Origin of the sequence: Actinoplanes sichuanensis (assembly GCF_033097365.1) — a bacterium.
Classification (GTDB): domain Bacteria; phylum Actinomycetota; class Actinomycetes; order Mycobacteriales; family Micromonosporaceae; genus Actinoplanes; species Actinoplanes sichuanensis.
Genome location: NZ_AP028461.1, coordinates 8,145,749 through 8,259,972, shown reverse-complemented (window position 1 = coordinate 8,259,972; position 114,224 = coordinate 8,145,749). Strand labels below are relative to the sequence as shown.

102 protein-coding genes, 3 rRNA genes, 1 pseudogene and 1 riboswitch (2 of these 107 running past the window's edge) are annotated in these 114,224 nt (G+C 70.1%); of the genes and pseudogenes, 65 read left to right on the top strand and 41 right to left on the bottom strand.

All coding sequences use genetic code 11. The annotated features are described in order from the left end of the window. The 3 genes from Q0Z83_RS37840 to rrf form a co-directional block, all read left to right on the top strand. A 16S ribosomal RNA gene (locus Q0Z83_RS37840) occupies positions 1-378 on the top strand; it begins 1,140 nt to the left of the window's first position. A gap of 376 nt (positions 379-754) precedes the next feature. After that, a 23S ribosomal RNA gene (locus Q0Z83_RS37835) occupies positions 755-3,862 on the top strand. A gap of 97 nt (positions 3,863-3,959) precedes the next feature. Beyond that, a 5S ribosomal RNA gene (gene rrf / locus Q0Z83_RS37830) occupies positions 3,960-4,076 on the top strand. The 16S, 23S and 5S rRNA genes sit together here, the layout of an rRNA operon. Positions 4,077-4,208: 132 nt before the next feature. Here the strand turns inward: rrf and Q0Z83_RS37825 are convergent. Further along, complete coding sequence (locus Q0Z83_RS37825) at positions 4,209-4,742, bottom strand: hypothetical protein (protein WP_317788125.1); 534 nt, start codon at positions 4,740-4,742, stop codon at positions 4,209-4,211. A 402-nt stretch (positions 4,743-5,144) separates the two neighbouring features. Between Q0Z83_RS37825 and Q0Z83_RS37820 the strand changes: the two genes are divergently transcribed. Genes Q0Z83_RS37820 through Q0Z83_RS37810 form a run of 3 tightly spaced genes read left to right on the top strand, consistent with a single transcriptional unit; the run spans position 5,145 to position 9,504 of the window. Then, complete coding sequence (locus Q0Z83_RS37820; RefSeq protein ID WP_317788124.1) at positions 5,145-7,784, top strand: valine--tRNA ligase; 2,640 nt, start codon at positions 5,145-5,147, stop codon at positions 7,782-7,784. Beyond that, positions 7,781-9,109, top strand: a complete 1,329-nt coding sequence (locus Q0Z83_RS37815; RefSeq protein ID WP_317788123.1) for a bifunctional folylpolyglutamate synthase/dihydrofolate synthase — start codon at positions 7,781-7,783, stop codon at positions 9,107-9,109. Before Q0Z83_RS37820 ends, Q0Z83_RS37815 begins: the two co-directional genes overlap by 4 nt. Then, on the top strand, positions 9,106-9,504 hold the full coding sequence (locus Q0Z83_RS37810; protein ID WP_317788122.1) for a DUF4233 domain-containing protein: 399 nt from the start codon (positions 9,106-9,108) through the stop codon (positions 9,502-9,504). Before Q0Z83_RS37815 ends, Q0Z83_RS37810 begins: the two co-directional genes overlap by 4 nt. Before the next feature lie 30 nt (positions 9,505-9,534). Here the strand turns inward: Q0Z83_RS37810 and Q0Z83_RS37805 are convergent, their stop codons facing one another. Beyond that, positions 9,535-12,900, bottom strand: a complete 3,366-nt coding sequence (locus Q0Z83_RS37805; protein WP_317788121.1) for a VOC family protein — start codon at positions 12,898-12,900, stop codon at positions 9,535-9,537. A 144-nt stretch (positions 12,901-13,044) separates the two neighbouring features. On the opposite strand from Q0Z83_RS37805, the gene ndk reads away from it, so the two are divergent. After that, positions 13,045-13,461 carry a nucleoside-diphosphate kinase gene (gene ndk, locus Q0Z83_RS37800; protein WP_317788120.1) on the top strand — a complete coding sequence of 139 codons (417 nt, stop codon included), beginning with the start codon at positions 13,045-13,047 and terminating at the stop codon, positions 13,459-13,461. Here the strand turns inward: ndk and Q0Z83_RS37795 are convergent. Genes Q0Z83_RS37795 through Q0Z83_RS37780 form a run of 4 tightly spaced genes read right to left on the bottom strand, consistent with a single transcriptional unit; the run spans position 13,458 to position 17,012 of the window. Then, complete coding sequence (locus tag Q0Z83_RS37795) at positions 13,458-14,243, bottom strand: ABC transporter permease (RefSeq protein ID WP_317788119.1); 786 nt, start codon at positions 14,241-14,243, stop codon at positions 13,458-13,460. The two genes, ndk and Q0Z83_RS37795, sit on opposite strands and share 4 nt — an antisense overlap. Then, a complete protein-coding gene (locus Q0Z83_RS37790) occupies positions 14,240-15,010 on the bottom strand; it encodes an ABC transporter permease (RefSeq protein WP_317788118.1) in 771 nt (256 codons plus the stop codon). The genes Q0Z83_RS37795 and Q0Z83_RS37790 overlap by 4 nt, the downstream gene beginning before the upstream one ends. After that, complete coding sequence (locus tag Q0Z83_RS37785; RefSeq protein ID WP_317788117.1) at positions 15,007-15,984, bottom strand: ABC transporter ATP-binding protein; 978 nt, start codon at positions 15,982-15,984, stop codon at positions 15,007-15,009. The genes Q0Z83_RS37790 and Q0Z83_RS37785 overlap by 4 nt, the downstream gene beginning before the upstream one ends. A gap of 29 nt (positions 15,985-16,013) precedes the next feature. After that, positions 16,014-17,012 carry an ArsR family transcriptional regulator gene (locus Q0Z83_RS37780; protein ID WP_317788115.1) on the bottom strand — a complete coding sequence of 333 codons (999 nt, stop codon included), beginning with the start codon at positions 17,010-17,012 and terminating at the stop codon, positions 16,014-16,016. A 59-nt stretch (positions 17,013-17,071) separates the two neighbouring features. Between Q0Z83_RS37780 and Q0Z83_RS37775 the strand changes: the two genes are divergently transcribed. The 3 genes from Q0Z83_RS37775 to Q0Z83_RS37765 all read left to right on the top strand — a co-directional run bounded on the left by Q0Z83_RS37775 (position 17,072) and on the right by Q0Z83_RS37765 (position 22,782). Next, the gene (locus Q0Z83_RS37775; protein ID WP_317788113.1) at positions 17,072-18,598 is read left to right on the top strand and encodes an alkaline phosphatase D family protein; all 1,527 of its coding nucleotides are present in this window, start codon (positions 17,072-17,074) and stop codon (positions 18,596-18,598) included. A gap of 257 nt (positions 18,599-18,855) precedes the next feature. Beyond that, positions 18,856-21,972, top strand: a complete 3,117-nt coding sequence (gene ileS, locus Q0Z83_RS37770; protein WP_317788112.1) for an isoleucine--tRNA ligase — start codon at positions 18,856-18,858, stop codon at positions 21,970-21,972. 135 nt (positions 21,973-22,107) lie between these two features. After that, positions 22,108-22,782, top strand: a complete 675-nt coding sequence (locus Q0Z83_RS37765; protein WP_317788110.1) for a lysophospholipid acyltransferase family protein — start codon at positions 22,108-22,110, stop codon at positions 22,780-22,782. A gap of 338 nt (positions 22,783-23,120) precedes the next feature. Here Q0Z83_RS37765 and Q0Z83_RS37760 read toward each other — a convergent pair whose 3' ends face one another. Beyond that, positions 23,121-24,506, bottom strand: a complete 1,386-nt coding sequence (locus Q0Z83_RS37760) for a hypothetical protein (protein WP_317788109.1) — start codon at positions 24,504-24,506, stop codon at positions 23,121-23,123. Between the two features lie 332 nt (positions 24,507-24,838). On the opposite strand from Q0Z83_RS37760, the gene Q0Z83_RS37755 reads away from it, so the two are divergent. From Q0Z83_RS37755 to Q0Z83_RS37705, 11 genes are all read left to right on the top strand, one after another. Beyond that, positions 24,839-25,579 carry an alpha/beta fold hydrolase gene (locus Q0Z83_RS37755; protein ID WP_317788108.1) on the top strand — a complete coding sequence of 247 codons (741 nt, stop codon included), beginning with the start codon at positions 24,839-24,841 and terminating at the stop codon, positions 25,577-25,579. A gap of 29 nt (positions 25,580-25,608) precedes the next feature. Further along, positions 25,609-28,110, top strand: coding sequence for a SpoIIE family protein phosphatase (locus tag Q0Z83_RS37750; RefSeq protein ID WP_317788107.1), 2,502 nt, complete (start codon positions 25,609-25,611; stop codon positions 28,108-28,110). Continuing rightward, positions 28,107-28,451: an STAS domain-containing protein gene (locus Q0Z83_RS37745; RefSeq protein WP_317788106.1), complete on the top strand. Its 345-nt coding sequence runs from the start codon at positions 28,107-28,109 to the stop codon at positions 28,449-28,451. The genes Q0Z83_RS37750 and Q0Z83_RS37745 overlap by 4 nt, the downstream gene beginning before the upstream one ends. 20 nt (positions 28,452-28,471) lie before the next feature. Continuing rightward, positions 28,472-30,415, top strand: coding sequence for a TIGR03960 family B12-binding radical SAM protein (locus Q0Z83_RS37740; protein WP_317788105.1), 1,944 nt, complete (start codon positions 28,472-28,474; stop codon positions 30,413-30,415). 61 nt (positions 30,416-30,476) lie between these two features. After that, positions 30,477-31,202: a TIGR03936 family radical SAM-associated protein gene (locus tag Q0Z83_RS37735; protein WP_317797226.1), complete on the top strand. Its 726-nt coding sequence runs from the start codon at positions 30,477-30,479 to the stop codon at positions 31,200-31,202. A 229-nt stretch (positions 31,203-31,431) separates the two neighbouring features. Then, positions 31,432-34,740, top strand: a complete 3,309-nt coding sequence (locus Q0Z83_RS37730) for an Rne/Rng family ribonuclease (protein WP_317788104.1) — start codon at positions 31,432-31,434, stop codon at positions 34,738-34,740. Between the two features lie 109 nt (positions 34,741-34,849). Next, positions 34,850-35,341 carry a hypothetical protein gene (locus tag Q0Z83_RS37725; RefSeq protein ID WP_317788103.1) on the top strand — a complete coding sequence of 164 codons (492 nt, stop codon included), beginning with the start codon at positions 34,850-34,852 and terminating at the stop codon, positions 35,339-35,341. 178 nt (positions 35,342-35,519) lie between these two features. Then, the gene (gene rplU, locus Q0Z83_RS37720) at positions 35,520-35,834 is read left to right on the top strand and encodes a 50S ribosomal protein L21 (protein WP_093621557.1); all 315 of its coding nucleotides are present in this window, start codon (positions 35,520-35,522) and stop codon (positions 35,832-35,834) included. Positions 35,835-35,841: 7 nt separating this feature from the next. After that, positions 35,842-36,099: a 50S ribosomal protein L27 gene (gene rpmA / locus Q0Z83_RS37715; RefSeq protein ID WP_093621556.1), complete on the top strand. Its 258-nt coding sequence runs from the start codon at positions 35,842-35,844 to the stop codon at positions 36,097-36,099. 102 nt (positions 36,100-36,201) lie between these two features. After that, on the top strand, positions 36,202-37,710 hold the full coding sequence (obgE, locus tag Q0Z83_RS37710) for a GTPase ObgE (protein WP_317788101.1): 1,509 nt from the start codon (positions 36,202-36,204) through the stop codon (positions 37,708-37,710). Positions 37,711-37,767: 57 nt separating this feature from the next. Then, positions 37,768-38,202, top strand: a complete 435-nt coding sequence (locus Q0Z83_RS37705) for a GNAT family N-acetyltransferase (RefSeq protein ID WP_317788100.1) — start codon at positions 37,768-37,770, stop codon at positions 38,200-38,202. Here the strand turns inward: Q0Z83_RS37705 and trpS are convergent. Next, on the bottom strand, positions 38,191-39,156 hold the full coding sequence (trpS, locus tag Q0Z83_RS37700; RefSeq protein WP_317788099.1) for a tryptophan--tRNA ligase: 966 nt from the start codon (positions 39,154-39,156) through the stop codon (positions 38,191-38,193). The genes Q0Z83_RS37705 and trpS overlap by 12 nt on opposite strands. Before the next feature lie 214 nt (positions 39,157-39,370). Between trpS and pepN the strand changes: the two genes are divergently transcribed. The 7 genes from pepN (at position 39,371) to Q0Z83_RS37665 (ending at position 46,451) form a co-directional block, all read left to right on the top strand. Further along, positions 39,371-41,866: an aminopeptidase N gene (gene pepN / locus Q0Z83_RS37695; protein WP_317788098.1), complete on the top strand. Its 2,496-nt coding sequence runs from the start codon at positions 39,371-39,373 to the stop codon at positions 41,864-41,866. Between the two features lie 68 nt (positions 41,867-41,934). After that, positions 41,935-43,437: a hybrid sensor histidine kinase/response regulator gene (locus tag Q0Z83_RS37690; protein WP_317788097.1), complete on the top strand. Its 1,503-nt coding sequence runs from the start codon at positions 41,935-41,937 to the stop codon at positions 43,435-43,437. A 50-nt stretch (positions 43,438-43,487) separates the two neighbouring features. Next, positions 43,488-44,093, top strand: a complete 606-nt coding sequence (gene nadD / locus Q0Z83_RS37685; protein WP_317788096.1) for a nicotinate-nucleotide adenylyltransferase — start codon at positions 43,488-43,490, stop codon at positions 44,091-44,093. Between the two features lie 40 nt (positions 44,094-44,133). Further along, a complete protein-coding gene (gene rsfS, locus Q0Z83_RS37680; protein WP_317788095.1) occupies positions 44,134-44,529 on the top strand; it encodes a ribosome silencing factor in 396 nt (131 codons plus the stop codon). Next, the gene (locus tag Q0Z83_RS37675) at positions 44,526-45,158 is read left to right on the top strand and encodes a histidine phosphatase family protein (protein WP_317788094.1); all 633 of its coding nucleotides are present in this window, start codon (positions 44,526-44,528) and stop codon (positions 45,156-45,158) included. The genes rsfS and Q0Z83_RS37675 overlap by 4 nt, the downstream gene beginning before the upstream one ends. A gap of 34 nt (positions 45,159-45,192) precedes the next feature. After that, the gene (locus Q0Z83_RS37670; RefSeq protein ID WP_317788092.1) at positions 45,193-45,576 is read left to right on the top strand and encodes a hypothetical protein; all 384 of its coding nucleotides are present in this window, start codon (positions 45,193-45,195) and stop codon (positions 45,574-45,576) included. A gap of 29 nt (positions 45,577-45,605) precedes the next feature. Next, a complete protein-coding gene (locus Q0Z83_RS37665) occupies positions 45,606-46,451 on the top strand; it encodes a DegV family protein (RefSeq protein ID WP_317788091.1) in 846 nt (281 codons plus the stop codon). Positions 46,452-46,507: 56 nt separating this feature from the next. On the opposite strand, the gene Q0Z83_RS37660 is transcribed toward Q0Z83_RS37665, so the two are convergent. Further along, the gene (locus Q0Z83_RS37660) at positions 46,508-47,554 is read right to left on the bottom strand and encodes a hypothetical protein (protein WP_317788090.1); all 1,047 of its coding nucleotides are present in this window, start codon (positions 47,552-47,554) and stop codon (positions 46,508-46,510) included. A 12-nt stretch (positions 47,555-47,566) separates the two neighbouring features. Continuing rightward, a complete protein-coding gene (locus Q0Z83_RS37655; protein ID WP_317788089.1) occupies positions 47,567-48,328 on the bottom strand; it encodes a putative protein N(5)-glutamine methyltransferase in 762 nt (253 codons plus the stop codon). A gap of 247 nt (positions 48,329-48,575) precedes the next feature. Here Q0Z83_RS37655 and Q0Z83_RS37650 point away from each other — a divergent pair, with 247 nt between their 5' ends. From Q0Z83_RS37650 to Q0Z83_RS37630, 5 genes and pseudogenes are all read left to right on the top strand, one after another. Further along, on the top strand, positions 48,576-49,301 hold the full coding sequence (locus Q0Z83_RS37650; protein ID WP_378078664.1) for a helix-hairpin-helix domain-containing protein: 726 nt from the start codon (positions 48,576-48,578) through the stop codon (positions 49,299-49,301). Then, complete coding sequence (locus Q0Z83_RS37645; RefSeq protein ID WP_317788086.1) at positions 49,301-51,649, top strand: DNA internalization-related competence protein ComEC/Rec2; 2,349 nt, start codon at positions 49,301-49,303, stop codon at positions 51,647-51,649. Before Q0Z83_RS37650 ends, Q0Z83_RS37645 begins: the two co-directional genes overlap by 1 nt. Positions 51,650-51,990: 341 nt before the next feature. Then, positions 51,991-52,974 carry a DNA polymerase III subunit delta gene (gene holA, locus Q0Z83_RS37640; protein WP_317788085.1) on the top strand — a complete coding sequence of 328 codons (984 nt, stop codon included), beginning with the start codon at positions 51,991-51,993 and terminating at the stop codon, positions 52,972-52,974. Further along, positions 52,971-53,186: pseudogene (locus Q0Z83_RS37635) on the top strand (hypothetical protein); the annotation flags it as partial. The gene holA and the pseudogene Q0Z83_RS37635, both read left to right, overlap by 4 nt. 1,032 nt (positions 53,187-54,218) lie before the next feature. Then, positions 54,219-54,491: a hypothetical protein gene (locus Q0Z83_RS37630; RefSeq protein WP_317797410.1), complete on the top strand. Its 273-nt coding sequence runs from the start codon at positions 54,219-54,221 to the stop codon at positions 54,489-54,491. A 657-nt stretch (positions 54,492-55,148) separates the two neighbouring features. Here Q0Z83_RS37630 and rpsT read toward each other — a convergent pair. Continuing rightward, the gene (gene rpsT / locus Q0Z83_RS37625) at positions 55,149-55,415 is read right to left on the bottom strand and encodes a 30S ribosomal protein S20 (protein WP_093621541.1); all 267 of its coding nucleotides are present in this window, start codon (positions 55,413-55,415) and stop codon (positions 55,149-55,151) included. Positions 55,416-55,589: 174 nt separating this feature from the next. Next, positions 55,590-56,594 carry a phosphotransferase gene (locus tag Q0Z83_RS37620; protein ID WP_317788084.1) on the bottom strand — a complete coding sequence of 335 codons (1,005 nt, stop codon included), beginning with the start codon at positions 56,592-56,594 and terminating at the stop codon, positions 55,590-55,592. Between the two features lie 53 nt (positions 56,595-56,647). On the opposite strand from Q0Z83_RS37620, the gene Q0Z83_RS37615 reads away from it, so the two are divergent. The 3 genes from Q0Z83_RS37615 (at position 56,648) to Q0Z83_RS37605 (ending at position 60,027) form a co-directional block, all read left to right on the top strand. After that, positions 56,648-57,181 (top strand): DUF4240 domain-containing protein, encoded by a 534-nt coding sequence (locus Q0Z83_RS37615; protein ID WP_317788083.1) that lies wholly within the window; start codon positions 56,648-56,650, stop codon positions 57,179-57,181. Between the two features lie 602 nt (positions 57,182-57,783). After that, positions 57,784-59,664, top strand: coding sequence for a translation elongation factor 4 (gene lepA / locus Q0Z83_RS37610; RefSeq protein WP_317788082.1), 1,881 nt, complete (start codon positions 57,784-57,786; stop codon positions 59,662-59,664). A gap of 81 nt (positions 59,665-59,745) precedes the next feature. Beyond that, positions 59,746-60,027, top strand: coding sequence for a GlsB/YeaQ/YmgE family stress response membrane protein (locus Q0Z83_RS37605; protein WP_317788081.1), 282 nt, complete (start codon positions 59,746-59,748; stop codon positions 60,025-60,027). Positions 60,028-60,171: 144 nt separating this feature from the next. On the opposite strand, the gene Q0Z83_RS37600 is transcribed toward Q0Z83_RS37605, so the two are convergent. From Q0Z83_RS37600 to Q0Z83_RS37590, 3 genes are all read right to left on the bottom strand, one after another. Further along, entirely contained in the window at positions 60,172-61,893 is a 1,722-nt protein-coding gene (locus Q0Z83_RS37600) for a PAS domain-containing protein (protein ID WP_317788080.1), read from the bottom strand. Between the two features lie 113 nt (positions 61,894-62,006). After that, positions 62,007-62,867, bottom strand: a complete 861-nt coding sequence (locus Q0Z83_RS37595; protein WP_317788079.1) for a hypothetical protein — start codon at positions 62,865-62,867, stop codon at positions 62,007-62,009. A 90-nt stretch (positions 62,868-62,957) separates the two neighbouring features. Next, complete coding sequence (locus Q0Z83_RS37590) at positions 62,958-63,722, bottom strand: enoyl-CoA hydratase-related protein (RefSeq protein ID WP_317788078.1); 765 nt, start codon at positions 63,720-63,722, stop codon at positions 62,958-62,960. 31 nt (positions 63,723-63,753) lie between these two features. On the opposite strand from Q0Z83_RS37590, the gene hemW reads away from it, so the two are divergent. The 3 genes from hemW to dnaJ all read left to right on the top strand — a co-directional run bounded on the left by hemW (position 63,754) and on the right by dnaJ (position 67,273). Next, positions 63,754-64,953, top strand: a complete 1,200-nt coding sequence (hemW, locus tag Q0Z83_RS37585; protein WP_317788077.1) for a radical SAM family heme chaperone HemW — start codon at positions 63,754-63,756, stop codon at positions 64,951-64,953. A 126-nt stretch (positions 64,954-65,079) separates the two neighbouring features. Further along, positions 65,080-66,102 carry a heat-inducible transcriptional repressor HrcA gene (gene hrcA / locus Q0Z83_RS37580; RefSeq protein WP_317788076.1) on the top strand — a complete coding sequence of 341 codons (1,023 nt, stop codon included), beginning with the start codon at positions 65,080-65,082 and terminating at the stop codon, positions 66,100-66,102. Between the two features lie 34 nt (positions 66,103-66,136). After that, complete coding sequence (dnaJ, locus tag Q0Z83_RS37575; protein ID WP_317788074.1) at positions 66,137-67,273, top strand: molecular chaperone DnaJ; 1,137 nt, start codon at positions 66,137-66,139, stop codon at positions 67,271-67,273. Between the two features lie 64 nt (positions 67,274-67,337). Here dnaJ and Q0Z83_RS37570 read toward each other — a convergent pair whose 3' ends face one another. After that, on the bottom strand, positions 67,338-68,087 hold the full coding sequence (locus Q0Z83_RS37570; protein ID WP_317788073.1) for an SDR family NAD(P)-dependent oxidoreductase: 750 nt from the start codon (positions 68,085-68,087) through the stop codon (positions 67,338-67,340). 23 nt (positions 68,088-68,110) lie between these two features. Continuing rightward, positions 68,111-68,977, bottom strand: coding sequence for a TIGR03620 family F420-dependent LLM class oxidoreductase (locus tag Q0Z83_RS37565; protein ID WP_317788072.1), 867 nt, complete (start codon positions 68,975-68,977; stop codon positions 68,111-68,113). 114 nt (positions 68,978-69,091) lie between these two features. Between Q0Z83_RS37565 and Q0Z83_RS37560 the strand changes: the two genes are divergently transcribed. Continuing rightward, complete coding sequence (locus tag Q0Z83_RS37560) at positions 69,092-69,688, top strand: TetR/AcrR family transcriptional regulator (RefSeq protein ID WP_317788071.1); 597 nt, start codon at positions 69,092-69,094, stop codon at positions 69,686-69,688. Between the two features lie 26 nt (positions 69,689-69,714). Further along, positions 69,715-70,449: a 16S rRNA (uracil(1498)-N(3))-methyltransferase gene (locus Q0Z83_RS37555; RefSeq protein ID WP_317788070.1), complete on the top strand. Its 735-nt coding sequence runs from the start codon at positions 69,715-69,717 to the stop codon at positions 70,447-70,449. A 25-nt stretch (positions 70,450-70,474) separates the two neighbouring features. Here Q0Z83_RS37555 and Q0Z83_RS37550 read toward each other — a convergent pair whose 3' ends face one another. Continuing rightward, complete coding sequence (locus Q0Z83_RS37550) at positions 70,475-71,260, bottom strand: class I SAM-dependent methyltransferase (protein WP_317788069.1); 786 nt, start codon at positions 71,258-71,260, stop codon at positions 70,475-70,477. A gap of 52 nt (positions 71,261-71,312) precedes the next feature. Further along, on the bottom strand, positions 71,313-73,718 hold the full coding sequence (locus tag Q0Z83_RS37545; RefSeq protein ID WP_317788068.1) for a glycoside hydrolase family 3 protein: 2,406 nt from the start codon (positions 73,716-73,718) through the stop codon (positions 71,313-71,315). Positions 73,719-73,792: 74 nt separating this feature from the next. Here Q0Z83_RS37545 and Q0Z83_RS37540 point away from each other — a divergent pair, with 74 nt between their 5' ends. The 8 genes from Q0Z83_RS37540 to Q0Z83_RS37505 all read left to right on the top strand — a co-directional run bounded on the left by Q0Z83_RS37540 (position 73,793) and on the right by Q0Z83_RS37505 (position 81,432). Then, positions 73,793-74,140, top strand: coding sequence for an HIT domain-containing protein (locus Q0Z83_RS37540; protein WP_317788066.1), 348 nt, complete (start codon positions 73,793-73,795; stop codon positions 74,138-74,140). Further along, positions 74,137-75,519: a serine hydrolase domain-containing protein gene (locus Q0Z83_RS37535; protein ID WP_317788065.1), complete on the top strand. Its 1,383-nt coding sequence runs from the start codon at positions 74,137-74,139 to the stop codon at positions 75,517-75,519. Before Q0Z83_RS37540 ends, Q0Z83_RS37535 begins: the two co-directional genes overlap by 4 nt. Before the next feature lie 129 nt (positions 75,520-75,648). Beyond that, positions 75,649-76,728 carry a PhoH family protein gene (locus Q0Z83_RS37530; protein ID WP_317788063.1) on the top strand — a complete coding sequence of 360 codons (1,080 nt, stop codon included), beginning with the start codon at positions 75,649-75,651 and terminating at the stop codon, positions 76,726-76,728. A gap of 24 nt (positions 76,729-76,752) precedes the next feature. Next, positions 76,753-77,223 carry an rRNA maturation RNase YbeY gene (gene ybeY, locus Q0Z83_RS37525; protein ID WP_317788061.1) on the top strand — a complete coding sequence of 157 codons (471 nt, stop codon included), beginning with the start codon at positions 76,753-76,755 and terminating at the stop codon, positions 77,221-77,223. A 2-nt stretch (positions 77,224-77,225) separates the two neighbouring features. Continuing rightward, positions 77,226-78,575, top strand: a complete 1,350-nt coding sequence (locus Q0Z83_RS37520; protein ID WP_317788059.1) for a hemolysin family protein — start codon at positions 77,226-77,228, stop codon at positions 78,573-78,575. Next, positions 78,568-78,924 carry a cytidine/deoxycytidylate deaminase family protein gene (locus Q0Z83_RS37515; RefSeq protein ID WP_317788058.1) on the top strand — a complete coding sequence of 119 codons (357 nt, stop codon included), beginning with the start codon at positions 78,568-78,570 and terminating at the stop codon, positions 78,922-78,924. Before Q0Z83_RS37520 ends, Q0Z83_RS37515 begins: the two co-directional genes overlap by 8 nt. 428 nt (positions 78,925-79,352) lie before the next feature. Continuing rightward, positions 79,353-80,303, top strand: coding sequence for a GTPase Era (gene era, locus Q0Z83_RS37510; protein WP_317788057.1), 951 nt, complete (start codon positions 79,353-79,355; stop codon positions 80,301-80,303). Between the two features lie 82 nt (positions 80,304-80,385). Continuing rightward, on the top strand, positions 80,386-81,432 hold the full coding sequence (locus Q0Z83_RS37505) for an acyltransferase family protein (RefSeq protein WP_317788056.1): 1,047 nt from the start codon (positions 80,386-80,388) through the stop codon (positions 81,430-81,432). Here Q0Z83_RS37505 and Q0Z83_RS37500 read toward each other — a convergent pair. Continuing rightward, positions 81,419-82,186: a DUF4097 family beta strand repeat-containing protein gene (locus tag Q0Z83_RS37500; protein WP_317788055.1), complete on the bottom strand. Its 768-nt coding sequence runs from the start codon at positions 82,184-82,186 to the stop codon at positions 81,419-81,421. The genes Q0Z83_RS37505 and Q0Z83_RS37500 overlap by 14 nt on opposite strands. A 193-nt stretch (positions 82,187-82,379) precedes the next feature. Here Q0Z83_RS37500 and recO point away from each other — a divergent pair, with 193 nt between their 5' ends. Genes recO through Q0Z83_RS37485 form a run of 3 tightly spaced genes read left to right on the top strand, consistent with a single transcriptional unit; the run spans position 82,380 to position 84,459 of the window. Beyond that, entirely contained in the window at positions 82,380-83,156 is a 777-nt protein-coding gene (recO, locus tag Q0Z83_RS37495; protein ID WP_317788054.1) for a DNA repair protein RecO, read from the top strand. Next, entirely contained in the window at positions 83,093-83,935 is an 843-nt protein-coding gene (locus Q0Z83_RS37490) for an isoprenyl transferase (RefSeq protein WP_378078626.1), read from the top strand. Before recO ends, Q0Z83_RS37490 begins: the two co-directional genes overlap by 64 nt. Next, the gene (locus Q0Z83_RS37485; RefSeq protein WP_317788052.1) at positions 83,932-84,459 is read left to right on the top strand and encodes a histidine phosphatase family protein; all 528 of its coding nucleotides are present in this window, start codon (positions 83,932-83,934) and stop codon (positions 84,457-84,459) included. Before Q0Z83_RS37490 ends, Q0Z83_RS37485 begins: the two co-directional genes overlap by 4 nt. Here the strand turns inward: Q0Z83_RS37485 and Q0Z83_RS37480 are convergent. After that, a complete protein-coding gene (locus Q0Z83_RS37480; protein WP_317788051.1) occupies positions 84,449-85,123 on the bottom strand; it encodes an HAD family hydrolase in 675 nt (224 codons plus the stop codon). The genes Q0Z83_RS37485 and Q0Z83_RS37480 overlap by 11 nt on opposite strands. Beyond that, positions 85,120-85,413, bottom strand: a complete 294-nt coding sequence (locus Q0Z83_RS37475) for an MTH1187 family thiamine-binding protein (protein WP_317788049.1) — start codon at positions 85,411-85,413, stop codon at positions 85,120-85,122. Before Q0Z83_RS37475 ends, Q0Z83_RS37480 begins: the two co-directional genes overlap by 4 nt. A gap of 141 nt (positions 85,414-85,554) precedes the next feature. Between Q0Z83_RS37475 and Q0Z83_RS37470 the strand changes: the two genes are divergently transcribed. From Q0Z83_RS37470 to Q0Z83_RS37460, 3 genes are all read left to right on the top strand, one after another. After that, positions 85,555-85,761: a DUF2191 domain-containing protein gene (locus tag Q0Z83_RS37470; protein ID WP_317788047.1), complete on the top strand. Its 207-nt coding sequence runs from the start codon at positions 85,555-85,557 to the stop codon at positions 85,759-85,761. Next, entirely contained in the window at positions 85,758-86,183 is a 426-nt protein-coding gene (locus Q0Z83_RS37465; RefSeq protein WP_317788045.1) for a PIN domain nuclease, read from the top strand. The genes Q0Z83_RS37470 and Q0Z83_RS37465 overlap by 4 nt, the downstream gene beginning before the upstream one ends. Positions 86,184-86,281: 98 nt before the next feature. Continuing rightward, on the top strand, positions 86,282-87,373 hold the full coding sequence (locus Q0Z83_RS37460; RefSeq protein ID WP_317788044.1) for an aldo/keto reductase: 1,092 nt from the start codon (positions 86,282-86,284) through the stop codon (positions 87,371-87,373). On the opposite strand, the gene Q0Z83_RS37455 is transcribed toward Q0Z83_RS37460, so the two are convergent. The 6 genes from Q0Z83_RS37455 to Q0Z83_RS37430 all read right to left on the bottom strand — a co-directional run bounded on the left by Q0Z83_RS37455 (position 87,361) and on the right by Q0Z83_RS37430 (position 94,038). Beyond that, complete coding sequence (locus Q0Z83_RS37455; RefSeq protein ID WP_317788043.1) at positions 87,361-88,281, bottom strand: 5,10-methylenetetrahydrofolate reductase; 921 nt, start codon at positions 88,279-88,281, stop codon at positions 87,361-87,363. The genes Q0Z83_RS37460 and Q0Z83_RS37455 overlap by 13 nt on opposite strands. A gap of 331 nt (positions 88,282-88,612) precedes the next feature. After that, positions 88,613-88,981: a hypothetical protein gene (locus Q0Z83_RS37450; protein WP_317788042.1), complete on the bottom strand. Its 369-nt coding sequence runs from the start codon at positions 88,979-88,981 to the stop codon at positions 88,613-88,615. Between the two features lie 455 nt (positions 88,982-89,436). Further along, positions 89,437-91,152 carry a PHP domain-containing protein gene (locus tag Q0Z83_RS37445; RefSeq protein WP_317788041.1) on the bottom strand — a complete coding sequence of 572 codons (1,716 nt, stop codon included), beginning with the start codon at positions 91,150-91,152 and terminating at the stop codon, positions 89,437-89,439. Positions 91,153-91,219: 67 nt separating this feature from the next. Further along, positions 91,220-92,020, bottom strand: coding sequence for an energy-coupling factor transporter transmembrane component T family protein (locus tag Q0Z83_RS37440; protein ID WP_317788039.1), 801 nt, complete (start codon positions 92,018-92,020; stop codon positions 91,220-91,222). After that, complete coding sequence (locus tag Q0Z83_RS37435; protein WP_317788037.1) at positions 92,017-93,447, bottom strand: ABC transporter ATP-binding protein; 1,431 nt, start codon at positions 93,445-93,447, stop codon at positions 92,017-92,019. The genes Q0Z83_RS37440 and Q0Z83_RS37435 overlap by 4 nt, the downstream gene beginning before the upstream one ends. A 3-nt stretch (positions 93,448-93,450) precedes the next feature. Then, positions 93,451-94,038 carry an ECF transporter S component gene (locus Q0Z83_RS37430; protein WP_317788036.1) on the bottom strand — a complete coding sequence of 196 codons (588 nt, stop codon included), beginning with the start codon at positions 94,036-94,038 and terminating at the stop codon, positions 93,451-93,453. Positions 94,039-94,112: 74 nt separating this feature from the next. Further along, positions 94,113-94,216: riboswitch (TPP riboswitch) on the bottom strand. 58 nt (positions 94,217-94,274) lie between these two features. Here Q0Z83_RS37430 and Q0Z83_RS37425 point away from each other — a divergent pair. Both Q0Z83_RS37425 and Q0Z83_RS37420 read left to right on the top strand, forming a co-directional pair. Then, a complete protein-coding gene (locus Q0Z83_RS37425; RefSeq protein ID WP_317797225.1) occupies positions 94,275-95,090 on the top strand; it encodes an alpha/beta fold hydrolase in 816 nt (271 codons plus the stop codon). A 31-nt stretch (positions 95,091-95,121) separates the two neighbouring features. Continuing rightward, on the top strand, positions 95,122-95,625 hold the full coding sequence (locus tag Q0Z83_RS37420; protein WP_317788035.1) for a DUF6328 family protein: 504 nt from the start codon (positions 95,122-95,124) through the stop codon (positions 95,623-95,625). 69 nt (positions 95,626-95,694) lie between these two features. Here the strand turns inward: Q0Z83_RS37420 and Q0Z83_RS37415 are convergent, their stop codons facing one another. From Q0Z83_RS37415 to Q0Z83_RS37385, 7 genes are all read right to left on the bottom strand, one after another. Further along, on the bottom strand, positions 95,695-96,297 hold the full coding sequence (locus tag Q0Z83_RS37415) for a hypothetical protein (RefSeq protein ID WP_317788034.1): 603 nt from the start codon (positions 96,295-96,297) through the stop codon (positions 95,695-95,697). A gap of 80 nt (positions 96,298-96,377) precedes the next feature. Further along, positions 96,378-96,779 carry a Fur family transcriptional regulator gene (locus Q0Z83_RS37410; RefSeq protein WP_317788033.1) on the bottom strand — a complete coding sequence of 134 codons (402 nt, stop codon included), beginning with the start codon at positions 96,777-96,779 and terminating at the stop codon, positions 96,378-96,380. Then, on the bottom strand, positions 96,776-97,078 hold the full coding sequence (locus tag Q0Z83_RS37405) for an ArsR/SmtB family transcription factor (protein ID WP_093621506.1): 303 nt from the start codon (positions 97,076-97,078) through the stop codon (positions 96,776-96,778). Before Q0Z83_RS37405 ends, Q0Z83_RS37410 begins: the two co-directional genes overlap by 4 nt. 30 nt (positions 97,079-97,108) lie before the next feature. Beyond that, entirely contained in the window at positions 97,109-97,975 is an 867-nt protein-coding gene (locus tag Q0Z83_RS37400; RefSeq protein ID WP_317788031.1) for a metal ABC transporter permease, read from the bottom strand. Then, complete coding sequence (locus tag Q0Z83_RS37395; protein ID WP_317788030.1) at positions 97,975-98,757, bottom strand: metal ABC transporter ATP-binding protein; 783 nt, start codon at positions 98,755-98,757, stop codon at positions 97,975-97,977. Before Q0Z83_RS37395 ends, Q0Z83_RS37400 begins: the two co-directional genes overlap by 1 nt. Further along, entirely contained in the window at positions 98,754-99,668 is a 915-nt protein-coding gene (locus Q0Z83_RS37390) for a metal ABC transporter substrate-binding protein (protein ID WP_317788029.1), read from the bottom strand. Before Q0Z83_RS37390 ends, Q0Z83_RS37395 begins: the two co-directional genes overlap by 4 nt. A gap of 49 nt (positions 99,669-99,717) precedes the next feature. Further along, a complete protein-coding gene (locus tag Q0Z83_RS37385; protein WP_317788027.1) occupies positions 99,718-99,966 on the bottom strand; it encodes a DUF6703 family protein in 249 nt (82 codons plus the stop codon). A gap of 34 nt (positions 99,967-100,000) precedes the next feature. Between Q0Z83_RS37385 and Q0Z83_RS37380 the strand changes: the two genes are divergently transcribed. The 5 genes from Q0Z83_RS37380 to Q0Z83_RS37360 all read left to right on the top strand — a co-directional run bounded on the left by Q0Z83_RS37380 (position 100,001) and on the right by Q0Z83_RS37360 (position 104,930). Beyond that, on the top strand, positions 100,001-100,342 hold the full coding sequence (locus Q0Z83_RS37380) for an antibiotic biosynthesis monooxygenase family protein (protein ID WP_317788025.1): 342 nt from the start codon (positions 100,001-100,003) through the stop codon (positions 100,340-100,342). A 16-nt stretch (positions 100,343-100,358) separates the two neighbouring features. Next, positions 100,359-100,850, top strand: a complete 492-nt coding sequence (locus Q0Z83_RS37375; RefSeq protein ID WP_317788024.1) for a hypothetical protein — start codon at positions 100,359-100,361, stop codon at positions 100,848-100,850. A gap of 68 nt (positions 100,851-100,918) precedes the next feature. Further along, positions 100,919-102,298: a glycine--tRNA ligase gene (locus Q0Z83_RS37370; RefSeq protein ID WP_317788023.1), complete on the top strand. Its 1,380-nt coding sequence runs from the start codon at positions 100,919-100,921 to the stop codon at positions 102,296-102,298. Between the two features lie 106 nt (positions 102,299-102,404). Continuing rightward, positions 102,405-103,067 carry a hypothetical protein gene (locus Q0Z83_RS37365; protein ID WP_317788022.1) on the top strand — a complete coding sequence of 221 codons (663 nt, stop codon included), beginning with the start codon at positions 102,405-102,407 and terminating at the stop codon, positions 103,065-103,067. Positions 103,068-103,172: 105 nt separating this feature from the next. Beyond that, positions 103,173-104,930, top strand: coding sequence for a trypsin-like serine protease (locus Q0Z83_RS37360; protein WP_317788021.1), 1,758 nt, complete (start codon positions 103,173-103,175; stop codon positions 104,928-104,930). A gap of 12 nt (positions 104,931-104,942) precedes the next feature. Here the strand turns inward: Q0Z83_RS37360 and Q0Z83_RS37355 are convergent, their stop codons facing one another. Beyond that, positions 104,943-105,425 (bottom strand): XdhC family protein, encoded by a 483-nt coding sequence (locus tag Q0Z83_RS37355; protein WP_317788020.1) that lies wholly within the window; start codon positions 105,423-105,425, stop codon positions 104,943-104,945. A gap of 77 nt (positions 105,426-105,502) precedes the next feature. On the opposite strand from Q0Z83_RS37355, the gene Q0Z83_RS37350 reads away from it, so the two are divergent. The 3 genes from Q0Z83_RS37350 to Q0Z83_RS37340 all read left to right on the top strand — a co-directional run bounded on the left by Q0Z83_RS37350 (position 105,503) and on the right by Q0Z83_RS37340 (position 108,010). Further along, on the top strand, positions 105,503-105,895 hold the full coding sequence (locus Q0Z83_RS37350; protein ID WP_317788019.1) for a hypothetical protein: 393 nt from the start codon (positions 105,503-105,505) through the stop codon (positions 105,893-105,895). Positions 105,896-105,961: 66 nt separating this feature from the next. Then, positions 105,962-107,080, top strand: a complete 1,119-nt coding sequence (dusB, locus tag Q0Z83_RS37345; RefSeq protein WP_317797224.1) for a tRNA dihydrouridine synthase DusB — start codon at positions 105,962-105,964, stop codon at positions 107,078-107,080. A gap of 105 nt (positions 107,081-107,185) precedes the next feature. After that, positions 107,186-108,010, top strand: a complete 825-nt coding sequence (locus Q0Z83_RS37340; protein ID WP_317788018.1) for a tetratricopeptide repeat protein — start codon at positions 107,186-107,188, stop codon at positions 108,008-108,010. Positions 108,011-108,026: 16 nt separating this feature from the next. Here Q0Z83_RS37340 and Q0Z83_RS37335 read toward each other — a convergent pair whose 3' ends face one another. The 5 genes from Q0Z83_RS37335 to Q0Z83_RS37315 form a co-directional block, all read right to left on the bottom strand. Beyond that, entirely contained in the window at positions 108,027-109,523 is a 1,497-nt protein-coding gene (locus Q0Z83_RS37335; RefSeq protein ID WP_317788017.1) for a family 43 glycosylhydrolase, read from the bottom strand. A gap of 1 nt (position 109,524) precedes the next feature. Further along, entirely contained in the window at positions 109,525-110,508 is a 984-nt protein-coding gene (locus Q0Z83_RS37330; protein WP_317788016.1) for an arabinan endo-1,5-alpha-L-arabinosidase, read from the bottom strand. A gap of 125 nt (positions 110,509-110,633) precedes the next feature. Beyond that, positions 110,634-111,746, bottom strand: a complete 1,113-nt coding sequence (locus Q0Z83_RS37325; RefSeq protein ID WP_317788015.1) for an MFS transporter — start codon at positions 111,744-111,746, stop codon at positions 110,634-110,636. A gap of 54 nt (positions 111,747-111,800) precedes the next feature. Beyond that, the gene (locus Q0Z83_RS37320) at positions 111,801-112,877 is read right to left on the bottom strand and encodes a DUF2786 domain-containing protein (RefSeq protein ID WP_317788014.1); all 1,077 of its coding nucleotides are present in this window, start codon (positions 112,875-112,877) and stop codon (positions 111,801-111,803) included. A gap of 77 nt (positions 112,878-112,954) precedes the next feature. Next, a protein-coding gene (locus Q0Z83_RS37315; RefSeq protein WP_317788012.1) for a family 43 glycosylhydrolase crosses the window boundary here: on the bottom strand, positions 112,955-114,224 show its 3' portion. 350 nt of this gene lie beyond the right edge of the window; only the last 1,270 of its 1,620 coding nucleotides appear in the window; the start codon falls outside the window, past its right edge — the gene reads right to left on this strand; it ends in the stop codon at positions 112,955-112,957.

Sequence of the window (114,224 nt, the reverse complement as noted above, 5' to 3'; positions counted from 1 at the left end):
CAACTCGGAGGAAGGTGGGGATGACGTCAAGTCATCATGCCCCTTATGTCCAGGGCTTCACGCATGCTACAATGGCCGGTACAAAGGGCTGCGAGACCGTGAGGTTGAGCGAATCCCAAAAAGCCGGTCTCAGTTCGGATCGGGGTCTGCAACTCGACCCCGTGAAGTCGGAGTCGCTAGTAATCGCAGATCAGCAACGCTGCGGTGAATACGTTCCCGGGCCTTGTACACACCGCCCGTCACGTCACGAAAGTCGGCAACACCCGAAGCCGGTGGCCTAACCCGTAAGGGAGGGAGCCGTCGAAGGTGGGGCTGGCGATTGGGACGAAGTCGTAACAAGGTAGCCGTACCGGAAGGTGCGGCTGGATCACCTCCTTTCTAAGGAGCAACTCTTACCGAAAGGTAAGCAGTAGCCCGCGGTCGACGAATGCTCGACCGGGGTGCTCATAGGCGGAGACACTGGCTAGTTCGGACCGGCAACGGCCGGCTTCTTAGTACAGCCTTCGGGCGTGGAACAGAGCTGGTGCGGCTGGCGAGAGCGTCAAAGAAAAGCACCCTGTTGGGTATCTGAAAGAACAACCCGCGTAGGTCGGCTGAGTGCCGGTGCCCGTGAGGGTGGTTGTTTTTCAATGCCAGGCACAGCCTGGCAGCCCATACCGGCCGCTGTGAGTGGTGCTGGTGAGCTGCTGGATCGGGTTGTGGGTTGGTCGTTGGTTGAGAATTGCACAGTGGACGCGAGCATCTTGTTTTCTGTGGTTAAGTTGTCAAGGGCGAACGGTGGATGCCTTGGCACCAGGAGCCGATGAAGGACGTGGGAGGCCGCGATAGGCCTGGGGGAGCTGCCAACCTAGCTGTGATCCCAGGGTGTCCGAATGGGGAAACCTGGCACGAGTCATGTCGTGTCATCCATGCCTGAATTCATAGGGCATGTGAGGGGAACGCGGGGAAGTGAAACATCTCAGTACCCGTAGGAAGAGAAAACAACCGTGATTCCGTGAGTAGTGGCGAGCGAAAGCGGATGTAGCCTAAACCAGATATGTGTGATAGCTGTCAGGCGTTGCATATCCGGGGTTGTGGGACCTACTTGATTGTTCTGACAGGCAGTCGAAGAGTTACAAAGTCATAGGTTAGTTGAACGGTGTGGGAAAGCCGGCCGTAGAGGGTGAGAGCCCCGTAAGCGAAAATCTATGACCTCTTTGTGGTGTTCCCGAGTAGCAGCGGACTCCTAGAATCTGCTGTGAATCTGCCAGGACCACCTGGTAAGGCTGAATACTTCCTGGTGACCGATAGCGGACTAGTACCGTGAGGGAATGGTGAAAAGTACCCCGGGAGGGGAGTGAAATAGTACCTGAAACCGTTCGCCTACAATCCGTCAGAGCCTTTAGGGGTGATGGCGTGCCTTTTGAAGAATGAGCCTGCGAGTTAGTGGCATGTGGCGAGGTTAACCCGTGTGGGGAAGCCGTAGCGAAAGCGAGTCTGAATAGGGCGTTTTCAGTCGCATGCTCTAGACCCGAAGCGGGGTGATCTAGCCATGGGCAGGTTGAAGCGTGGGTAAGACTGCGTGGAGGACCGAACCCACCAACGTTGAAAAGTTGGGGGATGACCTGTGGTTAGGGGTGAAAGGCCAATCAAACTCCGTGATAGCTGGTTCTCCCCGAAATGCATTTAGGTGCAGCGTCGCGTGTTTCTTGCCGGAGGTAGAGCACTGGATGGTCTAGGGGGCCCACAAGCTTACTGAAATCAGCCAAACTCCGAATGCCGGTAAGTGAGAGCGCGGCAGTGAGACTGCGGGGGATAAGCTTCGTAGTCGAGAGGGAAACAGCCCAGATCGCCAGCTAAGGCCCCTAAGCGTGTGCTAAGTGGAAAAGGATGTGGGATCGCATGGACAACCAGGAGGTTGGCTTAGAAGCAGCCACCCTTTAAAGAGTGCGTAATAGCTCACTGGTCAAGTGGTTCCGCGCCGACAATGTAGCGGGGCTCAAGCACACCGCCGAAGCTGTGGCATTCACACATTAACTCCGCGACGCCCTTGAGGTTGTCGTGCAGGTGTGTGGATGGGTAGGGGAGCGTCGTATGGCGGGTGAAGCGGCGGAGTGATCCAGCCGTGGACGCCATACGAGTGAGAATGCAGGCATGAGTAGCGAATGAAGGGTGAGAACCCCTTCCGCCGGATGACCAAGGGTTCCAGGGCCAGGCTAATCCGCCCTGGGTGAGTCGGGGCCTAAGGCGAGGCCGAGAGGCGTAGTCGATGGATAACGGGTTGATATTCCCGTACCCGCAAAGAAGCGCCCAAGACGAACCCATCTGTACTAACTACGCAAAGCCGGCGAGGACTTCGGTCTGAGTCGGTGGAGTCTAGGACCTTGGGTGGTAGTAGTTTAGCGATGGGGTGACGCAGGAAGGTAGATGATCCCGGCCGGTGGTTGTGCCGGGGTAAGCGTGTAGGCCGTACCGTAGGCAAATCCGCGGTGCATGTAGGCTGAGACGTGATGCCGAGCCGTTCTGGTGAAGTCATTGATCCTATGCTGCCGAGAAAAGCCTCTAGCGATGTTTCGAGCGGCCCGTACCCGAAACCGACACAGGTGGTCAGGTAGAGAATACCGAGGCGACGGGTGAACTGTGGTTAAGGAACTCGGCAAATTGCCCCCGTAACTTAGGGAGAAGGGGGGCCGGACGCGTGAAGCCCCTTGCGGGTGGAGCGTGGTATGGCCGCAGAGAGCAGGGGGAAGCGACTGTTTACTAAAAACACAGGTCCATGCCAAGTCGTAAGACGATGTATATGGACTGACGCCTGCCCGGTGCTGGAACGTTAAGGGGACCTGTTAGCTCTTCGGGGCGAAGCGGAGAACTTAAGCGCCAGTAAACGGCGGTGGTAACTATAACCATCCTAAGGTAGCGAAATTCCTTGTCGGGTAAGTTCCGACCTGCACGAATGGCGTAACGACTTCCCCACTGTCTCAACCACAGGCCCGGCGAAATTGCAGTACGAGTAAAGATGCTCGTTACGCGCGGCAGGACGGAAAGACCCCGGGACCTTTACTATAGCTTGACATTGGTATCCGAATTTAATTGTGTAGGATAGGTGGGAGCCGGTGAAGCTCGGACGCCAGTTCGGGTGGAGGCATTGTTGAAATACCACTCTGTTGGGTTTGGGTATCTAACTTGCGGCCCTGATCGGGTCGAGGGACAGTGTCTGGTGGGTAGTTTAACTGGGGCGGTTGCCTCCTAAAGGGTAACGGAGGCGCCCAAAGGTTCCCTCAGCCTGGTTGGCAATCAGGTGTTGAGTGTAAGTGCACAAGGGAGCTTGACTGTGAGACTGACGGGTCGAGCAGGGACGAAAGTCGGGACTAGTGATCCGGCACTTGCGTGTGGAAGCGGTGTCGCTCAACGGATAAAAGGTACCCCGGGGATAACAGGCTGATCTTCCCCAAGAGTCCATATCGACGGGATGGTTTGGCACCTCGATGTCGGCTCGTCGCATCCTGGGGCTGTAGCAGGTCCCAAGGGTTGGGCTGTTCGCCCATTAAAGCGGTACGCGAGCTGGGTTTAGAACGTCGTGAGACAGTTCGGTCCCTATCCGCCGTGCGCGTTGGATACTTGAGAAGGGCTGTCCCTAGTACGAGAGGACCGGGACGGACGAACCTCTGGTGTGCCAGTTGTTCCGCCAGGAGCATGGCTGGTTGGCTACGTTCGGAAGGGATAACCGCTGAAAGCATCTAAGCGGGAAGCTCGCTTCGAGATGAGGTATCCCACCACCTTGAGTGGGTAAGGCTCCCAATAGACTATTGGGTTGATAGGCCGGAGATGTAAGCACGGTAACGTGTTGAGTTGACCGGTACTAATAGGCCGAGGGCTTAACCACCCTATACATTGCGCTTGCGTCCACTGTGTGATTCACAGCAAACGAACGACCACCCTGCACATGCAGGTTGCTGGTTGTACGTGAAGCTGATGGCTGTTTCGGTGGTCATAGCGGAGGGGAAACGCCCGGTTACATTCCGAACCCGGTAGCTAAGCCCTCCAGCGCCGATGGTACTGCACTCGGGAGGGTGTGGGAGAGTAGGACGCCGCCGGACTCATCGTATGGAAAGGCCCACCCGGAAACGGGTGGGCCTTTCTGTGTTTCCGCGACTGTGTGGAGAAGAGCGGTCGCGGCGCAGCCGGGGGCTGGGTGGTCTGCGGTTGTGGGAGTCGTGGCACGTATCGAATCAGCGGGTTTGAATTGCGCTTCTCAATTCGCGCATCAGGGGGGCCGCTTCGGATTCGCTGCGGCTCGGGAACAGGGCCAGGGCGATGCTTCCGTGGTCGGCCCAGCCGCAGACCGTCATGTCGCCGTCCGTCGACTTCGAGACTCCGCATTTCATGACGCCGCCTAAATCGCCGGCGTCGACCTCTTTCAGGTCGGAGATCGCGCCCTTGTCGTCGCTCACCAGATCGAATGACGTGTCCAGGTCGCTTTCCGGGGACCACAGCAGAGTGGTGCCGCCGAAGAACAGCACCGAGCGTTCGTCGGAGCTGTTGTAGACGGCGCCGACCGCCTTGGTGAGGGCGATCTCGGCGGACAGGGCGCTCTGCAGATAGTCCGCGGTGGAGGTGGCCTGCTCGCTGTCGTCGAGCGTGAGGGCACCGATCTTCGAAGGCGTGGACAGAGTGGTCTGGCGCTGCGAATTGACCTGCCAGCCGAACCATGCGAGCGCCGATGCGCCGGCCAGCGACACCAGCAGCAGACTGGCCAGCACCACGGTGCGAGCGGTGTGCGGCTTCGCCGGACTGTCCGCCTCCTCCTCGTCCTGGCCGGTGAGGCTGAACGCAGTGTCACCGTCGTCGGTTGCGCTGAGTTCGAGCGGAACGTCACCGTCGGTTGCTGACGGTGAGAGAGGAGCCGGGTCACCGTCGGTTGCTGACGGTGCGTGGGGAGCCGGGTCGGGGAAGTCCTCTTCGGGTGATGCGGAAGAGGGTGTCTGCTGGCCGCGATCCGACATCAGGCGAGCCTATCTCGCCGTCGCGAGCCCGGTGGCGCGGTGCGGGCGGCGATTCGTGGCAGGCCGGGCGAAACGACCGGTGGAGCGGGCGGACAGGGGGTGGGCATCGTTCGGAGGAGGTGCGAATTCGTCGCGGTCGGCGGGGCTCCGTAGACTTGTCGGGTGACCGATGCGACCGAAACCCGTACCCCCGACAGCCGGCCCACCGGTGGACTCTCCGCTCAGTACCAGCCGGGCGAGGTAGAGCAGCGGCGGTACGAGCGTTGGGTATCGGAGGGCTACTTCACCGCAGACCCGAAGAGTGACAAGCCGCCCTTCACGATCGTGATCCCGCCACCGAACGTGACCGGGTCCCTGCACGTGGGCCACGCCCTCGACCACACCATCCAGGACACCCTGGTCCGTCTCAAGCGGATGCAGGGCTTCGAGGTGCTGTGGCTGCCCGGCATGGACCACGCCGGCATCGCCACCCAGAACGTGGTGGAGCGGCAGCTCGCCGCCCAGCAGCTGTCCCGGCACGACCTGGGCCGCGAGGCGTTCGTCGAGCGGGTCTGGGAGTGGAAGGCCGAGTCCGGTGGCGCGATCCTGGGCCAGATGAAGCGGCTCGGCGATTCCGTCGACTGGTCCCGTGAGCGGTTCACCATGGACGAGGGCCTGTCCCGGGCCGTGCAGACGATCTTCAAGCGGATGTACGACGACGGGCTGATCTACCGGGCCAACCGGATCATCAACTGGTGCCCGCGCTGTCTGACCGCGCTCAGCGACATCGAGGTGGAGCACAGCGACGATGAGGGCGAGCTGGTCTCGATCCGCTACGGCGAGGGGGAGAACTCGATCGTCGTCGCCACCACGCGGGCCGAGACGATGCTCGGTGACACCGCGGTGGCCGTGCACCCCGACGACGAGCGGTACAAGCACCTGGTCGGCACCGAGGTGGAGCTGCCGCTGACCGGCCGGCGGATCCCGATCGTGGCCGACGAGCACGTCGACCCGTCCTTCGGGACCGGCGCCGTCAAGGTGACACCCGCCCACGACCCCAACGACTTCGAGATCGGCCAGCGGCACAACCTGCCCAGCCCGGCGATCATGGACGAGCGGGCGATCATCACCGTACCCGGGCCGTTCGAAGGTCTCGATCGTTATGAGGCGCGTCCGGCGATCGTCGCCGCGCTGCGGGAGCAGGGTCGGATCGTCGCCGAGAAGCGGCCCTACCTGCACTCGGTGGGGCACTGCTCGCGGTGCAAGACCACGGTCGAGCCGCGGCTGTCGCTGCAGTGGTTCGTCAGCACCGGCCCCCTCGCGAAGGCGGCCGGTGACGCGGTGCGCGACGGCCGGGTCAAGATCGAGCCGGCCGAGCTGTCCAAGCGCTACTTCGCGTGGGTCGACAACATGCATGACTGGTGCATCTCGCGCCAGCTGTGGTGGGGTCACCGGATCCCGGTGTGGTATGGGCCGGAGGGCCAGATCGTCTGCGTCGGGCCGGACGAGCAGCCGCCGTCGGGTGAGGGCTGGACGCAGGACGAGGACGTCCTCGACACCTGGTTCTCGTCGGGCCTGTGGCCGTTCTCCACGCTGGGCTGGCCGGAGCAGACCGCCGACCTGGAGAAGTTCTACCCGACCAGTGTGCTGGTCACCGGCTACGACATCCTGTTCTTCTGGGTCGCCCGGATGATGATGTTCGGGCTGTACGCGATGGACGGCAAGCAGCCGTTCGACGTGGTCAACCTGCACGGCATGGTCCGCGACCAGTTCGGCAAGAAGATGTCGAAGTCGTTCGGCAACGTCGTCGACCCCCTCGACTGGATCGAGCGGTACGGCGCCGACGCCACCCGCTTCACGCTGGCCCGCGGCGCCAACCCCGGCTCTGACGTGCCGATCAGCGAGGAGTGGTGCCAGGGCTCCCGCAACTTCTGCAACAAGCTGTGGAACGCTACCCGGTTCGCCCTGATGAACGGCGCCACCGTCGACGGGCCGCTGCCGGCGCCGTCGGAGCTCTCCGCGATCGACAGGTGGGTTCTCTCCCGCCTGCAGCACGTGACCGCCGAGGTCGACGGCTACTTCGCCGCCTACGAGTACGCGAAGGTCTGTGACGCGCTGTACCACTTCGCGTGGGACGACGTGTGCGACTGGTACCTGGAGCTGAGTAAGCCGGTGCTGGCCTCCGAGACCCCGGAGGCGGCGCGGAGCCGGCGGGTCCTCGGGCACGTGCTCGACCAGCTGCTGCGCCTGCTGCACCCGGTCGTCCCGTTCGTCACCGAGGAGCTCTGGATCGCGCTCACCGGCGGCGAGACGGTGATGACCGCGGCGTGGCCCACCGTCGACCAGGAGCTGATCGACGACGCCGCCGAGGAGGAGCTGGCCGCCCTGCAGAAGGTGGTCACCGAGGTCCGGCGGTTCCGGTCCGACCAGGGTCTCAAGCCGAGCCAGCGGGTCACCGCCGCGCTGACCGGCCTGGGCAACGTCGGCATCGACACGCACGAGCCGCTGATCCGTTCGCTGGCCCGGCTCGACGCCCCGGGCGCCGACTTCGCCACCACCGCGACCCTTGCGGTGACCGGCGGCATCACCGTCGACCTGGACACGCGTGGCGCCATCGACGTGGCCGCCGAGCGGGCCCGTCTGGAGAAGGACCGGGCCGCCGCCGAGAAGGAGGCCACCCAGTGCCGGGCCAAGCTCGGCAACGAGGCGTTCGTCGGCAAGGCACCGGAAGCCGTGGTCGCGAAGATCAAGGACCGGCTGGCCGCCGCCGAAGCCGATCTGGTCCGGATCGCGGCCGCCCTCGAGGCGTTGCCGAGCGCATGAGTACCGAATACGACGAGGTCGAGGCCGCGCTGAACAAGCGCGGCTTCACCCGCATGGTCTTCGACATGCAGAAGATCCGGGATCTGGTGGACGTGCTGGGCAGCCCGCAGCGGGCCTACCCGGCGATCCACCTGACCGGCACCAACGGCAAGACCAGCACGGCCCGGATGATCGACGCGCTGCTGCAGGCACACGGGCTGCACACCGGCCGCTACACCAGCCCGCACCTGGAGTCGGTTCGCGAGCGGATCAGCCTGGACGGTGAGCCGGTGTCCGAGGAGCGGTTCGTCGCCACGTACCACGATGTGGCGCCGGTGGCCGAGCTGATCGATGCGCGCAACACGGAGCCGCTGACCTACTTCGACATGACGACCGCCATGGCGTACGCGGCGTTCGCCGACGCCCCGGTCGACATCGCGGTCGTCGAGGTCGGACTCGGCGGTGAAGAGGACGCCACGAACGTCATCGAAGCCGGAGTCTGCGTGCTCACCCCGATCGGACTCGACCACACCGAGTGGCTGGGCGACACGATCGAGGACATCGCCTGGCACAAGGTCGGCATCATCCACCACGGTGCCACCGTGGTCACCGCGCTGCAGACCGAGGAGGCCATGCGGCCCATCCTGGAACGCTGCGCGGACATGGGGGCCACCCTCGCCCGGGAGGGCAGCGAGTTCGGCGTCATCGAGCGCCACCAGGCGGTCGGCGGTCAGCTGCTCAGCCTCCAGGGGCTCGGCGGGGTGTACCACGAGATCTTCCTGCCGCTCTTCGGAGCGCACCAGGCGCAGAACGCCGCGATGGCGCTCGCCGCGGTCGAGGCGTTCCTCGGTGCCGGGCCGGGCAAGCAGCTCGAAGCCGACCTGGTCCGGGAGGGGTTCGCCCGGGTCGACTCGCCCGGCCGGCTGGAACGCGTCCGCAGCGCGCCGACCATCCTGCTCGACGGCGCGCACAACCCCCACGGCATGGCCGCCACGGTCGCCGCGCTGGAGGAGGAGTTCACCTTCCGGCACCTGGTCGCGGTGCTGTCGGTGCTCGGTGACAAGGACGTGACCGGGCTCCTCGAACTGCTCGAACCCGTCGTCGCCCGGCTCGTGGTCACCCAGAACAGTTCACCGCGCGCCCTGCCCGCGGTGGAACTCGGCCGGCTCGCGATCGAGGTGTTCGGTGAGGACCGGGTCACCGTCGCGTCGGACATGCCCGACGCCATCGAGGAAGCCGTCGTCCAGGCCGAGGAGGACGCGTCAGGCGAGCTCAGCGGCGTCGGTGTGCTCATCACCGGCTCGGTGGTGACCGTCGCCGACGCACGGAAGCTGCTGAAGCGATGACCGGTCCGGAAGACGACGCGACGCCGTCCGAAGGCGTTCCGGTTGCCGCGCCTCGGCCTTCCGGCCTCAAGAATCCGCAGGCGGCGGTACGGGGACTCGGCGCCGGAACATTGGCGCTGGAAGTGATCGTGCTGCTCCTCACGATCGCGCCGCTGGCCGTGATCGCGGGAGACCGCAAAGGGCCGGCGATCATCGCGGTGCTCGTGGCCACGGTGCTGGCGATCGTGCTGGCCGGGTCGATGAAACGGGACTGGGCGTGGACCGGCGGGGCCGTCCTTCAGGGGCTGCTGCTGGCCGGTGGATTCCTGCACTGGACACTCGCGGCGGTCGGGGTGATCTTCGGGCTCACCTGGGCGTACGCCATGCATGTCCGACGAACGATCCTCGGGAAGTGAAAAGGCGGCCGGTTTCCCGGCCGCCTTTTTTCATCGAATCGCCCGCCATTGTGTTATCGCGATGTTGTGGTTGTCCGGGTCGCGGAACGTCGCCGACCACAGTTCCAGCTTGTCGCCGCGATTCACCGGACGCGGGGAGTGGATGAACTTGACACCCTTCTCCCGCAACTCGGAGTGGACCGCCTCGATGTCGCCGACCTCCAGATTGAGGTAGATCAGGCGGCCTGCCTCGGACGTCAGGTTGTGCACGGTCCGCAGTACCAGCCGGGTGTCTCCGGAGGCCAACACCGCACTGCCGTCGCCGTTGTCGATCTCGTGGAAGCCGAGGACGTCCCGGTAGAACTCGGTCGACCGATCCAGGTCGGTGACCAGCACCGTGATGCCGACCCCGTGGATCGAACCGGCAGGCCGCGCGCTCGGGTAACCGGTGATCACGTCACCGGCGTGCTCGTCGGGGCGGCCGTTGAAGTCGCCCCACGGCCCGGACCGCTTCTCGGTGGCCGGTTCCTGCTCCGGTGCCGGTCCGTCGTCCTTCGGTGCCGAGGCGTCGTCCTTTGGTGCCGGGAAGGCGTCTGGGGAGACCGCTGCCCGGCCCACCGCCACCCCGAGGATGCCGTCACGTAGCGCTGACGGGCGTGGCGTCTCCTCGACCGGAGGCGCCACGATGCCGTCCGCGCGGGCGGCGGCCGTCTGTGGGGCGGTCTCCGGAGCCGGTTCCGGGTTCGTGTCGATCGGCAGGTTGTGACCGCGCAACGGGAAGTTGTCGAGCGGGATGTCGATCTGGTCGATACGGGGTCGCGGGTCCGTGGCGCGCGGGGTGGCCGGTGCCGGGGCGCTCGGGAACGGGCGATCCGGCTCGGGTGCGGTCGGCGGCGGCGCGACCGGGGACGGAGTCGAGTTCGCCGAGGCCGGGGTGGGCTCGGGGCGTGGCTGTGCCGGGTAGGGCTGGGTGCGGGCCTGCTCGGCGTCCTCCGTCACGAACTCCTCGGTGTCCTCGCCGGGCTGGGCGAAGAAACGGGTCCGGCTGCCCAGCGGGCGGGTCTCGACGTCCGGCGGGACATTCGAGGCCGGTGCCCGGCGCGGCTCGTCATCGGCGGTCCGGGCCGGTGCGGGCTGCGCCCACGCCGATCCGGTCGGCGTCGGCTCGGGCCTTGCGGTCGGTTGCGGGGTCGGCGGAGCCGGGCGGCTCGGGGCGGCCCAGCGTTCGTCCGCGGAGGCCGGTGAGCGGGGTGCCGGGGCCGGTGAGGGCGGTGGTGCGGGCTGAGCGGTCGGGGTTGACGGGCGGGCCCAGGCATTTTGTTCCCGGGTGGCGGTCGGGCGGGTCGCCCAGGCAGGCGGTGGTGGCGGGGCTTCGGCATGGGTGGGACGCGCCACCGGCGGGGGCGGCGGTGTGGGCGCGTCGGACCGGCGTGCCACGGGAGACGGCGGCGGGGTCAGCCCAGGACCGTAACCGCTGCCCCGTGTCGACCGGCCGGCCGGCGACACCGGATCGATCGGGTCGGTGGTGCGGCCCGCGGAAGAGAGCGGCCCACTGGTACGCCCGGCGGGTGAGATCGGGTCGGTGGGGCGCCCGGCGGGTGAGATCGGGTCGGTGGGGCGGCCGGCGGGGGAGACCGGGGTAGCCGGGCTGGTGGGGCGCGCCTCGGGGTGGCCGGTTGCGCGGCTCGTGGAGGTGACCGGGTCGGCTGGTGCCTCGGCGCGGGCTGCGGTGTCCGGCTGGGCGGGGGCTGCGGTGTCCGGCTGGGCGGGGGCCTCGGCCTGGAGGTCGGGAGCGGGCTCCGAGGTGTCCGCCGCGGGACCGGAGCGGGCCGTGCGGTCGGTGGGCTCCCGGAGGCGGCCGTGAGTGCCCTGCGTGGGGATTCCCGTGGTCGCGGTGGGTGGGCCGTCCAGGTCGATGTCGATGTCGTCGGTGGCCGGGGTCGGGTGGGACTCGGTGGACGTTCGCTGGGCCGGGGGCACCGTGCCGGCCGTCTGGGTGGCGGTGGTCGTGGTTGCGGTCGGGGCGGCTTCGGCCGTACCGAATGGGGAGTCTTTTTCGACTGTCGCGGTGGTTGAGGCGCTTCGCGGGCGTGGGCTGGGGCGGGTGCCCGGCGCGCGGCCGGAGGCCGGGCCGGGCCGGGGGCCGGAAGCCGGTGGGTCGCCCTGGGGCGCGGAGACGAAGGCGGACGCGGGTGACGCCGCGGTCGGGGTCTGCGGGGTAGCCGTATCGAACGAGCCCGCGTCGGAGGAGACCGTGCGTGCGGAGCCGCCCTCAGCGGAGACCGTGCGTGCGGAGCCACCCTCGGGCGAGGCCGGGCGAGCGGAATCCGTGCCGGAGGGCGCCGAGTGGAATGCGGCCGAGGCGGCGCTCGTGGACGCGGGTGCCGGCCCGGACCGACCCAGGCCGGGGTCGGGATCGAGGTCGGGCGCCGGATCCAGATCGGGCTCCGGATCGAGGTCGGGAGTGGGATCCGGATCGGGCGCCGGATCGCGGTCGGGCGCCAGGTCGCGGTCAGGCTCCGGATCGAGGTCGGGCGTGGGATCGCGGTCGGCGGCGGCCGGGCCGGCGTCGGGGGAACGCCAGGGCGGCTCCGGATCGGACCAGTCGGCCTCGTCCTCCGGGTCGGTCGCCGCCCGGAGCGGCTCCTCGGTGGTCTCGGTGGCGTACGCGGCCGTCTCCGGCTGCAGCGGGCGGGCCCGCCGGGGCAGCGGCGACGGCTCCTCGTCGGTGTCGACGACCTGGCCCTCGACGATGGTCCCGGCGGCGGTCTCGCGGACCACCACGGGCGTGCCGGTGCGCCGGGCGTAGGTCGTGGTGCCCCGCGGGCCGGACGACGGCCCGGGCCCGTCCGAGTCGACGTCCCAGTCCTCGTCACGGCCCTGCCACGGCTCGTCGACGGTGCCGAATACCTCGTCGTCGAGGTCGTCGGCGTCGTTACGGCCGGCCGGCTGCGGTGGTGGCGGCGGATCGTCGCCCTCGACCCGGTTGGGGGCGTCACGCCAGCTCACCCGCACCCGACGGGTGTCGTCGACGTCGACGGTGATGGGCACGGTGTCGCCGGGCAGCGGCCATTTCTCGACCGGGATGCGCGGCTCGCGGACCGTGCTCTCGAACGCGCCGAGCCCGGGGGCGACCACGACCAGCTGGATCGTGGCGCGGCCGTAGGCGCCGGCGACCGGGGGTGCCGTGATCGAGCGGACCTCGGCGGAGCCGGCCACGGTGGCGCGCCCGCCCCGACGCGGTGCCGGCATGAAGGCCACCGCTACGGCTATGGCCAGGACCGCCACCCCGAAGAACGCGACCGGTGAACTGGACATGCCGAGACCGAGCGCGATCACGAAGGCCGCAATCGTGCCGATGATCCACGCCACCAGCTTGCGCGCCGGGGCGATGGGTCGGCCGGTCTGGTTTGCCACTGTGGACCTCCCGGTAGTTCCCGTCAGGTTATGACCCGGCGGTGCGTCCGCGAAAGTGCGGCAGTCCGGACATCGCCGCTCGCCTGGTTCCCGGTACCGATAGGCTGAACCCCCGCGTGTCTGCCCTTGTAACGGAGGAACTGCGTGTCCAGCACCACCGAGCGTTCGCTCGTCCTGATCAAGCCGGACGCGGTGCGCCGCGGCCTGCTCGGCGAGATTCTGTCCCGTTTCGAGCGTAAGGGCCTGATCGTCGAGGCGCTGGAGTTGCGCACGATGGACGAGTCGCTGGCCGACGCCCACTATGCCGAGCATGTGGACAAGGCGTTCTACCCGCCGCTCAAGGAGTTCATGACCAGTGGCCCGCTGGCCGCCCTGGTCCTCACCGGTGACTCGGTGATCGAGGTGGTCCGCGCGATGATCGGCGCGACCGACGGCCGCAAGGCGGCCGCCGGCACGATCCGTGGTGACCTGTCTCTCTCCAACCGGGAGAACCTGGTGCACGCCTCCGATTCGCCGGAGAGTGCCGAGCGCGAGCTGGCCCTCTGGTTCCCCAAGCTCTAAAGCGTGTCCAGGCTGGCCCGGCGCCGGGACTCGGCCTCGAAGAACTTGAGCAGCACCGCGGCCACGACCGCGTAGACCGCTCCGACCAGCAGTTCCTGCCCGATCACGGGCGCGGCCGCGTCGAGGCCGCGCCCGGCGGCGAGCATGCGGGCCGCTTCCGCCGCGTGCGTGATCGGCAGGCCCTGCCCGACGGTGACCATCCACGGTGGGAGGTTGCCGGGCGGCACGTTCACCCCGGTGAGCAGCAGGAGGACGGCCACCGCGACGTTCGAGATGACGAAGACGTCGCGGAACCGCAGGCCCAGCGTGCCGAGCGTCAGCCCGAAGAAGCCACAGGCCAGCGAGCCGGCCGCCATCGCCAGCGCGAGACCGGGCAGTGCGGTGGGCGGGATCCGCAGGCCGAGCATCAGTGACGCCACGGTCAGCGTGAAGACCGAGATCAAGAGCCCGTTTCCGGCGTACGGCAGAACGCGTCCCCAGAAGATCGCGGTGCGGCTGCGTGGCGACAGCAGAACGTGGCCCAGCGTGCCGAAGCGGCGTTCGTTGGCGACCGCCATGGTCCCGCCGAACACACAGGCCAGCGAGGCGGTCAGCACCGCGTTGCCGACCAGGAAGAACTGGTCGTCGCCGACCCGCAGCTGCCGGCCCAGGTAGGCGAAGAAGAGCAGCTGGAACAGCGGCCCGACGAAGAGGGTGCCGACGAACAGCGCCGGGCGGGTCCAGTTGAACAGGGCTCGGTAGGCGATCATGCCGCCGACCGTCACCAGACGCAGCCCGCTCATGCCAGGGCCAACGTGGCGGTGGCGCGGGCGCGTCGCTCGACGACCGAGAGGGCGGCCGCGCCGAGAGCCAGGCAGATCCCGCTGATCACCAGGCACATCGCGACCGACGGCCAGACCGGTCCGCCGGTGGTGGCCTCGTGCAGGGCGCGGGCACCCCACGTGGTGGGCAGCACCGCGGCGATCGGGCCGGTCCAGACGGGAAGCACGGTCAGCGGCACGAGCATGCCGGAGACCAGCCACACCGGGTATTCGAGGACGTTGGCGAGCGCGTTGGCGTTGCGCATCAGCACGAACGTGGAGGCCAGCAGCAGCCCGAACATGCCGAGCGCGACGATGCAGACGACCGCGGCGATCGGGAACGCGACCGGGTGCGCGAAGTCGAGCCGGATGCCGAACAGCAGCCGCCCCCAGATCAGGGTGGCCAGCAGCGAGTAGGTGCCGGTGATCCCGGTGGCGATGGTCAGCGGGAGGATCACCACGACCGGCCGCCGCGGCGCCATCATGATCATTTCGAGGGTGCCCTGCCAGCGCTGGTTCTGGATGGCGCCGCCGGAGCCGAAGAGCACCGACGACCACACGCCCATCAGCCCGGCGCCGACCGCGGCCTGCAGCAGCCGGTCCTGCTCGCCGCCGGACCGGAACAGGTAGACCGCGAGTACCGCCTGCACCACCGGTACGACCAGCGAGATCGCGATCTCGAACGGCGACCGGCTGAGGTGCTTGGCGTGCATCAGGGTGCCCATCAGGAGCATCCGCAGGGTCCTCATGACGCGTTCACGATCGTCACGTACGCGTCCTCCAGGGTCGGTTCCCGGCTGTCCACCCGGCCCAGCCGGATCCCGGCCAGCTCGCGCAGCACGTCGCCCTGCACGTCCACGTGTGCGTCCGACTGCACGGTCAGGACCTGGAGCGAACCGCGGGTCTCGACCGCGGTCTCCCGTACGCCCGGTAGGTCCCGCAGCGCGGCCAGCGCGGTGTCCGGCACGCCGTACGCCTCCACCTCGACGACCCGGCGCCCGTCGGCCCGGCTGCGCAGCTCGGTCGGTGTCCCGAGAGCCTGGATCCGGCCGTCGGCGATCACCGCGATCCGGTCGCAGAGCTCGTCCGCCTCGGCCATGTAGTGGGTGGTCAACAACACCGTGGTGCCGGTGGCGGCCAGGTTGGCCACGGTCTGGCGCAGCTCGCGGGCGGCGACCGGGTCGACGCCGATCGACGGCTCGTCGAGGAACAGCACCTCGGGCGAGTGCAGCAGTCCACGGGCGATGTGCAGCCGCTGCCGCATGCCACGCGAGTAGCCCTCCACCCGCTCCTGCTCTCGGCCGGCCAGTCGGACCAGGTCGAGCAGTTCGGCGATGCGCCGCTTCTGGTCGCGGGCGGGCACCCCGTACAACTCGGCGAAGTAACGGAGATTGTCCAGCGCGGAGAGACGGTCGTAGAGGCCGCGGTCACCGCCGAACACGTACCCGATCCGCCGTCGTACCTCCCGGGTCTGTCTTTCCACGTCGAAACCGCAGATCCGGGCCGTTCCGCCGGTCGGGATGAGCAGGGTGTTGAGCATCTTGATGGTGGTGGTCTTGCCGGCGCCGTTCGGTCCGAGCAGGCCGAACAGCTCGCCGCGGCGAACCGTGAAGTCCACGCCGCGGACCGCGTCGACCGTAGTCAGGCGTGGCCGCAGCCAGCCGGTCCGGGACCGGTAGGAGCGGCGCAGACCCTCCGCCTCGATGGCGTAGTCGCTTTCCATGCCCGGAAAACTAGAGAACTCGGCCGATGTCAGGAAACGAATTCGGTGCGGGCCGAATCCTCGCCCAGCAGGTTCACCAGAGCGAGACCGGCCGGTTCCAGGCCGTAGAGGACCCGTCGCCCGGCCCGCCGCCGATGCACCACCCCGGCCGCCTGCAGATGGGCCAGGTGCTCGGAGACGGTGCTCATCGCCAGGCCCAGCACGGCCGCCAGCCCGGTCGTGGTGGCCGGGGTGACCAGGGCGCGCAGCACGGTGGCCCGGCCCCGGCCGATCAGCAGGGCCAGCCGGTCGTCGGGCGCCGGGGCCGGGCTGTCGGCCAGCAACGCCGCGCCCCGGGACTGGTAGGTGACCATCTGTGTGTCGGGATCGTCGGTCGAGCACAGCATCCCGCCGCGCGAGAAGATCAGTGGCACCAGCAGGACCCGGCTGCCGGTCACCGTGAACCCGGCGTCCAGCCGTTTGATCAGGGTGAGCACCGGCCGCTCCCAGATGATCCGCTCGTGCAGCCGGGAGAGCAGTGCGTCCGGCCCGTCGGCGGCCAGCGCCCGGGCCCGGAGCAGCACCTCCTCGTCCAGCGCGGCCCGCATGGCCGGCCAGCGCGGCGCCACCGCCGCGTCCCACCAGGTGGCCAGGCCGTCGGCCAGCCGGTCGAGGGCGGTCTCCGGGTCGTCCCGGAACGGTCGCAGGTGCTCGGGCAGCCGGCCGTCCCGCTGGTGGGTGGCGAGCTGCGCGTCGATCACCTCGACCGGGGTACGGCGCAGCAGCTCCAGTTGCTCCTCGATGGTCGGCGCCGAGGTCAGCGGTATCGGCGCGACGAAGTCGGGCATCCGCCGGGGTAGGTGCAGATAGAGCTGGGCGGGTGCGGGCAGCGGGATGTCGCGGGCCCGCCGCACCCAGTCGGCGAACGGCCACGGCAGCCCGGCCGGATCGCGGGCCACCAGCCAGAGACTGCACACCGTCTCCAGCAGCGGGCTGATCGCGATCCGGGTACGCGACAGCGTCGGGTCGTCCAACTCGATCCGGATCACACCAGGGAGTTTAGGGAACGGCCACCAGAGCGCCATTTTCGATCGATAAGTATCACAGTATGACCTCGATCTCCCGGCGTGATCTGCTGCGGGCCGGCATGGCCGGCGGCGTCGCGGGCCTGGCCCTGGAAGCCCCCGCGTTCTCCGCCGGCGGCACCCGGCCGCGGCTCACCCACGGCGTGCAGAGCGGCGACGCCACCGCGGACTCGGCCGTCGTCTGGAGCCGGGCCGACCGCCCCGGCCGGCTCTGGGTGCAGACCAGCCGGCGGCCCGACTTCCGCGGCTCGCGGGTGCTGCGCGGCCCGGTCGTCACTCCGGCCACCGACTTCACCGGCAAGGTCCGGTTGCGCAACCTGCCCGCCGGCGAACGGATCTTCTACCGGGTCCGGGTGGAGAGCCTGGACCGGCCCGGACTGTTCGGCGCCCCGATCAGCGGCGAGCTGACCACCGCGCCGGACCGTCGCCGCGACATCCGGTTCCTGTGGACCGGTGACGTCGCCGGGCAGGGCTGGGGCATCGACCCCGCCTTCGGCGGGATGCGGATCTTCGAGTCGATGCGGCTGCGGCAGCCCGACTTCCTGCTGCACAGCGGGGACACGGTGTACGCCGACGGCCCGCTCACCGAGACCGTGGCCCTCCCGGACGGCCGGGTGTGGCGCAACGTGCTCACCGACGCGAAGCTGAAGGTCGCCGAGACCCTCGACGAGTTCCGCGGCCAGTACGCCTACAACCTGTTGGACGAGCACTACCGCCGGTTCGCCGCGGAGGTACCGCAGATCAACCAGTGGGACGACCACGAGGTCACCAACAACTGGTACCCGGGCGAGATCCTGACCGACGTCCGCTACACCAAGAAGCGGGTGGACGTCCTCGCGGCCCGGGCCCGGCAGGCCTACCTCGAATGGCTTCCGCTCGGCGCCGTCGCCGCGCCCATCCACCGGCGGATCCCGTACGGCCCGCTGCTCGACGTGTTCGTGCTGGACATGCGTACCGTCAAGGACCCCAACGACGGCAACACGTACGCCGACCCGTCCCGTGGCCTGCTCGGCCGGGAGCAGCGTGAATGGCTGATCGAGGGCCTGCGCCGCAGCCGGGCCGTCTGGAAGGTGATCGCCGCCGACCTGCCGCTCGGCCTGGTCGTGCCGGACGGCGCGACCGCACAGGAGGGCGTGGCCCAGGGCGACCCGGGCGCGCCGAAGGGCCGTGAGCTGGAGTTCGCCGAGGTGCTGCGGGCCGCGCACCGGCACCGGGTGAGCAACATCGTCTTCCTCACCGCCGACGTGCACTACACCGCCGCGCACCACTACGACCCGGCGCGGGCGGCGGTGCCGGACTTCACCCCGTTCTGGGAGTTCGTCTCCGGGCCCGCGCACGCCGGCGCCTTCGGGCCGAACGTCCTGGACGCCACGTTCGGGCCGGAGGCCGTCTTCATCAACGCCCCGCCGGTCGCGAACACCTCGCCGGCCCTGGGCTTCCAGCATTTCGGTGAGGTGGAGATCGACGGCGGGTCCGGTGACCTGACCGTTCACCTGCGCGATCGGGACGGTACGGCGCTCTGGTCGAGGACGCTGCACCCCGAGCGGTAATGCGGATGAGGGAATCCGAGGGTGGCCGGTATCGTTGTCCGCACGCAGGCTTTGAACCGGCCATCACCGGGGAGCCTCCGGAAGAACGGGTCGCCGCACCGAGGCAGCCCCAGTAGAACCGGGCGGACACCGGACCGCGCAGGCAATCCGGCGAATGAGCGGGCGGGGTCAACCCGTCAAGCGAGGTGGTACCGCGGGCTCACTACGAGCTCGTCCTCGCAGTCACGTCATGTGAACTGCTTGAGGGGAACACCAGAATGGCCTACCCGAAACACACCGACGCCACGGGCGTTCCGGCGAGCCCGGATCTGCCCGCGGTCGAGCGTGCCGTCCTCGACCACTGGGCCGAGGACAAGACGTTCGAGGCGTCCGTCAACCGCAATCCGGCCGGCGAGAACGGCTCCAACGAGTACGTCTTCTACGACGGCCCGCCGTTCGCCAACGGCCTGCCGCACTACGGGCACCTCTTCACCGGGTACGTGAAGGACCTGGTCCCGCGCTACCAGACGATGCGAGGTAGGCACGTCGAGCGCCGGTTCGGCTGGGACACCCACGGCATGCCCGCCGAGGTGGAGACCGAGAAGCAGCTCGGCATCACCAGCAAGGCGCAGATCGTCGACCTGGGCATCGAGAAGTTCAACGAGGCCTGCCGGGCGTCGGTGCTGGCCTACACCAAGGACTGGGAGAAGTACGTCACCCGGCAGGCCCGGTGGGTGGACTTCGAGAACGACTACAAGACCCTCGACCCGGCGTACATGGAATCGGTCATGTGGGCCTTCCGGACCCTGCACGACAAGGGCCTGGTGTACGAGGGTTTCCGGGTTCTGGCGTACTGCTGGCGCTGTGAGACCCCGCTGTCGAACACCGAGACCCGGATGGACGACGTCTACCGGGACCGGACCGACCCGGCCCTGACGGTTCGCTTCCGTCTGGACACCGGCGAGGACATCGCGGTCTGGACCACGACGCCCTGGACGCTGCCGTCGAACCTGGCGCTCGCGGTCGGCCCGGACATCGACTACGCGGTTCTGGCCGATGAGAGCGGGCAGAAACTCATCGTCGGTGCGGGCCGGGTCGGCGCCTATGCGAAGGAACTGGAGGGCTACCAGCAGGTCGGCGTGGTCAAGGGCGCGGACCTGGTCGGCCGCCGGTACACGCCGCTGTTCGACTTCCTCGTGGAGCCTGCCGGGGAGAACGCCTTCCAGGTTCTCGGCGCCGACTTCGTCACGACCGAGGACGGTACGGGTGTCGTCCACATGGCCCCGGCCTTCGGTGAGGACGACCAGAACGCCTGCAACGCGGCCGGGATCCCGACCGTGGTGACCGTCGACGAGCACACCCGTTTCACCTCGCTGGTCCCGGACTTCCAGGGCCTGCAGGTCTTCGACGCGAACAAGCCGGTGATCGCCGTGCTGAAGGAACGTGGCGTGGTGCTGCGCCACGACGCGTACGTCCACTCGTACCCGCACTGCTGGCGCTGCGACACCCCGCTCGTCTACAAGGCGGTGTCGTCCTGGTTCGTCGCGGTGACGAAGTTCCGGGACCGGATGGTCGAGCTCAACCAGCAGATCAACTGGACCCCGAACCACATCAAGGACGGCTCGTTCGGCAAGTGGCTGGCCAACGCCCGTGACTGGTCGATCTCCCGGAACCGGTTCTGGGGCTCGCCGATCCCGGTGTGGAAGTCGGACGACCCGCAGTACCCGCGCGTCGACGTCTACGGTTCCTACGAGGAGTTGGAGCGCGACTTCGGGGTCAAGGTCACCGACCTGCACCGGCCGTACGTGGACGAGCTGACCCGGCCCAACCCGGACGACCCGACCGGGCAGTCGACGATGCGCCGTGTCCCCGAGGTACTGGACTGCTGGTTCGAGTCCGGGTCGATGCCGTTCGCCCAGGTGCACTACCCGTTCGAGAACAAGGACTGGTTCGAGCACCACTACCCGGGCGACTTCATCGTCGAGTACATCGGGCAGACCCGCGGCTGGTTCTACACCATGCACGTGCTGGCCACGGCGCTGTTCGACCGGCCCGCGTTCCGTAACTGCCTGAGCCACGGCATCCTGCTGGGCGAGGACGGGCGCAAGATGTCCAAGTCGCTGCGGAACTACCCGGACGTGTACCGGGTGTTCGACACGTACGGCTCGGACGCCATGCGCTGGATGCTGATGTCGTCGCCGGTGCTCCGGGGTGGGGACATGCCGGTCACCGAGCCGGCCATCCGTGACTCGGTGCGCCAGGTCCTGCTGCCGCTCTGGAACGTCTGGTACTTCTTCAGCCTGTACGCGAACGCCTCAGGCCACGAAGCCCGCCTGCGCACCGACTCCCAGCACCTGCTCGACCGGTACATCCTCGCCAAGACCGGCGAGCTGGTCAGCGACGTGCAACGGCAGATGGACGACTACGACATCTCGGGTGCGGCGGCGAGCGTCCGCAGCTACCTCGACGCACTGACCAACTGGTACGTGCGCCGCTCGCGGGACCGGTTCTGGGAGGGCGACGAGGACGCGTTCGACACCCTCGCCACCGTGCTGGAGACGGTCACCCGGGTGGTGGCGCCGCTCGCGCCGCTGACCACCGAGGAGATCTGGCGTGGCCTGACCGGCGGCCGTTCGGTGCACCTGACCGACTGGCCCTCGGCGGACGCGTTCCCGGCCGACCACGAGCTGGTCGCCTCGATGGACGCGATCCGGGACGTCGCCTCGGCCGCCCTGTCGCTGCGCAAGGCGAAGGGTCTGCGGGTCCGGCTGCCGCTGGCGTCGCTCACCGTGGCGACGGCTGACGGAAGTCGGCTGACCGGACTCGGTGACCTGGTCAAGGACGAGGTGAACGTCAAGGACGTGGTCTTCACCGACGACGTCGCAGCGTACTGCCAGCAGGTCCTGACCGTCGTGCCGCGGGCCCTCGGCCCCCGGGTCGGCAAGCAGGTCCAGCAGGTGATCAAGGCGGTCAAGTCCGGTGAGTGGGAGCTCGTCGACGGTGCCCCGGTCGCGGCCGGCGTCACTCTGGCCGAAGGGGAGTACGAGCTGAAGCTGGTCGCCGCCGACGTGGAGAACTCCGCGCCGCTGCCGGCCGGTGGTGGTGTCGTGGTCCTCGACACCGTCGTCACCGCCGAACTGGCCACCGAGGGCCTGGCCCGCGACGTGATCCGCGTCGTGCAGCAGGCCCGCCGGGACGCCGACCTGGACGTCAGTGACCGCATCACGCTCGTGCTGTCGGCGTCGCCGGCGGTCCGGGCCGCGGTCGAGACGTTCCGGGACTTCGTCGCCGGTGAGACGCTCGCCACTGCGCTCGAGTTCGCCGAGCTGACCGACGGCTTCGCCGGTGAGGTGGGCGACGGCGAGCAGGTCGTGGTGACGGTCACCGCCGTCTGATTCAGCCGATTGGCCCGGATGTTCGCCTTCAAGTGGGCGGGCGTCCGGGCTCGGCCAAGATCACTAGGTACTTCCCGGCGACTGTCAGCTAACCTCACAGCACCACACACCCCCCATGCGTCCCGGAGGACGGAAGTGCCCCTGCTCTACTCGATCGCCAAAGCCACGGTCGGCACGGCCCTGAACCTCGGCTGGCGCCCGCACGTCGAGGGCATCGAGCACATCCCGCACACCGGCGGCGCGATCTTCGCGGGCAATCACCTCTCCGTCGCCGACGAACTCCTCCTGGGCACCGTGGTCCCTCGTCACCTGGCCTTCTGGGCCAAGTCCGACTACTTCACCGGCACCGGCGTCAAGGGGTTCCTGAACCGCAAGCTGATGGAGGGCCTGGGCGCCATCCGGGTCGAGCGCGAGGGCGGCCGGGCCGCACTGACCGCTTTCGACGCGGCCATCCCGGCGCTGCAGGGCGGTGACCTGATCGCCGTCTACCCGGAGGGCACCCGCTCGCCGGACGGCCGCCTCTACCGCGGCCGCACCGGCGTCGCCCGCCTGGCCGTCGCCGCCGGCGTCCCGATCATCCCGGTCGGCGTGGCCGGCACCGACAAGGTCCAGCCGATCGGCCGCCTGGTGCCCAAGCTGGAACGCGGTGTGATCTCGGTCAAGTTCGGCAAGCCCATCGAGACGATCGGCCGCTCCGACGACCGTTCGGCCCTGCGCGAGCTCACCGACTACGTGATGACCGAGATCCAGAAACTGACCGGCCAGGAATACATCCCGCGCTACGCCCCGAAACGCGACGAGTCAGAATAATCTCGTACGGCTACCCGCCCCGCCTCGTGCCGACCCGCGAGGCGGGCGACACGCACGGCCCCAGCGCGCCTTTCGGGCTGAGGCGTCCGGCCGGCCCGCGACGCCCGACGACGGGCGCGGTCGAAGAGGCGGTGCGGTCGTCTGCGGTCGGTCCGTAACGCCCGACGACGGCGCAGGCGAAGAGGCGGTGCGGTCGGTCCGCGGCGCTCGATGACGGCCGACGGACGCATCAGCCCGGCGGTCGCGCTGTCGGCCGGGACGGTCCGCCCGCGTCGCGGATCGGCACGAGGCGGTGCGCCTGGCCGTACCGCATCGGGGTTGTCCTTGACGGTGACCGGTCAGGCCGGGCTCAGCACCGCCTTTCGGAGGCGGGCCACCAGGTCGGCGCTGTCGGTCAGGGACCGGCGGGTCAGCAGGACCGTGGCCAGGCTGCCGTGATCGGCCCAGGTGCAGGCCACCACCGAGGTGTCGTCGAGGCGGCCGGTTCCGCAGCGCTGGTGTGCGCCGAACTCGCCGAGGTCGAAGGATTCGATGTTCTTCAGGCTCAGGGAGTCGGCCAGACGGCTGAGCTGGGCTTCCACGTCGGTGTCCGGGGTCAGGCGGAGGCCCGTCACGCCGAAGACGGTGACCCGTTTGCCGCGCGGGTCGGTGTAGATGCCGGCGAACGTGCTGCCGTCGGCACCCTGCAACTCGTCGGCCAGGCGTTGCGCGGCGCGGCGGCCGGCCGCGTTGTCGCGCAGGCTGAGGTCGGAGAACGAATCCGGCAGAGCGGCGGTCACCGGGTACTGGCGCAGGCCGGGCACATACCAGTAGGCGCCGGCCAGGGCCAGGACCACCACCAGGAACAGGCCGAGCCGGCGGAACCGTCGGCGGCGGCGAGGCCTCGGCGGGGTCCACGGTGTGGCGACCGGGGCCGGGGTGCGCGGCTGAACCGGGATCCGCGGCGGGCCGGACGGCTTCGGCCGACGGCTGAGCAGCCGCAACCGGCCGGGACCGCCGGCGGCCTGCCGGCCTTTCGCGGCGGCCTGCCGGCTCAGGGACCGGAGGCGGTCGGGGGCGTCGGCGGCGACCTGCTGGCCCTTCGCTGTCGCCTGCTGTCCCAGGGAACGCAGCCGGTCCGGGGTGGCGGCCGCGGCCTGCTGACTCCTCGCGGCGGCGCGGCGGCCCCAGGCGCGGATCTTCGGCGGGATCAACGGAGGCAGTCCGGTGCCGCCGGCCGGTGGGGGATAGGTGCCGGGCGCCGGAAGGGATGACGGCGTGATGCCTGGCGTTTTCGCCCGGTCTTCCCGCGCCACCGGGGTCTCCAGCCGGGTCGGGTTCACCGTCGGCGCCGGATTTTCGCGCGGTGCCGGCGTCTCACGCGGCGCCGGATTCTCGCGCGGTGCCGGTGTCTCCCGTGGCGCCGGTTGTTCGATCCGGGTCGGGGGCAGCGGTGCCGCCGGGGTGGTGTACGCGTCCGGCCAGACCGGAGTGTCCTGATCGGCCCATGGGTCGACGGCCGGGATCGTGGTGCGGTCGTCGTCCGGGTCGACCGGCTCGTCGCCGTTGATCCGGTCCACCATGCGGGACCACAGGGATCGGCGTGGAGCCGTCTCGGGAACCGGCGCCGCGCCGCTCCACCAGCCGGGCACATCAGCGGTGGCCTGTTCGCCGGATCCGGCGAACCGGGTGGGGTCGGGCATTCCGGCGGCCGGGGTGGTGTCACCCGGCTGCTGGTCGGCCATGGATTCGATCTCCTCCCGCGCGCCTGAAGGCAGCACTCCCATCCCAGGTTAGGCGCGGTGTGCCAGTGGGACGCGAGGTCGGGATCCGGACTCCGGACATGAATGGCGGACAACGAGGGCGATGTGCGAAACGCTCCGGAGTCGTATGGTTACCCGGACTTGGCTTCGACCCGGCGCAACGGGCCGGATAGTGCCCGGGGTCACTCGGGCACGCGACACCTCATTCGCTGCGGGAGGGAGGGGCGCGCCGGTCTCCAGCGGTGCGCCGGAATCGCATGGGTACGACGGAGAGAAACGCGGTAACGATCACGGGCGCCGAGTCCGGCCGGCCGATGCTGTTCGCTCACGGGTACGGCTGCGACCAGAACATGTGGCGGTTCGTCACCCCGGCGTTCGAGGACACCCACCGGATCGTCCTGTTCGATCACGTCGGCAACGGGCGGTCGGACCTGTCGGCCTACCGGGACGAACGACACGGCTCCCTGGCCGGGTACGCCGAGGACGTCCTGGACATCGTCCGGGAGCACGACCTGCACGACGTCATCCTCGTCGGCCACTCGGTGAGCTCGATGATCGGCGTGCTGGCCGCGAACCGGGAGCCGGAGCGGTTCGCCGGGATCGTGATGGTCGGCCCGTCCCCGCGGTACATCGACGACGAGACGGCCGGCTATGTCGGCGGCTTCACCCGGGCCGACATCGACGGGCTGCTGGAGTCGCTGGACAGCAACTACCTGGGCTGGTCGAGTGCGATGGCCCCGGTCATCATGGGCAACCCGGAGCGTCCCGAGTTGGGCGAGGAGCTGACCAACAGCTTCTGCGCGACCGACCCGGAGATCGCCAAGAAGTTCGCCCGCGTCACGTTCCTCTCCGACAACCGGGCCGACCTGCCGAACCTGCGGGTCCCGTCGCTGATCCTGCAGTGCTCCGACGACGTCATCGCGCCCACCGTGGTCGGCGAGTACGTCCACCAGAACACACCGGACAGCAAGTTCGTGGCGCTCAACGCGACAGGTCACTGTCCGAATCTGAGCGCGCCGGAGGAAACGGTTGACGCCATCAAGTCCTGGTTGTAGACAGCGGGCATGATCGGCGGAGCATTGGCGTGAGCGAATCTGGCGGGCCGGACGTGACACAGGAGTTGCGACTGCCCTGGGACGACGATCCCGAGGACCTGTACGAACATGCGCCGTGTGGTTACCTGACGACGCTTCCGGACGGCACCATCGTCCGGGTCAACGAGACGTTCCTGACGTGGACCGGGTATGCCCGGGCCGACCTGGTCGGTCACAAACGGTTCCGTGACCTGCTGACTCCGGGTGACCAGATCTACCACGAGACCCATTACGCGCCGTTGCTGGCGATGCAGGGCGAGGTGCACGAGATCGCCCTGGAGGTGGTCGGTGTCGACAAGCGCCGGCTGCCCACCCTGGTCAACTCGGTGCTGGAGCGGGGCCCGACCGGGTCACCCCGGATCATCCGCACGATGGTCTTCAACGCCACCGAGCGGCGCAGCTACGAGCGGGAGCTGCTGGCCGCCCGCCGGGCCGCCGAGGCGTCCGAGCAGCGGGTCCAGGTTCTCCAGCAGATAGTGGCCGACCTGGCGGCGGCCCCTACCGAGGCCGAGGTCGCGGAGGCGGTGGTCCGTGCTCCGGAGCCCGCCTTCCAAGCCACCAGCACCAGCATCTACCTGCTCGACGCGGAACGGGACCAGCTGGTCGCGGTGGCCTCGACCGACCCGACCACCGGCAACTGGGACGACATGCCCCGCTCGTCGACCCGGGCGGTGGCCGAGGTGGCCCGGCGCGGTGACCTGCACGTGATCGGCACCCTGGCCGAGGCCGAGGCACACTTCCCGGACCTGGCCGAGTCGATGCGCAAGTCCGGCCGGGGCACCGTGGTGCTGCTGCCGCTGACCACCGGGCCGGCCGAGGAGCACGGCGGCCCGGCGGTGCTCGGGGTGCTGGCGTTCAGTTTCCGTGACGAGCGTGTGCTCACCGACGGTGAGCTGCGGGTCATCCGGTTGCTCGGCCAGCAGGCCGGTCAGGCGTTGGACCGGGCCCGCCTCTACGACGACGCCCGCCACCGCGAGGAGCGGGCCTCGTTCCTGGCCCGGACCACCCGCGCGCTCGACGAGGAGCACCGCCTGCTCCAGCGGGCCCGCCGGCTGGTCGAGCGGGTGGTGCCGGAGATCGCCGACTGGGCGCTGGTACGGCTCCAGGTGGGCCCGGCCGGCCTGGTCGAGCACCACGGCGGCCCGGCGCCCGACCCGGCCCGGATCGAGGCCCGGACGGCCGAGGCGATCGAGACCGCGGCGCCCGTCTTCGCCACCGACGGTGACGGCCTGGGCTGTACGGTGCTGCCGCTGATCGTCCGCGGCCGGGTGCTCGGCACACTGGCGCTGCGGATGGCGCCCGACCGTCGCGGTGCCGAGGCCGAGCGGTTGTTCCTGATCGACCTGGCCGACCGGGCCGCTCTCGCCTGTGAGAACGCGCGCCTCTACGAGCAGGAGCGGGCCATCGCCCGGACCCTACAACGGAGCCTGCTCGCCGCCGACGTGCCGGGCACCGACCCGAGGTTCGTGGTGGAGACCCACTACCAGGCCGCGGCGCAGGACATGGAGGTCGGCGGCGACTGGTACGACGCCTTCCTGATCACCGCGAACAAGCTGGCAGTGGTGGTCGGCGACGTGGTCGGCCGGGGCATCGAGGCGGCCACCACGATGGGTCAGCTGCGCAGCGCGATCCGGGCGCTGGCCTCGGCCGAGAACGGGCCCGCCCGGCTGCTGGAGGGCCTGGACCGGTTCTGTGACCGGGTCGACTCGGCCCGGATGGCCACCCTGGTCTACGCCGAGGTGGATCTGCTCAGCAGCGAGATCGCGTTCGCCTGCGCCGGGCATCTGCCGCCGCTGTTGCACGAGCCGGCCGGCTCGCCGGAGTACCTGTTGCAGGCCCGGTCGGCACCGCTCGGCTCGCGGGCCGGTGACGTCCGCCGGGTCGAGCACCGGATGCGTCTGGCCGCCGGGAGCCGCCTGCTGCTCTACACCGACGGCCTGATCGAGCGCCGCGGCCGGGGCATCGACCGTGGCTTCGAGATCCTGGCCCGGGAGTACGCCCGGGTGCGCGACGCCCCGCTCAAGGGCCTGACCGCCGGGCTGGCCGACACGCTCGTCGGCCGGGACCACTCCGACGACGTCTGCCTGCTCTGCCTGACGCTCGGCACCGAGGAGCGGCTGGAACGCTCGATCGGCGCCGACCCGTTGCAGATAGCGCTGCTCCGCGCCGACATGCGCGGCTGGTTGGCCGGGCACGGTGTCGACCCGGACTGCCTGAACGCGGTGCTGCTGGCCTGCTCCGAGGCGGTGGCCAACTCGATCGAGCACGGCTACCAGGACGACCCGTTCGGTGTGGTCGACGTGGCCGCCACGATCAGCCCCGGCACGGTGGAGGTCCGGGTCGGCGATCGGGGCCGCTGGCGTGGCCCGGGCAACGACGAGGCCCGTGGGCGCGGGCTGCAACTGATCTACGAGTCGATGGACGAGGTGGCCTTCGACCGGGCCGGGGAGGGTACGACGGTGATCATGCGCCGGCATCGGGGTGAGGCATGACCGACCAGTGGGTGAGTTTCTCCCGTCGTGGGGTGGCCGATCTAGTCCACCTGAAGGGTGAGATCGACCTGGCCAACGCCAACGACATCGGCCGGGTCATCGTGGCCCGGACCACCTCGGCCAGCGCCGTGCTGATCGACCTGACCGCCGTCTCGTTCCTGGACAGCGCCGGAGTACGGCTGCTCGACTTCATCGTCGGGGACCTGGACGACCGGGGCAAACCGATCCGTCTGGTCGTCGGCGAGCGTGGGGCCGCACGGATGACGTTGCAGCTCTGCGCGTTCCGGGCCGACCTGCTCGCCACCGACCTGGACCGGGCCGCGACGGAACTGGGCGGGTAGTCCGCGTACCCTGGACACCCATGAGCGTGAGTTCCGTCTTCCCGCAGCTGGAGCAGCTGCTGCCCCGGGTCAGCAAACCGATCCAGTATGTGGGCGGCGAGCTCGGTGCCGTCGTCAAGGACTGGGAGGCGACCACCGTCCGGTGGGCTCTGATGTATCCGGACGCCTACGAGGTCGGCCTGCCCAACCAGGGCGTGCAGATCCTCTACGAGGTGCTCAACGAGCAGGAGGACGTGCTCGCCGAGCGCACCTATTCGGTGTGGCCGGACCTCGAGGCGCTCATGAAGGAGAACGGCGTCCCCCAGTTCACCGTCGACGCGCACCGGCCGGTGAAGGCGTTCGACGTGTTCGGATTGTCGTTCGCCACCGAGCTGGGCTACACCAACATGCTCAGCGCGCTCGACCTGGCCGGCATCCCGCTGGACAGCGCCGACCGTGACGAGTCCCACCCGATCGTCCTGGCCGGTGGGCACGCCAGCTTCAACCCGGAGCCGATCGCCGACTTCATCGACGCCGCCGTGCTCGGTGACGGCGAGGAGGCGGTCCTGGAGATCACCGGGATCATCCGGGAGTGGAAGGCGGAGGGCCGCCCCGGCGGGCGTGACGAGCTGTTGCTGCGCCTGGCCCGGACCGAGAGCATCTACGTGCCCCGGTTCTACGACGTCGACTACCTGCCCGACGGCCGCATCCAGCGTGTCGTGCCGAACCGGCCGGACGTGCCGTTCCGGGTGGCCAAGCGGACCACGATGGATCTGGACGCGTGGCCGTACCCGAAGAAGCCGCTCGTCCCGCTGGCCGAGACGGTGCACGAGCGCTATGCGGTGGAGATCTTCCGCGGCTGCACCCGGGGCTGCCGGTTCTGCCAGGCCGGCATGATCACCCGCCCGGTGCGGGAGCGGTCGATCACCACGGTCGGCCAGATGGTCAAGGAGGGCCTGGAGTTCTCCGGCTACAGCGAGGTCGGCCTGCTCTCGCTGTCCAGCGCCGACCACTCGGAGATCGGTGACATGTGCTCCGGCCTGGCCGAGCAGTATGCGGACACCAACGTCTCGCTGTCGCTGCCGTCCACCCGGGTCGACGCGTTCAACATCGATCTGGCCCAGGAGCTGTCCCGCAACGGGCGGCGCACCGGTCTCACCTTCGCGCCGGAGGGCGGCTCGGAGCGGATCCGCAAGGTCATCAACAAGATGGTGACCAAGGAGGATCTGATCCGGACGGTCGTCACCGCGTACTCGAACGGCTGGCGGCAGGTCAAGCTGTACTTCATGTGCGGCCTGCCCAGCGAGACCGATGAGGACGTGCTGGAGATCGCCGAGATGGCGCACGAGGTGATCCGGGCCGGTCGGGAGGCCGCCGGCACCAAGGACATCCGCTGCACGGTGTCGATCGGCGGGTTCGTGCCCAAGCCGCACACCCCGTTCCAGTGGGCGCCGATGGACCGGCCGGAGACCATCGACGGCCGGCTCAAGATGCTCAAGAACGCGATCAACAGCGACCGTTCGCTCGGCCGGGCGATCGGTTTCCGCTACCACGACGGCGAGCCCTCACTGATCGAGGGCCTGCTGTCCCGCGGTGACCGCCGGGTCGGCCAGGTCATCCGCCGGGTCTGGGAGAAGGGCGGCCGCTTCGACGGCTGGTCCGAGCACTTCTCGTACGCGCGGTGGGTCGAGGCCGCCGACGAGGTGCTGCCCGGCTTCGGGGTGGACCTGGACTGGTTCACCACCCGCGAGCGCGAGGAGTTGGAGGTCCTGCCCTGGGACCACCTGGACTCCGGCCTCGACAAGGACTGGCTCTGGCAGGACTGGCAGGACTCGAAGAGCGAGTACGAGCAGGACGACTGCCGCTGGACCCCGTGCTTCGACTGCGGCGTCTGCCCGTCGATGGACACCGAGATCCAGATCGGCCCGACCGGCAAGAAGCTGCTGCCCCTGACACCCGTGAACAATCTGCGGGTTCCCGCTTAGGAGATAGACGATTCCCCCGAAGAACCAGCCCGTCGGCGGCCAGGCCCCGGTCGTCCAGCGGATCCGCCTCCGGTACGCGAAGCGTGGCCCACTGCGTTTCACCTCGCACCGTGACTTCGCTCGCGCCTTCGAGCGGGCGCTGCGCCGTGCGAACGTGCCGATCGCCTTCTCGCAGGGCTTCACCCCACACCCCAAGATCTCGTACGCCAGCGCCGCCCCGACCGGCGTCGGCAGCGAGGCGGAGTACCTGGAGATCGGCCTGCAGGCACCGGTCGACCCGGCGGAGCTGCGCGTCGCCCTGGACGCCGCGCTATCCCCGGGCCTGGACGTGCTGGAGGCGGTGATCGCCGGCCCGGGCAGCCTGGCCGACCGGATCGACGCCTCCCACTGGCGGCTGGAGCTGCCGGGCGTCGGGACCGCCGAGGCGGAGAAGGCCGTGGAGGCGTTCCTGGGCTCCTCGGAAGTCCTGGTCGAGCGCATGACCAAACAGGGCCGCCGCAGTTTCGACGCGCGGGCGGCCGTCTCGCGGTGTGAGGTCGCCGGTGAGCCGGACCTACCTTCCGAGGCCGTTGCGGTACCGTGTGCGATAATCGACCTTGTCGTACGGCAGGTGACTCCCGCCGTGCGGCCCGATGACGTCCTCTCCGGCCTGCGCGTGGTGGCCGGCCTGGAGCCGCCGGTGCCCCCACGGGTGACCCGGCTGGCCCAGGGCACACTCACCGCGCAGGGGGAGATCGCTGATCCGTTGGACGCGGATCGCGTGGACGTCGGCATCGGAGAACGCTAGCCGGGAGGTCGGTCGGCGTTCGCCGAGCTTGTTTCAACGTGGCGAGAGGCGGCAACACCCGGCGCCGGACAACGGACCGGTGGTCTTCGGCTGATGCCAGGTTGAGACAAGTTCACTGGCAGACTTCGGCAAGCCCGACTTGTGAAGGCCGGGCCCGAAAAACTTTGCAGCGACCCTGCGTGGCAGCGCTCACCCGCGCCCGGGGTCGCCGAGAACTGGAGAGCGCCCCATGCTCGATAACGAGCCCCCAGTCAACCTGGGTGATCAGGGCGGCGAACCGGGTGGAGCGACAGCTCCCACCGGTGATACCGCCGCAAGCACGACCCCGGCCCGCCGGACGCGCGCCCCGCGCCGCAAAGCAACCGCGCCGCCCCCGGAGATCCCGGGGACCGACGGCGCCGCCGAGCCCGGTGCCGCGAGCGAGGCGAAAGCCGCCGGCGACGAGCCGGTCGCGCCGGTGAAGAAGGCCACCAGGGCCCGCCGTAAGAAGGTCGAGCCGGTCCCCGAGACGCCGACCGCTGAGACGCCGGTCACCGAGACGCCGGTCACCGAGACGCCGGTCACCGAGACGCCGGCGGATGAGAGCGCCGCCGCTGAGTCACCGGCTGGTCCCGCCGTCGAGTCAACGGCCGGTCCCGTCGCCGAGATCGCCGAGGCGCCCGTCGCGCCGGTGAAGAAGGCCACCAGGGCCCGCCGTAAGAAGGTCGAGCCGGTCGCCGAACAGCCCGCGCTCATCGAGGACCCGACCCCCGCCGACGTCCCGGCCGAGGTGGCGGTCATCGCGTCCGCCGACGAGGAGCTCACCGAGGACGAGGCCGCCCTCATCGAGGACGCCGCCGTGGAGGCCGCCTCCGCGGCCCGCGCCGCCGGTGTCCCGATGGTCGGCATCCTCCCGCTCGACGACGACTTCGTGGAGGAGCAGCCGGCCGAGCCCACCCGTGGCCGCCGCGCCGCCCTGCCGCCCGCGGTGCTGTTCATGCCGCCGGAGGCCACCCAGGCCGAGCCGGTCGCTCCGGCGACCCGTCGTCGCCGCCCGGCCGCCGCCGTGCCGGAGGTCACCGTCGAGCCGGTGGCCGCCGAGGTGACCGCCGAGCCCGAGACCATCGCGGAGGAGCCCGCCGAGGGCGCCCGCCGCAGCCGTCGCCGTCGCCGGGGCGCGGCCGAGGAGCCCGCCGAGGTCGCGGTCGCCGAGGCCGAGCCCGCCGTGGACGAGGCCGACGAGAGCGCCGACGACATCGAGGACGGCGACGAGGGCGACGACGACGAGGACGGCGGCCTGGGCCGTCGCCGCCGTCGGCGGGGCCGTCGTGGCCGGGGCCGGGGCAAGGGCCCGTCCGACGACGCCGAGGACGGTGACGCCGACGCCGAGTCGGACGCGGAGGAGGGCGCCGAGGCGTCCGCCGACGAGGGTGAGGACGAGGAGGAGCCGGAGGACGGCGAGAGCGAGGGCGACGGGGTCACCCGCCGTCGGCGTCGCCGCCGCCGTAAGGGCTCCGGTGACGCCGAGACCGGTGGCATCGAGGACGGCGTGCACACCGTCGTCCGGGTTCGTGAGCCCCGCCGTACCTCCGACGAGGTGCAGGGCGTCTCCGGCTCGACCCGGCTGGAGGCCAAGCGCCAGCGCCGCCGGGACGGCCGTGAGCAGCGTCGCACCCGCCCGCCGATCCTGAGTGAGTCGGAGTTCCTGGCCCGTCGCGAGGCGGTCGACCGGGTCATGGTGGTCCGGCAGAAGCAGGACCGTACCCAGATCGCGGTCCTGGAAGACGGGATCCTGGTCGAGCACTACGTGGCCCGGGCGACGTCCGGCACCATGGTCGGCAACGTGTACCTGGGCAAGGTGCAGAACGTGCTGCCGAGCATGGAGGCCGCGTTCGTCGACGTCGGCCGTGGCCGTAACGCCGTGCTCTACGCCGGTGAGGTCAACTGGGACGCCACCGGTCTGGAGGGGCGCGCCCGCTCGATCGAGCAGGCGCTGCGCTCCGGCGACTCGGTGCTGGTGCAGGTCACCAAGGACCCGATCGGTCACAAGGGCGCCCGGCTGACCAGCCACATCGCGCTCTCCGGCCGGCACCTGGTCTACGTGCCGAACGGCAACGCCTCGGGCATCAGCCGCAAGCTGCCGGACAACGAGCGCAAGCGGCTGCGCGACATTCTGAAGAAGCTGGTGCCGGACGGCGCCGGGGTGATCGTCCGGACCGCGGCCGAGGGCGCGAGCGAGGACGAGCTGGCCCGGGACGTCAAGCGGCTGCAGGCGCAGTGGGAGGACATCCAGGCCCGGGCCACCGAGGGCAACGCCCCGCGGGCGCTCTCCGAGGAGCCCGACCTGGTGATCCGGGTGGTCCGGGACCTCTTCAACGAGGACTTCCGCGAGCTGGTGGTGCAGGGCGAGCAGGCGTACGCCGAGGTCGAGAACTACCTCGACTCGGTCTCCCCGGACCTGGTGGAGCGACTGCGGCGGCACACCGGCATGGCCGACGTCTTCGCCGAGTGGCGCATCGACGAGCAGATCATGAAGGGCCTGGACCGCAAGGTGTTCCTGCCGTCCGGTGGTCACCTGGTGATCGACCGGACCGAGGCGATGACCGTCGTCGACGTCAACACCGGTAAGTACACCGGCGCCGGCGGCAACCTGGAGGAGACGGTCACCCGCAACAACCTGGAGGCGGCCGAGGAGATCGTGCGCCAGCTGCGGCTGCGTGACCTCGGCGGCATCGTGGTGATCGACTTCATCGACATGGTGCTGGAGAGCAACCGGGAGCTGGTGCTGCGCCGGCTCACCGAGTGCCTGGGCCGGGACCGGACCAAGCACCAGGTCACCGAGATCACCTCGCTGGGCCTGGTGCAGATGACCCGGAAGCGGATCGGCGCGGGGCTGCTCGAGGCGTTCAGCGAGACGTGTGACCACTGCAAGGGTCGCGGTGTGGTGATCCACCCGGAGCCGGTGCCGGAGAAGCGGTCGAACGGCGGTGGTTCCACCGGTGGCGGCGCGAGCACCCAGGTGAAGACGGTCGCCGCGGCGCCGGCCCGCACCGAGGCGCCGGTGCAGCAGCAGCCCGCGACCCGCCAGCGGCGGCGTCGGGGCGGCGACAGCACTCCGGTGGAGCAGCCGGTCGAGGCCGTGGAGACGGTCCCCGAGGTGACCGAGGTCGTGGCGCCGGTCGTGGAGCCGGCCGTGGCGCCGGTTGTCGAACCGGTCATCGAGCCGGAGCCGGGCCCGGCCGCGGAGGTGGCCGAGGTGCCGCCCGCCCCGGTCGCCGGGTCGGGCATCGTCCGGCGGGCGCCGAAGCCGGCGCTGACCACCTCGGACGATGGCGACGACTACGACATCAGCGGGTACGACCTGTCCCGCTACGACGTTCCCGCCGAGCAGAACGGCACGCACGGGGAGTCCGCGGAGGAGCCGCTGCGGCTCGTCGGTGCGGACGACCCGGATGCGGCGGAAGACGACGAGGACGAGGACGACGACGTGGTGGGCGCCGGTACAGGCACTCGCCGCCGGTCGCGTCGCGGTGGCGCGAGGCGGCGTACGCGTCCCTGACCTGTGTGAACCCGGCCCGGCAGTTACTTGTAAAGAAAGTTAACTGCCGGGCCGGGTTTTCCGTTACCCTCGGCGGATCGATCCCTGTCCCCCGAGGAGACCGAGTTCCATGCGCATCCCTGCCCTCGTCCCGACCCTCGCCGCCGTGGCGATCTCCGCGGTCCTGCTGACCGGCTGCTCCGGAAGCGACGAGCCGCCCGCCCCCGCCACGCCTGACGGCAGCGCGCCCGCGGCTCAGCAGACCGAGAAGCCGACCGATGCCGCGCTCTCCGAGGACACCGAGGCGATCTGCGCTCAGGCGAGCCGGACCAGCAACGAGTTCGGCAAGACCTTCGCCGAGGACTACCAGTTGCTCGTCCGGGCCGCCGCCGAGGGTGCGGAAGCGAAGGCCAAGGCGCAGGAGAAGGTCACACGTGACCTGCAGAACTTCTCCTTCGCCCTGCTGGACATGTCCAAGCTGGCCGCCGACCCGGCGGTGAAGAAGGCGCTGAGCTCGATGGGGGCTCAGGTCACGGCGCTCAAGGGCGACGTCACCAAGGTCGACGAGAAGAAGCTGGCCGAGCTGCACGCCGTGCTGGACAAGGCCTGCGGTCGAGGGTGACAGCCCGGTTTGGGTCTCGGCCCTGCGATGAAGTAGTCTTTCCGACGGCGCCTTTTCGGCGCTAGCTCCGTGCGCGCTCCATGATCGCATCAACTGGGTCACTTGAGCGCTTGCCGGAATCTCAGCACCATCCGCCAGCAGTCATGTGGCTGCGTAAGTCTCAGGGAGTCCGCGTCCCATGTACGCGATCGTCAAGACCGGCGGCAAGCAGTACAAGGTTGCCGAGGGCGACGTGATCGAGGTCGAGAAGCTCGCGGGTCAGCCCGGCGACGCCCTGACCCTCGCCGCGGTCCTCCTCGTCGACGGTGACAACCTGGTGACCGAAGCGGCCAAGCTTGCCAACGTTACGGTGTCCGGCGAGATCGCCGAGCACACCAAGGGTCCGAAGATCCGGATCCACAAGTTCAAGAACAAGACCGGCTACCACAAGCGCCAGGGGCACCGCCAGCCGCTGACCCGCGTCAAGGTGACCGGCATCAAGACCGGGAAGTAGGCGCGCCATGGCTCATAAAAAGGGTGCATCCAGCTCGCGTAACGGCCGTGAGTCCGCCGCCCAGCGACTTGGTGTCAAGCGGTTCGGTGGCCAGCTGGTCAACGCTGGCGAGATCCTGATCCGCCAGCGGGGCACGAAGTTCCACCCCGGCGACCTGGTGGGCCGTGGCGGCGACGACACGCTGTTCGCGCTCGCCGCCGGCAACGTCCAGTTCGGCACCGCGCGCGGTCGCAAGACCGTCAGCATCGTGCCGGTCGCGGAGTAGTTTTTCTCTACAGCGGGCCGTGGACCCTCGGGTCCGCGGCCCGCTGTTGTTTTCTGCGGTGCTTCCAAGCGCCGTGCATCGATCTGGAAAACGGAGTCGCAAGTGACCACGTTCGTCGACCGGGTAGTGCTGCACCTGCAGGCGGGTGACGGCGGCCACGGCTGTGCCTCCGTGCACCGGGAGAAGTTCAAGCCGCTCGGCGGACCGGACGGCGGCAACGGCGGGCACGGCGGCAGTATCACCCTGGTGGTGGACCCGCAGCAGCACACCCTGCTGGACTTCCACTTCCATCCGCACATCAAGGCCAACAACGGTGGTGGCGGCGCCGGCTCGAACCGGGACGGCGCGACCGGCCGTGACCTGATCCTCAAGGTGCCGGACGGCACGGTCGTGCAGACCGAGGACGGCGAGGTGCTGGCCGACATGGTCGGCGCCGGCACCGAGTTCACCGTGGCCCGGGGCGGTCGCGGTGGCCGGGGTAACGCGTCGCTGGCCAACGCCCGGCGCAAGGTGCCCGGCTTCGCCGAGCTGGGTGAGCCCGGTGACCAGCTGGACGTGGTGCTGGAGCTGAAGAGTGTCGCCGACGTCGGTCTGGTCGGCTTCCCGTCGGCGGGCAAGTCGTCGCTGATCGCGGTGATGTCCGCGGCCAAGCCGAAGATCGCCGACTACCCGTTCACCACCCTGGTGCCGAACCTGGGTGTGGTGCAGGCCGGCGAGCACACCTACACCATCGCCGACGTGCCGGGCCTGATCCCCGGCGCGGCCACCGGCAAGGGCCTGGGCATGCAGTTCCTGCGGCACATCGAGCGGACCTCGGTGCTGGTGCACGTGCTGGATGCGGCGGCGCCGGAGATCGAGCGTGACCCACTGGCCGACCTGGACGCGATCGAGGCCGAGCTGTCCGCGTACGGCGGGCTGGAGGACCGGCCCCGGATCGTGGTGCTGAACAAGATCGACATCCCGGACGGTCGCGACCTGGCCGAGATGGTCCGCCCCGACCTGGAGGCCCGTGGCTACCAGGTGTTCGAGGTCAGCGCGATGACCCGGGAGGGCCTGCGCGAGTTCGGCTTCGCCCTGGCCAAGCTGGTCGCCGAGTACCGCGCCGCCAAGCCGGTCGAGGAGGCCACCCGGATCGTGATCCGCCCGCGCGCGGTCGACGACACCGGCTTCACGATCGAGCAGGACGAGGACGGCGTCTTCGTGATCCGCGGCACCCAGGTGGAGCGCTGGATCAAGCAGACCAACTTCGACAACGACGAGGCGGTCGGTTACCTCGGTGACCGTCTGGAGCGGCTCGGCGTCGAGGCGGAGCTCTCCAAGAGGGGCGCGCAGGCGGGCGACCCGGTGCGGATCGGCACCCGGGAGTTCGACTGGCACCCGAACGCCGGCGAGTACGTCTCCGGCCCGCGCGGCACCGACTCCCGTCTGGAGGAGCTGGACACCAGGCCGTCGGCGGCGCAGCGACTCGCGGCCCGCAAGGCGCGTCGTGTCCGCAACGAGGACGAGATGGTGCACATGGCGGCCGACGGCACGGTCAGCACCATCACCAACTCGAAGCTCCCCGTGCTGGTGAGTGACGAGGATGACAGCGAGGGCGACACCGACGAATAGGCATCCGGCCAGATCAGCGCAACCCGCCGGAAACGGTCGTCACCTAGAGTCACCTCTGTGTTGATCGAAATCCGTCCCTCGCTGGACCCGGAACTCGCCGCCCTCATCACTGCTCAGCAGCGGGAACTGGTCGAGTCCGGGGTCCTGGCGGGCCGGATATTCGAACCGGACGATGACGTCGAGTATCTGGTCGGTGTCGTGAACGGCCGGGGTGTCGCGTGTGCGGCCTGGCAGGCGCACGGGCCGGGCGCCGCCGAACTACGGCGGATGTACGTGCGCCCGGCCTTCCGCGGTCGCGGCCTGGCCCGCCAGATGATCGTGGCGATCGAGGAGGAGGCGCTCGCCGCCGACCGGCCCCTGCTCCGGGTGGAGTTGGAGTCCGGGCTGGCCGCGGCGATCGCCCTCTATCAGTCGTCCGGGTACCGGCAGGTCACGCCGATCGCGCCGGGCCGGGTGCGGTTCGAGAAGCGGCTGCCCGCGTTAGTCCAGTAGGCCCAGGGCGGTACGCGTACGGCGTACCGTCTCGGAGGCTCTCGGCCGGACCCGCTCGGCGCCCTCGGCAAGGATCTTCCGGACATGCCCGGGGTCGTCGGCGAGCTCGGCGTGCCGCGCCCGGATGGGCGCCAATAGCGCCTCCACCGCGTCGGTGACCTCGCGTTTCAGCTTGCCGTAGGAGTGCTGGTCGGTCGGCGGTCGACCGGTGCAGGCGGCCAGGACGTCGATCAGATTGGTGACGCCCGGCTGGTTCTCCGGGTCGCGGCGGACCGCGCCGATCTCGTCGGTGACCGCCCGCGCGATCGTCCGGCGCACCACCTCCGGCGGGTCGAGTAGCGCGATCCGCCCGGTTCCGGTGCTCTTGCCCATCTTGGTGGTCGGGTCGGCGAGATCCATCACCCGGGCGGCGGCCTCCGGACGCACCCCCTCGGGCACCGTGAAGGTCGGCCCGTAGCGGCTGTTGAACCTGGTCGCGAGGGTACGGGCGAGCTCCAGGTGCTGGTTCTGATCGTCGCCGACCGGCACCTGCAGCGTGTCGTGCAGGAGGATGTCGGCGGCCATCAGCACCGGATAGGTGAGCAGGCTCAACCGGACGTGACCGCCGCCGGCCGACTTCTCCTTGAACTGGATCATGCGGGCCGCCTCGCCGAACCCGGTCACGCATTCCAGCAGGTAGTGCAGTTCGGTGTGCTCCGGCACGTGCGACTGCACGACGATCGGGGTGCGTTCCGGATCCACTCCGGCGGCCAGCATCACCGTCGCCTGTTCGAGCGTGAGGGCCCGTACCCGCTGGGGGTCGTGCTCGATGGTCATCGCATGCAGATCCGCGATGAGCGCGATGGAATCGGTGTGTCCCTGCACCGCGAGCAGCGGGCGCAGAGCGCCCAGCAGATTTCCGAGATGCAGATGGCCGGTGGGCTTGAAGCCGGTCAGGCGGCGGGTCGCTGTCATGTCGATCTCCTTGGAGGGGGTACGGGTGACCGCCCGCCGGGAGACCAGGATCACGAAAACGGCCGCCCGGTGAGGGCGGCCGCGGAATGATGAACGCGCGTGTGGGTGAGCCGCCCCGTCAGGGCAGCCACCACTCGCTACGAGAGACGCGCATGAGGTCAGACTAGCCTGCCCGTCGAGCGGGCCGCCCACCTGTAACGGCATGATTGTCGTCATGCCGACCCTGACCCGTGCCGAGGCGGTCGAACGAGCATCACTCGTCGACGTCGAGGAATACCATGTCGACCTGGACCTGACCGGTTCCGGTGACACCTTCCGATCCCGTGTCACAGTGCGTTTCCACGCCCGGGCCGGCGCCGCGACCTTCCTGGAGTTCGAGCCGGTCGAGGTCGCCTCGATGACGCTGAACGGCGTTCCCGTCGACCCGGCCGCCGTCACCGGCGACCGACTCGAGCTGACCGGCCTCGCCGAGGCGAACACGCTGGTCGTCGACGCTCTGATGCGGTATTCGAACGACGGCGAGGGCCTGCATCGCTACACCGATCCGGGTGACGGCAACACGTACCTCTACCAGCACCTGTTCATCAACAACGCCGGGCGGGTGCTGCCCAGCTTCGACCAGCCCGACCTGAAAGCGGTCTTCCGGGTCAGCGTCACCGCACCCGCGGAGTGGCTGGTCGCCACCAACGGCGAGCTCGTCTCCCGGGACGGCGGCCGGTGGGAGTTCGCGCCCACGAAGCGCATCTCCACCTACCTGGCCTCGCTGATCGCCGGGCCGTATCACGCGGTCACGAGCGAGCACGACGGCATTCCGCTGGCCGTCTACGCCCGGGCCGCGCTCGCCGCCCACCTGGACGAGCAGGCGCCGGAGATCTTCGAGCTGACCCGACAGTCGCTGGACCGGTTCCACGAGATGTTCCGGATCCGCTACCCGTTCGGGCACTACCAGCAGGCGTTCGCGCCCGAGTTCAACTTCGGCGCCATGGAGTACCCGGGCATCGTCGTCTTCCGGGACGAGCTGATCCCGCGGTCGGCGGTCACCGACGCCGACCGGGAGCGCCGGGCCAACATCATCGCCCACGAGATGGCCCACATGTGGTTCGGTGACCTGGTCACCATGGCCTGGTGGGACGACCTGTGGCTGAACGAGTCGTTCGCCGAGTACCTGGGCTCCCGGGTCACCGCCGAGGCAACCCGCTTCGCCGACGCGTGGACCACGTTCGCGATGCAGCGCAAGGCCTGGGGTCTGCGCGCCGACCAGCGGCCCTCCACCCATCCGGTCGCCCCGGCCAAGGTCGACGACACCGAGCAGGCGCTGCTCAACTTCGACGGCATCTCGTACGCCAAGGGCGCGGCGGTCCTCAAGCAGCTGGTCGCGTGGCTCGGCGACGAGGCGTTCCTGAGCGGACTGAACGCCCACTTCGAGGCGCACGCCTACGGCAACGCCACCCTGGCCGACCTGCTCGGCGCCCTGTCCGAGTCGAGCGGCCGCGACCTGTCCGGCTGGGCCGACGTGTGGCTGCGGCACGCCCAGGTCAACACACTCCGTGCCGAGATCACCCGGGACGGCGCGGACTACGCCGAGGTGGCCGTGGTGCAGACCGCCCCGGACGGGCACCCCACGCTGCGGCCGCACCGGATCGGTGTGGGCCTCTACGACCGGGCGCCGGACGGTGACGTGGTGCTGCGGGAACACCTCGACGTGGAGGTGGACGCGTCCGGGCGTACCGTGCTGGCCGCCCTCGCCGGGAAACGCGCCGCCGACCTGCTGCTGCTCAACGACGGCGATCTGACGTACGCCAAGATCCGCCTCGACGACGACTCGGCCGCCGCCGTACCGCTGCTGCTGCCCCGCCTGGGCGACCCGCTGGCCCGCGCGGTGGTCTGGGCCGCCACGCTGGACGCCGTGGTCGACGGCGAGCGCCCGGTCGCCGAGCTGGTCACCCTGGTCCTGGCCGCGCTGCCGATGGAGACCGAGGTGGTGGTGGTCGAGGACGTGCTGCGGGCCACCCGCGGGCTGGTCGACAGATACGCCGGCCCGGCGACCCGTCCGGCCGGGCTGGAGCTGCTCGCCCAGGCCGCCGACCGGCTGCTCGCGGTGACCGGCCCCGGCGACTCCCGGCAGCTCGCCGCCGCCCGCGGGCTGATCGGTACCACTGTCGACACCGCCCGGCTACGCGACTGGCTGGCCGGCGAGAACGTGCCGGAGGGCCTGGCCGTCGACGCCGACCTGCGTTGGCTGATCCTCTACCGGCTGTCCGTGCTGGGTGCGGTGGGCGCCGCCGAGATCGACGCCGAACTGGACTCCGATCGCAGCGCCTCCGGCGAGCAGTGGGCCGCCACGTGCCGGGCCGCCCGCCCGGACGCCGAGGCCAAGGAGGCCGCCTGGGCCGCGATCGTCGGCGATGCCAAGCTGTCCAACCGGCTGGCCGAGCGGACCGCGGCCGGTTTCTGGCAGCCCGAGCAGCTGGACCTGCTGGAGCCGTACGTGAAGCGCTACTTCGCCGACATGCCGGAGATGATGCGGATCCGGGGTGGGATGAGCGCCGAGCACATCGCGACGATGGCCTACCCGTCGGTGGCCGTCGCCGAGCGGACCAGGCAGTTCGCCGCCGAACTGCTGGCCGGCCCGGCCCTGAACCAGATCCTGCACCGGGTGGTCCAGGACGCCGACGACGACATGCGCCGGGCCCTGGTCGCGCGCGGCTGACCCGATTCGCCCGACTCCACCCCCGTGCCCGCACGGTCCTCGTAGCCTGTGGCTACGGGGGTGGATGCGTGGAGTGGTCCGAGGAGCTGTCCAGCGGTCTGCTGCAGGCCGCGCCGGACGCGATCCTGGTCCTGGACAGCGGCCGGATCGTGCTGGCCAACGACCGTGCCGGGCAGATGTACGGCTGGCCCACCGCCGAACTCGTCGGACAGCCCGTGGACGTCCTGCTCACCGACGCCTCCCGAGCCCTCATGCCGGAGCGTCAGCGCCTGATCGAGGAGGCCGTGTCCGGGTCGATCGGCCGGATCGTCACCACCGCCCGCCGCCGGGACGGCACCGAGTTCCCGTGCGAGTCGTCCACCACCCTGGTCGACACCGACCAGGGCCGGGTGGCCGTCGCCGTGGTCCGCGACATCACCGAGCGAGTGCTGGCCGACGAGGAGAAGGAACGGCTCCGCGCCGAGGCGCAGGCCCACCGTGACCAGCGCCTGGAGAGCCTCGGGCAACTGGCCGGCGGCATCGCCCACGACTTCAACAACATGCTCGGGGTGATCCTCAACTACGCGAACTTCGTCATCGAGGAGGCGGAGGCCGACGAGCCGGACATCGCGATGATCGCCTCCGACGCCAAGCAGGTGGTCCGGGCCGGCAAACGCGGTACCGACCTCACCCACCAACTGCTCGCCTTCGCCCGGCGCGAGGTGGTCCGCCCTCAGCCGGTCGACCTGAACGCGCTGATCACCGGCGCGCAGGACCTGCTGCGCCGGACCCTCGGCGAGCACATCAGCCTGATCCCGCGGCTCGGGCCGGACCTGCCGACGGTCACCTGCGACCCGAACCAGATCGAGCAGATGCTGGTCAACCTGGCCCTGAACGCGCGCGACGCGATGCCGTCCGGCGGCCAACTGGTGATCGACACCGGGCTGCTCGACTCCCGGGTCCGGCTGCGGGTCTGCGACTCCGGCCGGGGCATGCCGGCCGAGGTGGCCGAGCGCGCGTTCGAGCCGTTCTACACCACCAAGGGCAGCGGTGAGGGGACCGGACTGGGTCTGGCCACCGTCTACGGCATCGTCACCCAGGCCGGCGGCGAGGTGACCCTGACCAGTGAGGTCGGGCTCGGCACCACGATCACCGTGCTACTGCCGGCCGGTACCGCGCCGACCGATCCGGAGGCCGGCGGTGAACCGGCCGGAACCGTGGGCCGCGGCGAGACGCTGCTGGTCGCCGAGGACGAGGACGCGCTGCGTGACGTGGCCGGGCGGATCCTCACCGGGGCCGGCTACCGGGTGCTGCTGGCCGAGGGCGGGGCGCAGGCGCTGGAACTGGCCGAGCACCACGAGGGCGACATCGACCTGCTGGTCAGCGACGTGGTGATGCCCGGGATGCTGGGCAAGGAACTGGCCGAGCGGCTGGTCGTGGCCCGGCCCGGCACCCGGGTGCTCTACATGTCCGGCTACGCCCAGCCGGTCCTGGCCTCGCAGGGCACCCTGGATCCCGGGGTGGCTCTGCTGGAGAAGCCGTTCACAGCGGGCGACCTCTTGAGCGCCGTCCGTCGCCGCCTAGACGGTTGACGGTCTCCATCCGACCGCCCGTTGATCAGAATGAAAGCTATCCTTCCGCAATGTCCGGACGTCGCGTGGGAATCATGGGTGGGACGTTCGACCCCATCCATCACGGTCACCTGGTCGCGGCGAGCGAGGTGCAGGCCCGCTTCGACCTGGACGAGGTGATGTTCGTCCCGACCGGTCAGCCGTACGAGAAGGGCCGCGTCTCACCCGCCGAGGACCGCTACCTGATGACGGTCGTCGCCACGGCCTCGAACCCGAGGTTCCACGTCAGCCGGGCCGACATGGATCGGGACGGCCCCACCTACACCGTCGACACGCTCCGTGACATGCGTGCCGTCTACGGGCAGTCGGCGGAGCTGTACTTCATCACCGGGGCGGACGCGTTGGCCCGCATCATGTCGTGGAAGGACGCCCTGACGATGCTCGGCCTGGCCCACTTCATCGGGGTCACCCGGCCCGGTTTCGAGCTCAGCAACGAGCATCTGCCGGCCGACAGCGTGACCCTCGTCGAGGTTCCGGCCATGGCCATATCCTCGAGCGACTGCCGAAAACGGGTGGCCGCCGGTCTTCCGGTCTGGTACCTGGTACCGGACGGTGTCGTGCAGTACATCAACAAGCGGGGCCTGTATCGGGACTCGGGTATTGCCGGACCGGTGTGAGACGCTTGATGTCCTGTAACCCGACCGAGGGGACCCTCTTTTGCCCGTCACCGAACGCGCTCTCGAACTTGCTCTGACGGCCGCCCAGGCCGCCGCCGACAAGAAGGCGCACGACATCTCCATCATCGACGTCGGCGAGCAGCTCTACATCACCGACGCCTTCGTCGTCGTCTCGGCCTCCAACGAGCGCCAGGTCATGTCCGTCGTCGACGCCATCGAGGAGGCGCTGCTCAACCTCCCCGAGAAGGCCAAGCCGGAGCGCCGCGAGGGCCACCAGCAGGGCCGCTGGGTGCTCCTCGACTTCGTCGACATCGTGGTGCACGTCCAGCACGAGGAGGAGCGCGAGTTCTACGCCCTCGACAAGCTGTGGAAGGACTGCCCGATCATCCCGTTCGTCGACCGCGATCTGGCCGAAGCCGGCGCCGAGGCGCCGTGACGCGCCTCATCGTCTGGCGGCACGGCAACACCGACTGGAACGCCGCTGCCCGTGTGCAGGGGCAGACCGACGTGCCGCTCAACGACCTCGGCCGCAGGCAGGCCGTCGACGCCGCCGAGCTGCTCGTCCGCCTCCGCCCGGCCGCGATCGTCGCCAGCGATCTGAGCCGGGCCGCCGACACCGCGGCCGCTCTCGCCGCGCTGACCGGTCTGCCGGTCGGCACCGACGAGCGGCTCCGCGAGCGGCACTTCGGCGAGTGGCAGGGCCACACCATGGCCGAGGTCGCCGCCGAGCGCCCCGAGGAGCACGCCCGCTGGACGGCCGGGGAGGACGTCATCGGCGGCGGTGTCGAGACCCTGGAAGACCTCGGCAAGCGGGTCTGCGACGCACTGCAGGACGCGGCCCGCCTGGCCCCGCCGGGCGGCACCGTCGTCGTCGCCAGCCACGGCGCCGCGGCCCGGTCGGGTGTCGGTCACCTGCTCGGCTGGGGCCGCGAGCAATTGCGTACGCTGCGTGCGCTGCAGAACTGTCACTGGGTGGAGCTCACCCACGACGAGTCCCGGGGCTGGCAGATGTCGGCGTACAACGTCGGGGTCCTGGCCGAGCGCCCGGCCCCGCCGCCGGTGTAGGGAACCCGGATATGTCCGGTAACGTCAGAACATCATGCTGATCCGTAGAACCGTCGTCCCCGCCGCGCTGCTTCTGGCGCTCTCCGCCGGCTGCGCGAACAACACTCAGACCCCCATCGACGCCGGCGGGCCGATTCCCGAGTCGGCCATCGCGTCCCCCGCGGCCCCCACCGTCTCGGTCTCCGCCGCCCCCGGCGAGACCACCCTCACCGGCACCGTCACGGCCGGTGTCGAGCCCAACTGCCTGCTCCTCAAGGACGGCACCGGCGACCATCTGCTGATCACCGAGGACGCGAAACTGAAGTCCGCGCTCCAGCCCGGGGCCGAGGTGACAGTGGTCGGCAAGTCCGAGCCGGGGATGATGACCACGTGCATGCAGGGCAAGCCGTTCGTGGTCTCCTCGGTGGCCGCCGGCTGACGTACATCTGAATCAAGTACTTTGCCTGCATGACCATCGCGGTCGTCACCGACTCCACCGCGTACCTGCCGGCCGAACTGAACGGCACGTATGAGCTGACCATCGTGCCGCTCACCGTCGTGATCAACGGCTGGGCCGGGCTGGAGGGCCTCGAGGTCGCCCCGGCCGAGGTGGCCCGGGCGCTCACCGCGCGCCGGGCCGCCGTCAGCACGTCCCGGCCCGCGCCCTCCCAGTTCGCCGACGAGTATCGTCGGCTGCTCGCCGCGGGCGCCGACGGCGTCGTCTCGGTGCACCTGTCGGCCAAGCTGTCCGGCACCTACGAGGCCGCGCAGCTCGCGGCGGCCGAGGTCGGCCCACAGGTCCGGGTGGTCGACAGCGGGACCGCCGCGATGGGCCTCGGGTTCCCCGCGCTCGCCGCCGCCGCGGCCGCCCGGCGCGGCCACGACCTGGACACCGTCGCCCGGGCCGCGATCGATCACGCCGCCGCGGTGACCACTCTGTTCTACGTCGACACGCTCGAGTTCCTGCGTCGGGGCGGGCGTATCGGCGCGGCTGAGGCACTGCTCGGGACGGCCCTGTCGGTCAAGCCGATCCTGCACGTCCAGGACGGCGCGGTCGTCGTCCGCGACAAGGTCCGGACGGCCGGTCGGGCCCTCACCCGGCTCGTCGATCTCGCCGTCGAGGCGGCCGGAGACGGCGAAGCGGACGTCGCGGTTCACCATCTGGGCACGCCGGACCGGGCGTCCGCGCTGGTCGACGATCTGAGCGCACGGCTTGGCAATCGCTTGCGCGATTGTTACCTCACCGAGGTGGGTGCGGTGGTCGCGGCGCATACCGGTCCCGGGCTGGCCGGCGTCGTCATTCACAAACGCTAGGTGGTACGGAGTTCAGCGGCCCCGGGTGCTCGTCGTGGCCGTACCGTATCCGGGTTTCATCGCGGCCAGGACGTCGCCAGCCACCGGGAGGGACTGTGGGTGGTGGGGGTCAGATGCGGGGCCAGGTCCGGCCAGGGGATGGTCCGGGGGCCGGCCTGGACCTCGTCGGCCTCCGGGAGGAGCGTCGGGGAGTTCTCCGACCAGACGGCTCGGGTCCGCCAGCCTTCGGTGGTGCTGCCCAGCAGGTGCAGCTCGGCGGACGGCAGGGACGGGTCCGGCGGCTGCTGGTGGTATTCGTGCATGGCCAGCAGGCGTTCGGCTCGGCGGACCGTCTGGTGCAGCGGATGGCCGGTCGGGGCCCGGTAGGGGATCGTGCAACCGTCGGCGTCGCTGCGGTAGGCCATCGGGGTCAGCGGGTGCGGCGCGGTCACGAAGATGGTCTCGGCCTCGGCGAACAGCGCCGCCAGCAACTCGGGATCGTCGGCGGTGACCAGGAGGGTTCCGCGTTCCGGGGCGAACGCCACCGGCGGACCGCCCACCTGGTCGGCGAGGCGGGCCAGCCAGCCCGGCAGGAGCAGGTGCGACGTCCAGTAGGAGTTGCCGTCGTCGACGAAACGCACGATCGTCGGGCCGCTCGCCATGCCGTGCAGGACGGCGCCGGTCAGATTGTTCCGGGCGGTCGTGAAGATCTCGTCGATCGGCCGCTTCCACGCGGTCACCTGGGCTTCGGTGACGTAGGTCATCGTGTCCGGCTGGTCGATCACCGCGAACTCGGACAGGAACGGCAGCACCGGACGGCGGATCGGGTCGCCGGGCGCCGCGCCGCGGAGCACCGGGCGCAGCCTCGGGGCGGCTTCGTCCCAGCCGGGTGGCACCCGCAGCAGTTCGGTGACCAGATCGTCCACCGCCCTGCGGCGAGCCGGCAGCAGCGCCAGCGGAACGATGGTGGGCTCGTCCTCACCGGGCACGGTGAACCTGATCTCGAACCGCTTCGAGTGGTAACGGGCATCCCGGACACCGGCTCGGCGCAGCCGCCGGAGCATCCGCCCGGCCAGGCGGGCGCGGGCGATCCTACGCAGCAGGCCCACGGAGTCCTCGGGCATTCTCGTCGGCGGTCATCGGGGCCGGCGCGCCAGGATCGCGCGGGCGTCGAGATCATCGTCGGTGGTGACGGTGGCCGTCAATCCGTTCCCCTCGGCGATCGTCGACGCGATCGGGGTCTGCGCCTCGGTGATCTCGGAGATCAGCAGACCGCCCGGGGCCAGCCACTCCCGGGCGCCGGCGGCGACCGCGCGGAACACGGCCAGGCCGTCGTCGCCGCCGTCCAACGCGGTGCGGGGCTCGTGGTCGCGGGCCTCGGCCGGGAGGAACGCCAGGTGGCCGGTCGCGACGTAGGGGACGTTGGCCAACAGCAGGTCGATCCGGCCGCGTAGGGACTCCGGGAGAGCCTGGAACAGGTCGCCTCGGTGGACGTTCCCGATCAGGTTGCCGATGGCGCACTCCACCGCGACCGGGTCCACGTCGGCCGCGTGCAGAGTGATGCCGGGGACCCGGTGCCGTAGTGCCAGGCCCAACGCTCCGGAACCGCAGCACAGATCGACCACCAGAGCGTCCGGGCGGATCTCGGTGGCCGCCAGGCGGACCAGCAGCTCACTGCGGACCCGGGGGACGAAGACGCCCGGGCGCAGCCGCACCCGGACACCGGCGAAGTCGGCGTAACCGACCACCTGCTCCAGCGGTTCGCCGGAGGCCCGGCGCTCGACCATCCCGGCCAGCGACGGACCGGCCGCCGCGGCCTCGATTAGGACGTCCGCCTCGTCCTCGGCGAACACGCAACCCGCCGCCCGTAACCGGGAAATCGCCTGCTCTCGTGTCACACCCAGTCCTCGAGGAGTTGTCCACAACATCGGTTCGTCCACAGGGCCGCGAGCGGGGGAGCGGTGGGGTTCCTACGGTCGGGCCGTGCGAGAGGCGAAGGATAGCGGTGACGTCGTGGGAGCGCGCCTCCGGGCGGTGCTCGATGGGAGCGCGCCCAGCCGTCAGGTGCCCGCTGACGGGCCGCTGGACTGGGCGGACATCGTTCCGGCATGGTCGGTCGAGGAGGACGATGTCGCCCCTTTAGAGGTGGCGGACGGTGGACCCGGAGGGCGGCGCGGCGGCGGTTCGCGGGAGTCTTCGGCCTATCCGCCGGACTCCGCCGCGGGTGGGGTCAGCGGGCAAGGGGCGTTCGAGGGTGGGCGGCGGCAGTGGCTGCACGCCTTTGATCCCGGGCGGCCCGGGGTGCGGGCGATGGCCGCGGTAGCCGTCGTCGTCGTGCTCGTGGCGGGGTTCCTGGCCTGGAAATCGCGGCCACAGGTGGATGAGGTGGTCTCCGACGGGGCGGCCACCGTCTCCGGGGTGACGCCGGCTGCGTCGGTGGCTCCGGTGGGTGAGCTCGTCGTCGCCGTCGGTGGGAAGGTCCGAAAGCCGGGCCTGGTGCGGCTCGCGGCCGGGTCCCGGGTGGCGGACGCGCTGGAGGCGGCCGGTGGTGCTCAGCCGGGGGTGGACGTGGCGCCGCTCAACCTCGCCCGGAAGGTCGTCGACGGTGAGCTGATCATGGTGGGGGTGTCGCCGCCACCGGGTGCGGCCACCGGTGGAGCCGCTCCCGGGGCGGCCGGCGGCCTGATCAACCTCAACACGGCCACCCTCGGTCAGTTGGACACGCTGCCCGGAGTGGGACCGGTGCTCGCCCAGCGGATCCTGGACGCCCGGGACGCTCAGGGCGGGTTTCGGGCGGTCACCGATCTCCGCAAGGTCGACGGGATCGGGGAGTCCCGCTACGAGCAGCTGAAAGACCTGGTGACGGTCTGATGGGCGGGGTGTCTCCGGAGGCTCGGCGGGTTCCGGATCTGCGGCTGGCCGGGTTCACCGTCGGGCTCTGGTCGGCCGCGTTGAGCGCTCTTCACCTGTCGGCCGGCCGAGGGCTGGTGGTCGGGGCCGTCGGGCTGCTTTCGGCAGTGGTGCTCGGCCGGCTCGACCGCGGTTGGTGGGTCGGGGCGGTCCGCTGGATCGGGGTGGCTGTCGCGCTCGGGGTCGGGTGCGGGGCGGTCGCCACGGCGGCCCGGGTCTCGGTCCGGGAGGCTCCGGCGCTGGCCGGGCTGGTCGCGGCCGGGGCGACCGTGCAGGTGGAGGTGGTCGTCCGGGACGATCCCCGGCCGCTGGCCACGACTTCCGGGCCGCCCACCCATCTGGTCGCCGTCGATCTGGAGACGGTGACCGCCGAGGACTCCGCGCCGGTCCGGCTGTCGGCGCGGGCCCTGGTGCTCGGCGCGGATCCGGGTTGGCGGGGGCTGCTTCCCGGCCAGCGGGTGGCGACGTCCGGGCGGCTCATGGCGCCTCGGCCCGGCGATCTGCGAGCCGCGGTCGTGTCGGCGCGGACACCACCCCGCCTGCTCGGCACGCCGTCCTGGGCGCAGCGGGGCGCGGGGGTGCTGCGGGCCGGTCTGCAGCGGGCCTGCGAGCCACTGCCGGACGACTCGGGTGGGCTGCTTCCGGGACTCGTGGTGGGTGACACGAGCCGCCTCGACCCGGCGCTGGAGGAGGACTTCCGGACCACCGGACTCACCCACTTGACCGCGGTCTCCGGCACCAACGTGGCGATCGTCCTCGGCGTGGTGCTGTTCGTGGTGCGGCGGGCCCGGGCCGGGCCGGTGCTCTGTGCGGTGCTCTGTGCGGTCGCGCTGGTCGGGTTCGTGATCCTGGCTCGGCCGTCCCCGAGCGTGATCCGGGCCGGTGCGATGGGGGCCATCGGGCTGCTCGGGCTGGCCGCCGGGCGCAGCCGGGCCGCGGTTCCGGCGCTGGCCGCGGGTGCGGCGGTGCTCCTGATCGCCGACCCGGAACTCGCCGCCGACGCCGGGTTCGCGCTGTCGGTGATGGCCACGGCCGGCCTCCTGCTGATCGCCCCGGTCTGGCGGGACGGGCTGCGTCGGCGCGGGTTCCCGGCCGGGGTGGCCGAGGCGTTGGCCGTCCCGGCGGCCGCCCAGGTCGCCTGCGGGCCGGTGGTCGCGGCCATCTCCGGCACGGTCAGCCTGGTGGCGGTGCCGGCCAACCTGGTCGCGGTGCCGGCGATCGCTCCGGCCACACTGTGCGGCGTGCTGGCGGCGGTGCTGTCTCCGGTGTGGCCGGCCGGCGCCGAGTTCGTCGCCTGGGCCGGGCACTGGCCCACCGAGTGGCTGGTGCTGGTCGCGCACACCGGGGCGCGGCTGCCCGCCGGAGCGCTGCCCTGGCCCGGCGGTGCGTTCGGCGGGGTGCTGCTCGCGGTGCTGACCGTCGTGTTCCTGGTGGCGGCGCGGCGGGTGGTGGTGCGCCGGCTGGCCACCGTCGTCGCCCTCGGTGCGATCCTCGGCGCGCTGCCGGTGCGGCTCCTCGCGTCCGGCTGGCCGCCGACGGGCTGGCTCGTGGTGGCCTGCGAGGTCGGTCAGGGAGACGCCGTGGTGCTGGCCGCCGGGCCCGGACGGGCGGTGGTCGTCGATGCCGGGCCGGAACCGGACGCGATCGACAGGTGCCTGCGGCGACTCGGCGTCGAGCAGGTGGCGGTGCTGGTGGTCAGCCACTTCCACGCCGACCACATCGGAGGCGTGACGGGGGTGTTCCGCGGCCGGGAGGTGGGTGCGGTCATCGGGCCGGACTGGCCGGAACCGGCCGGTGGGCGGCGCGCGGTGACGGAGGTGGCGGCCGCGGCCGGGATCGCGGTGCAGTCGGTGGGGCGCGGGTGGGCGTACCGGAGCGGGGGGTTGATCCTGGAGGTTCTCGGGCCGATCACACCGATGCGCGGCACCAACTCGGATCCGAACAACAACTCGCTGATCCTGCGGGCCGTGTCGGGCGGGCGGTCGGTGCTGTTGCTCGGCGATGCCGAGACCGAGGAGCAGGAGGACCTGGTCAGCGTGCTCGGGGCGCCCGCGCTGCGGGCGGACGTGCTGAAGGTCGCGCATCACGGGAGCGCCTTGCAGGCGACGTCACTTCTCGATGCGGTACGGCCGGTGGTGGCGCTGGTCTCGGTCGGGCGGGACAACGACTACGGGCATCCGAATCAGGTGCTGCTCGCTCGGATCGCGCGGGGTGGAGCGCGGGTGCTGCGTACCGATGAGTCGGGGGATGTGGCTGTGGTCGTGGCCGGTGGCGGCCTCGGGGTGGTGGCGCGTGGGGTGTCCGCCTGAGGTGGGCGTCGCCGGGTCGGATACGCGTTTGCCGGGCCGGGGGTGGCGTCGGGTCGGATTCGTGTTGCCGGGCCGGGGCGGCGTCGCTGGTGAGGGGTCGGCGGAAGGTGCCGATGTGTGACACGCCCGGGTGAGGGATGCGCGCGGGCGGATTTTAGGCCGGATCGCTTCAATGGGCTGCGAAACGCCCAAATCGGACGTACCGAGTATTGCGCCTGAGTTCAGCGACTGTACGGCGGTGTGGGCATATCCGGGTGTTGATATGTCTGGTTTCGCGTTCGGTGATCAGCGGCCTGCGCTAACGAGTGAGGCTCGCGGAACTGTCGGTGGCCCGTGCGACGATGTTGCACGTGAATGCCCCGCCACCCCCCTCGTTGCTGCTCGTCCAAGGCGACGAGGAGCTGCTCGCCGCCCGTGCCGTCGCCGAGGCGATCGAGGCCGCGCGGGCGGCCGACCCCGGGGCCGACGTCCGGGAGTATGAGGGCGGCACCCTGGCCGCGGGCGAGGTCGCCGAGATGCTGAGTCCGTCACTCTTCGGCGGTCGTCGCGTCCTGGTGATCAGAAGCGGTCAGGATGCGCGTAAGGATCTGACCATCGCGCTGCTCGCCTACGCGAAGAGCCCGGACCCCGAGGTCAATCTGATCGTCACTCACGTGGGTGGGGCCAAGGGCAAGGCGTTCGCTGACGGGCTGCGTGCCGCCGGGGCCACCGTCGTGCCGGTGATGAAGATGAAGAAGGACTCCGAGCGGATCGCGTTCGTCCGCAACGAGTTCCGCCGCAACGGCGCCCGGTGTGACGACTCCGCCGCGGCCGCGCTGCTCCAGGCCGTCGGCACCGACCTGCGCGAGATCGCCGCGGCCTGCTCACAGCTGCTCGCCGACACCGACGGCAAGATCACCGAGGCGGTCGTCGCTCGGTACTACAAGGGGCGCGCCGAGGTCACCGGGTTCGCGGTCGCGGACGCGGCCATGGTCGGCGATCTGCCCGGTGCGCTCGAGGCACTGCGCTGGGCGCTGCACGTCGGCGTGGATCCGGTGCCGATCGCGGACGCCCTGGCCGACGGGGTGCGGACGGTGGCTCGGGTCGCTTCGGCGGGGCGCGGTAACCCGTACCAGCTGGCCGGCAGTTTGGGCATGCCGGCCTGGAAGATCGAGAAGGCGCAGGCCCGCAGCCGCGGATGGACGCCGGAGGGCCTGGTCGACGCGATGCGGGCGGCCGCCGACTGCAACGCCGCGGTCAAGGGCGGTGCGGAGGATCGTGGTTACGCCCTCGAGCAGACGGTCTTCGCGATCGCTGCCGCCCGTCGTGACGGAGGCTCCCGATGAGTCGGGCCCACAAGCCCCTTTACGCCCGCGTGCTTCGGCTGCGTCATCTCGCGCCCAGTGGGCTTCTGTGTTTCGTCTTCCTCGAAGGCGCTGTCGTGCTCGGCATCCTGCTCGCCCTCGCTGAGCTGGTCAGCTGGTGGGGCGTGGTGGTGTTGCCGGTGACCGTCGCGTTGATGGTCAAGTTCAACGACCTGGTCGCCGGGGCGTTCGTCCCGCAGCCGGTCGCCACCGAGGGCGCGTCGTCCCGGACGGCCGTGCTGCGACCGGCGATGCCGACCTCGTCCGACGAAGCGGCGGCCACCGGTGTGTCGCAGCGGGGCAGTGGGTTCGGGCCGGCGGGGGCGGCTTTCACTCGGGCGACCGGGGGGTCGGCGCCGGCTGCTGAGTGGACCGGCGTCTATGGCAGTGCCGTGGGCTCGGGTCAGGCCTTGGTCCCGGGCGTGAGCCAGGTCTCGGGCGGGAGTCGCGTTTCGGGCGGAAGCCACGTTTCGAGTGTGGGTCATGTCTCCGGGGCGGGTCACTTTTCGGGCGCGAGCCAGGTTTCCGGCGTGAGTCAGGTCTCGGGTCAGGCCTGGGGTTCTGATCCGGAGTCGGGCTTGAGCCCGGAGTCGGGCCAAGCCTCGGGCTCGGATTCGGGTGGGCGGGTCGGGGTTCATGGGTCGGCTGGGGTTTACGGGTCGGCTTCCAGTGATCGGTCCGGGATGTATGGGGCGGCTTCGGGCGGGCGGTCGGGCGGATATCGGGCTGGCCCGGGCCACGGGGTGCCTTCAGCCGGAGAAGCCGGCGGCTTCGGGCTGACCTCTGCCGGACCTGTTGGCACCTATGGGTCGGCTTCGGGGTCTCGCCTTGCCGAAGGGCCCTTCTCTGCGGAGCGGCCTTCCCTTGGTGAGGGGACGTCTTTTACGGAGGGGCCTTCCTACGCTGAGGGGCCTTCGCATGCTGAGGGGGGCTCTCGTGCTGAGGGGGGCTCTCATGCCGAGAGGGGCTCTCAGATTGAGCAGGCCTCCGCTGAGCAGGCCTCCCAGGCTGAGGGGGCCTCTCGTGCCGAGAGGGCCTCTCGCGGTGCAGGGTCTTCCCCTGGTTGGCGGCCGGACGGCCGTGGGACTTCGCCTGCCGGAGCGGCCTACGACCATGAGTTCGGTGAGAGCGGGTTCACACCTACCGCCGCGCCGGTCGCCGGAGGGTTCACACCTGCGAATATGCCGCTTTCTGGGGGATACGCGCCGATTGTTTCGCCGGAGCCGGTGGGATACGACCCGACCGCCCCTGGCGACGGAATGCCGGAGGCGCCGGCCGTCGGGTACCCCGGGTCGTACTCGCGGGGCCTCACCGGCACCGGCTACTCGCTTGCCGCCGGGGGATACGGGGATGACGGACAGTACCCGGCGCGCTCGACGGTCGACCCCGCAGTGGAGGAACCACGCGGGCACAACGCTCCGGTCCGCCGGGCCTGGGCTGACGAGCTCGACGTGCGGCAGCAGATGGCCCGCCAGGCCGCCTCTCGTCGCTACGAGTGACTCGGGTCGCTCCGCGGGTCGCCGCCCCCAGCGTGGTGATCCGCGGGCCGTTCCACACTTGAGGCCGTCACACGGTGTGTCTCGTCCGCATTGTGGTGATCCGTGGCTCGTTCTGCGCCGCGTCTCGTCCGCTGTAGTGATCCGTGGCACGCTCCGCGCCGCGTCTCGTCCGCATTGTGGTGATACGCATTGTGGTGATTCGCGGCTTGTCCGTGCCGTGGATCGCCTTAACCGTGGGTGCGTGGCTCGTTCTGCGCCGTGGGTCGCCTGCATCGTGATGATGGGCTCGTTCAGCACCGGGGGTCGCCTGAACCGTGGTGATGTGCGGCTCGTTCTGCGCCTACGGCGTCCGCGGTTGCGTCTCGTCAGAAATTCATGAACGTTCGGCGGCGATTCGCGCTGTAGATCACCACGCGACGGGTGTCTCGCCTGCGGTCCGATTCGCGTCGGGAAGCGTCCGTTCTTGCGCCTTGTCAGCTTCGCCCGTTGGTGTGCTGTTCGGAGGTCGCCACGTGGCTACCCAGAAACGAAACCGGGCACCGGCACGGACCATCAGGTCCGGCGGTGCCCGGGTTTGTCCGAGCCGACCCGCCTCAACGGCGGGTGCGGGTCATCAGCCGCGTCCATGCGGCTGTGACCTGATCCAGAACGAGCGGATCAGGCGGACAGCGAGGCGATCTTCTTGGCGATGGCCGACTTGCGGTTGGCCGCCTGGTTCTTGTGAATGACGCCCTTGCTGACGGCCTTGTCCAGCTGGCGCGAAGCGTCACGCAGCAGCGCGGTGGCCGACTCGACGTTGCCCGAGTCACTCGCCTCGTGCAGCTTGCGGATCACGGTCTTCAGCGAAGACTTGACCGACTTGTTGCGCAGACGGGCCTTCTCGTTCTGCCGGTTGCGCTTGATCTGGGACTTGATGTTCGCCACGCGACAGCCTTGTCCTGACTAGTTCGGAAACAATGGTCTAAAACGAATGGTCACCGCGCGGCCGTCTCGATCCGGCGAGGCCGGTGCAGGAAACAACAGCGTGTCACCACACGCGAGGTACCAGGTTACCAGCACGCCAACGGGCCGCCAAAACGGCTCCGGTTTCAGCGCCTCTCACCGGCGGAACCAGCGGCGCCGGGCGGGTTCCGCGGCCCATCCGCGGCGCTCGGCCAGCCAGGCGAGCGCCTGTTCGCCGCTGAACCGCTGATGCTGCCGGCTGTGCGGCGACGCGCTGCTCGGGCCGTCCCCGGCTCGCGTCAGCCAGTACCCGGCGAGCGCGGCCAGCGCCCCGTCCACCCCTTCGTCGGGAGCGCCCCACGCCCGCAGGACGGAATCCGTGTCCAGGCCGCTGGCGTACGCGCTGACCAGCAACGTCACCGTGTCGAACCAGGGCGCGCCGAGGCACGGCCAGGTCCAGTCGCACAGCCAGGCCCGGCCGTCCCGGTCGATGAGCACGTTGTCGATCCGCAGATCGCCGTGACACATCCCGTCGCCGACCGCCAGCGCGGGCAGCGCGCGTTCGAGTCTCGCCAGTTCGGCCAGCCGCTGTGGAGCGATCGTGGGGAGGGCGGGCTCGGGCATCGGCGCGCGGCGGGCGGCGATCAGCGACCACCAGGACATCTCGTCGCGCAGGATCTCCGGGAGCGCCGGCATGCCGATCTCGAGGAGCTGTGGCGACGGGTAGGCGAGTGCGGTCGCCGCGGCCGACCAGGTACGCAGGGTGGTGTCCAGATCCTCCGGTGACCAGGGCAACTCCGGGATCCGTCCGTCGATCGCGGGCAGGCACAGCACGTACCAATCGGAATCGGTCATCGACCAGAGCGGACGGGCCGCCGTCACCTCCGGTGGGAGAGCCGCGGTCAGTGCGGCTTCCCGGGCATACCACCCGGAAACCGGGTCACTCAACGGCGCAGCCTTCACGAACACGCTGGTCCCGGCCTCGGTGTCGAGCACGCTGGCGAGGGCCCGAGTGAAACCGCCACCGGCGCTGCGCGCGGCGGACACCGGCGATTCGAGACGTCGGCTGATCGCTTCCCGCACGCGATCCGGCAGGTCAGACCATTGCGGTCGTACGGCCGTCGCGCCGTACGGAACGTCGGGCAGAGTGATCGGCCGCATGACCCCATCCTGCCGCGCGCGGAAATGTCGTACCGCACTGGCAGGATCGCGGCATGCGAACCGACGATTTCTGGGCGGTCATCGACCGCGCCACCGCCGACCGGCCGGCCTCGCCCGCCCAGGTGGCCGAGCGTGCCGTCGCCGACCTGGCCACGCGCGATCCGGAGGAGATCGTCGCGTGGGGCCGCCATCTCGACAAGGTGATGGTCGCCTCCGGCACCGAGGATCTCTGGGCGGCCGCCTATCTGATCAACAGCGGCGCTGACGAGGCCGGGTTCGACGCCTTCCGGGGCTGGCTCATCGCGCATGGGCGCAAGGCGGTGGCGGCCGCCGTGCAGAAACCGGATGTGTTGGCCAACGTGGTGGTGATCAAGGAGGCGGCGGACACCGGAGCGGTGTTCGAGGCGGAGGAGGTGCTCGGCATCGCGGCCCGCGCCTACGAGGAGGCGACCGGGGGGCCGCTGCCCGCCGAGGAGCGACCACGGACCCGTCCCGAGGTGGCCGACCTGTGGGATTTCGACAACGAGGACGAGATGCGCCGCCGCCTGCCGCGGCTGGCCGCCCTGTTCCTGGAGCCCCCGGACTGACCGCGCGAACCGGCCCTCGTCGGCCGGTCGGGAGCGGTCGGCACCCCAGGCGGTCCCGCGACCGGCGGATGCCGGGAGGCGGACCCGCGGACCGGGCAGAGGCGACGGTCCGGCGGTCCCGTGGGCGCGGTAAGCGCATCGCGGGCCGGGCGGGTCGGCCGGCGATGGTGGGCGCGGGCCGGGCAGAGGCGGCGATGGCGGGAGGCGGATCGTGGGCCGTGCGGGTCTTGGGTCGCGGATGCCGGGAGGCGGATTGCGGGCTTGGCGCCGCGCGGGTCTTGGGCGGCGGAGGCCGGGAGGCGGATTGCGGGCTTGGCGCCGCGCGGGTCTTGGGCGGCGGAGGCCGGGAGGCGACGCGTGCGCCCAGAGGGGGCGGCGGCTGGGCCGGTCCTGGGCAGCGGATGCCGGCGGTGGGTTGGGTGAGGTGCCGGGCAGTCGGTGGGGTGAATCGTCCGGGGGATCCGGTTGGGGGCGGAGGTTGGCGGGTTCGGGTGGGCCGCTGGAACGGGTGTGATCGGACCTGCCCTTCCGGGCGTGGGACGATAGGGAGCGCCGACGGTTGAGTCGGCGCCCGCAGCCAAGCCCGAGAAGAACGGAAGACCGTGCCTGGACCGCTCGACCCCGGCGTGAACGTGATCGGATCGACCGATCCCAGCCGCATCCGCAACTTCTGCATCATCGCCCACATCGACCACGGCAAGTCGACGCTGGCCGACCGGATGTTGCAGATCACCGGGGTGGTCGACCCGCGCCAGATGCGCGCTCAGTATCTCGACCGGATGGACATCGAACGCGAGCGCGGCATCACCATCAAGTCGCAGGCCGTGCGCATGCCCTGGACGGTTCGGGAGGGTGACAGGCAGGGTGAGTCGGTCGTCCTCAACATGATCGACACTCCCGGGCACGTCGACTTCACCTACGAGGTGTCGCGGAGCCTGGCCGCCTGTGAGGGCGCCGTTCTGCTGGTCGACGCCGCGCAGGGCATCGAGGCTCAGACCCTCGCGAACCTGTATCTGGCGATGGAGAACGACCTCCACATCATCCCGGTGCTCAACAAGATCGACCTGCCCGCGGCGCAGCCGGAGAAATATGCCGAGGAGCTGGCCAAGCTGATCGGCTGCGAGCCCTCCGACGTGCTGCGGGTCTCCGGCAAGACGGGTGTCGGCGTGGACCATCTGCTGGACGAGATCGTCCGCCAGTTCGTGGCTCCGGTCGGCGACGCGGCGGCTCCGGCCCGCGCGATGATCTTCGACTCGGTGTATGACGTCTATCGCGGCGTGGTCACCTACGTCCGTGTGATCGACGGCCGGATCGAGGCGCGCGACAAGATCAAGATGATGTCCACCGGCGCGGTGCACGAGCTGCTGGAGATCGGTGTCGTCTCGCCCGAGATGGAGAAGGCGACGGCGCTCGGTGTCGGCGAGGTCGGTTACCTGATCACCGGTGTGAAGGACGTCCGCCAGTCGAAGGTCGGCGACACCGTCACCGGCAACAACCGGCCCGCCAAGGAGGCGCTCGGCGGCTACAAGGACCCGAAGCCGATGGTCTACTCGGGCCTCTACCCGATCGACGGCTCGGACTATCCGGCGCTGCGGGACGCGCTCGACAAGCTGAAGCTGAACGACGCGGCACTCACCTACGAGCCGGAGACGTCGGCGGCGCTCGGGTTCGGGTTCCGCGTCGGCTACCTGGGCCTGCTTCACCTGGAGATCATCGGTGAGCGGCTGGAGCGCGAGTTCGGCCTGGACCTGATCTCCACCGCGCCGAACGTGGTGTACCAGGTGTTCACCGAGGACGGTAAGGACTCGGTGGTCACCAACCCGAGCGAGTTCCCGAGCGGCAAGATCGCCGAGATCCACGAGCCGGTGGTACGGGCCACGGTGCTGGTACCGAACGAGTACGTCGGTGCCGTCATGGAGCTGTGCCAGAGCCGCCGCGGCAGCCTGCTCGGTATGGAGTACCTGTCCTCCGAACGGGTGGAGCTGCGCTACACGCTTCCGCTCGCGGAGATCATCTTCGACTTCTTCGACCAGCTCAAGAGCAAGACCAAGGGGTACGCGTCACTCGACTACGAGCCCTCCGGTGAGCAGGTGGCCGACCTGGTGAAGGTGGACATCCTGCTGCACGGCGAGCCGGTCGACGCCTTCAGTGCGATCGTGCACAAGGACAAGGCGTACACCTATGGCACGACGATCGCCGCCAAGCTGCAGAAACTCATCCCGCGGCAGCAGTTCGAGGTGCCGATCCAGGCGGCCATCGGCAGCCGGATCATCGCCCGCGAGACGATCCGTGCCATCCGCAAGGACGTGCTCGCGAAGTGCTACGGCGGTGACATCAGCCGGAAGCGGAAGCTGCTGGAGAAGCAGAAGGAAGGCAAGAAGCGGATGAAGATGGTCGGCCGGGTGGAGGTGCCGCAGGAGGCCTTCATCGCCGCGCTGTCCACATCCGATAGCACTGACACCAAGGGGACAGCTAAAAAATAGGGCGGTTTGATTCCTCGGGGGGTCGGGAACACAGGGGCTCGACGGACGCAACCAACAAGCTCCACCCCCGAGGAGGACCTGATGGAATTCACGCTTACCGGCATCATCGTCGCCCTGATCGTCGGTCTGGTCATCGGTGCGCTTGGCCGGCTCGTGGTGCCGGGCAAGCAGAACATCCCGATCTGGCTGACCATGGTCGTCGGTGTCGTCGCCGCTCTGCTGGGCACCGTGCTGGCTCGGGCGCTGGGTGTCGCCGACACCCGTGGCTTCGACTGGATCGAGTTCTTCTTCCAGGTCGTCCTGGCCGCCATCGGTGTGGCCCTGGTCGCCGGCACCAGTGGCCGTCGTCGCCTGACCCGCTGATCCACGGTCTGAACCGAACGCGAAAAGCCGGCCCCAACGGCGGGGCCGGCTTTTCGCGTGCCCGGAGCGAAATGGTCGAGTCGTACGGAACAGGCCGGGCGTGGGATCAGTACCGGAACTTGTGGACAGGCCGGGCGTGGGGGATCAGTACCGGAACTTGTGGCGGGCGCTGCGCCGGTTCACCCAGGCGGGTAGTTCGCCCTGGTGTTCGTGGTGTGGGGCGGGGTCGACCACGTCGCCCGTGTTGCCGACCGGCCGGAGCGTGACGACCAGGCCCTGGACGAGGCGGTCGTGTCGCAGGTCCCGGTACGCCATGGCGACGAACACCTGCGTGCCGTCGGTTCGGTGCAGGGCGCAATACACCGTGCCGTCGCCCTCGGTGCGCAGCGCACGGCGTACCGTCTCGCGGTCGTCGGAATTGACCAGATCGTCGAGAACCGTGAGGGGCGGCAGGTCGCCGGCCCCGATGAGACGTCGCAGACCCGGACTCGCGTAGCGGATCCGGTGGTCGGAGTCGACGACCGCCATGATCTCCGCGGTGTTGCCGGTGACGGCCCGCAGGTAGAGGTCGCTGTCCCGGCGGCCGATCGCCTCGACCAGGGTGATCCGGTCGAGGGCCAGCGCCGCCTCCCCGGCCAGCACCTCGAGCGCGTCGCGCCCGGCGACCAGCGCCTCCCGGCGCCCGGTGATGATCAGGGCGCCGCCGCTGGGCCGGGCCACGGCCAGCGGTTCCAGCCGGAGCGGGCAGATCAGGGTGCGCTCGTCCGGATCGGCCGCGCTGGTCCACCAGCTGTGGGAGCCGGCTTCGCCGAGCCCATCCGGCCGGCCGTCGCGGGACGACCGTGCGTCCGCGGGGGAAGGGCGGCTGTCGCGGGACGGCCGCGCGGTGTCGGTGAGGGGAGAAAGGTCCTCGCGGGGCAACCGTGCGCCGTCGGTGGCGAGGATCACCCGGCGGACGCTGCCGGGAGGCAGTAGGCGGGTGACGGCGACGCGGACCGCCTCCTCGACGGCGGGGACGTCGGCCGCCGCGACCAGGGCGGTGTTCGCCGAGCGCAGGCCGCGCTCCCGGGCCAGGGCCTGGCTGTGCTGGTGCACGGCGTCGGCCAGTCGAGTGATCATGAGGAGCAGGGTGATCGCCCCGGTGACCGCGATCACCACTCCGTTGCGGACCGGTCCGGACACCGCCTCGATGATCAGCACGACGGGTGGGGTGGCCGCGGACAGGGCGAGCAGGATGGTGTCGCGGAACCGCCACGGCGCCATCCGGGCCGGGCGTGGCTCGGTCAGCCGGCCCATCGACGGGTGCAGCGCGGACAGCCCCCACGCCAGGTAGAGCAGCACGAAGGTGGACTCGGCGGCCGCGCTCTCCCCGCTCAGCGGGTAGAGGATGTCGCCGGTGAGCATGCCGATCGACCCGGTGAGCAGCAGGATCGCGGCGACGTTGCGGTGGTCGGCGACCACCAGGCGCGTGGCGACACCGACCAGCAGCAGGTCACCGATCACGTCGGCGGGGGAGACCGCACCGAACCGGCCGTCCACACTGATCACGAAGACCCAGACGACGAGCATGCTGGAACAGGCGAACGCCACCAGGTCGATCAGGCGGGCCCGGTCGACGAGCAGCGCGCCGCCCCGGGTGAACTGCAGCAGGCTCAGCGCCACCAGGGCGAACATCAACAGGTAGGACGTGTCGGCGAGAGCCATCCGGTCGTACGCGTAGAAGACGTCCCCGAGCGCCAGGGTGGCCACCGCTCCGGCCAGCAGCAACCATGGCGCACGGCGGGTCGGGCGGTGCCGGTGAACGCCCCAGAGGATGGCGCCGGCGCTGCCCGCTCCCAGCAGGATCCACTCGATCGCCCTCAGCACGACCTACTTAGTACCAGGGCGGTTGCGCACTGTCCATGTGGATGTATACGCAGCGCTACCACTTTCCGGCAAGCGAGACATTACGGCTAGTCACCGATACTTCCGGGGGTGTCTCAATGAAAGACCTCCGCTACCACCTGCGCCTGGCCGGTCCCGTCGCCCCCGGTTACCGGCTGCCACTTTCCCTCCGGCGCGTGCCACTCCAGATCGCCGAAACGTACCCGTTCGAGACCGGTGGCCGACGCGTGCGAAACCAGCCAGTGCGCGAACCGCCACCCGACGCTCGGGTCGGCGACCTCGACCGTGAGACCGGCTGCCTCGGCGCTACGGGCCTGACCGGCCAGTTTCTTGCCCCAATCCAGCTGGAGGCTGCTCAACAGCGCGGCGGCCGCCTCCGCACCGCGCACCGTCGGGATGTCCGGCACGACACACTCGACGGCGCCGGTGGCCCGGCCGTTGAGCGCGGCGGCCAGCACCTTCGACTCGTCGGCCCACTTCTCGTAGGCCTCCGGATAGGCCGACCGCTGCACCCGCTGGGCGGCGTCGGTGACCCGCATCTTCTCCCAGCCCTTGACCTTCTTGAGGGCCGCGTAGAACTTGCCGGCCGCATAGCGCGGGTCACTGATCTGCTCGACCGTGCCCCACCCCTGGCTGGGTCGCTGCTGGAACAGGCCGACCGAGTCGCGGTCACCACTGTCCAGATTCTCCAGTTTCGACTCCTGGAAGGCGGTGGCCAGCGCGACCACGATCGCCTGCTCCGGCATGCCGCGCCGGACACCGACCGCGGCGATGGTCGCCGCGTTGGCCATCTGGGCGGTGTCGAGAGTGACCTGACCGTCGGCCCGGACCGTGCACTCGGGACCGAGTTGCGGCAGCTTGATGGTGCCGGCCAGATTGTTGATCAGAACGACCACGCCGGCCACCACGGCGACGGACAGCAGGGCGATCACGCCCACGATCGGTCTCGCGCGCACTCACACCTCCTCTGACGCCGGACGCCAAGCCTAGACAACGAGCGCTTGCGGTCCGGCGTCACTGTGCCCGAGGGCACCCGACCGGGGCGTTCAGCGGATCCACTCCGGGTCGCGTTTCTCGCGGGCGGCGGCCACACCCTCGCGCCCCTCGGCCGACTTGAAGTAACCGGCCGAGCGGTGCGCGAGATCGGCCAGGTCGGCCCGGATCGAGTCGGCCCGCGTACGCCGCAGAAGTTGTTTGGTGCCGGCCAGCGCGAGCGGACCGCCGCGGATGAGTGAGGAGCAGTAACGCCGCACCGCGTCGTCCAGATCGTCCTCCTCGACGGCCGCGGTGACCAGGCCGATCTCGGCCGCCCGGGCGCCGTCGAAGACGTCGCCGGTCAGATAGAGATCGGCGGCGGCCCGGGGTGACAGGCGGGGCAGCACGGTCGAGCTGATCACCGCGGGGATCACGCCCAGCCGGACCTCGGTGAAGGCGAAGGTGGCCGAGCGGACGCAGACCGCGATGTCGGCCGCGCCGATCAGGCCGAGGCCGCCGGCCCGGGCCGGACCGGCGATCCGGGCGATCACCGGCTTCCCGAACTCCCAGAGCACGGCCAGCACGTCGGCCAGCATCTCGGCGGGCAGCCGGTCGCCGGGTCCGGCCGCGGCGGTCTCCTTCAGGTCGACGCCCGAGGAGAAGACCGGGCCCTCGTGGGTGAGAACCACCACACGGCTGTCCGGGTCGGCGGCCGATGCGGCGAGCGCGTCCAGCAACTGCCCGAGCAGTGCGGTGGACAGCGCGTTGCGGTTGGCGGGGTTGTCGATTGTCATCGTGGTCACGCCGGCGGCGGTGACGGTACGGACCAGATCCATCCCGGAACTGTAAGACGTGCACACTTGACGGATGGCCGGCGCACTCCCCGATGGCGAACCCGTACCCTCCGACGGGTCGCTCCCCGACGACGCCACCCGTGAGGTGGGCAAGAACGGGTTCGCGGTCTACGTGCACGTCCCGTTCTGTGCCAGCCGCTGCGGGTACTGCGACTTCAACACCTACACGGCCAGTGAGCTGGGCGGCGGGGCGAGCCGCGACGAGTACGCGGAGACGGTTCTGGCCGAGCTGACCCTCGCGGCCCGGGTGATCGAGCCCGGCCCGGTCGACACGGTCTTCGTCGGCGGCGGCACGCCCACCCTGCTCAGCGCCGACGACCTGGGCCGGATCCTGGAGGGCATCGACCGGACCTGGGGGTTGGCCCCGGGTGCCGAGGTGACCACCGAGGCCAACCCGGAGTCGGTGGACCCGGCCTACCTGCGGCGGTTGCGCGGCGCCGGGTTCACCCGGATCTCGCTCGGCATGCAGTCCGCGGCCGACAATGTGCTGCGGGTGCTCGACCGCAAGCACACCGCCGGTCGTGCGCCGCAGGCCGCGATCGAGGCCCGTGAGGCGGGCTTCGAGCACGTCAACCTGGATCTGATCTACGGCACGCCGGGGGAGAGCCCGGACGACTTCGCGCGGTCCCTCCAGGCGGTCGTGGACGCCGGGGTGGATCATGTGAGCGCCTACGCGCTGATCGTCGAGGACGGCACCCGGATGGCCGGGCGGATGCGGCGGGGTGAGCTGCCCTACCCGTCGGACGACGTGGCGGCCGACCGCTACCTGGCCGCCGAGGCGGCGCTGAGCGCGGCCGGCTTCCAGTGGTATGAGGTGTCCAACTGGGCCCGGACCGGCGGGGAGTGCCGGCACAACCTGCTCTACTGGACCGGCGCCGACTGGTGGGGGCTGGGTCCGGGCGCGCACAGCCACGTCGGCGGGGTGCGCTGGTGGAATGTCAAACACCCGTCGGCGTACGCGAAACGCCTGACCGATGGCACTTCGCCGGGGCACGCGCGGGAGTTGCTGACCGACGCCGACCGGCACATGGAGGACGTGATGCTCCGGGTGCGGCTGCGCGAGGGCATCCCACTCGCCCGGGTCGACGCCAGGGGTGCCGCGCAGGCCCTGGCCGACGGGCTCCTCGAGCCGGGCGCCTACGAACAGGGGACCCTCGTGCTCACCCTGCGGGGCCGGCTGCTGGCCGACGCGGTCGTCCGCGACGTGCTGTAAAGGCCACTCTGACCCGTCCGGCCCCGAAATCCGAGCCCGGTACGTACTTTCGATCATCGCGTTGTGACCGCCCGCGACGTAGACTGGCACTCTATTAGCAGGAGTGCCAACAGGGGGAGGGGTCATATGAGTCTGGATGACCGCAAGCTCGAGGTGCTCCGGGCGATCGTCGAGGACTACGTCGAGACCCAGGAACCGGTGGGCAGCAAGGCCCTGGTCGACCGGCACAAGCTCGGTGTCTCCCCGGCCACCGTCCGCAACGACATGGCCGTGCTGGAGGAGGAGGGCTACATCCGGCAGCCGCACACCAGTGCCGGCCGGGTGCCCACCGATGCCGGCTACCGGCTCTTCGTCGACCGGCTCACCAAGATCAAGCCGCTCAGCCCGGCCGAGCGCCGTGCCATCGAGCGGTTCATGGTCGGTGCCGTCGATCTCGACGACGTGGTGCACCGCACCGTCCGGCTCCTGGCCCAGCTCACCCGCCAGGTCGCCGTGGTGCAGTATCCGAGCCTGTCCCGCTCCGCGGTCCGCCACCTGGAGCTGGTGCCGATCTCCACCACCCGCCTGATGCTGGTGATGATCACCGACACCGGCCGGGTCGAGCAGCGGCTCGTCGAGATGCCCGGCCCGGTCGCCGACGGCGAGGTGTGGGAGTTGCGGCTGCGGGTCAACGAGAAACTGGCCGGGCAGCGGCTCGCCGACACCCCCTCCCTGGTGCAGAAACTGGTCGAGGAGTCGGCCCCCGACCGCCGCGCGGCGATGACGTGTCTGGCGTCGGTTCTGCTGGAGACTCTGGTCGAGCGGAGTGAGGAGCGCCTCGCCCTGGCGGGTATGCCCAACTTGACACGTGGGGGTGTGCTGGACTTCCAGGGCACGCTGCGGCCCGTCCTCGAAGCTCTTGAGGAGGAGGTCATCCTTCTGAAGCTCATCGGCGATCTGGAGCCCCGCACCACCCGGGTCCTGATCGGCGACGAGAACCAGATCGACAACCTGCGGTCGGCGTCCGTGGTGAGCAGCGGTTACGGACCGGGTACCACGATCGTTGGGGGGCTCGGTGTGGTGGGCCCCACCCGGATGGACTACCCCGGCACTATCGCTACCGTTCGTGCAGTGGCACGCTACGTTGGCGACCTGTTGGCACAGAATTGACGGATTCGCGCAGACATTGAGGACTCCAAACCCCGTGGCCAAGGACTATTACGGAATTCTCGGTGTGAGCCGGGAGGCAACCGACGACGAGATCAAGCGCGCCTACCGCAAACTCGCTCGGCAGTACCACCCGGACGTCAACCCGGATCCGGAAGCGCACGAGAAGTTCAAAGAGATCAACGCGGCGTACGAGGTTCTCTCCGACGATCAGAAGCGGCAGATCGTCGACCTCGGAGGCGACCCGCTCGCGCCGGGTGGAGGCATGCCCGGTGGAGCCGGTGGCGCCGGCCCGTTCGTCGGTTTCCAGGACATCATGGACGCGTTCTTCGGCACGGCCGCCGGTGGTGGCTCCCGTGGCCCGCGCCCGCGCACGCGTCCCGGCGCCGACGCGATCCTCCGGCTCGAGCTCGACCTGGTCGAGACCGCCTTCGGCGTGGAAGCCCCGATCACCGTCGACACCGCGGTCCTCTGCACCCAGTGCTCGGGCGCCGGCACCGCTCCCGGTACCCACCTGTCGACGTGCGAGGTCTGCTCCGGCCGTGGTGAGGTCCAGTCGGTGCAGCGCACCTTCCTCGGCCAGGTCGTCTCGTCCCGCCCCTGCCAGAACTGCCAGGGCCACGGCACGGTCATTCCCAGCCCCTGCCCGACCTGTGCCGGTGACGGCCGGATAAGGACACGCCGCTCGCTCACCGTCAAGATCCCGGCGGGCGTCGAGGACGGCATGCGGATCCGGCTGGCCCAGCAGGGCGAGGTCGGCCCGGGCGGCGGCACCGCCGGCGACCTCTACGTCGAGATCCACGAGCGGCCGCACGACGTCTACTCGCGCAAGGGCGACGACCTGCACTGCCGGGTCACCCTGCCGATGACGGCGGCCGCGCTCGGCACCCGGATGACCATCAAGACCCTCGACGGCGAGGAGAACATCGAGGTCAAACCGGGTACCCAGCCGGCCAGCACGCTGCGCATCCGGGGCAAGGGCGTCCCGCACCTGCGGGGCCAGGGCCGCGGTGAGCTCTTCGTGCACCTCGACGTCAAGACGCCGACCAAGCTCACCGCCGACCAGGAGCGGATGCTCCGTGACTTCGCCAAGACCCGCGGGGAGGACGTCGCCGAGCTGAGCAAGCAGGGCGGCTTCTTCAGCCGGATGCGGGATGCTTTCAACGGCCACTGACGCTTCGCGGCCCCGACGCCGGGCGTGCCCTTTCGGTCACACCCGGCGTTGAATCCGCTTCGGCTCAGACCTGACTCGCGCCGCCGTCGACGTAGATCTCGGCGCCGGTCATGAAGCTGCTGCGGGCCGAGGCCAGGAAGACCACCGCGTCGGCGATCTCGTCCGGGCGGCCCAGCCGGTTCATCGGCACGCCCGCCGCGAGGCCCTTGAGCAGCTGTTCGGCGGCGGCCGGGTCAGGGGCGAGACCGCTCAGCCCGGGCGTCTCGATCGGGCCGGGCGCGATGCTGTTCACCCGGATGTCGCGGCCGGTCAGTTCGGCGGCCCAGCTGCGGGTGAACGACCGCAGCGCCGCCTTGCTCGCGGCGTAGACGCTGAACGCGGCGGCGCCTTTGACGTCGATGTTCGAGCTCGTGATGATCACCGAGGCCCCTCGGTTGAGCGTCGGCAACGCCTTCTGCACGGTGAAGAGGGTGCCTCCCACATTCGTGTTGAACGTGTCGGCGTAGTGCTGCCAGGTGATCTCCCCGAGCGCGCCGAACTCGCCGCCGCCGGCATTGGCGAACAGCACGTCGAGTCCCCGGCCGCGCTTCTCGATCGCGGCCACCACCCGATCCAGATCGGTCAGATCGGCGACGTCGGCGCGGATGCCGGTGGCGTTCGCCCCGATTGAGGCCACCGCCGCGTCCAGTGCCTCCGGCCGCCGACCGGTGAGCAGGACATGCGCCCCCTCGGCGGCCAGCGCCCGGGCGGCGGCGAGGCCGATGCCCGAGGTGGCGCCGGTGACGAGGGCGGTCTTTCCGTCGAGCTGTCCCATGATCTTCTCCTTGGTGAGGTTGTTCAGCGATTGAGGGAGGCCAGTTCCCGCCACACGCGGCGGGGCAGGCCGTGGGCGGCCGGGTCGGTCAGGACGTGCACGGCGACGTGGTCGGCGCCCGCGGCCAGGTGCTCGTCGATCCGGCGGGCCAGATCGTCCGCGGTGCCGTGGGCGACCAGGGCGTCGATCAGACGGTCGCTGCCGTCCGGGACCAGGTCGTCGTCGCCGAAACCGAGCCGTTTCAGGTTGGCGCGGTAGGTCGGGAAGCCGAGGAACATGCCGACGCCCGCACGGGCCGCCGCCCGGGCCCGTACCGGGTCGGTCTCCAACACGACCGCCTGGTGCGGAGCGATGAAGGCTCGGCCGCCGACGCGGGCCCGCTCGGCCGCGACGTAGTCCGGTGTGACCAGGAACGGGTGCCAGCCCGCGGTCCGAGCCACCGCGAGATCGACCATCCGTGGCCCGAGCGCGCCCAGCAGCCGCCGCCCGACCGGGATCCGTGGATCGAGTTCGTCCAGGTAGTGGCTCATCGTGGCGACCGGGCTGCCGTACTCCCGGCCGTGTGCGGCGGCGCCGGCCGGGCTGCCGATGCCGAGACCGACGACGGACCGCGGGCCGTACGTGTGGTCGAGCTCGGCGATCCGGTCCGAGAGTGTGGCGGGGGACTGGCCCCAGATGTTCAGCACTCCGGTCACCACCCGGCTGTGCGGGGCCGCGGCCAGTAGATGACCGAGATCGTCCAGGGTGCCGCCGCCGTCCAGTCCGGGTAGCCAGAGCGTGTTCCAACCGAGTTCGTCCAGCTCGGCGACGGCGTCCCGCACCTCGGCACGGCCCGCGCCGCGCAGCTCGGTGCTCCAGAGGCCGACCCGCCCGAGACCGTGGCTCGTCATGACCGACTCCATTTCTGTACCGATCGGTATGCAATGACGGAACGCTAGCACGGGTCCGGGTATTTCTGTACCGATCGGTTACGATGAGCTGCGTCACGACGAGCGGAGGTGCCGATGACGGAGAAGACCCGCGGGCGGCCGCGCTCGTTCGATGCCGACGCCGCACTGGACCGGGCGGTCGAGGTGTTCTGGCGGCAGGGCTACGAGGGTGCCTCCCTCAGTGACCTCACCGAGGCCATGGGCATAAACCGGCCCAGCATGTACGCCGCCTTCGGCAACAAGGACGAACTGTTCCGACTGGCGGTCGCCCGCTATGCCGAGATCGACATGGCGTACGCCCGGGAGGCACTCGCGCGGCGCACGGCGTACGCGGTGATCGAGGGTTTTCTCCGGGCCAATGCCGACGCTCTCACCCGGACCGACCGGCCGGCCGGATGCCTCTCCATCCAGGGTGGGCTCGCCGCCGGGAGTGATCGCGGCCATGTCGCTCGGTTCCTGGCCGAGAGCCGGCTCACCGGGGAGAGGGCGCTCGCGGAGCGGCTGGCCCGGGCGGTCGACGAGGGCGACCTGCCGAGTGGGACCGATCCGGTGGCGCTGGCCCGCTACGTCATGGTCGTCAGCGAGGGCAATGCCGTGCACGCGGCGGCCGGCGCCGACCGGGCGAGCCTGCACGCCACCATCGACATCGCCCTGACCGCCATCCCGAGCTGAATCGGGCGGTTCGGTAGCGTGCGGGCATGTCCGCGCCGCTGTTCCTGGTCGAGAGCCTGCCCACCGGATCGTCGTTCACCCTCGACGGGCCGGAGGGGCATCATGCCGCCACCGTGCAGCGGCTACGTGCCGGTGAGGCGCTGATCCTCGCCGACGGGCGTGGCGGCACCGCCCGGGCCGAGGTCACCGCGGTCGGCCGGGGCAGCGTCGACCTGGCGATCCGCAGCGTCGCGGCGGAGCCGGCCGCCGATCCGCGCCTGGTCGTGGTGCAGGGCATCGCCAAGGGTGACCGGGGCGAGCTGGCCGTGCAGGCGATGACCGAGGTCGGCGTGGACGAGATCGTGCCGTGGGCGGCGTCCCGGTCGGTGGCGCAGTGGCGGGGCGACCGCGGGTTCAAGGCGCGCGACAAGTGGGCCGCGACCGCGCGGGAGGCGGCGAAGCAGGCGCGACGGTCGTGGCTTCCGATCGTCGGCGGTGACCCGGACTGCTCGACCAAGCAGGTCGCGGCCCGGCTGACGGCGGCCGCGGCGGCGTTCGTGCTGCACGAGGAGGCCACCGAGCGGCTGACCGCGGCCGAGCTGCCGGACTCCGGTGAGGTGGTGCTGGTGGTCGGCCCGGAGGGCGGCATCAGCGATGCCGAGCTGGAGGTCTTCCGCGAGGCGGGTGCGGTGCCGGTGCGCCTGGGTACCGAGGTGCTGCGCACCTCGACCGCCGGCGTCGCGTCCCTCGCCGTCCTCGCCGCCCGTCTCGGCCGCTGGTGACCAGCCGGACTTTCGGTCTGGGGTTTCAGGACGGGCGGCGGGCCAGTGCCACGAAGGTGTGCACGGCGAAGTCGATCGTGTCGCCGTGAGCCTCGACGACCGCGATGGTGTCGTCGATGACGGCCTCGCGGCGGGGCTCGTCGAGCATCCGGTACAGGGAGATCGAGTGCAGGTGGGCCCGGTACTCGGCGGGCGTGTAGGAGCGGACCGAGCGGTAGCGCAACGTGCGCAGGTCGGTGAAGAGGTCCTCGATCCCGGCCAGCTGTGGCCACTGCTCGGCGAACGGACGCGGGACGTCCGGTACGTCGTCGGGGCGCAGTGAGTGCGGGGAGTCGTCACCGGCCAGGCCGTGTCGCGCGTCCACCTGGGCCAGGGCGGTGTGCAGCTCACGGTCGGGGACCAGGAAGACGTTCCAGAACGGGGCGAGCAGGCCGCCCGGAGCGAGCGCCTGGAACGCGAGGGCGTCGCGGCGGTCCCGGTCGACCCAGTGCCAGGCCTGGGCGCTGATCACCAGGCCGTAGCTCCGGTCGGGCGTCCAGCCCTCGAACGTGGACTCGATCACCGGCACCCCGGGGACGACGCGGCGCAGCACGGCGGCCATTCGGGGATCCGGCTCCAGGCAGGTCAGGTCGACGTCGCGGGCGGCGAACAGCGCTGTCGCCTTGCCGGTGCCGGCACCCACCTCCAGGACCGGGCCGGGGCCGGCCAGTCCCAGGACGTCGGTCACCAGCTCGGCCGGGTAACCGGGACGGACCCGGTCGTACTCCTCGGCCAGTTCTCCGAAGACCTGTCCACGTTCGCGCGTCGTCATGACCGTCAATCTATCCGGGGCGGGACCGGACGACCCCGCCCCGGAAGACCGGTCAGACGGTGATCTCGATGGAGCGGCGAGGGTCGTCGAGGGCGTGCGCGGCGATCACCGTGTAGGCGCCCGGGACCGTCTGCCAGCCGTCGTTCCACACCTGGAAGGCACGCTCCGGGATCGGGATGGTGACGGTGACCGACTCGCCCGGCTCGGCGTCCACGGTTCCGAACCCGGCCAGCCAGCGCTCCGGCCGCTCCACGGGTGAGTCGATGTCCGGCGCCTCGGAGGCGGTCAGGGTGTCGGCGCCGGGGGACAGGTAGACCTGCACGACCTCACGACCGGCGCGCCAGCCGGTGTTCGTCACGGTCACCCGGACCTCCGACCCGGAGTGCGCCATGTGGTCGTACGACCACTCGGTGTATCCCAGGCCGTGACCGAAGGCGAACAGCGGCTCGGTCGCCTGCCGCAACCATCCGCGGTATCCGATGAAGATCCCCTCGTCGTAACCGAGCGTGCCGTCCGACGGCTTGACGTCGAGGACCGGGCAGTCCTTCTCGCTGCGCGGCCAGGTGGTCGGCAGTCGGCCGCCGGGCTCGGCGACCCCGAGCAGCACGTCGGCCAGCGCGGCGCCCGCCTCCTGCCCCGGGAACCAGGTCAGCAGGACCGCCGCGACCTCCTCGGACCACGGCAGCAGCACCGGTGAACCGGCGTTGACCACGACGATCGTCCGCGGATTGGCCGCCGCGACCCGGGACACCAGCTCGTCCTGACGGCCCGGAAGAGCCAGCGAGGTACGGTCGAAACCCTCCGACTCGACCTGCTCGGTGGTGCCGACCACGACCACCGCGACATCCGACCGGGCGGCCAGCTCGACCGCCTCGGCGATCAGCCCCTCCTCGTCCGGACCGGGCGCGCGGTGACCGAGCGTGGTCGACACCGAGTGCGCCGCCCCCGGCTCGAAGCGCTGCCGGAGCAGCACCGGGACCGGCACACCCGCCTCCAGGGTGACCGAGAAGCGCTGCTCCCTGGGGTGCAGCAGCAGGTCGGCGCGGCCGGTGCCGGGCGGGTGCAGCGAACCCTCGTAGAGCTTCTCCCCGCCGACGACCAGCTCGAACGCGCCGAATCCGGAGACCGCCAGGACGTGCTCGCCGCCCACCTCGGGGGTGAGCTCGGTGTGCAGTTCCAGGGTGGTGATCCCGGCCACGTCCAGCCCGGCCGGCGGGTCGCCGATCCAGCGGATCGTGGCCGTCTCGACCGGGACGTCGTGATCGTGGACGACGAACCGGAACGGCGCCCAGTCCGGGCCCTGCGCGGCCGGCAGGAACGGTCGCGGGTCGGCGCCGATCGCGTACGCCACGTCGACCCCCGGCAGGTCGGCGCGGAGCCCGTCGAGCGGCGAGATCACGTGCCGGGGAGTGACCTGGGCACTGCCGCCGCCGAGTACCCGGGCATCGGTGGCCAGGGCACCGATCACGGCGACCCGGGTCAGCTCGGCCGGCTCCAGCGGGAGGGCGAGGTCGACGTTGCGGGCCAGCACGAACGAGCCCACGGCCACGTCGTGCGCCACGTCGTCGCCGTCCTCGTCGAGCGGCAGATCGGGGGTCCCGAGAAGATCCAGGGCGCCGGTACGCGCGGCGAGGAGCAACACCCGGCGTACCTTCTCGTCGATCACGTCCTCCCCGACGGCGCCGGACCGGACCGCCGCGACCAGCGCCGGGCCCCACGGGTTGTCCATCGCCGGCATGGCGATGTCCAGGCCGCCGAGCGCCGATGCCACCGTGTCCCGGGCGGCCCGCCAGTCGGAGACGACCACCCCGTCGAAGCCCCACTCGCGTTTCAGGATCTCGTCCTGGATCCGGCCGTTCGCGGCCATCGACGCGCCGTTGACCCCGTTGTAAGCGCTCATCACGCCCCACCCGCCGGCCGCCGCGACCCGCTCGAACGGCGCCAGGTACAGCTCGCGCAGCGCGCGCTCCGGGATCCGTACGTCGACGGTCATCCGCTCGGTCTCGAAGTCGTTGCCGACCAGGTGTTTCACCGTGGTGCCGACGTGGTGCTGCTGGACGCCCTCGACGAAGCCGACGGCGATCTCACCGGTCAGCAGCGGGTCCTCGGAGTAGCACTCGAAGTGCCGGCCGCCGAGCGGGGTGCGGTGCAGGTTGACGGTCGGGCCGAGCAGCAGGTGCACGCCCTTGCGCCGGGACTCCTGGCCGAGTAGCCGGCCGGCCCGGCGGGCCAGCGCCACGTCCCAGGTGGCGGCGAGTGCGGTGGGGCTGGGCAGCGCGACCGACGGGTCGTCGGGGGTGTAGCCGGTGCCGCGGACGCCGACCGGACCGTCCGACATGACGAGCGAGCTCAGCCCGATGCGGGGGATCGCCGGTAGCGACCAGAAGTCCTGTCCGGTCAGCAGCGAGACCTTCTCCTCCAGGCTGAGCTGCTGGAGTAACGGGTCGAGGTCGATCATGAGAGCGCTCCCAGGAGTGTGTCGGAGGGTCCGTCGACCATCTAAGCCCACGCCCGGCCCATAAGATCCATCAGGTGGAAAACTCCTGCCTGTTCTGCCGGATCGTGGCCGGCGAGATCCCGGCCACGGTCGTGCACCGCACCGCGACCACGGTGGCCTTCCGAGACATCGACCCCAAAGCGCCCACCCACGTGCTGGTCATCCCGGTCGCCCACCACGCGAACGTGATCGAGCTCGCCACCGACCCGGCCGCGGCCGCCGACGTGCTGGCCACCGCGGCCACCGTCGCCGAGATCGAGGGCCTGGACCAGGGCTTCCGGGTCATCTTCAACACCGGCGCGCACGGCGGCCAGGAGGTCTTCCACGTACACGCGCACGTCGTCGGCGGCGCGCCGCTCGGCCCGATGCTGGCTCGGTCGTGAGCACGCCCGCCCCGCGTTACGAGCGGGCCACCAGGCGGGTCCAGGCCGACGGCCGGATACCCGCGCTCTCGGTCGCGCTGCACCGCTCCGACCGGGAGCCGTGGGTCTTCACCGTCGGCGAGTCCGGCAACCCGGAGCACCCGCTCGGACCGGACAGCCGGTTCCGGATCGGATCGGTCACCAAGACGTTCACCGCGGTGCTGGTCATGCAGGCCCGCGACGACGGGCTGCTCGACCTCGACCAGCCGGTCTCGGCCTACCTCGACCTGCCGGCGCACGGCGACGCCACGATCCGGCGGCTGCTCTCGCACACCGCCGGGTTCCAGCGGGAGCCGTACGGCGACGTCTGGGACAGCCTGCTCGCCCCGGACGCCGGTCGGATGCTCGCCGAGCTGGACCGGGCCGAGCGGGTGCTGCCCAACGCCCGGCGCTTCCACTACTCCAACCTGGGTCTCGCCGTGCTCGGCCAGGTCGTCGCCAAACTGCGCGGCGGCACCTGGGCCGAGATCACCCAGGAGCGGATCCTCGGCCCGCTCGGGCTGGCCGCCACCACCGTCGCCCGGCCGGAGCAGGCCGCGATCGGCTACCTCGTCGACGCGTACTCCGACGCGGCCCGCCCCGAACCCCCGATCGACGTGGCCGGACTGGCCCCGGCCGCCCAGATCTGGAGCACCGCCGGTGACATGGCCCGGTGGGCGGCGTTCCTGGCCAGTCCCGAGATCGTCGACCCGGGCGGGCGGGTGCTCGCCGCCGGGACCGTCGACGAGATGCGTTGGCCGCTGACCACCACCGACGAGAACCTGTGGGCGCTCGGTTTCGGGCTCGGGCTGATCCTGGCCCCGGAGGGCAAGCGGGTGATGCACGTCGGCCACGACGGGGCGATGCCCGGTTTCCTGGCCGGCGTCTACGGCCGGCGCGGTGGCGACGGCAACCCGGGCGCGCTGGGCTGTGCGGTGCTCGGCTCGTCCGGTACCGCGCCGCAGACCAACGAACTGGTGCACGAGCTGCTGCGGATCGCGGTCGAGTCGGACCCGGCGGAGATCCGGCCGTGGCGTGCCGCCCGGCCCGCTCCGGCCACCTACCGGCCGGTGCTGGGACGCTGGTGGAGCGAGGGGATGGAGTTCGTCTTCGCCTGGCACGACGGCCGGTTGCAGGCGCGGGCGGTCGACGCCCCGGCGAGCCGCCCACCGGCGGTCTTCGAGCCGCTGCCGGATGAGGTGGACGTGCTCCGCACGGTCTCCGGGCGGGAAGCCGGCGAGTTGCTGCGGCTGACCCGTGACGACCGCGGCGGGGTGGCCCGGATGCACTGGGCGACCTATCGCTTCACCAGAGCACAGGAGGCCTTCGACGGGGGCCGGGCGACAGACGGCCCCGAATAGCGGACCGGCGATAATGGCATCGGCGTGCGGGCGGGCGAGCGGATAGGATGGCACGATCCTTGAGCGAGCCGCCCGACCCGGACGGCGATGAAGAAGAGAGCAGGTGGCGGAGGCCCTTCGGGCCACCCTATGACCGGTACGCCGAACGAATCCAGCACTGGCTCGACCAGCCCGGTGCGGGCGCAGACCAAGATCTCGGTGAGTGACCCGAAGATCATGGTGAACCTGCTCGGCGCCAAGGACGAGATCCTCCGGCTCATCGAGCGCACTCTCGAAAGCGACGTGCACGTCCGCGGCAACGAGATCACCATCACCGGCGATCCGGCCGAGAACGCGACCGCCGAGCGTCTCTTCTCCGAGCTGATCGAGCTGATCGAGAAGGGCGAGACGCTCAGCGTCGACGCCGTCCGCCGCACCCTCCGGATGCTTCAGGAGAACACCTCCGAGCGGCCGGCCGAGGTGCTCACCCTCAACATCCTGTCCCGGCGTGGGCGCACCATCCGGCCCAAGACCCTGGGGCAGAAACACTACGTCGACGCCATCGACAAGAACACGATCGTCTTCGGCATCGGCCCCGCCGGTACCGGTAAGACGTATCTGGCGATGGCCAAGGCGGTGCAGGCGCTGCAGGCCAAGCAGATCAACCGGATCATCCTGACCCGGCCGGCCGTCGAGGCGGGGGAGCGGCTCGGCTTCCTGCCCGGCACGCTGACCGAGAAGATCGACCCGTATCTGCGGCCGCTCTACGACGCCCTGCACGACATGCTCGACCCGGAGACCATCCCGCGCCTGATGGCGGCCGGGACGATCGAGGTCGCGCCGCTGGCCTACATGCGTGGCCGTACGCTCAACGACGCCTTCATCATCCTGGACGAGGCACAGAACACCACGCCCGAGCAGATGAAGATGTTCCTGACCCGTCTCGGGTTCGGGGCGAAGATCGTGGTCACCGGCGACGTCACCCAGGTCGACCTGCCCGGCGGCACCACCAGCGGCCTGCGGGTCGTGCGGGAGATCCTGCGCGACGTCGAGGACGTGCACTTCGCGGAGCTGTCCAGCTCCGACGTGGTGCGCCACCGTCTGGTCGCCGAGATCGTCGACGCCTACGCGCGGTTCGACGCGGCGCAGGAGCAACAGGCAGCACAATCCGTCCACGCCGTGCCGGGCCGGGCCGCCAGCGGTGGCCGGACACCGGGTCGCCGGCGCTGATACACAAGGGGTAATCGCACCACTATGTCCATCGAGATCGCCAACGAGTCGGGAGTCGAGGTCGACACCGACGCGATTCTCGCGGTTGCCCGGCACGCCCTGGACGAGATGGGGGTCAACCCGCTCGCCGAGCTGTCGATCCTGCTCGTCGACATCGACTACATGGCCGAGCTGAACCATCGGTGGATGGGCAGCAACGGCCCGACCGATGTGCTCGCCTTCCCGATGGACGAGGGCAGCGTCGACCACGGCCCCGGCGAGTCCGGGGCCGGTGAGCCGGCGCTGCTCGGCGACATCGTGCTCTCCCCGGAGGTGGCCGCCAAGCAGGCGACCGTCGCCGGGCATGCCGCCGCCGACGAGCTGCACCTGCTCACCGTGCACGGCGCTCTGCATCTGCTCGGCTACGACCATGCCGAGCCGGATGAGGAGCGGGAGATGTTCGCTCTGCAGAACAAGCTTCTGCAGAGCTGGCGAGCCGGACGCAAAGCCGGCTGATCATGGACCCCGCCTCGGCCGGCCTACCGGATCTGCAACTGATCACCCTCGCGGTCCTGCTGGTGCTCCTCGCCGGCCTGGCCTCGATGACGGATGCCGCGCTGGCGACCGTCTCCCACGCCCGGGCCACCGAGCTGGCCAGGGAGGGGAAACGGGGCGCCGGTGCGCTGGCCGCGGTCGCCTCCGACGTGGTGCGCTACGTCAACCTGCTGCTCCTGCTGCGCCTGCTCTGCGAGCTGACCGCGACCACCCTGGTGGCGCTGGTGGCGGTCGACACGTGGGGCATCGGCTGGCAGGCCGCCCTGGTGTCGGCGGGTGCGATGACGCTGGTCAGCTTCGTCGTGGTGGGGGTGGCCCCCCGGACCCTCGGTCGCCAGCACGCTTATGCGGTGGGCCGGGCGACCGCCCCGCTGGTGCGCTGGCTGGGGCGGGTCCTCAACCCGCTCGCCAAGCTGCTGATCCTGATCGGTAACGCGGTCACCCCGGGTAAGGGGTTCCCGGAGGGGCCGTTCGGCAGCCAGGTGGAGCTGCGGGAGCTGGTCGACCTGGCTGAGCAGCGCGGTGTGGTGGAGCACGGCGAGCGCGAGATGATCCACTCGGTGTTCACGTTGGGTGACACCATCGCCCGTGAGGTGATGGTCCCGCGGACCGAGATGGTCTGGATCGAGGCGCCGAAAACCCTGCAACAGGCGCTCTACCTGTTCCTGCGGTCCGGGTTCTCCCGGATCCCGGTGATCGGTGAGAGCGTCGACGACGTCCTGGGCGTGCTCTATCTGAAAGACGTGATCAGGCGCACGCAGAACGGTGATCCGGCCGCCATCGCGCAGGCGGTCGCCGACGCGATGCGCCCGGCGAACTTCGTGCCCGAGTCCAAACCGGTCGACGACCTGCTCTCCGAGATGCAGGCCGCCCGCAACCACCTGGTCATCGTGGTCGACGAGTACGGCGGCACCGCCGGCCTGGTCACCATCGAGGACATCCTGGAGGAGATCGTCGGGGAGATCACCGACGAATACGACGTGGAGCGCCCGCCGATCGAACATCTCGACGACGGCGCGGTCCGGGTCGCCGCCCGCCTGCCGATCGAGGACCTCGGTGACGTGTTCGGCGTCGAGCTGCCCGCCGACGAGGTCGAGACGGTCGGTGGCCTGCTCGCGCAGACCCTGGGCCGGGTGCCCATCCCGGGCGCGAAAGCCGAGGTCAGGGGCCTGCACCTGACCGCCGAAGGCACCACCGGCCGGCGGAACCGGATCGACTCGGTGCTGGTGCGCCGGATCCGTCCGGAGCCGGGGGCCGAGCAGGACGATCAGAACGTTGCCGAGAACGAGGAAAGACAACCCGCCGATGCCTGACCAGACCGTTACCGATCATGCGCTGAGCGCCGAGGACGCCAAGTTGGTGACTCTCGCGCGCCATTCCCGGACCCGGGTGGGTGCGGCCGAGGGTGCTGCGGTGCGCGACCAGGACGGCCGCACCTACGCGGCCGCTTCGGTGACTTTGACCAGCCTTTCACTGACCGCATTGCAGCTCGCGGTGGCGCAGGCGGTGTCGTCCGGCGCTACCCGGCTGGAGGCGGCCGCGGTCGTCACCGAGGCGTCTTCGCTGGAGAGCGCGGGGCTCGCGGCGGTTCGTGACCTCGCGGCCGACGCGCCCGTGCACCTGGCGGGCCCGGACGGCTCGCTGTCCGGCACGGTTCTCTGATGGCCGGCGAGAAGCAGGAACGGCGCCCGGCTTCCGGGTCTCCGCGCCCGGCCGGGGCCTCCCCGCGGCAGGGTTCCGCTCCGCGGCAGGCTTCGGCTCCGCGGCCGGCTTCCGGCGATCAGGGTGAGCGGCGCCTCACCGCCGGCGAGCGCAACGAGCAGCGACGGCAGGAACGCCGGGCGGCCCGCCGGGCCGAAGAACAGGGCGGCGAACAGCGCGGGCGCAAAACCGGCGGGTCCGCCGGGGGCAGGGCTTCGGGCTTCTCCGGTACGCGTAAAGCCGGCGCTGCCGATGGTCAGAGCGCTCGTGGCGGAACCGCTCCGGGCGCGAAGGCACCCCGTGGAAACAGCGCCTCAGCCGGGCCTACGGGTAAGGCCGGGATCGCCGGCGCTTCCCGGGACGGGGCCGCTGCTTCCGGGGATGGCGGCGTGCGTACCGGAAAAGGGTTTTCTCAGAAGAAGCACCGGCACAAGGCCGCGCGTGCCGCCGCACCGCAAGACGACGTCTACCGTGCGGGTTTCGCCTGTTTCGTCGGTAGGCCGAACGCCGGAAAGTCGACCCTGACCAATGCGATCGTCGGGCAGAAGATCGCGATCACCTCGAACAAGCCGCAGACCACCAGGCATGTGATCCGTGGCATCCTGCACCGGCCGGACGCGCAGCTCGTGCTGGTCGACACGCCGGGTCTGCACCGCCCCCGGACGCTGCTCGGCGAGCGGCTGAACGACCTGGTCCGCGAGGTGTGGAGCGAGGTCGACGTGATCGGGGTGTGCTTCCCGGCGGACGAGCCGATCGGGCGTGGTGACAGGTTCATCTCGTCGGAGATCAGCGAGCTGAAGGCCAAGGTCATCGCCGTGGTGACCAAGGTGGACCTGGTCGACCCGCAGACCCTGGCGCAGCGACTGCTCGCCGTGTCCGAGCTGTATGACTTCGCGGACATCGTCCCGGTCAGCGCGGTCTCCGGGCACCAGGTGGAGATCCTGACCGACGTCATGGTCAAGCACATGCCGGAATCGCCACAGCTCTATCCGGACGACGTGCTCACCGACGAGCCGGAACAGGTGTTGATCGGCGAGCTGATCCGGGAGGCGGCGCTGGAGGGCGTCCGCGACGAGCTGCCGCACTCGATCGCCGTTCTCGTCGAGGAGATGCTGGTGGAGGGCAACCTCACCCGGATCTTCGCGGACATCTACGTGGAGCGCGACAGCCAGAAGTCGATCGTGATCGGCACCCGCGGCGCGCGGCTCAAGGAGGTCGGCACGCGGGCTCGCACAGAGATCGAACAGCTACTCGGTCGACGGATCTACCTGGACCTGCACGTTCGAGTGGCGAAGGAATGGCAGCGTGACCCCAAACAGCTGCGTAAGCTAGGTTTTTGATCGAAACTTGGACATTCTCTGACTATGGTGAACTTCACCATAGTTTGCACAGGTTGACTCGGCGCGGGTAACACCTTGGTCCATGCGAAATCGGTACCTGGACCTGCTGCGTGCCGTGGCGACCGTCCGGGTCGTGATCTACCACATCACCGGCTGGGCCGCGTTCACCGTGGTCCTTCCGGCGATGTCGGTCATGTTCGCACTGGCGGGGTCGCTCATGGCGGCCTCGCTGGACCGGTTCGGGGTATGGGCGGTCGAGCGCCGGATCCGCCGCCTGCTGCCGTCGCTGTGGGTCCTCGCATCGATCGCGGTCGCCGTCATGCTGGCCACCGGCACCTCCAGTCGGAGCACGATGCTCCTGCTCTGGGGTTTCCCGATCGACACGCCGGAGGCCACCGGCTGGTGGGTTCAGGGGCTCAGCCACACCTGGTACCTGCGTGACTTCCTCTGGCTGGTGCTGCTCTCGCCGCTGGTGCTGCCCGTCTACCGCCGGTTTCCGCTGGCCACGATTCTCACCCCGTACCTCGCCCTGATCGTGATCACGCTGGCCGGGCTGACCGTGCCGCCCGTCGCGCAGAGCCTCGCCCTCTACGGCGGGGCGTGGCTGCTCGGCTTCGCCCACCACGACGGCCACCTGGAACGGCTCGGCCGCCGCCGGCTGCTCGGCATCGCGGCGGCGATCACCGTCCCCGCCTTCGCCTGGATCGCCACCCACCCCGGCCCACGCGGCTGGGACCTCAACGACATCCCGCTCGGCAACGCCCTCTGGTCGGCCGCGTTCATCCTGGTCGTGCTCGGCTGCATCCGGCCGGTGATCAGCGGGAGCCGGGTACTCACCGTACTCAACGCCCGCGCCCTCACGATCTACCTGTGGCACGTGCCGGTGGTCGTGGCGGTCACCCAGTTCGGTGAGCGGCACGGCCTGCCGATCATCGGCTGGGTCGGGATCGGTTGGCGGCTCACCGTCGTCGCGATCCTGCTGGCCGGGCTGGTCATCGTCTTCGGCTGGATCGAGGACGTGGCCGCCGGCCGGCCCCCGGTGCTACTGCCCGGCCGGCGGATCCCCATCCCCGTTTCGCCGGCCCCGGCCGGCCCCCGCGAGCCCGAGCCGGCCGTCAGTCTCCGGTGACCGTCAGGTCACCGCCGCCGGTCCGCAACTCCAGCACCTTGTCCGAGGTCGGATCGTCGGTGATCCCGATGATGTTCCGGTCGCCGGAGCCACTCATCGCGCGCACCCGGTAGTCTCCGGCGGGCACCATCAGGTCGATGTCACCGCTGTTCACCGAGGCGGTCACCGAGGCCGCCGCGGACAGCTTGAGAGTCAGGTCACCGGAGCTCGCCTTGGCGGTCACCGGCCCGGTCACGTCCATCACGGAGAGGTTGCCCGAATTCGACTCGAGGTTGATCGCGGAACCGCCGTTCACGTTGAGATCGCCCGAGGTCGTCCGCACCTTCACCGGGCCCGTGGCGTTCTCCACCATCACATCACCCGAGGTCAGCTTCAGGTCGACCGCACCGATCCCGCGCAGCATCACATCGCCGGAACGCAGCTCACCCTTCACCGCCGTCCCCGCCGGGGTGGTGACCACGAAGTCGACCCGGCAGTCCCGGCCGCAGTCGCCGTCCAGAGTGAGCACCCCGCCGGTCAACGTGTAGGAGCCGCCCGGATCGGTGCCGCCCCAGATCTCCCGGCGGATGTGGGTCTCGGTCGCCGAGGAGTCGGCCTCGACCGTGACATTGCTCGCGCCGCCGGTCAGCACGACCTCGGTGACCTTGGCGGTTTCGGTGTCGTCGAAGGTCATCCGAGCGCCCACCACGCCATCACAGCCGGCGAGGGCGCCCACCGAGACGGCGGCGAGGATCAGGGCAACTCTGCGGGTCATGCTGGGTCTGATTGGCATGCCCTCCCGGCCCTCGCCTGCGAGGCCGTCGGATGCTCCCGCGGGTTGCCGCTCGGTGCAGTCGGTCATGCCCTGACGCTATTTCGGTGGCCCGGTGGAAACCATCGGTCCCGTCCCCTAGACGACCCTGAGATCCGGGTCAGGGTCTGTCGTAGGCAGGGGGCAGAATGGCGGGGTGCCCGCCGGATACCGCCGCCAGCTCTACCGCGACGACGCGGTGGTCCTGCGTGTGCAGAAACTCGGCGAGAGCGACCGGATCGTCACCCTCCTGACCCGCCGCCACGGCAGGTTGCGGGCCGTCGCCCGGGGTGTCCGCCGCACCTCGTCGCGTTTCGGTGCCCGGCTCGAGCCGTTCGGGCACATCGATCTCCAACTCGCCGGGTCCCCCGAGGGCCTGGGCAGCGCGCTGCACTCGGTCAGCCAGGTCGAGGCGGTCACCCTCTACGGCAAGAGCTTCCTCACCGACTACCCGCGCTACACCGCGGCCAGCGCGATCTGCGAGACCGCCGAGCGCCTCACCCCGGTCGAGCGGGAGCCCGCGCTGCGCCTGTTCCAGCTCACCCTGGGTGCGCTCAAAGCGCTCTCCGCGGGCGAGCACTCGGGCAGTCTGGTGCTCGACGCCTACCTGCTGCGGGCGATGGCCTTCGCCGGGTGGGCGCCGGCGATCACCGAGTGCGCGGTCTGCGGCACCGCCGGGCAGCACGCGGCGTTCTCGGTCCCGGCCGGCGGCTCGGTCTGCCCCGACTGCCGGCCGCCCGGCTCCGCCCATCCCAGCCCCGACACCCTCGGCCTGATGTCCGCCCTCAGCTGCGGCGACTGGGCGGTGGCGGACTCGTCCGCGCCGTCGGTGCGCCGCGAGTGCAGCGGGCTCGTCGCCGCCCACCTGCAATGGCACATGGAGCGGGCGCTGCGCTCGCTCCCGCTTGTCGATCGACGGGAGTTGAACCTGTGAGCCCGCGTCCGCCCACCCCGCACATCTCCGGTGCCAGGCCACCCCAGTTGCCCTCGGCGGCGTTGCCGAAACACGTGGCGATCGTCATGGACGGCAACGGCCGCTGGGCCAAGGAGCGCGGGTTGTCCCGGACCAAGGGGCACGAGCAGGGGGAGCACTCGCTCTTCGACACGATCGAGGGCGCCATCGAGATCGGCGTCCCGTATCTGTCGGCCTACGCCTTCTCCACCGAGAACTGGAAGCGCTCACCCGAGGAGGTGCGCTTCCTGATGGGCTTCAACCGCGACGTCATCCGCCGCCGCCGCGATCAGCTCGTCGACCTCGGTGTGCGGGTCGTCTGGTCCGGGCGGGCCGGGCGGCTGTGGAAGAGCGTCATCTCCGAGCTCCAGACCGCCGAGGAGATGAGCCGGCACAACACGAAACTGACCCTCCAGTTCTGCGTCAACTACGGCGGCCAGGCCGAGATCGCCGACGCGGCCGCGGCCATCGCACGGGACGTGGCGGCGGGCAAGCTCAAGGCCGACAAGGTCAACGAGAAGACCATCGCGAAATACCTCTACCACCCGGAGATCCCCGAGGTGGACATGTTCCTGCGGCCGTCCGGCGAGCAGCGTACGTCGAACTTCCTGCTCTGGCAGTCGGCGTATGCCGAGATGGTCTACCTGGACACGCTCTGGCCCGACTTCGACCGCCGCCACCTGTGGTATGCGTGCGAGCTTTTCGCCCAGCGAGACAGGCGTTTCGGCGGGGCGCTGCCCAATCCCGTCAGCCCCACGTGAGCGGCGTCCGGCACCTCTGGATCGCCAGGCACGCCGAGGCCACCTCCGACGAGACCGGGCTGAGTCCGGCCGGTGAACAGCAGGCCGGGCTCCTCGGCGAACGGCTCAGCACGGTTCCGTTCGCGGCGATCAGTCACAGTCCGCTGCCGCGGGCGGTGCGGACCGCGGCGATCGTGTCGGCCCACCTGCCCGGTGTTCCGGTGCAGGCGGCCGACGAGCTCGACGACAGGTTCCCGACCGACGAACCGGCCGCCTCGGCCGCGATGATCGCCCGGTTCACCGGACCCGCTTCGGCCGAGCGGCACGAGCTGGTCGTCACGCACGCCTTCCAGGTGGCGTGGTTCGTCCGGGACGCGCTGCAGACACCCGAGTCACGCTGGCGGGACGTCATTCCGGCCAACACCGGCCTCACCGTGATCAGGTACTTTCCCGGCGGGCGGACCCGGGTGATCGTCTTCAACGACCTGTCCCACCTGCCCGCGCAGCTCCGCTGGACGGGTTCGCCACCGGAACTCAGGTTGTAAGGGCCTTCACCGCGGCCTCCAGGTCACTCAGGTCCGGGAGCACCACGTGTGCGCCCGCGGCGGTCAACTCGGCCGCCGTGGTCGCGCCGGTCGCCACCGCGATCGCCACCGCGTCGTTGGCCAGCGCCGCCGTCACGTCGTTCACCGTGTCGCCGATGACCACCGGGCGGAAGTCCTCGCGGTACTTGGCGCGGGCCCGTTCCAGACTGCGGCGCACCAGGGTCGCCCGCACACTGTCGTCGGTGCCGTACCCGCCGACCTCCGCGTCGAACACGCCGTCCAGACCGAATGCGGCCACCTTCATCGCCGCCACCTGCGGGACGTTCCCGGTCACCAGGGTCTGCACCACATCCGGGTCGTCACCCAGGTGGGCCAGCACCGCGCGGACACCCGGCATCAGCCGGCCCTGCTCGGCGAACTCGTGTCGGGCCTCGTGCACCACCTCCACGTAGCGGGCGAAGAACCGCTCGTGCGTGCAGTCGGTCACCCCGTGCGAGGCGAACACCTCGGTGCAGATGTCCGTGTCGGTCCGCCCACCGAAGATCGGCGTGTCCTGCCACGGCACGCCGGTCACCTCGGTGAACGCGGCCTTCCAGGCCTTCGACGCCACCCCGCCGCCGCGCAACAGGGTGTAGTCGATGTCCCACATCACCAGCCGTCTCACTCGGCCAGCACCCGCTCGATGTGCTCGACCTTGGCGGTCAGCGCACCGGTGACACCCGGCCGGACATCCGCCTTCAGCGAGAGACTGACCCGGGGCGAGACCTTCGCGACGGCGTCGACGGCCTGCTTGACCACGGCCATCACCTCGTCCCACTCGCCCTCGATCGTGGTGAACATGGCATCGGTCCGGTTCGGCAGGCCAGAGGCCCGAACCACACGAACCGCCTCGGCAACGGCGTCCCCCACGGAGTCACCGACCCCGATGGGCGTCACGGAAAAGGCAACCAGCATGCCCCCATCCTCCCAGCCTCACCGACTTGAGTCGATCAATGCGAGCGACTAGTCTAGGTCAAAGACCAGTTGGCTTATAGCTAGATGAATTATGACTAGATGAATTATGCTGAAGGGGTTGATTGCCGCATGGGAGACCTGATGACCAAAGATCTGGTCGATCTTGATGACGATGCGCTGGCCGACGCGGCGGAGTGGTTCGGGACGACCACCACAGGTGACACCGTAAATGCGGCTCTGCGCGATGCCGCCGCCCGTGCTCAACGTGCCCGAGCGCTCGCCGAGATGGTGGAGATTGCCAAGACCGGCCAGTTCGACGAGCTGCTCGACAAGCGCAACCGCCGGTGAGCGTAGCGGAGTACCTGATCGACACCAGTGCCCTGATCCGGCTGCTCCGAAGTCCTGATGTTCTTGAGCATTGGGACGCGACGGTGACGGAGGGGTTGATCGCAACCTGCGACATCACGGAGATCGAGCTGCTCTACACGGTTCGCTCTCATGCTGACCTGAGGAGGCAGAGGAAACTGCTCCGCCGGATGTTCAGCTGGGTGGTCATGCCGGACAGCGCTTTCAAGCGGGCTTTACGGCTACAGGAGGCGCTGTCCGTGAAAGGCGCGCTTCGATCGGCGGGTGCGGTCGATCTTCTTACCGCCGTCACAGCCGAACGGCATCGCTTGACGTTGTTGCACTACGACCGAGACTTCGTGCGAGTTGCGGAGGTGACCGGTCAGCCGGTGCGGTGGATCGCAGAGCCGGGGACGATCGACTGACTCATCTCCACTGTCTGAAAACTATCAGCTATCGGCCTTTGTCGGTATCGGGTGCGTGGGGGAGTGTGGGCGGGGAAAGGGCTGCGTAGGTTCGCCCGGTGACAGTGGAGCGGATCGATGCGTCAGTGGCGGGGCAGTGGCGGCTCGGGGATCGGGTTGTCAACCGGATGGGGTTCGGGTCTATGCGGCTCACCGTTCGGGACGATCGGGAACTTGCGGTTCGGGTGTTGCGGCGGGCTGTCGAGCTCGGGGTCGATCACATCGACACTGCGGCCTTCTACTTTTCACCTGGGGGGATTCTCGACGGGGAAGCGGGGGCTGTTCGGTATGCGGCGGAACTGATTCGGGACGGGCTTCGGCCGTACCCTCAAGGGCTTTTCATCGCGACGAAAGTCGGACCGGACCGTCTGCCGGATGGCAGTTGGGGTGAAGCGGTCACCGCGGAACGGTTGCGGCATCAGGTGGAGGAGAACCTGCGGCGCCTCGGGGTCGATACACTTGACCTGGTCAATCTGCGGATCGTCCGACCCGCCGGTCCGGAAGAGATCGCCGAACGGTTCGGGATACTCGCCGAGATGCGCGCCGAAGGGCTGATTCGTAATCTCGGGCTCTCCAATGTGCACTGGGAACACGTTGACGTGGCACGGCGAATCGCGCCTGTCGTCTGCGTGCAGAACGCGTTCGCCGTGGACCTGCTCCGGCATTTCGATCTGCTGCGGAAATGCGGTGCGGAAGGGATCGCCTTCGTGCCGTTCTTCACGATCGCCGGTGCCACCCGGGAAAGCGGCCCGCCACCGCGAGCGGCGATCGAGGCGTCGACGGCGCATAAACCTTCAACGGCGGGTGACCCCTCAATGCCGCGAAAGGCCGAAGCGCCGCGAAAGACCGAAATGGCGCGAGAGGCTGAAACGAGGCGAAAGACCGAAGCGGCGGGAAAGACCGAAGCGGCGCGGGCGGCCGAAGCAGGGCGGGAGGCTGAAACGGGGTGGGAGGCCGGCCCGGAATGGCGGATCGCTGCGGCTCGGGGTGTCACCGGGCATCAGGTTCGGCTCGCCTGGACGTTGCAGCAGGGTGACCATGTCCTGGCGATCCCGGGCACCGGCGACGTCGCTCACCTGGAGGCGAACGTCGCCGCCGGCGCACTGCGGCTCACCGCCGAGGAGATGGCCGAAATGGATCAGCGGCGGTAGCGGAGCATCCCCGACACCTCGGCGGCCAAATCGGTGCTGGCCTCGATCTCGGCCTTACGAATCGAGACGCTCTCGATGTTGAACCCGTAGGGCAGCCCCAGGTGCTCGCAGAAATCGATCAGGTCGCGGGCGATCGCCACACACTGCCGGTAGGACTCGGCCAGTGGATCGTCCGCGTGCCGGATCGAATTCTCCAGCCAGCGGGGAACGTCGACCCCCAGCCACCTGACGAACTCGAGCGTCTTCAACGATCCGCACAGCGACAGCGTGAAGATCACCGTCCGGGGTGCGGCGCCACGGGCCCGGCACTCGTAGAAATAGTCGCTGAGCAGGTTCTTCATGTCGTTGACGTGATAGACGACCTGGCTCACGAAGAACGACGCACCCCGCTCCTGCTTGGTCAGCATGCGCAGATGCTCGTCCGGGCGTTCACCGATCGCTACGGCGCCGAGCGGCAGATCCGGGCGTACCTCGGCGCGCAACTCCTGAGCGCGACGCAGCCTGGTGCGGACCTCCTTACCACCCGACGACGCGCCGACGAAAACGCTCAAAACGCGCGAGTCGGCGCCGCTCATCCAGTCGCGGAGTTCGTCCTCCGAGTACTTCCCGACACACCTGTAGATGATCACCGGCTGTCGCCAGCCGGTCAGATGCTCGGCGTAATAGCGGCCCGGATCGAGCGTCGGCAGATACGGGAACGGCCGGTCGTCCGGGTTCCGATCAGATTCGTCGTCGATGTCGTACAGAATCAGGCCGTCCAGGTCGAGCGCGGTGAGCCGGTCGAGCGTGACCTCGGCGATCTCCTTGATCCGCTCCTCGGTGGCGCTGCGCCGCGGCGGCGTGACGCTGAACACGAGCACGCCGCTACGCGCCTCCGCCAGCAGTTGCGGCAGGGGGTGACGAGACATGCGACAACCCTAGGGGCCCGGCGATGCGACCCGGTCACCGCACACACCCCATCCCGAAGAGCGAACCATGTGATACGCCGTCCGAGCCCCCACCCACGAGAAAGGCATCCACCCCGCTCCCGGTGCTGTCCGCAAGCCCACCCCACGGTTCCTCCCAGCCGGTCGCCGACAGCCGAACGGCTCTGGCGGCGGGCGGCGGGGCGGGAGGTTGCGCACGGTGAGTGCCGGGCCGAAAGGGTGGGAGGTCGCGGGTGGCGGGGTGGCAGGTTGCGAGCGGCGAGCGGCGAGCGGTGAGCGCCGGGCGGCGGGGTGGCAGGTGGCGGGTGGGTTGTCAGTGGTCGGTGCAGCAGGGGGTCGGGTTTCGAGTCTCGAAGGGGACCAGGGTTCCGCCGGCGGCCGGGGTGGTGACCAGGATCAGTTCGCCGTCTCGGAACTGGGGGCGTACGAAATCGCCGGTTTCGACGATGGTGTCCGGGGCGGCCGGGCCGCTGCCGAGTATCTCGACCCGGGCGATCGAGCTTCGCTGGAGGATTTCGCTGACGCTGAGTGCGCCGGTGAGGCGTTCGACACCCGGGAAGCGGACCGCTCGCCCGAATTGTCCGGATGCGGCCCTGGTGGCGGCCGGTTCGAGTTCCGGGGTCGTCTCGAAGGCGTGCGCGGTGAGCAGGCTGATCGCGACGTGCGGGAACGGTTCGCTCACCAGGTGTGTGCAGGCGAGGACCGGCGACGGCGCAAGCGCCTGGATCCAGTGATCGGCCTCGGCGAGCGTGGCGTGTCCGAGGCTGACCCCGACGATCCGCGCCGCCCCGGCCTGTGAGGAACCGGACCGCGCGTCGTCCCCGTTGGCGGAGCGGGACCGGACAACGCCTGAATCAGAGGAGCCGGGTCGGCCGGCGTCCGCCGGAGGGGACGCGGATCGGCCGGCGTCTGGCGGAGGAGACGCGGATCGGCCGGCGTTCGGGCGAGATGATGCGGACCCGGCGGCGTCCGGGCCGGGAGACGTGGGACCCGAAGGGGCGAGGCCGGGGCGGGTGGCGTCCGGTCGGGCGGGGACGGGCCGAGTCGCCGGGGCGGGGACGGCCGGGTTCGGGTCGAGGGTGGGCCGGGTGGCCCCGGCCGCGGATGCGGCCGGGGCTCCGGTTGCCGGGAACGGCGTCATCGGGGCAGGACCCAGATGGGGTTGGTGTAGAACCACAGGTCGCCCCACGGGTCGGCGGCGCCGACGACGTCGAGCTGAGGGCCGTACGGGTCGACCGCCGTGCCGAGCAGGCCGGGCTGTGTGCGGTTGCCGTCGGTGCCACGGACCCGCAGGTAGAACGGCTTGTCGAGGCGGCCCAGCTGGTAGGTGAAGGTGATCCGTCCGCTGCTCTCGGTGACCTCGAACGACTTGACCACCCGGGTGTTCGGGGTGGTGTAGGTGTCCTTGTCGGCGACCGGGCCGGTGACGGTGCCGACGATGACGTCGACCCGCTTCAGGGCGGCCACGAAACCGGCCCAGTTCGGCACGTCCTGCAGGTCGATGTCGAGGACCAGTTCGGTGGAGGTGCCGCGCTTGACCTGGAGGACACCACCGAGCGGGGTTCCGGTGTGCTCGCGGCGGTCGCCGGTGACCCGTACCCGCGCGTCCAGGTTCTTGATCAGGCGACCGTGGTCGACCCAGACCCGTCCGGCGCGCAGGCCGTCCATGACCGCCTTGTACGAGAACGACGACGCGCCCACATTGGTCCGGCCGTAGTAGCCGGGCCAGAAGTCGCCGGCCGAGGTGTTGATCGTGCCGGTGTAGACCGGGTCGTTGTACTTGCCGTTGGCGTCGAAGTCGCTGCCCGGTCCGCGTCCGGTCTGGTCCAGGTAGTTGACGTGGCTGTCCGAGTTGACGGTGATCCACCACGCCTTGCCCTCGGCGAGGAGGCTGTCCCAGAGGCCGCCGACGGTGGCGGTCATCCAGTCGAAGCCGCCCCACGTGCGGTAGCTCTCCAGTGGGTAGCCGGGGAACGATGCCGCCGACGGGTTGTTGTCGTAGTAGCCGCGGGCACCGCCGCGGCCGTTCGGGGCGGGGATGCCGGCGGCCTGGTGGCCCGGCGCACCCTCGAAGCCGACGGCGACGGTGGGGTCGGCGTCGCGCCAGTTGCGGATCTCGTGCGGGGAGTCGATGCCGCGCCGGGCCGGGTGGTTGGCGAAGAACAGCGCGCCGTCGATCTTGCGCTTGCGGACCTGCTCGCCGAGGAACTGGATGCCGGCGATGGCCATCGCCTCGTTCTGGGCGGCGGTGTTGGTCGAGGGCAGCAGCGAGCCGTCGTACGCGTTCTCGAACTGCTTGAGGACCGCGACCTCGTTCTTACCCGGGTGCACGAACACGGTGGCGTGCTCGGCGGCCGGGATGTTCCACTCCAGACCCTGGAAGGTGAGCAGGCCCTTGAGTGCCGAACGCGTCTTGACGATGTCCGGGTTGACCTTGTCGACCCCGATCTTGGCGTGGGTGGCGCTGCCGTGGTCGGTGATGACCAGCCAGTCGAGGCCGTAGGCGTGGCCCTTCTGGGCCTGGTCGAGCACCCGGTACTGGGCGTCCGAGCTGTACTGGGTGTGGATGTGGTGGTCGCCGGCGAGCCAGCGGAAACCGCCCTTGTCGGTGCCGCCGCCCACCTGGTCGTGGGTGTGCGGGAGCCCGGCGGCCTCGGCGGCGCCCGGCTGGGCGAGCACGGAGGCGGCCGCCCCCGCGCCGAGTAGGCCCGCACCGAGTAGGAAGCGGCGGCGGGACGCGTCGGACGACGACAGTTCGGCGGTCGGAACCGAGAGATCGAGAGCCTCGGGGAGGTCGCCCCCGGCGGCTGCGGCGTGCGAGTGGTCGTGAAGATGATCGTGGCCGTGACCCATGGCGGTCACCCTCGTCCGAACAGGACAACACCCGCTGTCAATACAGTTACCTGAAGACGAAGAGTGTTCAGACGACCGGGCGGAAATGCCCGAGAGCCACCGACGCGGCGATGATGAGGAGCGCGGCGAGCAGCGACAGAACCAGCAGGATCGTGTCGGCGGCGGTGAAGTACTGGCGGCGGGCGTAGGTCCGGGGCGTCTCGGCGTCGAAGCCACGCGCGTCCATCGCGACTGCCAGCCGCACCCCGCGCCGCAAGGCGCCGACCAGCAGCGCGAACGCCGTCGACACGAAGAGCCGCCCGCGGGCGATCGGGTTGCGCCCGGCGTCGACCCCGCGGGCGCGGCGGGCCAGGCTGAGCGACCGCCACTCCTCGCCGAGCAGCGGCACCAGCCGGAACGCGGCGAGCGCCCCGATCGCGAACCGGGCCGGCGCCTTCGCGTTCTGCACCAGCGCGTCGGCCAGGTCGGTCGGGTCGGTGGTGGCGAACACCACGATGCCCGGCAGCGCCACCGCGAAGATCCGCAGGATCAGTGCGCCCGAGGTGGACAGCACCCCGGTGGTGACGTCGATCGGCCCGAGTGACACCAGCAGCTCACCACCGCGTTCGGCGGCGAACAGCACCATCGTGATCAGGATCCCGGCCGCGGCCAGCAGCAACGGCGTGGCCCGCCGGGCCAGGACCCCGAACCGCACCCCGAAGAACGGCAGGACCAGCAGTTCGACGGCGAGCGCGACGGCCGGCGTGAACGGATCCATGGTGGCGATCAGCGGCATCGAGAAGAGCAGCGCGGCGCCGACCTTGGCGACCGGGTTGCGGCGCGCGAGCGGCGCCGCCGGATCCGCGACCGGCGCGAAAGAGAGGGTCACGGCCGCGTCCTCCGAGGTAGCGGGTCCGGTTCCGGTGCGCCGAGGGAGACGGTTCGATCGGCGAGGGTACGGACGAACGCGTCATCATGTGTGACGGCGACGATCCCGTGCCCGACGTCGCGCAGACCGGCGAGCAGGTCGACCAGTTCGCGCCAGGTGCGTCGATCCTGGCCGAAGGTCGGTTCGTCGAGCACGAGCAGCCGCGGTGCGGTGGCCAGCGCGGTGGCCACGCTGAGCCGCCGGGCCTCCCCGCCGGAGAGGGTGTACGGGTTGGCCTCCGCGAGCCGGTCCAGCCGGAGCCGTTCGAGCAGCTCACCGACGATCCGGTCGACGTCGGCGGGGGAGCGGCCCAACCGGCGGGGCCCGAGCGCGAGCTCGTCGGTGACGCGGGACGTGACGAACTGGTGTTCCGGGTTCTGGAAGACCGACCCGATCCGGCCGGCCAGGGTCGCGGCCCGCCATCGGTGCGGCGGCCGGCTGTCACCGAACGCCTCGACCCGCCCGGACGTGGGTGCGAGCAGCCCGCCGAGCAGCAGCGCCAGGGTCGACTTGCCCGCGCCGTTGGGCCCGGTCACGGCCACCACCTCGCCCGCTCCGACATCTACCGAGACGGGGTCGAGGCGTCTGCTCACTTCGGCGCGCGTAGCCCGTACCAAATCGATGTCGGTCTTGGTTTTCGCCTTGCGCGGCGGGACCTGGAAACCCGGCACCCAGACGCCCTCGTCAGCGAGTTTGTCGCCGTAGGCGGCGAAGATCATCTCGGGTGAGCCGTCGGCGCGGACACCGCCGCCCGGCTCCAGGACCACCACCCGGTCGACCAGCGGAAGGGCCTCGGCGACCCGGTGTTCCACGATGATCAGCGTGGTGTCCGGGCCGGTGGCCCGGGCCAGCGCGTCGCGGATCAGCGCGGCGCCCGGCGGGTCCAGGTTCGCGGTCGGCTCGTCGAGCAGCAGCAGGCCGGGACGCAACGCGAGAACACCGGCGAGAGCGAGGCGTTGCGCCTCACCGCCGGAGAGGGCCGAGGTCGGACGATTGACGGGGTACGGGAAACCGACACGATCCAGCACGTCGGACACCCGTGGCCAGATCTCACCGGCGGGCACTCCCCGGTTCTCCGGGCCGAACGCCACGTCGTCGCCGCTGCGGGCCATCACCAGCTGGGTCTGCGGGTCCTGGAAGAGGATGCCGACCCGCTCGCGTGCCTTGCGCGGGTCGAGCCCGTCGATCCGGATCGTGCCCTCGGACTCGCCGGAGTCCTCGGGCAGCAGCCCGGCCAACGCGGCGAGCAGCGTGCTCTTGCCGGCCCCGGATGGGCCGAGTAGGAGCACCCGCTCGCCGTGCCGCACTTCCAGGTCCAGCCCGCGGACCGCCCACGAGCGGCGACCGGCGTGCCGCCACCCGAAGCCGCGGAGCTGAACGTCACTCATGTCTCAGACGGTTGCCCGTTCCCGGCCCGCTTCGAACCGGTCCAGCACCCCGGTCGGAGCGAGCGCCCGGACCAGCGCCCACGAACCGGCCCCGGCCAGGATCGCGCCGCTGAGGACGGTGATCGCCGCGTACGGGATCCGGTACGACCACAGGTCCATGCCGACCGTGTACTTGACGAAGTCGTAGGACGCCGCGCTGACCCCGGTCAGCGCACCGGCCAGGATCGCGGCCGGCAGCCGGTGGTTGCGGTAGAGCAGCAGTGCGAAGGCCAGTTCGGCGCCGAGGCCCTGGATCAGGCCGGAGACGATCGTGTCGACGCCCCACTGGCTGCCGAGCAGCGCGGACACGGTGGCCGCGACCAACTCGGTGTAGAGCGAGGCGCCCGGCTTTCGGATGATCAGACCGCCGAGGACGGCCGGGACCAGCCAGATGCCGTAGATGATGGTCTGCGCCGGTGGGAAGAACGCGAAGGCGCCCTCGGTGATCGACCAGACCGTGCCCCAGGCCCAGAAGATCACGCCGAACGCGACGGCGATGACGGAGGCGATGACGATGTCTATCGTCCGCCATCGATTGGACGTTGATGCCATTGGATTGCCTCCCAGTGGGTACCGGGAGGAGACGCACGCCGTGTTCCCTGGGCGGCGATGCCCAGGGCACGACGCGGCTGGAGAGACCGAGCTTCCTGCGCTGGCATTACCCAGATCAGGTACTAGGGTCTGCGGATTTCCCGCACTCTCAGCGCTGTGCGCTCCCCTGTCGGATTGGATGTGCTTCGATGACCGTAACACCTGGTAGCGGGGTATCACAGGGAGGGGACGACGTGATCGAGGTCAAAGCCCGGGGACTGACGTTCGACGTTCACGAGGGTGGGCCGGAGGACGGTGAACCGGTTCTCCTGCTGCACGGCTTTCCTCAGGATTCCCGGGAGTTCGACCTGGTTCTGCCGCATCTGCACGCGGCCGGGCTGCGGACCTACGCGATGGACCAGCGCGGCTGCTCACCGGGCGCCCGCCCGTCCGACGTCTCCGCCTACACCATGCCGTCGGTGACCGCCGACGCCGTCGCCGTCCTCGACTCGCTCGGCCTCGACAGCGCGCACGTCGTCGGCCACGACTGGGGCGCACAGGTGGCCTGGCAGCTGGCCGCCCGGCACCCGGACCGGGTGCGGACCCTCACCGCGATCTCCGTCCCGCACCCGCGGGCGCTGCTGCTCGCGATCCGGGTGCGGCCCAGCCAGAAGGCGCGGCTCGCCTACTTCGAGGTGTTCCGGCGGAGGTTCGCCGAGCGGCTGCTGCTCGCCCAGCATGCCCTGCCGTTGCGCCTGATGCTGCGGCCGATCGGCATGCGCGCTGAACAGTACGTGGCGGCGATGCGCGAACCGGGCCGGCTCACCGGCGGCCTCAACTGGTACCGCGCCTTCGACGCGTCCCAGATCGCGAACCTCGGTGAGGTGACGGTGCCGACCACCTACGTGTGGAGCGACAAGGACGGGGTGGTCGGGCTGACCGCGGCGCTGCGTACCAGGGACTGGGTGCGAGCCGACTACCAGCTGGTGGCGATGCGCGGCGTCAGTCACTGGGTGCCCGAGCAGGCGCCGCGTGAGCTGGCCGACGCGGTCCTGGCCCGGATCGGCGTTTGATCAAGGGGTCGGACGGGGAATTCGGCGCGTCATGGCGGTCGATTCCCACACCCCCCGAGAGACCGAGAAGCAGCGCTGGGACCGCAACTTCGCGGACCTGCTCCAGGAACTGCGGGTCGCGCAGACGGGCGTGCAGATCCTCTTCGCGTTCCTGCTGACCCTGCCGTTCAGCAGCGGCTTCCCGAACGTCACCGATTTCCAGAAGGACACCTACGTGGTCGCGCTGATCAGCGCGGCGTTCGCCACCGCGATGATCATCTCGCCGGTGGCGTTCCATCGGGCGCTGTTCCGGCAGGGCCGCAAACCCGAGCTGGTCCGGTACGCCCACAAGATGGCCACCGGTGGCCTGGCCTTCATGCTGATCGCGATGACGGCGAGCGTCCTGCTGATCACCGACTACCTGCTGGACTGGCAGTGGGCGATCCCGCTGACCATCGTCACCGGCGGCTGGTTCCTCACCTACTGGGCCATCCTGCCGTTCGCCCACCGCGAGTGGGGCGATGACGACGAGGACGCCGCCTCCGCCATCGACTGACCGTCGGATCCGGCCGGTCCTCAGTGCCGTCTCGACGACGTTGCGACAGCACTGAGAGCCGGCCGGGGTTCAGCGCCGTTTCAGGCCCAGTCGGCGCAACTCCAGGCCGGCCAGGGCGGCTACCGCGTCCGAGTCGCCGGCCCGCCAGCTCTGCGCGATGTCCGGGCCCAGCTTCGCCAGCTCGGTCAGCGGCTGGGAGGCCAGCGCCCGCAACGCCAGCAGGTCCTGGCCGGCCGGGTCGTCGCGGACCGCCGCGGCCACCCCGGCCCGGCGGACCCAGCGCAGCCGCAACGGCAGCCAGAGGAACAGCACCAGGGCCAGCGGCACCGACAGCGCGAGCGCGGGCAGGATCAGCGCCAGCTGGGCCACGAACTCCTGCTGCTGATGGCCGGCGTCGGCGATCGACCGGGCGGCGTTCGCGGCACCGTTGAACGGACTCGTCAGCTCGTCACCGACGAGCGGAACCCGGCCCACCTTGCCGCCCGCGTCGGCGAGGTTGTCGGCGATGCCGCTGCCGGCGCTCTCCAGTTTCTGGCCGGGGACGGCGAGTTTCTCCACCACGTCGTGGATCCACAGGGCGACCTTGATCCACAGGTAGACCCAGATGACGACGAGGATGTCGGTGACGAGTTGGCGGACGGCGACGGGGACGCGGTCGGCATAGAGCTTCACATCGTCAAGCGTCGCAGTCGGCCTTCGGCGGCGCACGCCGGGCGGAGCCTCAGGTTGCGGCAGCGTGCGCCGGGCGGGGCTCACGCTTTGGCGGCGCACTCCGGGCAGGTGCCGAAGATCTCCAATGTGTGCGAGACGTCGACGAAACCGTGCTGACCGGCCATCTTGTCGGCCCACGACTCGACCGCCGGGCCGAGCACCTCGACGGTCCGCCCGCACGAACGGCACACCAGATGGTGGTGGTGACCCTGGCTGCAGCGCCGGTAGAGGTGCTCCCCACCCGGCGGGCGCATGACGTCGATCTCGCCGGCGTCGGCCAGGCCCTGCAGAGTCCGGTACACCGTGGTCAGTCCGACCCGCTCGCCCCTCTCGCGCAGCATCGCATGCAGATCCTGGGCGCTGTGGAAGCCCTCGGTCTCGGCGAGGACGGCGCTGACCGCGCTGCGCTGCTTGGTGTTGCGGATCTGGCTCTCGGCGTTCACTGTCGGCTCTCCCTGGCGTGGCTCACGGCGTCGGCGACGATGTGGGCGACGTGTTCGTCCACCAGGGAGTATGCGATCTCCCGGCCCCGTCGCACACCCCGCACCACACCCGCCCCGCGCAGGACCCGCAGGTGCTGCGACACCAGCGGCTGCGGGGCGCCGAGTTTCTCCACGAGATCGTGCACACAGCGCTCGCCCACGCCCAGCTCGACCACGATGGCGACACGGATCGGCGCGGAGAGAGCACGCAACAGTGCCCCCGCCGATTCGTACGCTTCGTAACCGGTGGTCGTCGTCATCGTTGCGCCAACGGTACAGGCAGGCCGCGGTCAGCCATGCAACACGACATCCGGGGGCTCGGACGCGACCGGCTGCGGCGCGGGCCGGCGCAGCCGGTGCCGGACCGATCCGCCGACCGCGGCGGCCACGAAGACGGCCAGGGCCAACAGCACGGTGGTCGCGCCGGGGGCGGTGTTCGCCTCGGCGGACACCAGGATGCCGCCGCCGCCGGCGGCCACCCCGATCACCATGGCCAACGTCATGGTGCTGACGAAACCGCGGGTCACCTGCTGGGCGGCGGCGACCGGGACGACCATCATCGCGGAGACGAGCAGCAGGCCGACGGTACGCATGGCGATCGTCACGGTCACCGCGGTGGTCACCGCCAGCAGGATGTTCAGGAGCCGGACCGGCAGGCCGCTGACCCGTGCGTACTCCTCGTCGTTGCAGAGCGCGAACAGGGCCGGCCGGAAGAACAGCATGGCCGTCAGCACCGCCGCGCCCAGCCCGCCGATCACCATCAGGTCGGTGTCCGAGGTGGTCAGCGGGGAGCCGAACAGGTACTGCATGAGACTGCTGTTGCCGCTGCCGTCGGACAGTCCGACGAGCAGCACACCACCGGCGATGCCGCCGTAGAAGAGCATGGCCAGGGCCAGATCCCCGGAGGTACGGCCACGCTCACGGATCAACTCCACCCCGATCGCGCCCAGAGCCGACACGATGACCGCCGTGTACACCGGATCGTTGCCGGTGAGCAGGCCCAACCCGACGCCGGTGAGCGCTACGTGCCCGATCCCGTCGCCGATCAGTGACAGGCGGCGCTGCACCAGGTAGATGCCGAGGGCCGGGGCGGCCAGCCCGATGATCAGCGCGGCGATCAGGGCCCGCTGCATGAACGGCTGGGTGAGCAGGTCCATCAGTACGCCTTCGTTCCCTCGGTGGGCGCCCACTCGCAGATGCCGGCCGTCGGTTCCTCGGCATGCGGGTGCAGATGTTCGTGGTCGGGTTCGGCGTGATGACCGGCCGGTTCGGGGGGCGTGCCCTCGTACGCGATCCGCCCGTCGTGCACCACCACGGCCCGCCCGATCAGTGGCCGTAGCGGGCCCAGCTCGTGCAGGACCAGCAGGATCGTCCCGCCGTCACCGGCGAATCGGGTCAGCGCCGCGGCGAACGCCTCCTGGCTGGCCGCGTCCACCCCGGCGTTCGGCTCGTCCAGCACCAACAGGTCCGGCTTTCCGGCCAGTGCCCGGGCGATCAGGGTGCGCTGCTGCTGGCCGCCGGAGAGCGTCGACACCGGGTCGCCGATCCGGTCCAGCAGCCCGACCGCGGCAAGCGCGTCCCGTACCGCCGCCCGGTCGTTTCGGCCGGGGAGACGGAAGACGCCGCGCCGGGCCAGCCGGCCGGAGGCGACGACCTCGCCGACGGTGGCCGGCACGCCGCTGCCGGCGCCGAGCCGCTGCGGCACATACCCGATCCGCTCCCAGTGCCGGAACCGCTTCTGTGGCGTCCCGAACAGCTGGATCTCGCCCCGGCGGGACGGGACCAGGCCGAGGATCGTCCGGATCAGGGTGGATTTGCCGGAGCCGTTGGCGCCGAGGATCGCGACGACGTCTCCGGCCGTGACGCTCAGCGAGACGTCCCGCAGGACCTCCCGCCCGTCGTAACCGACCGCAAGGTGACCGACCTCTATGACACTCATGAACACTCCAGGCCCAGCTTCAATGCGGTCAGGTTGGCGCGCATCACCGAGAAGTAGTCTGCCGAGTCGTCGGTGAGGCCCTCGATCGGGTCCAGGACCGCGGTCTGCGCGCCCACCTCCTTGGCGATCGTCTCAGCCACCTTGGGGCTGACCAGGGTCTCGAAGAAGATCGTGGTGGTGCCGTGCTCGCGGGCCTCGGCGGCCACCTCGGCGAGGCGCTGCGGCGACGGCTCGGCCTCCGGGTCGATGCCGGTGATGCCGATCTGGGCCAGCTCGTAACGGTTCGCCAGGTAGCCGAACGCGGTGTGGCTGGTCACCAGCTCACGCCGGGTGCAGTCGGCCAGGCCGGTCTTGAACTCGCCGTCCAGCGTGGTCAGCTCGGTGCGCAGCGCGGCGGCGCGGGCGGTGAAGTCGGCGGCGTGTGCCGGGTCGGCCTTACCGAGGCGCTCGGCCACCTTGTCGGCGATGCTCGCGAGTCGGGTCGGGTCGAGCCAGACGTGCGGGTCGGTGCCGCCCGACTCCTCGGCGTGTGCCTCGCCCTCCTCGGCGTGGTCGTCCGCCTCCTGCGCGCTGATCATCTCGACCGCGGTGGTGGCGTCGAGGGCCCGGTCGCCGCCGTTCTGCTTGACCGCGTCGTCGACGGCCGGCTGGAAGCCGCCCAGGTAGACGATCACGCCGGCGTCGGCGACCGCACCGACCTGCCGGGCGGTCAGCTCGACGTCGTGCGGCTCGGCGCCCGGCTTGGTCAGGGTGGAGACGGTCACCGCGTCGCCGCCGACCCGCTCGCTGACGAACTGGAGCGGGTAGAACGCGGTGACCACGGAAAGCTTGCCGTCGGCGCCGGCGGAGTCCCCTCCGCAGCCGGTGAGAGCGGGCAGCAGGAGCAGGGCGGGAAGCAGGCGGCGCATCATGCCACCAACTGTCGTCGATAATGACAATGATTGTCAAAGCCGCATGGGTTCACAGGGTCTTCGACACCGCGGCCACCACGAGCAGGGTGAGCAGCACCACCCGGACCAGCCGGGTGACCGGCGTCTGCACCGGCCAGGTCGTCGCGGTCAGGGTGGCCAGGCCGACGGCCAGCAGGCCGAGCAGCAGCGCGCCGACGATGTCCGGCAGGAACAGGCCGGCCAGCAGCAGCGCGAGCGTCCCGGCGAACGCCGCGGTCGGATTCACCCGGGCCAGCCGGTTCAGGAATGTGCGCGTCACTGTCGCTCCCGTCGCGTGTGCGTACCCTCGTCACATGCTGGTGCTCAACCGCTTCACGGTCCCCACGGAAACGCAGGACGGCTTCCAGGAGCAGGCGCACGCCGCGCTCGCCGCTCTGGCCCGCACTCCCGGATACCGCTCCGGCCGGCTGACCCGGGCCATCGAGGACCCGACCGGCTGGACCCTGGTCACCGAGTGGGAATCCGTCGGAGCCTACCGGCGTGCCCTGGGTGCCTACGACGTCAAGCTGTACGCCACACCGCTGCTCGCGCGTTCCCTCGACGAGCCGTCGGCCTTCGAGACACTGGCCTCCGCCGAACCGGGCGCCGACGTGGTGGTCACCGCGAGCGACCGGGCGGCCGATCCCTGGCGTTGAACACTAGGCTGGGAACATGAGTCTTCCTCCGCCCCCGCCGCCGCCGGGCCCGGGCGTGCACCCGCCGTTCCCGGCTCCCCCGGTCGAGGGACGCGGCAAGCGGGTCGGTACGAGCGTGGGCATCGTCGCCGGCATCGTCGTGCTGGTCTGCGGAGTCGGTGCGGTCGCCGGCATCGGCCTGATGACGTCGATCACCAGCGCGCTCGACGAGCAGGCCGACGTGGTGGTCGGCCACTACCTCGACGACATCCAGGAGCGTGACTTCGACGGGGCCTACCAGCAGCTCTGTCAGGACGCACGGGATGTCGAGACCCCGTCCGAGTTCGCCGAGCGGATGGAGTCGACGGAGCCGTTCCAGTCGTACCGTCTGGGCGATCTGTCGTGGGGTGTCCGGCTGACCCTGCCGGTGGACATCGTCTATTCCGGGGGCGGCTCCCAGCGTCTGGAGGCTGAGCTGGTGCAGAACAGGTCGACGGGCAAATTCGAGGTCTGCGACCTCGGGGAGTAATCTCGCTTTTCGTCCTGTAACTCTTGATTTCCCCGCCGACACCCAGCCGGCGTAGGAGGAAACCGCACATGCCTGCCGACCGTATCGACAGCGTCGTCAGCCTGGCCAAGCGCCGGGGCTTCGTCTTCCCCTCCAGCGAGATCTACGGAGGGACCCGTTCGGCCTGGGACTACGGTCCGCTCGGCGTGGAGCTGAAGGAGAACGTCCGCCGGCAGTGGTGGCGGACCATGGTCCAGCAGCGCGACGACATCGTCGGCCTGGACTCGGCGGTCATCCTGTCCCGTGACGTGTGGGCCGCCTCCGGGCACCTCGACGCGTTCGTCGACCCGCTGACCGAGTGCCAGTCCTGCCACAAGCGCTTCCGGGCCGACCATCTGGAGGAGGCGTTCGAGGCCAAGCACGGCAAGCTGCCGGCGTCCCTCCAGGAGCTGAACTGCCCGAACTGCGGCAACAAGGGCACCTTCACCGAGCCGAAGATGTTCAACGGCCTGATGAAGACCTACCTCGGCCCGACCGAGAGCGCCGACGGCCTGCACTACCTGCGTCCGGAGACCGCCCAGGGCATCTTCGTCAACTACAACAACGTGGCGACCGCGGCCCGCAAGAAGCCGCCGTTCGGCATCGCGCAGGTCGGCAAGAGCTTCCGCAACGAGATCACCCCGGGCAACTTCATCTTCCGTACGCGTGAGTTCGAGCAGATGGAGATGGAGTTCTTCGTCCCGCCGGGCGCCGACGAGGAATGGCACGAGTACTGGCTCCAGGAGCGCTGGAACTGGTATCGCGACCTGGGTCTGTCGGAGAGCAACCTGCGGTTCTACGAGCACCCCAAGGAGAAGCTCTCGCACTACTCGAAGCGGACCGTCGACATCGAGTACCGCTTCCAGTTCGGCGGGACCGAGTTCGCCGAGCTCGAGGGTGTCGCCAACCGCACCGACTTCGACCTGACCACGCACTCGAAGCACTCGGGTGTGGACCTCTCCTTCTTCGACCAGGAGAAGGGCGAGCGCTGGGTGCCCTACGTCATCGAGCCGGCGGCCGGCCTCACCCGCGCGGTGCTGGCGTTCCTGCTAGAGGCGTATGACGAGGACGAGGCGCCGAACACCAAGGGCGGCGTGGACAAGCGCACGGTCATGCGGTTCGACCCCCGCCTCGCGCCGGTCAAGGTCGCCGTCCTGCCGCTGTCGCGCAACCCGGAGCTGTCGCCGAAGGCCAAGGAGCTGTCGGCCAACCTGCGCAAGCGCTGGGTCGTCGAGTTCGACGACTCGCAGGCGATCGGCCGTCGGTACCGCCGGCAGGACGAGATCGGTACACCGTTCTGTGTCACCGTCGACTTCGACACCCTCACCGACAACGCGGTGACGGTCCGCGACCGCGACACCATGAAGCAGGAGCGGGTCTCCCTCGACCAGATCGAGGACTACCTGATCAAGCGCCTGCCCGGCTGCTGAGCCGGACGTGACGCAGACCGCCGGGTTCCCGCATGGGTGCCCGGCGGTCGCCGTACAGGCCCTATGCTCCCCGGTCATGTCACGACGGGGACCTTTTGTACTGACTGTGCTGACCTTGGTGGCGCTCGGCGGCTGCGCCGAGGAGAAACCGCGGATCCCGCTCGGTGCGGCCGGGCCCGCGACGCCGGTGACCCTGGCCGAGCCGGACCAGACCGGGCTGCTGCCGATGTCGCAGTGGCCGGCCGCCTGTGATCTGCTTCCCGAGACGGTGGTCCGCGAGGTCCTGCCGGCGGCCACGGTCGTCGAGATGAAGCGGGTCACGCCTACCTTCGACAGTGGCGACGTCGTCGAGAAGGACCACGTGTTCCCCGGCGACGCGGAGTGCCAGATCCGGGTCGACTTCGCCGAGGCCAAGGAGATGCAGCCGGGCCGACGGGGCGGGTGGATCTACTTCACCGTCCGGGTCGCCGGCACACCGGAGCTGGCCCGGAAGAACTACGACGAGAACATCGCGTCCACGCTGCGGGACGAGCGGACCGCCTGCCCCGCCGAGCTGGTCGCGGCGGCCGGGTTGGACGACTGCACCGACTCCGACGGCGAGTGGACCTTCCTCAAGCACGGTGTCGCCGGTGAGTTGCGGGGCATCGCGCCCTACCTGAACCGGGACGTCTACTTCGAGGGACAGAAGGAGAACTCGTACCCCACCGAGATCTGGCACGACACCGTCGGCGCGGAGTTCCTCCGGGCTGTCGCCGCCCGACTGCCCTGACCGTCGAACGACTCTCCCGGAGTCACCCCGAGTTCATCGAAGCGTTGCCATGTATCGATGTCATGGCAATGATGTGACCCGGTGTACCTCTACAGGGAGAAATGAATGACATCGAGTAGACGGGGGCTGGCCGCCGGGTTGTCGGCGGCCACACTGACGACGTTGCTCGCCGGGAGCGTGCCGGCGATGGGTGTCGGAAACGGCTCGGCGGTCGCCGAGGGGACGTACGGATTCGTCGCGCACATCGCGGTGGGTCAGGCCGGTGCTGGGGCGGCCTGTACCGGAGCGCTGATCGACCCGCAATGGGTGATCACCGCCGCGGCCTGCTTCGGGTCGGGTGCGCCGGACGCCACGATCACCATCGGCGGACAGGTGCGCGAATCAGCCCGGCTGGTGAAACACCCGGACCGCAACGTGGTGCTGGTCAAACTGGACAAACCGACGACGATCGCGCCTGTCGCGATCGGCACGACCGCCCCGGCCGTGGGTGACGTGCTGCGGATCGCCGGGTACGGCCGCACCGCCACCACCTGGATCCCGGGCGCGCTGCACGCCGCCCAGTTCCAGGTCACCGGAGTCGGCACGGGACTGCTGGACGTGGCCGGGGTCAGCGGCACCCAACCCAGCGTCTGCAAGGGCGACGCGGGCGGGCCCGCACTGCGCGAGAGCGGCGGTACGGTCGAACTGGTCGCCCTCAACCACACCTCCGCACAGGGTGGTTGCCTGGGGCAGACCGAGACCGCCCGGACCGCGGTCGAGACCCGGGTCGACGATCTGGCCGCCTGGATCCGCACGTACGCGCCGGGCGGGCTCGCCGAGGACCACCGCGACGACGTCACCATGGTCTACAGCTACGCCTCCGGGGCGCTCGGCCCGTTCACCTTCACCACCGCCGCCAACGGTGCGATGAGCGCGAAGGGTGGCTGCAACACCGCGGCCGGGCTCTACACCACGAGCGTCAAGATCTTCCGGGGCGACTTCAACGGTGACGACATCGTCGACCAGGTGGTGCTGCACAACTCGGCGAACAACACGCTGTCGTTCACCACGTTCCTCACCAGACCGGACGGCACGTGTTCGGCCGGTGTCCAGTCGTGGACCAGTTCGACCTTCGGCTCGTACAGCCGGATGCTGATGACCAGCGGCGACTACAACGGCGACGGCCGTGACGACATCGCCGGGTTCTACAACTACGCCGACTACGGGATCGGACTGTTCACCTGGCTGTCCAGCCCCACCGGAACATTCAGCGCGTCCAGCCGGCCCTGGTACAACGCGCCCAGCCCGTACTGGGGCGAGATCGGCCGGATGAAGGTCTTCTCCGGTGACTTCAACGGGGACGGGCTCGACGACATCGGGTCGTTCTACGGCTACGCCGACTACAGCGTGGGCATCTACTCCTGGATCGCCAAGCCGGGTGGTGGCTTCAACGAGGACCAGCGGGCCTGGTACGTGCCGGCCGAGCCGTACTGGGGTGACCCGAAACGGCTCCGGATCGCGGCCGGTGACTTCAACGGCGACGGCCGGGGTGACGTGGCCGGGCTCTACAACTACGCCAACGGCAACCTGGCCGTGCTCACCTGGACCGCCAAGGCCGACGGCACCTTCAACAACGCGTTCAGCTCGTGGAAGAGCACCAGTGCGGTGTGGGGTTCCTGGGACACCACCCGGCTCACCTCGGGCGACTTCAACGGCGACGGCCGCGACGACCTGTCCGCACTGTTCGGCGCGACCGACGGGAGTCTCTCGCTGAACACTCTGGTCGCCGCCGAGAACGGTGGCTTCGCGGCCCCGGTCAAGGCCTGGGGATCCACCACCTTCGGCTCCTACGGCAGCATCAACCTGCCGGAGGACCCGGTCTGAGACCTTCGGTCATCAGAACTCGAAACCGCCGGGGCGGTGGTTGCGGTCGGCGATCAGTCCCGCAAGCACCGCCACGGCGATCTCCGGTGGGGTACGGCTACCGATGTTCAATCCGACCGGACGACGCACCCGGCTGATCTCGTCGTCCGGCACGCCCAGTTCACGCAGCGCCGCCACGTGCGGCCCCTCGGCGCGCGGGTTGCCGAGGATGCCGATCCACCGGGACCGCCCGGCCAGTGCCTCCTTGAGCAGCGCGCCGATCTCCGGCCGGTGATGGTCGGTCAGCAGGATGTCGGTGTGCTCGTCCGCCGCGGCCGCGACCAGGTCGCTGACGTAGGTGTCACCGTGCGGCCGTGGCGTCCCGGCCAGGCGGGTCGGATCGGGCTCGACCAGCACCGTCCGGAAGCCCAGCTCCACCCCGAAGCGGAACAGCATCTCCGACACCGGCGACTCGAAAACGGCGATCAGCCGCCGCGGGCTTCCCTCATCAGTCATCCCTGGGACTCTGCCAGACGATGCGGGGAATTCATCCGACCAGATGTCTCTGACCTACTAGTCCTTGCGCTATAGTCGTGCTCGCCAAGTCGCTCAACGGTGGCTCGTTGAGCGACTACCCTTCACCCCTGGAGGCACTGTTGCCAACCCTCGAAGAGCGCGTCACCCGACTGGAGCGTGACATGGAAGAGCAGAAGCGGCTCCGCGTCGGCATGGACGACGACATGTCGGACTTCGGCCAAAAGCTTCATGCGCAGGGCCGCCTCCTCAAAGCGATCGCTAAGACCCAGTCGGAGCACACGAAAACCCTCGCGGAGCACACCAGGATTCTCACGGCGCATACACGGGAGCTTCATCACCTGGGCGAGCAGGTCGGCGGTCTACGAGAGGACTTCGGAACGCTCAAGAACCGCATCGAGCGAATCATCGAGATGGTCGGCACGTTGATCGAGCGGGATCGCGAGCGGTAGCGGAGCCGGGCGATTCGGGGTCGCCGGGCCGGGCGTGTCACGCTAGAGCGCGTGACTGCACCGCTCATGCTCGGCGACCATGCCGTTAATCCGCCCGTCGTGCTCGCGCCGATGGCCGGCATCACCAACGTGGCGTTCCGGCGGCTCTGCCGCGAGCAGGGCGGCGGGGTCTACGTCTGCGAGATGATCACGACCCGGGCGCTGGTGGAGCGGATCCCCAAGACGCTCAAGATGATCGCGTTCGCCGAGGACGAGGGTTTCCGCAGCCTGCAGCTCTACGGGGTGGACCCGGAGGTGACCGCGGCCGCGGTGCGGATGGTCGGCGAGGACGACCTGGCCGACCACATCGATCTGAACTTCGGCTGTCCGGTTCCGAAGGTCACCCGCCGCGGTGGTGGTTCGGCCCTGCCGTGGCGGCGCCGACTGTTCGGGCGGATCGTGAGTCAGGCGGTGGCGGCGGCGAAACCGTTCGGCATCCCGGTGACGATCAAGATGCGCAAGGGCATCGACGACGACCATCTGACGTACGTCGAGGCCGGTCTCGCCGCACAGGACGCCGGCGTGACCGCGGTGGCCCTGCACGCCCGCACCGCCGAGCAGCGTTACTCCGGCCAGGCCGACTGGGATGCGATCGCCACCCTGAAGCAGGCCCTGGACGTGCCGGTGCTCGGCAACGGCGACATCTGGGAGGGTTCGGACGCGCTGCGCATGGTCGAGCACACCGGCTGCGACGGTGTCGTGGTGGGCCGTGGCTGCCTGGGCCGCCCGTGGCTCTTCGCCGACCTGGAGGCCGCGTTCACCAAGGGCGCCGACTACCGGCCGGTGCTGCCGACCCTGGGCGAGGTTGCCAAGATCATCGCCCGGCACGCGCAGCTGCTGGTCGAGGCGTTGGAGGACGAGCGGCACGGTTGCGCCGACTTCCGCAAGCACGTGGCGTGGTATCTGAAGGGCTTCCCGGTCGGTGGTGAGCTGCGCCGGAGCCTGGCGATGATCTCGTCGCTGGCCGAGCTGGACGATCTGCTGGCCAAGCTCGACCCGACCGTGCCGTTCCCGGTCGAGGCGCTGGGTCAGCCCCGGGGTCGGGTCAACGCGCCGGGCAAGGTGTCGCTCCCGCACGGCTGGCTGGACAGCCGCGACGACGAGACGGTCCCGGAGGGCGCCGAAACCGACGAATCAGGCGGCTGACCCGAGGCGCCCGGTGGAAGGGCGGCCGGCGGAGCGGCGGCTGTTTTGGGTGCGGTCGGCATGAGGCGGGCGGCGGCGTGCCGGCGGAACGGGCAGGATGCAGGGATGCCTGAGCGTTTCGTGGAGCCGTTTCCGTTCTGGCCGGCCGAGTCCGAGTCCGACTCCGGTGACCGGCATCCGGCGGCGCCGTCGGTGGCGTGGGATCCGGCGTCGGATGAGCAGACGCTGCGGCGGGCGCTGGCCCACGGCGACGTCGAGTGCTGGGTCACGCTGTCGCGACTGCTGCGCGACCAGGGCCGCACGGCCGAGGTCCGACAGCTCTGCGAGCAGTCGGCGACGACCGCCACCCAGCCGCAGCTGACCAGGTTCGTCGAGCTCAGCGCGCAGAACTTCGACGCCGCCTCGGGTGCCCGCTTCCAGTACGAGCTGATCACCAGGTTTCCCGCCGAGGCGACGGCCCTGGAGCACGGCGCCCGGCTGCTGGCCACGAGCGGCCACTACGAACTGGCGATGAACGTCCAGCGGGAGGCGCTGCGGCGCGGCACCGACCGGACCTACTTCATGATCAACCCGTGGCGGACCATGCGGGTGCTGACCGAGGCGGGCCGGTTCGACGACGCCGAGGAACTGATGCGGGCGTACGCCGACGAGATGTTCGCCGCCGTGCCGCTGTCGTTGCTGCTGCAGGTGCGCGGCCACCCCGCCGAGGGTGAGGAGTTGCTGCGCGCCCATCCGTCGGCGGGCCACCTGTACGTGCGGTTCGCGCTGTTCACCCTGCTGGAGCGGGCCGGCCGGCCCGACGAGGCGGCCGCGGTCCGGCCACCGGAGGGCTGGCCGCACCAGATGCGCGGCCAGCTTCCGGCGTCGAACAGCCCGCAGGAGGCGATCTGGTCGGTGACCGACCTCCTGGGACGGGCGTTCGCGGTGTGAAACCGGAGCAACCCCGTCAGGCGGTGAGTTTCCACTGCTGGCAGGTGTTACCCAGGGACGCCCACTGGCGCACCGCGACACCGTCGGCGGTGCCGCAGTCGGTGACGTCGAGGACCAGGCCGTTACCCCGGTTGGCGATCAGGTAGCCGCCGTTGATCGGGGTGAGGCTCCACTCCTGGCAGGCGTTCCCGAGTGACGCCCACAGATCGACGGCGGTGCCGTTGGCGGCGCCGCAGTCGACCGAGTCGAGCACGGTTCCGCTGTTGGCGTTGGTGATCCGGTAGTAGTTGCTGCTCGTCTTGGTGAACGTCCACTGTTGACAGGCGTTGCCGAGCGACGACCACTGCCGGATCGCGGTGCCGTTGGCGACGGCGCAGTCCTTGGCGTCCAGCACCTTGCCGCTCGCCTGATTGACGAGGCGGTACCTGGTGCCGCCCACCGGGTACGACACGCCGCCACCCGGGTCGCCGGAGGGGGCGACGAGGGTGGTGGCGAGCTTGTCCGGCGTACCCAGATTCGGTGTGCCGTCGCTGTTGAAATCGACTTTCTTGAGCCTTGTCGTGCGGGTGGCTCCGCAGCCCTGGGCGGTGGTCTCGTTGGCGTGGTAGGCCATCCACGTCTCGGTGCCGTCCGGCGACGTGAAGAACGAGTGGTGACCCGGCCCGTAGACGCTGTTCGCGTCGGACCGCTGGAAGATCGGTGTGCTCTTCTTCGCCCACGACGACGCGACGAGCGGATCACTGCCGGTCAGGGTGAGCATGCCCAGCTTGTAGTCGGGCGTGTTGCACGAGCTGGCGGAGAAGGTCAGGAACGTCTTCCCGCCGTGCTGGAGGATGTACGGCCCCTCCTCGGTGTTGCCGCCGACCTTCTCCCAGTCGTACGTCGGGTAGGAGATCCGGGTGCCGTGGGCGCTGACCGTCCACGGGTTGCTCATCGGCGCGATGAACAGGCTCTGCAGGTCACCGACCCACGACGAGTAGAGGAAGTAGTTCTTCCCGCCGATCGTCGCGACACTGCCGTCGATCGCCCAGCCGTTGTTCGCCTGGACCTCGAGCCGGCCCTTGAACGAGTACGGCCCCATCGGGTCGGTGCCGGACGATTCGAGGACGAACGAGCGCTGCCCGTCGCAGCAGGCCGCCGTCCCGGCCGAGTAGTACAGGTACCAGCGTGTCCCGTTCGGCCCGTTCAGTTTGTGCAGCGACGGCGCCCACACGTTGCAGCAACTCGCCGCGGCGGTGCCGGTGTACACGACGTTCTCGGTGGCGCCGGGCAGCGCGGCCACCGACTTGGCCTTCTTGATCACCACCTGGTTGTTCCAGGTCGTGGCGGCCAGGTAGTAGTAGCCGTTGTCGAAGCCCACCCACGGGTCCGCGCCGTACGGGGCGGCCGCGACCGGATTGGTGAACCCGACGGCGGCGTCGCTGCTCAGCGGGTTGAAGGCGACTGCCACATAGGCCGGGACGGTCATCAGCAGCGTGACCAGCGCGGCTCGGAGAGGTCGGATGCGCCGCATGTCAGTACACCGTCGGCCAGCCGGACGAACTCCAGCTCAGCAGGTTGATGCCGAGCCGCGCGTCGCCGGCGGCGGTGTAGTAGTGGTAGACCAGCACGTCCTGGGTGCCGTCCGAGAAGACCGCCGGATGCCCGGGGCCGTAGACGGCGTCGTGCGAGGCGAGGATCTCGGTGCCGCCGCCCGCGGTCATCAGCGTGCCCGCCCGGTCCTTGTACGGCCCGGTGATGCTGGTCGACCGCCCGACCATGGTCCGGTACGTGCTGGACGCGCCCTTGCAGCAGAGGTCGAACGCGACGAACAGGTAGTAGTAGCCGTTGCGGTAGTAGATGTGCGGGGCCTCGACCGACTTGCTGTTCACGAACCGCTCGGCGATGTGGTGGACCGTCGAGTCGGCGCGCTTCCCCGTCGACGGGTTCAGCTTGACCATCTTGATCCCGCTCCAGAACGAGCCGAAGCTGAGCCACCACTCGCCGTTCGGGGTGACCGTCAGGTTCGGGTCGATCGCGTTGAACCCGCTGGTCGTGGTGCTCTCCATGACCTTGCCCTGGTTGGTCCAGGTGCCGGCCGCGCCGGTGGTGCTGGAGGCCAGGAAGATCGCCGACCTGCTGGAGCCGAACGTGGAGGCGGAGTAGTACATCAGGTACTTGCCGCCGCGGTACGAGATGTCCGGCGCCCACAGGTTGGTGTCGCCGTTGGTGTACGCGTCGGCCCACGGCGTGCCGTTGGGGAAGGCCTTGCCCGCGTCGGTGAACTTCGTCCGGTCGGTCGACGTCTTCAGGCCGATGCCGGGCGCCGTGTACGCGAGGATGTAGCCGCCGGCCGGCTTCTTCACGATCGTCGGGTCGTGCGCGAACGTCGAGCCGGTGACCACCCCCGGATTCGGGTAGGTCGCGGCGTCGGCCCGCATCAGGCCGTACGCGCTGGCCGTCACGACCAGCAGGCCGGTCACCCCGGCCAACAGGAACTTGCGGAGAGGGGATCGCATGGGGGATGCGTCCTTTCGGTGGGGATACTGTCTTTCAGGTGTCCGGCCGGGCCGGAAAGGTTGCGCGTCATCGGCGGTTTTCGACGTCTGGTAGATGCGGTCGGCGGCGGCGGACAACGAGAATGTCAGCGCCGCAAGGCGGCCAGGGCGGTCAGCGACAGCGGGACGGCCATCAGAGCGCACAGCAGCGGCAGCGCCACCGGCAGGCCGAACGCGGCGTAGAGCAGCACCGCCGCGACCTCGGCGCCGAAGCCGGCCACCGACAGGGCGGTCGCCCGCGCCGGGCCGGTGATCGCGTCCTGCAGGCGGGCCTCGGCGTGCACCATCGCGAACTGGAGCAGGCCGAACGCCACCGACACCGGCACGATTCCGGACGGATGCGGCACCAGCGAACCCGCCGCCAGCAGCGCGGCGGCCAGAGCCAGGGCACCCGCCAGCGGACGCGGCGAATCCGGTGCGAGACGCCCGGCGAGGCCGTTTCCGGCCGCCATGGCCAGGGCGGTCAGAGCAAACCACAGGGGTACGTCCGGAGTCGGCGCTCCCATCTCGCGGGCCAGCAGTGGCAGGTACTCGTCGAGGGCGGAGAACCCGGGCACGGCCATCGCCACCGCCAGCAGCCGGAGGATCCGGGCACTGCCGGTGACGGACCGCAGGCCCGCTCGTAGCACTGAGAGGTATCCGCCCGCCTCATCGGCATTCCGGGCTTCTTCGTCGTCCGTACCGCCGAGGGGTTTCTCGGGAAGGAGAAGAGCGAGCAGACCGCCCGCGGTGACCGTCGCGACGCTGATCACACCGACCAGGAGGTAACCGCCGGACCGTAGGGCCGGTCCGGCCAGCAGGGTGGCCGCGAGGATGCCGAACATGCTCGCCATCCGGGCGCGGCCGATGATCCGGGTGTACGCCGTGCCGTCACCGAGATGGTCGTAGACCAGCGCCTCCAGCGATCCGGAGGCGAACGCGCCGCCGAGCCCCCACAGCACGAAGCCCACGGCGAAGCCCGGATAGGTGGGCCAGATCAGCCAGACGGCCCAGCCGGCCGCGGAGATGATCTCGCCGAGGGCGTAGAGCCGCTTACGGGACCAGGTGTCGGCGAGTGCGCCGGACGGGATCTCGCACGTGAAGGAGACCACCGACCAGATCGCGAACAGTGACGAGATCTCGGCGGTGGTGAGCCCGGCGTCCGCGAAGAGCAGCGCGTAGACCGGGTAGAGGAGCACGCTGTCCTGCAGCGCGTGCACCGCATACAGATGTCAGCGTCAAACCGGATGCATGCCCTCAGTCTGCCCGGTCCGTCAACGCAATTCGGCCTCGTCGGCGGCGGCCCGCCCGGACTCCCAGCCCTCCAGGCTGTCCACCCGGCTGCCCCGGACCCGCACCGTGCGCGGAAACGCCCGATCCATCGCCTCGTGCACCTTGACCTCGCGGTTGCGCAGCACCGGCAGCAGGTCGTCGTGGCCGGTCAGCTCCCGCTCGACGGTCTGCCGCATCCGCTCGCCGATCCGGATCCCGTAGGAGACCAGGAACGACCGGCGGAACGCCTTCAACCGGGCCTTGCGGACGTTCTTCTCGTCGCGCACCATCGCCCGGTTCGCCTGCACCAGCAGCGACGTGTAGAGCAACTCGACCGCGTCGATGTCGGTGTCGAAGCCGAAGACCGTGCTGAACCCCAGATCCTGCGACCAGACCGTCCGGCACGTGTTGGCCCGGGCCACCGCGTCGAGCAGGCCCGCCTTCTCGCTCTCGTAGGGGTGGTCCACACCGATCCGCCTGGCGAACGGCACCACGTCGACCGCGGCGACGGTGACCTCCTCGATCCGGTACCTGGTGATCAGCTCCTGCGCCTTCGCGCTGTAGCTCTCCGCCTCGGCCGGGAACTCGGTCGACTCCGCCTTCGCCAGCAGCGCACGCACCCGGTCGAGGATCCGCTGGTCACCGTGGTGCGGCACGGTCGTCAGGGGAGTGCCCGGCGGCGGGATCAGCACCTCGATGCGCGGCATCCGCCGCAACTCGGCCAGCAGGTCCAGCGAGGCGTCCAGCACGGCGATCCGGTCCGGCTTACGGCCCTCCGGGGTACGCAACCCGTCCGCCTGGTCACGCCAGCGCTCGTCGACCGGATCCCGGCCGCGTAGATAGTCACGGGCGGCGTCCGCGACCAGCCGCCCCTGGATCGGATTGCCTCGCCGGGCGACCGCCCGGTGCAGCTCGGCAGGCTGCCAGCCGTTGCCGAACAGCCGCTCGAACTCGCCGCTCAGGGCCGTGCTCAGGGCGGCGTCGGTCTCGGCGGCGGGTGCGCCGGTCAGGGCGTCCAACGCGTCCTCGTAGGCCAGAGCGCCGGAGCGCACCCCGTCAATGATCTCCCGGGCGCTCATGGAGGCCAATGGTAGTTGCCGGGGTCCTGGTTCCCGGCCAGGACCCCGGCTGCCGTGACCGCCGAGCGGCCGGACGGTCACGGAGTCAGCAGCAGAACCTCCCTGGTCCGGCCGTTCATGCCGACCAGCCGGTACCCGCCGGTGGTCAGTGCCTCGATCCGCCAGTACGTGCCGCCGAGCGACCGGCGGGTCAGTGAATCGGTGACCCGGTACCAGCCGTCGTCGACGTGCGTGAACCGCCAGCGGTTGCCGATCCGGGTGGTGTTCGCCACGTCGGTCAGCAGCACGTCACCCACCGGCTGGATGCGGAAGTCCTGGCAGGTACCGAGGGTGTGGGTCTGCACCGCCGCGCCCGCACCGCCACAGGCGGCCGGCTGCAGGGCCCGGCCGGCCAGCGGGTTCACGATCCGCGACCAGCCCTCCGAGCTCGGCGTCAGCCGGAACCGCTGGCAGTCGTTGGCCAGCCAGCCCCACTGCGCCACCCGGGCGCCCTCGGCGTTGATACAGGCGGCCACCTCGGCCACCTTGTTGCTGTGCCGGTTGGTCAGGCTCACCAGGCCGTTGCCGCGGTCGATGAGCTGCCACTGCAGGCAGGTGTCGGTCGTCCCGGCCGCCGCGAGGGTGATGTCGGCGCCCTCGTAACCGCAGGAGGGGTTGGCCAGCACGGCGTCGCTGTCCCGGTGGACCAGCTGGACGTAGGCGTCGCCGTGGCCGTACCCGCGGTTGCCGCTGAGCGGGTCGGACAGCCTCGGCCAGCCGTCGACCCAGGAGATCTTCCGGATCGAGCCCTTCGGTGCGCCGTCGTCGGCCCTGTCGTAGTAGTGGTGCGCGAACAGGTCGCCGTAGACGTCACCGTGCCCGGGGCCGGCGAAGTCGTGGTAGCCGGCCAGGATCTGCGTGCCGCCGCCCTCGGTCAGTGCCCGGCCGGTGGCGTCCACATACGGCCCGGTGATGTTCCGGGACCGACCGACCATCACCCGGTAGTCGCTGTCCACCCCGCGGCAGCAGAAGTCGAAACTGACGAACAGGTAGTACCAGCCGCCGTGGTGGGTGATCGACGGCCCCTCGATCGCCATCCCACCCCGGGAGGCGATCCGGTACTCGGTGGTGTCGGTCGCCGACAGCAGCCCGGACCGCACGTCCAGCCGGCGCATCCGCAGACCGTCCCAGAACGAGCCGTACGACAGGTACGCGTTCCCGGCCCGGTCGAAGCTGACGTCCGGGTCGATCGCGTTCACGTCCTCGACGCCGGCGGTGGTGCGCAGGACCAAGCCCCGGTCCACCCACTGCGGCTTGTCCAGCGACTTCGTGGTGGCCAGCCCGATCACCGAGTTGTTGGTGCCGAAC

What these genes read in the sequence shown, in the direction of transcription:
- Q0Z83_RS37475 (WP_317788049.1), bottom strand. Translation starts at nt 85,413, where the DNA reads ATGCTGGTTGCCTTTTCCGTGACGCCCATCGGGGTCGGTGACTCCGTG.
- Q0Z83_RS37810 (WP_317788122.1), top strand. Translation starts at nt 9,106, where the DNA reads ATGACCGGTCCGGAAGACGACGCGACGCCGTCCGAAGGCGTTCCGGTT.
- rpmA (WP_093621556.1), top strand. Translation starts at nt 35,842, where the DNA reads ATGGCTCATAAAAAGGGTGCATCCAGCTCGCGTAACGGCCGTGAGTCC.
- Q0Z83_RS37550 (WP_317788069.1), bottom strand. Translation starts at nt 71,260, where the DNA reads ATGACGACGCGCGAACGTGGACAGGTCTTCGGAGAACTGGCCGAGGAG.
- nadD (WP_317788096.1), top strand. Translation starts at nt 43,488, where the DNA reads ATGTCCGGACGTCGCGTGGGAATCATGGGTGGGACGTTCGACCCCATC.
- Q0Z83_RS37370 (WP_317788023.1), top strand. Translation starts at nt 100,919, where the DNA reads ATGCCTGCCGACCGTATCGACAGCGTCGTCAGCCTGGCCAAGCGCCGG.
- rplU (WP_093621557.1), top strand. Translation starts at nt 35,520, where the DNA reads ATGTACGCGATCGTCAAGACCGGCGGCAAGCAGTACAAGGTTGCCGAG.
- Q0Z83_RS37420 (WP_317788035.1), top strand. Translation starts at nt 95,122, where the DNA reads ATGGCGGTCGATTCCCACACCCCCCGAGAGACCGAGAAGCAGCGCTGG.
- Q0Z83_RS37490 (WP_378078626.1), top strand. Translation starts at nt 83,093, where the DNA reads ATGGCACATGGAGCGGGCGCTGCGCTCGCTCCCGCTTGTCGATCGACG.
- Q0Z83_RS37320 (WP_317788014.1), bottom strand. Translation starts at nt 112,877, where the DNA reads ATGAGCGCCCGGGAGATCATTGACGGGGTGCGCTCCGGCGCTCTGGCC.
- Q0Z83_RS37390 (WP_317788029.1), bottom strand. Translation starts at nt 99,668, where the DNA reads ATGATGCGCCGCCTGCTTCCCGCCCTGCTCCTGCTGCCCGCTCTCACC.
- Q0Z83_RS37560 (WP_317788071.1), top strand. Translation starts at nt 69,092, where the DNA reads ATGACGGAGAAGACCCGCGGGCGGCCGCGCTCGTTCGATGCCGACGCC.
- trpS (WP_317788099.1), bottom strand. Translation starts at nt 39,156, where the DNA reads ATGACAGCGACCCGCCGCCTGACCGGCTTCAAGCCCACCGGCCATCTG.
- ileS (WP_317788112.1), top strand. Translation starts at nt 18,856, where the DNA reads ATGGCCTACCCGAAACACACCGACGCCACGGGCGTTCCGGCGAGCCCG.
- Q0Z83_RS37725 (WP_317788103.1), top strand. Translation starts at nt 34,850, where the DNA reads ATGCGCATCCCTGCCCTCGTCCCGACCCTCGCCGCCGTGGCGATCTCC.
- hemW (WP_317788077.1), top strand. Translation starts at nt 63,754, where the DNA reads ATGGCCGGCGCACTCCCCGATGGCGAACCCGTACCCTCCGACGGGTCG.
- Q0Z83_RS37335 (WP_317788017.1), bottom strand. Translation starts at nt 109,523, where the DNA reads ATGCGGCGCATCCGACCTCTCCGAGCCGCGCTGGTCACGCTGCTGATG.
- Q0Z83_RS37615 (WP_317788083.1), top strand. Translation starts at nt 56,648, where the DNA reads ATGCGAACCGACGATTTCTGGGCGGTCATCGACCGCGCCACCGCCGAC.
- Q0Z83_RS37500 (WP_317788055.1), bottom strand. Translation starts at nt 82,186, where the DNA reads ATGACCCGCAGAGTTGCCCTGATCCTCGCCGCCGTCTCGGTGGGCGCC.
- Q0Z83_RS37745 (WP_317788106.1), top strand. Translation starts at nt 28,107, where the DNA reads ATGACCGACCAGTGGGTGAGTTTCTCCCGTCGTGGGGTGGCCGATCTA.
- Q0Z83_RS37355 (WP_317788020.1), bottom strand. Translation starts at nt 105,425, where the DNA reads ATGACTGATGAGGGAAGCCCGCGGCGGCTGATCGCCGTTTTCGAGTCG.
- Q0Z83_RS37645 (WP_317788086.1), top strand. Translation starts at nt 49,301, where the DNA reads ATGGGCGGGGTGTCTCCGGAGGCTCGGCGGGTTCCGGATCTGCGGCTG.
- Q0Z83_RS37785 (WP_317788117.1), bottom strand. Translation starts at nt 15,984, where the DNA reads ATGGAAAGCGACTACGCCATCGAGGCGGAGGGTCTGCGCCGCTCCTAC.
- Q0Z83_RS37795 (WP_317788119.1), bottom strand. Translation starts at nt 14,243, where the DNA reads ATGAGCGGGCTGCGTCTGGTGACGGTCGGCGGCATGATCGCCTACCGA.
- Q0Z83_RS37570 (WP_317788073.1), bottom strand. Translation starts at nt 68,087, where the DNA reads ATGGGACAGCTCGACGGAAAGACCGCCCTCGTCACCGGCGCCACCTCG.
- Q0Z83_RS37430 (WP_317788036.1), bottom strand. Translation starts at nt 94,038, where the DNA reads ATGGCATCAACGTCCAATCGATGGCGGACGATAGACATCGTCATCGCC.
- Q0Z83_RS37520 (WP_317788059.1), top strand. Translation starts at nt 77,226, where the DNA reads ATGGACCCCGCCTCGGCCGGCCTACCGGATCTGCAACTGATCACCCTC.
- Q0Z83_RS37670 (WP_317788092.1), top strand. Translation starts at nt 45,193, where the DNA reads ATGCTGATCCGTAGAACCGTCGTCCCCGCCGCGCTGCTTCTGGCGCTC.
- Q0Z83_RS37400 (WP_317788031.1), bottom strand. Translation starts at nt 97,975, where the DNA reads ATGGACCTGCTCACCCAGCCGTTCATGCAGCGGGCCCTGATCGCCGCG.
- Q0Z83_RS37380 (WP_317788025.1), top strand. Translation starts at nt 100,001, where the DNA reads ATGCTGGTGCTCAACCGCTTCACGGTCCCCACGGAAACGCAGGACGGC.
- Q0Z83_RS37530 (WP_317788063.1), top strand. Translation starts at nt 75,649, where the DNA reads ATGACCGGTACGCCGAACGAATCCAGCACTGGCTCGACCAGCCCGGTG.
- Q0Z83_RS37505 (WP_317788056.1), top strand. Translation starts at nt 80,386, where the DNA reads ATGCGAAATCGGTACCTGGACCTGCTGCGTGCCGTGGCGACCGTCCGG.
- Q0Z83_RS37740 (WP_317788105.1), top strand. Translation starts at nt 28,472, where the DNA reads ATGAGCGTGAGTTCCGTCTTCCCGCAGCTGGAGCAGCTGCTGCCCCGG.
- Q0Z83_RS37565 (WP_317788072.1), bottom strand. Translation starts at nt 68,977, where the DNA reads ATGACGAGCCACGGTCTCGGGCGGGTCGGCCTCTGGAGCACCGAGCTG.
- Q0Z83_RS37730 (WP_317788104.1), top strand. Translation starts at nt 31,432, where the DNA reads ATGCTCGATAACGAGCCCCCAGTCAACCTGGGTGATCAGGGCGGCGAA.
- dusB (WP_317797224.1), top strand. Translation starts at nt 105,962, where the DNA reads ATGCTCGGCGACCATGCCGTTAATCCGCCCGTCGTGCTCGCGCCGATG.
- Q0Z83_RS37515 (WP_317788058.1), top strand. Translation starts at nt 78,568, where the DNA reads ATGCCTGACCAGACCGTTACCGATCATGCGCTGAGCGCCGAGGACGCC.
- Q0Z83_RS37660 (WP_317788090.1), bottom strand. Translation starts at nt 47,554, where the DNA reads ATGCCCGAGGACTCCGTGGGCCTGCTGCGTAGGATCGCCCGCGCCCGC.
- Q0Z83_RS37760 (WP_317788109.1), bottom strand. Translation starts at nt 24,506, where the DNA reads ATGGCCGACCAGCAGCCGGGTGACACCACCCCGGCCGCCGGAATGCCC.
- Q0Z83_RS37590 (WP_317788078.1), bottom strand. Translation starts at nt 63,722, where the DNA reads ATGGATCTGGTCCGTACCGTCACCGCCGCCGGCGTGACCACGATGACA.
- Q0Z83_RS37445 (WP_317788041.1), bottom strand. Translation starts at nt 91,152, where the DNA reads ATGGGTCACGGCCACGATCATCTTCACGACCACTCGCACGCCGCAGCC.
- Q0Z83_RS37545 (WP_317788068.1), bottom strand. Translation starts at nt 73,718, where the DNA reads ATGATCGACCTCGACCCGTTACTCCAGCAGCTCAGCCTGGAGGAGAAG.
- Q0Z83_RS37555 (WP_317788070.1), top strand. Translation starts at nt 69,715, where the DNA reads ATGTCCGCGCCGCTGTTCCTGGTCGAGAGCCTGCCCACCGGATCGTCG.
- Q0Z83_RS37755 (WP_317788108.1), top strand. Translation starts at nt 24,839, where the DNA reads ATGCTGTTCGCTCACGGGTACGGCTGCGACCAGAACATGTGGCGGTTC.
- Q0Z83_RS37330 (WP_317788016.1), bottom strand. Translation starts at nt 110,508, where the DNA reads ATGCGATCCCCTCTCCGCAAGTTCCTGTTGGCCGGGGTGACCGGCCTG.
- Q0Z83_RS37605 (WP_317788081.1), top strand. Translation starts at nt 59,746, where the DNA reads ATGGAATTCACGCTTACCGGCATCATCGTCGCCCTGATCGTCGGTCTG.
- Q0Z83_RS37620 (WP_317788084.1), bottom strand. Translation starts at nt 56,594, where the DNA reads ATGCGGCCGATCACTCTGCCCGACGTTCCGTACGGCGCGACGGCCGTA.
- Q0Z83_RS37775 (WP_317788113.1), top strand. Translation starts at nt 17,072, where the DNA reads ATGACCTCGATCTCCCGGCGTGATCTGCTGCGGGCCGGCATGGCCGGC.
- ybeY (WP_317788061.1), top strand. Translation starts at nt 76,753, where the DNA reads ATGTCCATCGAGATCGCCAACGAGTCGGGAGTCGAGGTCGACACCGAC.
- pepN (WP_317788098.1), top strand. Translation starts at nt 39,371, where the DNA reads ATGCCGACCCTGACCCGTGCCGAGGCGGTCGAACGAGCATCACTCGTC.
- Q0Z83_RS37375 (WP_317788024.1), top strand. Translation starts at nt 100,359, where the DNA reads ATGAGTCTTCCTCCGCCCCCGCCGCCGCCGGGCCCGGGCGTGCACCCG.
- Q0Z83_RS37470 (WP_317788047.1), top strand. Translation starts at nt 85,555, where the DNA reads ATGACCAAAGATCTGGTCGATCTTGATGACGATGCGCTGGCCGACGCG.
- Q0Z83_RS37435 (WP_317788037.1), bottom strand. Translation starts at nt 93,447, where the DNA reads ATGAGTGACGTTCAGCTCCGCGGCTTCGGGTGGCGGCACGCCGGTCGC.
- Q0Z83_RS37790 (WP_317788118.1), bottom strand. Translation starts at nt 15,010, where the DNA reads ATGAGGACCCTGCGGATGCTCCTGATGGGCACCCTGATGCACGCCAAG.
- holA (WP_317788085.1), top strand. Translation starts at nt 51,991, where the DNA reads ATGTTGCACGTGAATGCCCCGCCACCCCCCTCGTTGCTGCTCGTCCAA.
- Q0Z83_RS37340 (WP_317788018.1), top strand. Translation starts at nt 107,186, where the DNA reads ATGCCTGAGCGTTTCGTGGAGCCGTTTCCGTTCTGGCCGGCCGAGTCC.
- hrcA (WP_317788076.1), top strand. Translation starts at nt 65,080, where the DNA reads ATGAGTCTGGATGACCGCAAGCTCGAGGTGCTCCGGGCGATCGTCGAG.
- Q0Z83_RS37360 (WP_317788021.1), top strand. Translation starts at nt 103,173, where the DNA reads ATGACATCGAGTAGACGGGGGCTGGCCGCCGGGTTGTCGGCGGCCACA.
- Q0Z83_RS37815 (WP_317788123.1), top strand. Translation starts at nt 7,781, where the DNA reads ATGAGTACCGAATACGACGAGGTCGAGGCCGCGCTGAACAAGCGCGGC.
- Q0Z83_RS37455 (WP_317788043.1), bottom strand. Translation starts at nt 88,281, where the DNA reads ATGTCTCGTCACCCCCTGCCGCAACTGCTGGCGGAGGCGCGTAGCGGC.
- Q0Z83_RS37665 (WP_317788091.1), top strand. Translation starts at nt 45,606, where the DNA reads ATGACCATCGCGGTCGTCACCGACTCCACCGCGTACCTGCCGGCCGAA.
- Q0Z83_RS37395 (WP_317788030.1), bottom strand. Translation starts at nt 98,757, where the DNA reads ATGAGTGTCATAGAGGTCGGTCACCTTGCGGTCGGTTACGACGGGCGG.
- Q0Z83_RS37405 (WP_093621506.1), bottom strand. Translation starts at nt 97,078, where the DNA reads ATGACGACGACCACCGGTTACGAAGCGTACGAATCGGCGGGGGCACTG.